Source organism: Pseudomonas sp. B26(2017) (assembly GCF_002113045.1).
In the GTDB taxonomy this organism is placed as follows: Bacteria; Pseudomonadota; Gammaproteobacteria; order Pseudomonadales; family Pseudomonadaceae; genus Aquipseudomonas.
Genome location: NZ_NEJJ01000009.1, coordinates 1 through 115,343 on the forward strand (window position 1 = coordinate 1; position 115,343 = coordinate 115,343).

The 115,343-nt window shown below is 58.5% G+C and carries 97 protein-coding genes, 3 tRNA genes, 1 other RNA gene and 1 pseudogene (1 of these 102 running past the window's edge); 52 read left to right on the forward strand and 50 right to left on the reverse strand.

What is annotated here, in order from left to right; all coding sequences use genetic code 11:
• Window positions 1-119: 119 nt before the first annotated feature.
• Together CAF79_RS29730 and CAF79_RS29735 are read right to left on the reverse strand one after the other, a co-directional pair.
• Entirely contained in the window at window positions 120-983 is an 864-nt protein-coding gene (locus CAF79_RS29730; RefSeq protein ID WP_371321019.1) for a methyl-accepting chemotaxis protein, read from the reverse strand.
• Window positions 984-1,025: 42 nt separating this feature from the next.
• A pseudogene (locus CAF79_RS29735) lies at window positions 1,026-2,039 on the reverse strand (methyl-accepting chemotaxis protein); the annotation flags it as partial.
• Window positions 2,040-2,283: 244 nt separating this feature from the next.
• Here CAF79_RS29735 and CAF79_RS14605 point away from each other — a divergent pair.
• Window positions 2,284-2,955 carry a histidine phosphatase family protein gene (locus tag CAF79_RS14605; RefSeq protein WP_085698356.1) on the forward strand — a complete coding sequence of 224 codons (672 nt, stop codon included), beginning with the start codon at window positions 2,284-2,286 and terminating at the stop codon, window positions 2,953-2,955.
• The gene (locus CAF79_RS14610; RefSeq protein ID WP_085698357.1) at window positions 2,952-3,773 is read left to right on the forward strand and encodes a phosphatase PAP2 family protein; all 822 of its coding nucleotides are present in this window, start codon (window positions 2,952-2,954) and stop codon (window positions 3,771-3,773) included. The genes CAF79_RS14605 and CAF79_RS14610 overlap by 4 nt, the downstream gene beginning before the upstream one ends.
• A gap of 65 nt (window positions 3,774-3,838) precedes the next feature.
• Here CAF79_RS14610 and CAF79_RS14615 read toward each other — a convergent pair whose 3' ends face one another.
• The 5 genes from CAF79_RS14615 to CAF79_RS14635 form a co-directional block, all read right to left on the reverse strand.
• A complete protein-coding gene (locus tag CAF79_RS14615; RefSeq protein ID WP_085698358.1) occupies window positions 3,839-5,272 on the reverse strand; it encodes a glycosyltransferase family 39 protein in 1,434 nt (477 codons plus the stop codon).
• Window positions 5,273-5,340: 68 nt separating this feature from the next.
• A complete protein-coding gene (gene rimJ, locus CAF79_RS14620; RefSeq protein ID WP_085698359.1) occupies window positions 5,341-5,928 on the reverse strand; it encodes a ribosomal protein S5-alanine N-acetyltransferase in 588 nt (195 codons plus the stop codon).
• 216 nt (window positions 5,929-6,144) lie between these two features.
• Window positions 6,145-6,513: a DUF6124 family protein gene (locus CAF79_RS14625; protein WP_085698360.1), complete on the reverse strand. Its 369-nt coding sequence runs from the start codon at window positions 6,511-6,513 to the stop codon at window positions 6,145-6,147.
• Window positions 6,514-6,651: 138 nt separating this feature from the next.
• The gene (locus tag CAF79_RS14630) at window positions 6,652-7,134 is read right to left on the reverse strand and encodes a cysteine hydrolase family protein (protein WP_085698361.1); all 483 of its coding nucleotides are present in this window, start codon (window positions 7,132-7,134) and stop codon (window positions 6,652-6,654) included.
• Between the two features lie 180 nt (window positions 7,135-7,314).
• On the reverse strand, window positions 7,315-8,295 hold the full coding sequence (locus CAF79_RS14635; RefSeq protein ID WP_085698362.1) for a hypothetical protein: 981 nt from the start codon (window positions 8,293-8,295) through the stop codon (window positions 7,315-7,317).
• A 1,128-nt stretch (window positions 8,296-9,423) separates the two neighbouring features.
• On the opposite strand from CAF79_RS14635, the gene CAF79_RS14640 reads away from it, so the two are divergent.
• Window positions 9,424-10,749: a hypothetical protein gene (locus CAF79_RS14640; RefSeq protein WP_139832599.1), complete on the forward strand. Its 1,326-nt coding sequence runs from the start codon at window positions 9,424-9,426 to the stop codon at window positions 10,747-10,749.
• A gap of 241 nt (window positions 10,750-10,990) precedes the next feature.
• Here the strand turns inward: CAF79_RS14640 and CAF79_RS14645 are convergent, their stop codons facing one another.
• The 3 genes from CAF79_RS14645 to CAF79_RS14655 all read right to left on the reverse strand — a co-directional run bounded on the left by CAF79_RS14645 (window position 10,991) and on the right by CAF79_RS14655 (window position 14,686).
• The gene (locus tag CAF79_RS14645) at window positions 10,991-11,920 is read right to left on the reverse strand and encodes an FRG domain-containing protein (RefSeq protein WP_085698364.1); all 930 of its coding nucleotides are present in this window, start codon (window positions 11,918-11,920) and stop codon (window positions 10,991-10,993) included.
• Window positions 11,921-12,168: 248 nt separating this feature from the next.
• Window positions 12,169-12,993, reverse strand: coding sequence for a hypothetical protein (locus CAF79_RS14650; RefSeq protein WP_085698365.1), 825 nt, complete (start codon window positions 12,991-12,993; stop codon window positions 12,169-12,171).
• A 247-nt stretch (window positions 12,994-13,240) separates the two neighbouring features.
• The gene (locus tag CAF79_RS14655; protein WP_085698366.1) at window positions 13,241-14,686 is read right to left on the reverse strand and encodes a toll/interleukin-1 receptor domain-containing protein; all 1,446 of its coding nucleotides are present in this window, start codon (window positions 14,684-14,686) and stop codon (window positions 13,241-13,243) included.
• 436 nt (window positions 14,687-15,122) lie between these two features.
• Between CAF79_RS14655 and CAF79_RS14660 the strand changes: the two genes are divergently transcribed.
• The 3 genes from CAF79_RS14660 to CAF79_RS14670 are packed head-to-tail and all read left to right on the forward strand — an operon-like array spanning window position 15,123 to window position 16,668.
• Window positions 15,123-15,662, forward strand: coding sequence for a PAAR domain-containing protein (locus tag CAF79_RS14660; RefSeq protein ID WP_085698562.1), 540 nt, complete (start codon window positions 15,123-15,125; stop codon window positions 15,660-15,662).
• Window positions 15,662-16,384, forward strand: a complete 723-nt coding sequence (locus CAF79_RS14665; RefSeq protein ID WP_065259942.1) for an N-acetylmuramoyl-L-alanine amidase — start codon at window positions 15,662-15,664, stop codon at window positions 16,382-16,384. Before CAF79_RS14660 ends, CAF79_RS14665 begins: the two co-directional genes overlap by 1 nt.
• A complete protein-coding gene (locus CAF79_RS14670; protein WP_065259943.1) occupies window positions 16,381-16,668 on the forward strand; it encodes a hypothetical protein in 288 nt (95 codons plus the stop codon). Before CAF79_RS14665 ends, CAF79_RS14670 begins: the two co-directional genes overlap by 4 nt.
• Before the next feature lie 47 nt (window positions 16,669-16,715).
• Here the strand turns inward: CAF79_RS14670 and CAF79_RS14675 are convergent, their stop codons facing one another.
• The 17 genes from CAF79_RS14675 to CAF79_RS14755 all read right to left on the reverse strand — a co-directional run bounded on the left by CAF79_RS14675 (window position 16,716) and on the right by CAF79_RS14755 (window position 33,677).
• A complete protein-coding gene (locus CAF79_RS14675; RefSeq protein ID WP_085698367.1) occupies window positions 16,716-17,081 on the reverse strand; it encodes a histone-like nucleoid-structuring protein, MvaT/MvaU family in 366 nt (121 codons plus the stop codon).
• Between the two features lie 62 nt (window positions 17,082-17,143).
• On the reverse strand, window positions 17,144-17,332 hold the full coding sequence (locus CAF79_RS14680) for a hypothetical protein (RefSeq protein ID WP_065259945.1): 189 nt from the start codon (window positions 17,330-17,332) through the stop codon (window positions 17,144-17,146).
• Window positions 17,333-17,386: 54 nt separating this feature from the next.
• The gene (locus CAF79_RS14685; RefSeq protein ID WP_085698563.1) at window positions 17,387-18,244 is read right to left on the reverse strand and encodes a hypothetical protein; all 858 of its coding nucleotides are present in this window, start codon (window positions 18,242-18,244) and stop codon (window positions 17,387-17,389) included.
• Window positions 18,245-18,336: 92 nt separating this feature from the next.
• Window positions 18,337-21,255 carry a DUF927 domain-containing protein gene (locus tag CAF79_RS14690; protein ID WP_085698368.1) on the reverse strand — a complete coding sequence of 973 codons (2,919 nt, stop codon included), beginning with the start codon at window positions 21,253-21,255 and terminating at the stop codon, window positions 18,337-18,339.
• Complete coding sequence (locus CAF79_RS14695; RefSeq protein WP_085655302.1) at window positions 21,252-21,524, reverse strand: DUF3077 domain-containing protein; 273 nt, start codon at window positions 21,522-21,524, stop codon at window positions 21,252-21,254. The genes CAF79_RS14690 and CAF79_RS14695 overlap by 4 nt, the downstream gene beginning before the upstream one ends.
• Window positions 21,521-21,805: a hypothetical protein gene (locus CAF79_RS14700; RefSeq protein WP_085655303.1), complete on the reverse strand. Its 285-nt coding sequence runs from the start codon at window positions 21,803-21,805 to the stop codon at window positions 21,521-21,523. Before CAF79_RS14700 ends, CAF79_RS14695 begins: the two co-directional genes overlap by 4 nt.
• Window positions 21,806-22,333: 528 nt before the next feature.
• Window positions 22,334-22,639 carry a hypothetical protein gene (locus tag CAF79_RS14705; protein ID WP_085698369.1) on the reverse strand — a complete coding sequence of 102 codons (306 nt, stop codon included), beginning with the start codon at window positions 22,637-22,639 and terminating at the stop codon, window positions 22,334-22,336.
• Window positions 22,636-22,875 (reverse strand): AlpA family transcriptional regulator, encoded by a 240-nt coding sequence (locus tag CAF79_RS28860; RefSeq protein WP_225875065.1) that lies wholly within the window; start codon window positions 22,873-22,875, stop codon window positions 22,636-22,638. The genes CAF79_RS14705 and CAF79_RS28860 overlap by 4 nt, the downstream gene beginning before the upstream one ends.
• A 110-nt stretch (window positions 22,876-22,985) precedes the next feature.
• Window positions 22,986-23,237 carry a helix-turn-helix domain-containing protein gene (locus tag CAF79_RS14715; RefSeq protein ID WP_085698370.1) on the reverse strand — a complete coding sequence of 84 codons (252 nt, stop codon included), beginning with the start codon at window positions 23,235-23,237 and terminating at the stop codon, window positions 22,986-22,988.
• Between the two features lie 531 nt (window positions 23,238-23,768).
• Window positions 23,769-25,004: a tyrosine-type recombinase/integrase gene (locus tag CAF79_RS14720; protein ID WP_085698371.1), complete on the reverse strand. Its 1,236-nt coding sequence runs from the start codon at window positions 25,002-25,004 to the stop codon at window positions 23,769-23,771.
• A 167-nt stretch (window positions 25,005-25,171) separates the two neighbouring features.
• Window positions 25,172-25,561: a transfer-messenger RNA gene (gene ssrA, locus CAF79_RS14725) on the reverse strand.
• 96 nt (window positions 25,562-25,657) lie between these two features.
• Window positions 25,658-25,936, reverse strand: a complete 279-nt coding sequence (locus tag CAF79_RS14730; RefSeq protein ID WP_085698372.1) for a hypothetical protein — start codon at window positions 25,934-25,936, stop codon at window positions 25,658-25,660.
• Window positions 25,937-26,066: 130 nt separating this feature from the next.
• Window positions 26,067-28,889: an FAD-binding and (Fe-S)-binding domain-containing protein gene (locus CAF79_RS14735; protein WP_085698373.1), complete on the reverse strand. Its 2,823-nt coding sequence runs from the start codon at window positions 28,887-28,889 to the stop codon at window positions 26,067-26,069.
• Window positions 28,886-29,557 carry a lactate utilization protein C gene (locus CAF79_RS14740; RefSeq protein WP_085698374.1) on the reverse strand — a complete coding sequence of 224 codons (672 nt, stop codon included), beginning with the start codon at window positions 29,555-29,557 and terminating at the stop codon, window positions 28,886-28,888. The genes CAF79_RS14735 and CAF79_RS14740 overlap by 4 nt, the downstream gene beginning before the upstream one ends.
• Window positions 29,557-31,011 (reverse strand): LutB/LldF family L-lactate oxidation iron-sulfur protein, encoded by a 1,455-nt coding sequence (locus CAF79_RS14745; protein ID WP_085698375.1) that lies wholly within the window; start codon window positions 31,009-31,011, stop codon window positions 29,557-29,559. The genes CAF79_RS14740 and CAF79_RS14745 overlap by 1 nt, the downstream gene beginning before the upstream one ends.
• The gene (locus CAF79_RS14750) at window positions 31,008-31,832 is read right to left on the reverse strand and encodes a (Fe-S)-binding protein (protein ID WP_085698376.1); all 825 of its coding nucleotides are present in this window, start codon (window positions 31,830-31,832) and stop codon (window positions 31,008-31,010) included. The genes CAF79_RS14745 and CAF79_RS14750 overlap by 4 nt, the downstream gene beginning before the upstream one ends.
• Window positions 31,833-31,982: 150 nt before the next feature.
• Window positions 31,983-33,677 (reverse strand): lactate permease LctP family transporter, encoded by a 1,695-nt coding sequence (locus CAF79_RS14755; protein WP_085698377.1) that lies wholly within the window; start codon window positions 33,675-33,677, stop codon window positions 31,983-31,985.
• A 262-nt stretch (window positions 33,678-33,939) separates the two neighbouring features.
• Between CAF79_RS14755 and CAF79_RS14760 the strand changes: the two genes are divergently transcribed.
• Window positions 33,940-34,707: an FCD domain-containing protein gene (locus CAF79_RS14760; protein ID WP_085698378.1), complete on the forward strand. Its 768-nt coding sequence runs from the start codon at window positions 33,940-33,942 to the stop codon at window positions 34,705-34,707.
• A 50-nt stretch (window positions 34,708-34,757) separates the two neighbouring features.
• Here CAF79_RS14760 and smpB read toward each other — a convergent pair whose 3' ends face one another.
• Window positions 34,758-35,240, reverse strand: coding sequence for an SsrA-binding protein SmpB (smpB, locus tag CAF79_RS14765; RefSeq protein ID WP_007953781.1), 483 nt, complete (start codon window positions 35,238-35,240; stop codon window positions 34,758-34,760).
• Window positions 35,241-35,359: 119 nt separating this feature from the next.
• On the opposite strand from smpB, the gene CAF79_RS14770 reads away from it, so the two are divergent.
• From CAF79_RS14770 to CAF79_RS14780, 3 genes are read left to right on the forward strand one after another with little or no spacing between them, the layout of a single operon-like run.
• Window positions 35,360-36,763 (forward strand): sodium-dependent transporter, encoded by a 1,404-nt coding sequence (locus CAF79_RS14770; protein WP_085698379.1) that lies wholly within the window; start codon window positions 35,360-35,362, stop codon window positions 36,761-36,763.
• Between the two features lie 7 nt (window positions 36,764-36,770).
• Window positions 36,771-37,205: a type II toxin-antitoxin system RatA family toxin gene (locus CAF79_RS14775; RefSeq protein WP_085698380.1), complete on the forward strand. Its 435-nt coding sequence runs from the start codon at window positions 36,771-36,773 to the stop codon at window positions 37,203-37,205.
• Window positions 37,198-37,512, forward strand: coding sequence for an RnfH family protein (locus CAF79_RS14780; RefSeq protein ID WP_085698381.1), 315 nt, complete (start codon window positions 37,198-37,200; stop codon window positions 37,510-37,512). Before CAF79_RS14775 ends, CAF79_RS14780 begins: the two co-directional genes overlap by 8 nt.
• A 64-nt stretch (window positions 37,513-37,576) precedes the next feature.
• On the opposite strand, the gene CAF79_RS14785 is transcribed toward CAF79_RS14780, so the two are convergent.
• A complete protein-coding gene (locus CAF79_RS14785) occupies window positions 37,577-38,104 on the reverse strand; it encodes an outer membrane protein assembly factor BamE (protein ID WP_085685591.1) in 528 nt (175 codons plus the stop codon).
• A gap of 97 nt (window positions 38,105-38,201) precedes the next feature.
• On the opposite strand from CAF79_RS14785, the gene fur reads away from it, so the two are divergent.
• Window positions 38,202-38,606, forward strand: coding sequence for a ferric iron uptake transcriptional regulator (fur, locus tag CAF79_RS14790; RefSeq protein ID WP_085685593.1), 405 nt, complete (start codon window positions 38,202-38,204; stop codon window positions 38,604-38,606).
• Between the two features lie 75 nt (window positions 38,607-38,681).
• Here the strand turns inward: fur and recN are convergent, their stop codons facing one another.
• Window positions 38,682-40,355: a DNA repair protein RecN gene (gene recN / locus CAF79_RS14795; RefSeq protein ID WP_085698382.1), complete on the reverse strand. Its 1,674-nt coding sequence runs from the start codon at window positions 40,353-40,355 to the stop codon at window positions 38,682-38,684.
• Window positions 40,356-40,595: 240 nt separating this feature from the next.
• Between recN and grpE the strand changes: the two genes are divergently transcribed.
• The 8 genes from grpE to CAF79_RS14835 all read left to right on the forward strand — a co-directional run bounded on the left by grpE (window position 40,596) and on the right by CAF79_RS14835 (window position 51,069).
• Window positions 40,596-41,165, forward strand: a complete 570-nt coding sequence (grpE, locus tag CAF79_RS14800; protein ID WP_085685597.1) for a nucleotide exchange factor GrpE — start codon at window positions 40,596-40,598, stop codon at window positions 41,163-41,165.
• A gap of 102 nt (window positions 41,166-41,267) precedes the next feature.
• Window positions 41,268-43,184: a molecular chaperone DnaK gene (gene dnaK / locus CAF79_RS14805; RefSeq protein ID WP_085698383.1), complete on the forward strand. Its 1,917-nt coding sequence runs from the start codon at window positions 41,268-41,270 to the stop codon at window positions 43,182-43,184.
• Between the two features lie 297 nt (window positions 43,185-43,481).
• Window positions 43,482-44,606 (forward strand): molecular chaperone DnaJ, encoded by a 1,125-nt coding sequence (dnaJ, locus tag CAF79_RS14810; RefSeq protein ID WP_085698384.1) that lies wholly within the window; start codon window positions 43,482-43,484, stop codon window positions 44,604-44,606.
• A gap of 9 nt (window positions 44,607-44,615) precedes the next feature.
• Entirely contained in the window at window positions 44,616-45,422 is an 807-nt protein-coding gene (gene dapB / locus CAF79_RS14815) for a 4-hydroxy-tetrahydrodipicolinate reductase (RefSeq protein ID WP_085698385.1), read from the forward strand.
• Between the two features lie 256 nt (window positions 45,423-45,678).
• Window positions 45,679-46,815: a glutamine-hydrolyzing carbamoyl-phosphate synthase small subunit gene (carA, locus tag CAF79_RS14820; RefSeq protein WP_007953761.1), complete on the forward strand. Its 1,137-nt coding sequence runs from the start codon at window positions 45,679-45,681 to the stop codon at window positions 46,813-46,815.
• 126 nt (window positions 46,816-46,941) lie between these two features.
• Window positions 46,942-50,163, forward strand: a complete 3,222-nt coding sequence (gene carB / locus CAF79_RS14825; protein ID WP_085698386.1) for a carbamoyl-phosphate synthase large subunit — start codon at window positions 46,942-46,944, stop codon at window positions 50,161-50,163.
• Window positions 50,160-50,636 carry a transcription elongation factor GreA gene (greA, locus tag CAF79_RS14830; protein WP_007953757.1) on the forward strand — a complete coding sequence of 159 codons (477 nt, stop codon included), beginning with the start codon at window positions 50,160-50,162 and terminating at the stop codon, window positions 50,634-50,636. Before carB ends, greA begins: the two co-directional genes overlap by 4 nt.
• A gap of 28 nt (window positions 50,637-50,664) precedes the next feature.
• Window positions 50,665-51,069, forward strand: a complete 405-nt coding sequence (locus CAF79_RS14835; protein WP_085698387.1) for an MFS transporter — start codon at window positions 50,665-50,667, stop codon at window positions 51,067-51,069.
• Between the two features lie 9 nt (window positions 51,070-51,078).
• Here the strand turns inward: CAF79_RS14835 and CAF79_RS14840 are convergent, their stop codons facing one another.
• Window positions 51,079-51,387, reverse strand: a complete 309-nt coding sequence (locus tag CAF79_RS14840; RefSeq protein ID WP_085698388.1) for a YhbY family RNA-binding protein — start codon at window positions 51,385-51,387, stop codon at window positions 51,079-51,081.
• Window positions 51,388-51,488: 101 nt separating this feature from the next.
• Between CAF79_RS14840 and rlmE the strand changes: the two genes are divergently transcribed.
• The 17 genes from rlmE to CAF79_RS14925 all read left to right on the forward strand — a co-directional run bounded on the left by rlmE (window position 51,489) and on the right by CAF79_RS14925 (window position 67,535).
• The gene (gene rlmE, locus CAF79_RS14845; RefSeq protein WP_085698389.1) at window positions 51,489-52,118 is read left to right on the forward strand and encodes a 23S rRNA (uridine(2552)-2'-O)-methyltransferase RlmE; all 630 of its coding nucleotides are present in this window, start codon (window positions 51,489-51,491) and stop codon (window positions 52,116-52,118) included.
• Window positions 52,119-52,320: 202 nt separating this feature from the next.
• Window positions 52,321-54,228, forward strand: coding sequence for an ATP-dependent zinc metalloprotease FtsH (gene ftsH / locus CAF79_RS14850; RefSeq protein WP_011332403.1), 1,908 nt, complete (start codon window positions 52,321-52,323; stop codon window positions 54,226-54,228).
• An 8-nt stretch (window positions 54,229-54,236) separates the two neighbouring features.
• Complete coding sequence (gene folP, locus CAF79_RS14855) at window positions 54,237-55,088, forward strand: dihydropteroate synthase (protein WP_085698390.1); 852 nt, start codon at window positions 54,237-54,239, stop codon at window positions 55,086-55,088.
• A gap of 16 nt (window positions 55,089-55,104) precedes the next feature.
• Entirely contained in the window at window positions 55,105-56,442 is a 1,338-nt protein-coding gene (gene glmM / locus CAF79_RS14860) for a phosphoglucosamine mutase (protein ID WP_085698391.1), read from the forward strand.
• A gap of 65 nt (window positions 56,443-56,507) precedes the next feature.
• A complete protein-coding gene (gene tpiA / locus CAF79_RS14865) occupies window positions 56,508-57,263 on the forward strand; it encodes a triose-phosphate isomerase (protein WP_085698392.1) in 756 nt (251 codons plus the stop codon).
• A gap of 4 nt (window positions 57,264-57,267) precedes the next feature.
• Window positions 57,268-57,651 carry a preprotein translocase subunit SecG gene (secG, locus tag CAF79_RS14870; RefSeq protein ID WP_011332406.1) on the forward strand — a complete coding sequence of 128 codons (384 nt, stop codon included), beginning with the start codon at window positions 57,268-57,270 and terminating at the stop codon, window positions 57,649-57,651.
• 22 nt (window positions 57,652-57,673) lie between these two features.
• A tRNA-Leu gene (locus CAF79_RS14875) sits at window positions 57,674-57,759 on the forward strand.
• A 97-nt stretch (window positions 57,760-57,856) separates the two neighbouring features.
• Window positions 57,857-57,933: transfer RNA gene (locus tag CAF79_RS14880), tRNA-Met, on the forward strand.
• A gap of 138 nt (window positions 57,934-58,071) precedes the next feature.
• Window positions 58,072-58,530, forward strand: a complete 459-nt coding sequence (gene rimP, locus CAF79_RS14885; protein WP_039769696.1) for a ribosome maturation factor RimP — start codon at window positions 58,072-58,074, stop codon at window positions 58,528-58,530.
• Between the two features lie 47 nt (window positions 58,531-58,577).
• Complete coding sequence (nusA, locus tag CAF79_RS14890; RefSeq protein WP_085698393.1) at window positions 58,578-60,059, forward strand: transcription termination factor NusA; 1,482 nt, start codon at window positions 58,578-58,580, stop codon at window positions 60,057-60,059.
• Between the two features lie 27 nt (window positions 60,060-60,086).
• Complete coding sequence (gene infB / locus CAF79_RS14895; protein ID WP_085698394.1) at window positions 60,087-62,603, forward strand: translation initiation factor IF-2; 2,517 nt, start codon at window positions 60,087-60,089, stop codon at window positions 62,601-62,603.
• A gap of 161 nt (window positions 62,604-62,764) precedes the next feature.
• On the forward strand, window positions 62,765-63,163 hold the full coding sequence (gene rbfA / locus CAF79_RS14900) for a 30S ribosome-binding factor RbfA (RefSeq protein WP_085698395.1): 399 nt from the start codon (window positions 62,765-62,767) through the stop codon (window positions 63,161-63,163).
• Window positions 63,164-63,167: 4 nt separating this feature from the next.
• On the forward strand, window positions 63,168-64,085 hold the full coding sequence (truB, locus tag CAF79_RS14905; RefSeq protein ID WP_085698396.1) for a tRNA pseudouridine(55) synthase TruB: 918 nt from the start codon (window positions 63,168-63,170) through the stop codon (window positions 64,083-64,085).
• A gap of 141 nt (window positions 64,086-64,226) precedes the next feature.
• On the forward strand, window positions 64,227-64,496 hold the full coding sequence (rpsO, locus tag CAF79_RS14910; protein ID WP_085698397.1) for a 30S ribosomal protein S15: 270 nt from the start codon (window positions 64,227-64,229) through the stop codon (window positions 64,494-64,496).
• A gap of 193 nt (window positions 64,497-64,689) precedes the next feature.
• Window positions 64,690-66,795, forward strand: a complete 2,106-nt coding sequence (gene pnp, locus CAF79_RS14915) for a polyribonucleotide nucleotidyltransferase (protein WP_011332410.1) — start codon at window positions 64,690-64,692, stop codon at window positions 66,793-66,795.
• A gap of 130 nt (window positions 66,796-66,925) precedes the next feature.
• Window positions 66,926-67,001, forward strand: a tRNA-Thr gene (locus tag CAF79_RS14920).
• 234 nt (window positions 67,002-67,235) lie between these two features.
• Window positions 67,236-67,535: a DUF6388 family protein gene (locus tag CAF79_RS14925; protein ID WP_085698564.1), complete on the forward strand. Its 300-nt coding sequence runs from the start codon at window positions 67,236-67,238 to the stop codon at window positions 67,533-67,535.
• A gap of 51 nt (window positions 67,536-67,586) precedes the next feature.
• Here the strand turns inward: CAF79_RS14925 and nadC are convergent, their stop codons facing one another.
• The gene (gene nadC / locus CAF79_RS14930) at window positions 67,587-68,435 is read right to left on the reverse strand and encodes a carboxylating nicotinate-nucleotide diphosphorylase (RefSeq protein ID WP_011332412.1); all 849 of its coding nucleotides are present in this window, start codon (window positions 68,433-68,435) and stop codon (window positions 67,587-67,589) included.
• Between the two features lie 254 nt (window positions 68,436-68,689).
• On the opposite strand from nadC, the gene CAF79_RS14935 reads away from it, so the two are divergent.
• The 5 genes from CAF79_RS14935 (at window position 68,690) to CAF79_RS14955 (ending at window position 75,064) form a co-directional block, all read left to right on the forward strand.
• The gene (locus CAF79_RS14935) at window positions 68,690-70,879 is read left to right on the forward strand and encodes a DUF1631 domain-containing protein (protein WP_085698398.1); all 2,190 of its coding nucleotides are present in this window, start codon (window positions 68,690-68,692) and stop codon (window positions 70,877-70,879) included.
• A gap of 64 nt (window positions 70,880-70,943) precedes the next feature.
• A complete protein-coding gene (gene ampD, locus CAF79_RS14940; RefSeq protein ID WP_085698399.1) occupies window positions 70,944-71,504 on the forward strand; it encodes a 1,6-anhydro-N-acetylmuramyl-L-alanine amidase AmpD in 561 nt (186 codons plus the stop codon).
• Complete coding sequence (ampE, locus tag CAF79_RS14945; protein WP_085698400.1) at window positions 71,501-72,334, forward strand: regulatory signaling modulator protein AmpE; 834 nt, start codon at window positions 71,501-71,503, stop codon at window positions 72,332-72,334. Before ampD ends, ampE begins: the two co-directional genes overlap by 4 nt.
• A 156-nt stretch (window positions 72,335-72,490) precedes the next feature.
• Window positions 72,491-74,521, forward strand: coding sequence for a methyl-accepting chemotaxis protein (locus CAF79_RS14950; protein ID WP_085698401.1), 2,031 nt, complete (start codon window positions 72,491-72,493; stop codon window positions 74,519-74,521).
• 153 nt (window positions 74,522-74,674) lie between these two features.
• Window positions 74,675-75,064 (forward strand): hypothetical protein, encoded by a 390-nt coding sequence (locus CAF79_RS14955; RefSeq protein WP_085698402.1) that lies wholly within the window; start codon window positions 74,675-74,677, stop codon window positions 75,062-75,064.
• On the opposite strand, the gene CAF79_RS14960 is transcribed toward CAF79_RS14955, so the two are convergent.
• Window positions 75,065-75,841, reverse strand: a complete 777-nt coding sequence (locus CAF79_RS14960) for a TatD family hydrolase (RefSeq protein ID WP_085698403.1) — start codon at window positions 75,839-75,841, stop codon at window positions 75,065-75,067.
• Between the two features lie 3 nt (window positions 75,842-75,844).
• Window positions 75,845-76,840: a catabolite repressor/activator gene (gene cra, locus CAF79_RS14965; protein ID WP_085698404.1), complete on the reverse strand. Its 996-nt coding sequence runs from the start codon at window positions 76,838-76,840 to the stop codon at window positions 75,845-75,847.
• Between the two features lie 306 nt (window positions 76,841-77,146).
• On the opposite strand from cra, the gene ptsP reads away from it, so the two are divergent.
• From ptsP to CAF79_RS14985, 4 genes are read left to right on the forward strand one after another with little or no spacing between them, the layout of a single operon-like run.
• Window positions 77,147-80,008, forward strand: coding sequence for a phosphoenolpyruvate--protein phosphotransferase (ptsP, locus tag CAF79_RS14970; protein WP_085698405.1), 2,862 nt, complete (start codon window positions 77,147-77,149; stop codon window positions 80,006-80,008).
• Entirely contained in the window at window positions 80,008-80,949 is a 942-nt protein-coding gene (gene pfkB, locus CAF79_RS14975; RefSeq protein WP_085698406.1) for a 1-phosphofructokinase, read from the forward strand. Before ptsP ends, pfkB begins: the two co-directional genes overlap by 1 nt.
• A gap of 11 nt (window positions 80,950-80,960) precedes the next feature.
• On the forward strand, window positions 80,961-82,694 hold the full coding sequence (locus CAF79_RS14980) for a PTS fructose-like transporter subunit IIB (protein ID WP_085698407.1): 1,734 nt from the start codon (window positions 80,961-80,963) through the stop codon (window positions 82,692-82,694).
• Window positions 82,695-82,753: 59 nt separating this feature from the next.
• A complete protein-coding gene (locus tag CAF79_RS14985; RefSeq protein WP_085698408.1) occupies window positions 82,754-84,295 on the forward strand; it encodes an alkaline phosphatase in 1,542 nt (513 codons plus the stop codon).
• 59 nt (window positions 84,296-84,354) lie between these two features.
• Here the strand turns inward: CAF79_RS14985 and CAF79_RS14990 are convergent, their stop codons facing one another.
• Both CAF79_RS14990 and CAF79_RS14995 read right to left on the reverse strand, forming a co-directional pair.
• On the reverse strand, window positions 84,355-86,883 hold the full coding sequence (locus CAF79_RS14990) for a sulfite reductase flavoprotein subunit alpha (RefSeq protein ID WP_085698409.1): 2,529 nt from the start codon (window positions 86,881-86,883) through the stop codon (window positions 84,355-84,357).
• Between the two features lie 132 nt (window positions 86,884-87,015).
• Window positions 87,016-89,337, reverse strand: coding sequence for a TonB-dependent siderophore receptor (locus tag CAF79_RS14995; protein WP_085698410.1), 2,322 nt, complete (start codon window positions 89,335-89,337; stop codon window positions 87,016-87,018).
• Between the two features lie 207 nt (window positions 89,338-89,544).
• Between CAF79_RS14995 and CAF79_RS15000 the strand changes: the two genes are divergently transcribed.
• The 4 genes from CAF79_RS15000 (at window position 89,545) to CAF79_RS15015 (ending at window position 94,361) form a co-directional block, all read left to right on the forward strand.
• Window positions 89,545-90,225, forward strand: a complete 681-nt coding sequence (locus tag CAF79_RS15000) for a Fe2+-dependent dioxygenase (protein ID WP_085698411.1) — start codon at window positions 89,545-89,547, stop codon at window positions 90,223-90,225.
• A complete protein-coding gene (locus CAF79_RS15005) occupies window positions 90,226-90,984 on the forward strand; it encodes a tetratricopeptide repeat protein (RefSeq protein WP_256579271.1) in 759 nt (252 codons plus the stop codon).
• A gap of 233 nt (window positions 90,985-91,217) precedes the next feature.
• Window positions 91,218-93,437: an alpha-xenorhabdolysin family binary toxin subunit A gene (locus CAF79_RS15010; protein ID WP_085698412.1), complete on the forward strand. Its 2,220-nt coding sequence runs from the start codon at window positions 91,218-91,220 to the stop codon at window positions 93,435-93,437.
• A gap of 21 nt (window positions 93,438-93,458) precedes the next feature.
• Window positions 93,459-94,361: a hypothetical protein gene (locus tag CAF79_RS15015; RefSeq protein ID WP_256574656.1), complete on the forward strand. Its 903-nt coding sequence runs from the start codon at window positions 93,459-93,461 to the stop codon at window positions 94,359-94,361.
• 45 nt (window positions 94,362-94,406) lie between these two features.
• Here CAF79_RS15015 and CAF79_RS15020 read toward each other — a convergent pair whose 3' ends face one another.
• The 5 genes from CAF79_RS15020 to CAF79_RS15040 form a co-directional block, all read right to left on the reverse strand.
• Complete coding sequence (locus CAF79_RS15020; RefSeq protein WP_085698414.1) at window positions 94,407-95,570, reverse strand: type III PLP-dependent enzyme; 1,164 nt, start codon at window positions 95,568-95,570, stop codon at window positions 94,407-94,409.
• 593 nt (window positions 95,571-96,163) lie between these two features.
• Window positions 96,164-97,318 (reverse strand): betaine/proline/choline family ABC transporter ATP-binding protein, encoded by a 1,155-nt coding sequence (locus tag CAF79_RS15025; protein ID WP_085698415.1) that lies wholly within the window; start codon window positions 97,316-97,318, stop codon window positions 96,164-96,166.
• Window positions 97,315-97,968 (reverse strand): ABC transporter permease, encoded by a 654-nt coding sequence (locus CAF79_RS15030; RefSeq protein ID WP_085698416.1) that lies wholly within the window; start codon window positions 97,966-97,968, stop codon window positions 97,315-97,317. The genes CAF79_RS15025 and CAF79_RS15030 overlap by 4 nt, the downstream gene beginning before the upstream one ends.
• A 13-nt stretch (window positions 97,969-97,981) precedes the next feature.
• Window positions 97,982-98,875 carry a glycine betaine ABC transporter substrate-binding protein gene (locus CAF79_RS15035; protein WP_085698417.1) on the reverse strand — a complete coding sequence of 298 codons (894 nt, stop codon included), beginning with the start codon at window positions 98,873-98,875 and terminating at the stop codon, window positions 97,982-97,984.
• 21 nt (window positions 98,876-98,896) lie between these two features.
• Window positions 98,897-99,586 (reverse strand): ABC transporter permease, encoded by a 690-nt coding sequence (locus CAF79_RS15040; RefSeq protein WP_166554532.1) that lies wholly within the window; start codon window positions 99,584-99,586, stop codon window positions 98,897-98,899.
• 355 nt (window positions 99,587-99,941) lie between these two features.
• On the opposite strand from CAF79_RS15040, the gene CAF79_RS15045 reads away from it, so the two are divergent.
• The 3 genes from CAF79_RS15045 to CAF79_RS15055 all read left to right on the forward strand — a co-directional run bounded on the left by CAF79_RS15045 (window position 99,942) and on the right by CAF79_RS15055 (window position 103,283).
• Window positions 99,942-101,525, forward strand: a complete 1,584-nt coding sequence (locus CAF79_RS15045) for a peptide chain release factor 3 (RefSeq protein ID WP_085698418.1) — start codon at window positions 99,942-99,944, stop codon at window positions 101,523-101,525.
• 127 nt (window positions 101,526-101,652) lie between these two features.
• On the forward strand, window positions 101,653-102,861 hold the full coding sequence (locus CAF79_RS15050; RefSeq protein ID WP_085698419.1) for an MFS transporter: 1,209 nt from the start codon (window positions 101,653-101,655) through the stop codon (window positions 102,859-102,861).
• A 161-nt stretch (window positions 102,862-103,022) separates the two neighbouring features.
• Entirely contained in the window at window positions 103,023-103,283 is a 261-nt protein-coding gene (locus CAF79_RS15055; RefSeq protein ID WP_085698420.1) for a hypothetical protein, read from the forward strand.
• Window positions 103,284-103,390: 107 nt separating this feature from the next.
• On the opposite strand, the gene CAF79_RS15060 is transcribed toward CAF79_RS15055, so the two are convergent.
• The 9 genes from CAF79_RS15060 to CAF79_RS15100 all read right to left on the reverse strand — a co-directional run.
• A complete protein-coding gene (locus CAF79_RS15060; RefSeq protein ID WP_085698421.1) occupies window positions 103,391-104,371 on the reverse strand; it encodes a peptide ABC transporter ATP-binding protein in 981 nt (326 codons plus the stop codon).
• Window positions 104,371-105,339 (reverse strand): ABC transporter ATP-binding protein, encoded by a 969-nt coding sequence (locus CAF79_RS15065; protein WP_085698422.1) that lies wholly within the window; start codon window positions 105,337-105,339, stop codon window positions 104,371-104,373. The genes CAF79_RS15060 and CAF79_RS15065 overlap by 1 nt, the downstream gene beginning before the upstream one ends.
• A gap of 10 nt (window positions 105,340-105,349) precedes the next feature.
• Complete coding sequence (locus CAF79_RS15070) at window positions 105,350-106,276, reverse strand: ABC transporter permease subunit (protein WP_085698423.1); 927 nt, start codon at window positions 106,274-106,276, stop codon at window positions 105,350-105,352.
• An 11-nt stretch (window positions 106,277-106,287) separates the two neighbouring features.
• Complete coding sequence (locus tag CAF79_RS15075; RefSeq protein WP_085698424.1) at window positions 106,288-107,298, reverse strand: ABC transporter permease subunit; 1,011 nt, start codon at window positions 107,296-107,298, stop codon at window positions 106,288-106,290.
• Window positions 107,299-107,372: 74 nt separating this feature from the next.
• Window positions 107,373-108,968 (reverse strand): ABC transporter substrate-binding protein, encoded by a 1,596-nt coding sequence (locus CAF79_RS15080; protein ID WP_085698425.1) that lies wholly within the window; start codon window positions 108,966-108,968, stop codon window positions 107,373-107,375.
• Between the two features lie 78 nt (window positions 108,969-109,046).
• The gene (locus CAF79_RS15085; protein ID WP_085698426.1) at window positions 109,047-110,462 is read right to left on the reverse strand and encodes an OprD family porin; all 1,416 of its coding nucleotides are present in this window, start codon (window positions 110,460-110,462) and stop codon (window positions 109,047-109,049) included.
• A 177-nt stretch (window positions 110,463-110,639) separates the two neighbouring features.
• Window positions 110,640-112,238 (reverse strand): ABC transporter substrate-binding protein, encoded by a 1,599-nt coding sequence (locus CAF79_RS15090; protein ID WP_085698427.1) that lies wholly within the window; start codon window positions 112,236-112,238, stop codon window positions 110,640-110,642.
• 300 nt (window positions 112,239-112,538) lie between these two features.
• Window positions 112,539-114,164: an ABC transporter substrate-binding protein gene (locus tag CAF79_RS15095; protein ID WP_085698428.1), complete on the reverse strand. Its 1,626-nt coding sequence runs from the start codon at window positions 114,162-114,164 to the stop codon at window positions 112,539-112,541.
• A gap of 260 nt (window positions 114,165-114,424) precedes the next feature.
• A protein-coding gene (locus tag CAF79_RS15100) for an ABC transporter substrate-binding protein (protein WP_085698429.1) crosses the window boundary here: on the reverse strand, window positions 114,425-115,343 show its 3' portion. 683 nt of this gene lie beyond the right edge of the window; 919 of the gene's 1,602 nt are visible here — the last part of the coding sequence; its start codon lies beyond the right edge, outside the window — the gene reads right to left on this strand; the stop codon is at window positions 114,425-114,427.

Sequence of the window (115,343 nt, forward strand, 5' to 3'; positions counted from 1 at the left end):
ACGAGCGGCCTCATCTGTCGCTGAAATACAAAACACCCGATGCGGTGCATCGGGCGTTTTGAGGCTGAAACAGGTGTAAACCTATTTCAGGACTAGACATCGGCTTTCGTGTGCAGGGTTTACACGCGGAAATGACTCACCATCTGCTGCAATTGCCCACCCAAACGCGCCAGTTCAACGCTGGACTTGGCCGTCTCATCACTCGCCGCTGCGGTCTGTTCCGATACGTCGCGGACGTTGATGATGCTGCGGCTGATTTCTTCGGCCACGGCGCTCTGCTGTTCGGCGGCAGCGGCGATCTGCTGGTTCATCGACTGGATATTCGACACCGTGCGGGTGATGTTTTCCAGCGAGTCGCCGGCCTTGCGGGTCAGGGCGACGCTGCTGTCGGTCAGGGCGCGGCTGTTGTTCATCACGGCGGACACCTGTTGCGTGCCGTTCTGCAGACCGGCCACCAGGCCTTCGATTTCCTCGGTGGATTTCTGGGTACGCTGGGCCAGGCCACGGACTTCGTCGGCGACCACGGCAAAACCGCGACCGGCCTCACCGGCACGGGCGGCTTCGATGGCGGCGTTGAGGGCCAGCAGGTTGGTCTGTTCGGCCACGGCCTTGATCACGTCCATGACGCTGCCGATCTTGTCGCTTTCCTGTTGCAGCACGCTCATGGCTTCGGTGGAACGCACCACTTCGCTGGCCAGACGCTCGATCTGGGCGATGGCTTCGTTCACCACTTTGTCGCCTTCGCGGGCTTCGCCGTCAGCGGCGGCTGCGGCTTGCGAGGCTTCTTCGGCGTTGCGCGCAACTTCCTGCACGGTGGCCGTCATCTCGTGCATGGCGGTGGCCACCTGATCGGTCTCGACCTTCTGGCTGTTCACGCCGGCGCTGGTCTGTTCGGTCACGGCCGACAGTTCTTCGGCGGCGCTGGCGATCTGGGTCACCCCGTCGCGGATGCCGCTGATCAGGTCGCGCAGGGTCACGCCCATGCGCGCGATGCCTTGTTGCAGCACGCCGAGTTCGTCGCGGCGGGTGACGATCACGTTGTGGCTCAGGTCGCCGCTGGCGATGCGGTCAACCACGGCCATGGTTTCCTGCAGCGGACGGGTGATCTGACGGGTGATGATGAACGCGGCGATGATGCCGACCAGCAACGCCAGCAGGGTGCTGATCAATTGCAGGGTGCGAGCCTGGGCGCTTTCGGCGTCACGGCGGTCGAGCTGGATCTGATACAGCTGCTCGCTCAGGGATACGATCAGGTTGCCCTGGTCGGTCATTTCCTTGCGCGCCTGCACCGCATCGCTGTTGGCGTTCTTGAAGGCCTGCAAGGCGCTGCGGTAATTGGTCAGTGCGGTTTCCAGCTGACGCAGGGCGTCCTGTTGGCTGCTGGCGAAATGCATGTTCAGCGGCTTGAGGCTGGCGATGGCTACGTCCAGCTGGCCGACGGCTTTCTGCTCGGTCTCGGCGTTGGCAGTGGCGGTGTAGCCGCGCACTTCGTAGCGCGCCAGGATGAACGCTTCCTTGGCGGCGGTGACGGCCTGGAACTGCTCGAAACGCTCATCGCTCAGCGGCATTTGCTGGACGCGGTTGCTCAGCGCTTCGATCAGGCCGTAAGCCGTCGTGGCACTGGAGGCCATCGAGTCGCGCGCCGTGTTGCCAGTGCGGTAGGCGTTACGCATCTTGTTCAGGGACGTCTGGTACTCGGCGATGGTCGCCGCCTGCTGCTTGAGCAGCTTGAGGTTTTCCGGGCTCTTGAAGCTGCTGATCAGCTTCTGCTGCTGCGCGGCAAAACCGTCGAGGGTGGTCTGCACGTTCTGCGCGGCGGTTTCGTCGCCGTTGGTCAGCATGTATTGCAGGCGCACCACGCGCAGTTTGGTCAGGCCAGCGTTGAGCTGGGTGATGTCGCTCATCCAGTTGCTGCGGTCAATCAGGCCGCCCAGGCTGGTCCAGCCGGTGAGCGCCAGGATGCAGGTCAGGGCCAGGACGAGGCCGAATCCGAGCCCCAGTTTCAGGTTCACGCTGATGTTGCCGAACCAGCTATTCATCACAAATCCTCCAGAAAAACGTTGTGCTACTTGATCGTCGGTCAGGCTGGAAGATTGTTGTTTTTTTGCGCCAGCAAGGGTGTAAGCAGGACTGTATCGGCCGCAAATCCGAGAGCTGAAAGGATTTTGTCCGACGGATTTTGTAACAAGGGATCCCAAGATTTTTTTCACACGGGTTTCACTGGCTGCCCACGCCGTGCTCTTTAACCTCGCCGCATCGAATGACAAGTGATGGCGGCTTTTTGTGGAATTGCGACTGAGTCTGTTCGGCGTCAAGCGCTCGATTGATCTGAGCGGTCTGGCCCGTTTTCGAAACACCTGGGTGGTATTGGCAGCTTCGGTACTGGTGATTCCGCTGACCCTCTGGCTGCTCGCCCCGGCGGCGGTGCCGGACCTTGCCCACGGCAACGTGGCCGGGGCCAAGGCGCTGAAGGAAGGCTGGAGCAAAGGCGAAATCATCGTGCTGGTGCGCCATGTCGAGCGCTGCGATCACTCGAAAGCGGCGTGCCTGAGCGGCCACGATGGCATCACCGACCGTTCGCGCAGTGTCGCGGTGAGCGTCGGCGCGCAGTTCGAACAGTTGGGCCTGGACACGGCCGACGTCTACAACAGCCCGGTGATGCGCACCGTGCAGACAGCCGGCTACATGTTCAACCAGGCGGCGACCGGCGAAGACTGGCTGATCAGTTGCAAGGGCCGGATGCTGCAGGACGCACTGGCGCACAAAGTCCCGGGACGCAACCTGATTCTGGTGACCCACAGCGAATGCATGGCGCAGCTGGAAAAAGACCTCAAGGTGCCGGCCTCGACCCTCGGTTACGGCGCGTCGCTGTTTGTTTCCGCCGCCAGCCCGGCGGCCCCACGGATGCTCGGCTTCATTGAAGCTTCAGACTGGCGCACGGTGACCACCCAATGAAATCCCGCTTTTACGCTTACAACTTCGGCATCCCGCTGCTCTGCGCAGCCGTGGTTTTTCTGATGTTCGACATGACCAATATCGACATCGCCTTCAGCAACCTGCTGTTCGATCCGCTGACCCACACATTCCCGCTCGACAAGATTCATTTCTTCGAAAAGCTGACCCACAAGTGGGCGCGGATCATTCCGAACTGGACCGCCGAAATTGCCTTGATCGGCGCCATGCTGTCGTTTGTCTGGCCACTGGTGAAGCCGCAAAAGCATCCGCGTCTGGGCGGTTTTCTCGAGCGTTGCAAAGTCGCGCCGGTGCTGCGCTTTGCCGCTGATCACCGTAGGGATTTTCTGTTTATCGTGGTGGCTTTCGCGGTCTGCACCGGGGTCATCCATTTCCTCAAGGCGCACACCAGCGTTTACTGCCCGATCGAGACCACGCTGTACGGCGGAAAGATGCCGCATATCGAGTGGTACAACAATTTCCAGCTGTTCCACGAAGCGGGTGAAGGGCGTTGCTGGCCGGGCGGTCATGCTTCCGGTGGCTTCACCATGCTGGCGCTGTATTTCGTTGGGCGTCGTTATCAATGGCGCTTTTCCAGCGCGTTGTTGTGGGGCTCGCTGCTGCTCGGTTTTGTCTACGGCACTACGCGAGTCCTACAGGGCTGGCACTACATGTCCCACACGTTCTGGGCCGGGATCTTCGTGTGGCTGGCGTGTTTGCTGACGGCGCTGGCGTTCTACGGACGGGCTCGTCTGGAGTTGCCGGTGTTGAGCAAACGTGAACGTAAGGTGTTCGCTGCACAGCCTGAGGCTTCGCTCTGAGTCCTCGCCGCTGAAATGAAAAACCCGCCATCACCGGCGGGTTTTTCGTTTGTGCTGTGGTGGCTTCAATAGCCCACGAAGTAATACGCCTGGCGTCCGACCATCATGGTCTTGTGGATTTTCAGCGGGGCGGCGGGTTCGCTGTCTCCCGAGATCACGGCGATGTTCGATGGCGATGCACTGAGAAACTCCCGTAGCTGCGCATCGGTGTCCAGGCCCTTGAGAACACTTCGGGTATAGAACACGCTGGCGCCGCCGAGCCGTTCGTTGGCTTGAAACAGCGCGACCTGACTGCCGCTCGCGTGCAGCGACTGGATGTGTTCGGTCAGCGGCAGGAACGACAGGTGTTTGTCGGCGTTCGGCAGTGCCCATTGCGCGGCGCCGAGATAGCTGGCGATGACCACCGCCAGTATCCCCGCTGCCAGTGGCTGACGATGACGGGCGATTCGTCCGACAAAACCCTTCCTGTGATCCTTCAACTTGTCGAACAGCACGCCCGCATATTCGGCTGCAATCACTGCCGCTGCGGGTGTCATCGACATCAGATAAACCGTGCGTTTGCTCGAGGCCAGGGTCAGCAGGATGAACTGCGCAATGATCCACAGGCTGAAAAACAGCAGGTAACGATTGGCCCTCAGTTCCTTGCGAAAATGCCACAGGCCCAGGTACACCAGAATGTTCCAGGGCAGAAACGCCTGCGGCAGTTTGGCGAGGTAGTAGTAGAACGGCTCGTAGTGGCCGGCTTCGACGAACGATCCGCTGAAACGTCCTACGCTGTTGGTCAGCAACACTTCACTGACCGCCTGGACGCCGCCGCGCTGATAGAGCACGGCGAGCCAGATCATCAGCGGGATCAGACCGACAACGGTCAGCAAACCCGGACGCAGCCAGTCCGTCAGTTTGAAGCGCTTGTCCATCAGGTTGTCGGCCAGCAGAAAAGCGAAAATCACCACGCCCGGCATCGCCAGTCCGAGCACGCCTTTGCTCAACGTGGCGATGGCGATCCCGGCGATAAACAGCAACGAATTGCCTGGGGTCGGTGCTCGCTGCGCCTGGAAGAACGCCAGCAATGCCGCAGTCACACCGAGGGCGAGCAACGCATCCTCGCCGACCCCGCGCACGTTGCTCCAGTAACTGGCCATGGTCGCCAGCAGAATCCCCGCCGTCCAGGCGATGGCCTTCGGGCGGTCGAAACGGCGCAACATGGCGTACAGCAGCATCACGCTGAGCAACCCGGCCACCGCCGACGCCAGTCGCACCGCCCAGGGCGAGACGCCGAAAACGCGCAGGGCGCCGGCGTCCAGCCAGAGGCTCAGGGGCGGTTTTTCCAGGAAGGGTTCACCGAACAGACGCGGTGTCACCCAGTCGTTGTCCAGATGCATTTCCATCGCAATGCCCGCAACCCGGGCCTCGGTGGAGCCTTGCAGTTGATGGTTGCCAAGGGCGAAAAAGAACAGCAGGGCGGCAAGCAGAAGCAGGGAAGAGGCGGCACGCGACATGAATTCAGGCAACCGGAAGTGAACGGAAACCCGAGCTTACGCGGCCAATCCTTAACAATTTGTGAACGTCACGACAGCGGTCGTGACCAGCGCTGATCCGGCGTTTCGAAACGCGGATTGACCCGCGCTGTCAGCACATGATCCTGCCAGCGCCCGGCAATGTTCAGGTACGCCTTGGCGTAACCTTCCCGTTCGAATCCAAGGCGCTCCAGCAACCGTTCGCTGCGCTCATTGCCGGGAATGTAATTGGCCATGATCCGGTGCAGGTTCTGGGTGTCGAACATGTAAGCGATGGCCGCCTCCAGCGCTTCCTGCATCAAACCCTTGCCCTGATGCGCTTCGTCGATGTGATACCCCAGATAACAGGCCTGAAACGCACCGCGGATGATCCCGCTGAAATTGCAGGCGCCGATCATCTGCCCGCCATCCGGAGTCATCAACGCCATATGCACCGCCAGCCCGGCTTCGAAGGCGCTGGCCTGTATTTCCAGACGCCGGCGGATCTGTTCCGTGGAGAAATAATCGGTGGTACGGATCGGTGACCACGGCGCGAGGTGACGTTGATTGCGCTGGTAGAACGCGCTTTCCAGCGGCGCTTGATCCGGGTCGAGTACCGCGAGCGTCAGGCGTTGACAGGGCAGGGTCAGCAGCGGCATCGGGTGCTCCGGGTCTCGGGATTGAACACCAGAATTGCCCGGTGAGCAGGAAAACACAAATCGCCGCCAGATTGCGGGCGAAAAAAAGCCCGCAGGAGCGCGGGCGAACCGTAGTTTCTTGAATGAGCGAGGCCAATGTACACGGCCATCACCGCCGCCGGGGTGAAGAAAAGTTCATGTCGATGAACGACTTGCAGCATCGGCGAACGGTCGCTTTCAGTGCACGACAGGTGCCGTCGTAGTGGGCACCAGGTTCACCGGATCAAGGTTCTCCATGGCGCGATTGACCAGCATTTCGGTCATGATCGACAACTGCCGGATCGCCAGCAACCGGCTGCGTTGAGAGCCCGTGAAATCATCAGCGATATTGGCCGTCATCATGTTCAGCGCCGCCAGGGTTTCGCAGGCATGGGTCAGCAGAGTGGCCGTGTCCACGTCGGTGCGCACGGAGAAAATCTCGTTGAACGGCAGGGTGCGACGCGGCTTTCTCACGTATTCCTGAGGCTGGGCAAGCACAGCCGGTTCTTTCGATTCGGTTTCGTGAGGCGGTGTTTGATCAGGCAGGCTTCGGGTGTCTTTTTTCATGACGAGGCTCCATGGTTTCAGGCTCCCGGCGAATCCCTTTGGTAAACCATCTGCCGGGTTGCAGCGGAGCGCGAAGACTAGCGTCTGGAAGCATCTTGAACCAGTTCATGAAAGTCGACGCGGGTTGCGGGAAATTTCCTAGGACGTCTGCAGACAGGTGCGAAGTTCGTCCGAGGTCAGCGTGTGCTTGAAGTGATGTTCCCACAACCGCATACCCAGACTACTTGAACGATCCAGCGACGAGCCCACTGTCAGTTCCGTGAGCAACGTCGGCTTCAAACCAGCATCGAACAGCGCAAACCCGGCGGCGAGGTAGCAGGTTTCGGTTTGCAGGCCGCAGACCAGCACGCGATCCAGATTCAGGCTTTTCAGGTATTCGATTGTGTCCGGGGAGGGCGCGTCGCCGAATTTGATGAAGATACGGTCTGCGGCGATCAGGCTGTCGTCATCCGCTGTCGGGTGCCAGCCGAGCTGACGCTGGAACGGTGTGCGGCTCTCGTCATGGGGCTCGACCGTGGAGACGCTAGGCAGTTTGCCGATCAGTAATTGAATGCCGTCGATCAGCCATTGCGGCGGGGAGAAACTGGGTTGGACGTCGATGATCAGCAGTGCCTGGCGCATGAGGTCTCCCGGGATGAATCTCCAGATGCGACAAGGCCCGCACTGGGCGGGCCTTGTCGTTGAGAGTTGGTGGGCCGGGGTCATTTGAACCGATCAAGAACCCCCTTGTAAACATTGAGTATTATCAGAGGTGTAATTCTTTCGGATACAAATAGGGATACAAAACCTAAGCGGCTTCGCTCAAGACGTCTCAGTTTTGGTCTTCGGAGGACCGAGAACGAAAGCTATCTGCCTCAGATCCTCCACCTTCAGGTCGATACCTTTGCCCTGAGGGTTTTCCTCAAGATATCCAAGCGTGTAAAGCGTGACATATCTCACTTCCTCAGCCTGGATGATCAGCTCTGTCAGGTACCGGCGGAAGCGATAAGCGTTCATTTGATCTGCCGGTACGTATAGGGAAACGCGCTTTTCCCCAACAGGATCGTAGAAATTGAAGCTAAATCCTGCTCCGTAGCGCTTTACGGTGCCACCACCAAACAAGACACCGCCGTTTTCACCAATGTTTGCGGCTGTAATGTGACGGAAGTATGAGTGAAGCGGGATCACACCATATCCTGAAACCTGTAACGTCAGAAGATCGAACTCTTCCTTAGACAGTTCCGATTTAGCGTTTCTGTAACTCTCCACCAGACGCTCTAGGTCTGTGGTTTTCGTGGGGCCCCGAGGCTTGTCGTTCGATTCACTGCTAGCTCTACGAACCCCTCTCCCCTGACCATCTCCATCTATATCATCACCTCCCTTACCAGGACGGTCGCCCCCGGGTTTCTTTTCCTTCAGGTTTGGATCAAAGATATCGATGTAGTCATCGAGCTTGCGTTTGGCCTTTCGAACTTTTGCTTCTTCTTCTGTTTCCCCTGGTCGGCTTCTGTCCAGATCACCGCTGGAACCGTGTTCAATCCACTCACAGGTTGAACAGTGTTCATCCTTCGGGTTGGCACGAAAATGCGCAGCCTGCAGTATTGGAGTTTCTTGGGGATTCACATCGTAGTTGACGCCGGTGATCTTGGCGTCGAGCTTCCTGCACTCCTCATTAGTGCAGAGGAACGTGAAGCGCGCGCGTGGCGGTGCTAGGGAGAGATACTCGCGCCGGGCAGCGACAATGGACAACTCCTTTTCAAGCTCGACACAGTAAGCACGTGTAATGCGTTTGGTTGTTTTCATCCGACTGACATTCCTTGAACAGCTCTTTGTTGGGTCAACAATCCTTGGCCTGCTAATCGAGGCTAACGTAGGGGGAGCCGGAGTGCTAGAGCGGTCGGAGAGCTGAATCGAGCGGGGGACCCTGAGGAATTACAGAGCATACGGGGTCGGAAACCCGCGGGATCTCGGTAGTGGAAGGCCCGCCAGCTTACTGAAATTTCAGTCATTGAAATCGAAAGGATTTGGTTGAAAAAAGGCCATCGTTACCGCATTCGTAACGATGGCCTTTTGTGTTGTTGATTCCGCACGCGTTGAGCTGTCAACCAAGTCAACCTGTCAACCAATCAAAAAAAATCAGCCACTAACGAGATCACGCGGGTTTTGTGCCCCGTGTCCTTGGGAAATACCCAGGGTCCCCGGCGACCTCCTAACACCTTGTGCACATGCACTGGTGAACTGCGTGTTCACCTAGTTCACCAGTTCACTAACCTGAGCACCTGTCCGCTAACACAGTCCCGCGGGTTTCCGACCCCGTGTCTCGAAGAAAACCTCAGGGGCCCCGGCACATTGCGGGAGAGACTCCTGATGTTCGCTGGTGGGATTGATGCACACGGGGTGCGGGGGTATGTACCCCTCAAAATGCGGTGTAACTCGTGTAACTGGTGTAACGATGGATGCTAAGTAACTGTATTTATTGAATATTTCCAGTGTTACATCGGCTTCGTAAGCCAATCTTTAGCCGTGTAACTCATCCATCTGGTGTAACGCTTCCGGTGCTTGAAAGAGGAACGAGCTAGGTTATGCCTATGATGCAGGAGGGTAGAGTGCTTCCCGGCCGGCAGTCGCAACAGGCCGCTTTCGGCCAGAAGCGGACGTTCACAAGCGACCGCTACCGGCCAAAAGCGGACGTTCGCACGCGACCGCTACCGGCCATAAGCAGACGCTCGAAAGCGCCCGCTGACGGGCTTGCAGACATTCATAACGGCTCCGCATGCGGCCACTTGCAATCATTCGTCGCATGCAGCGTACGTCCCCAGTAGACACTGTCAGTACAAAACGGGAGGCGATTCAGATGCAAACACTAACGAAACCTCAAGCTTGAAAATAGAGCTAAAATGACCCCTGCATCTGACAATCAAGGGACTGATAATGTTTAACCAAAAGAATATTGACTCAATAGCAGAGCGTAACGCTACCATTGAGTGTTTCAACATCACTCTAACGCAAAATACATTAAACTCCCCATTGATTTTCAATGGTCCAGGTTGCTTGTTTTTTGATGAAAAGAAGACTTTAAGAGTAAAAATTTATTCTGGCTCGACAAAGTCGGATTCAATTGAAATGTTGAATTTCTTTTTTAACGACCGTGTAGGTATAGTTTCAGAAGAAAGGTACTTCACGCTCGAGGCTGAGGATACCACTGGAAAAATTTGGAAGAACGCACGCGTCCTTGCTGAGCGAGGGGTTGATACATATCCCTCAGGTGCGGTTTTAGAGCTTGCCCTCAATAACGCCCGATCGTTTTCAAAGCTTAAACATTCAGTCATTGGTGGCAGTGCACTGATAACTGTAAATGGCAACTATCGATTGCCATTCAATGAGTACGTTGACAATGGAAAAGGGTCGATGGAGCTGGCAAAATTATCTCTCTCGCAAGGGACAAAAACTATCGAGATAGTGCAAAAGAACAGCAAGCTAGATATTAACATTGTAGACAGCGAAGACCCCGTAGAGTTAGATTCACTTTTTCATCTACTAGAAGGAATCAGTATCGCCATCGGTCAGCTTTTAGAAGCTTCATTTATAATTGCAAGAAATGGAGTCGCCTACGAAGCTTACATTCAAGGGAGAGCCACCGAAAATATTTACACACTGGCCAAGCCTATAGTTGATATTTTTCCAAGCAGAGAGACCGGGCTGAATAATTTCTTGCAGATGTACATGAAGGCCAGACCTAGAGGTCTTAATCATTTGGCAAATTATTGGAATCGACTTAAAGATATATCTAAGGCAAATACTGAAGCTGCGGCGCTAGTGCTCTGCGTAAATATAGAGGGCATGGTAAAAAACTATTTTTCGACTAGCATAGATCTAGATGAGAAAACCCTGAAGGAGATTTCTGACACTCAAGAGTTCATTAAGAAGTCAGGGGGTAACATTCCAAAAGTTGGAGCAGATGCCATCCTAAATTTTTTAGGAAATCTGAAGACAAAGACAGTATCAGCCATTCTCTCGGACATGAGCGCATCCGGAGAGGTTGATAAAGCACACGTTAAAAGCTGGAAAAGTCTTCGGCATACTCTAGCTCATGCAGATAATGCAGTAATTTCGTCGGATAACTTTGAAAAATTTGTTTTTGACCTCCAGAACTGTCTAGCCCTATTCGGTAAGCTTATTGAGCTATGCGTAACTCATTTCAGTAATGACAGCATTATGACAGCTCTGGCGCTGGAAGGTCACGAAACGCTGGATTAGAGAGGCTAATCCCTGAACGATGTTGTATTCATAAAATACTTATAAGCTTCCACACAGGCTAGCATGAGGTTATGGTCTAACTGAAAGGCAGTTTATGGCCGAATACGGTCTGCCACAAGTAACCGCTACCGGCCAAAAGCGATCAGTCGTGGACATTCTCGTTTGTATTTGCTAAGTCTAGCGACAGCATTAAATTCAACATGTGAGGCATCCTCTCGTGGTGTTGCTCAGTTATCCGTGATCAGTAGTCAGGATCACTGTCATAGCTATCAGCGTTGTATTCGTCTATTGCAGATTGGGAATGCCTTACTCCAATCTCCACATTGCCCCAGTCTTTAACCATTTTTGCCGCGCCGTGAAAGCCGGGGAATAGAGTGGAGCCATCAACGCCCATCTTAGAACACAAATCCAACAATGCCGGCGCCTCGCTAACTGGTAGCGTCAGTTTAAAAAGCGGTGTGTAGCCACCTCTCGTATCGTAAATTTCTTGAACGTCCTCAAGCGCGTCAGGTGTGTATACGTCGTCTATACTGTAATCCTTCGCATGGTGAGCAGTGAACAAACCAGACTGTGCCGCTTGATTTTGACTTGTGCCTCCCGGTGGTCTAATGATCTTCAAGGTTTTCCAAAAAGGTGCATAGGTGGTTTCCAGAGCCCATACAGCAATTTTAGGCATCCCCATAAAATCAATCTCAAAGCTAGCTGAGGATGCAGCAAAGTAACATGCAACGAAGCTTCTATCAGTCCAGTCTAGGAGACGCGTTGGCACTTCGTAGTGTTGAGCTATCGCCATGATTTGGTGCATTTCTTGCTGAGGCCATGGTAAAAGCCCACTAATGAATGTGTGTTGAGCAGATAGCAGTCTATCTCTGATCTGCTCTGTATATCCGGGTACAATCAATCCCGACCTATCACAGCCGTCTAAGAATTTCTTCAGGATGTCCAACTCAAAGCGAATCTGTCCTGAGCTTGATTTATCGAGCATTCTTCGAGGAGAGTCGTACCCAAATGAACCTTTGCCATTACGGCACACAGAAGGAGTTAGCTTATATTCGTCGCTTGGTTGGCCCCTGAAGACGTATTTCCCGTTTTTCCAAACTTCATTAAGAGGTGAAACGTAATCAAGCAGCTGACGCGCAGTCTCAAAGTGCTTTTCGATTGGGCTTCCCATCGTTCCTTGCTCCTTATTCCATTGATTGTATCCCATTGTACTGACCGCTAATCAGCAGCAACGGCTTAGAAGGCGTTCTGAGGCATTTTGAAAGAAAGGGCTAGACAAACGTTTGGGGGGCGCCCGCTACCGACCAGAAGCAGACGTTCGCAAAACAGATGCTTGTAATCCATATCAGTTCCCCTGGATGCAAAAATTGGAAATCAAGCCAAGGCTAATGGGGGTGAATCGAACGGCATTAACGAATTTTAGCCTTTGCTCCCATGTCGCAATAAAGATTCTATAATGGCGCCACTTTTCAATGATTTACTGAACAACTCATCCGACAACATATCTATATATTTTTTGTGATCAATAGCTTTTTCATGCTCTTCAATTAGATTGGCCATGAACTCGCTCTCAGTGCCTTCGCACTCTTCGGGAATTACAATGTACTGCGTAAAATTCATCGCCCGGTTAAAGTTCATTGAAGTATCTGACAATAAGGATTTGCACCGATCTATAATTAGGATCTCTGCCTCCACAAGCTCTTTTGGAAGAATTGGCATATTCAAAGCCAAGCACTCGGCATACTCATCGAAGGCTGATTTAGCAGAGTTATGATAAAGAGGCCACCGATCTTGATGCAGACTTCGATATACTGAATAATCCGACAACTCTTCTTGTTTGTCGTCTTCAATTTGAAACTTGAAGTAGTTGGTAGCTTCCTCCACCCACATATTGGTTATATCTGTCAGTTCTTTTATTTTTTTTATAGCCAAATAGTGCTTTTGATTAAGATTAAGGATGCTGTTGATTTTGACTTCTAGAAATTTAGACTGCTGACCTCCAAGTACCTCTAGCTGCGATTTAAAATTTGCGACTTCTATTTGGAGCTCTTTGTTTAAGTCGTTTTTTTTGTATTCAAGCTGACTCATTAATTGATTGTTTTTTTCTGCTAACGCAACTGCATGTTTAGCATCTACTTTCTTGAAAAACCAAGATTGCCCAAATTTTCCGACAACTGCGAGTGTCAGGCCGGACCCAACGAAGGCAGAGATTATCGGCTTTAGTATCTCCCAGGTTTCGGACACTATTGGATTTCCTCAAGGTGGATTGTACAAAATTATTAATCGTAACTTGTTGCTTGACCAAAAAAATAAGCAGTATGCCTTTTGAACTTTTATGTTGAAGTGGTGAATGGCTACTGGGAATTCTTTGAGGTTCCTTATGATATACCCTCGGACAAGAGGTCTTCTTCATTCGTGCAGCTAATCGAAAGTAGCTACAGCGTTAATTCACACAAGTAGCTACAGGTGCTTCATTGATTCTTTAACATAATTATGGGCGAATGCACAGCTTTTCGTAATTCATTAACTCTAATGGGTTAATGTTGTCAAAGCCCCATTTTGGCACATAGACTGCCTGGCTTTTTAAGCCTTCAACAAAATCGGCAAAATCCGATTTCGATTTTACACCAAGTAGTTTTGATATCCGATCAAAATAACTCTTGGATTCCGCACGAAGGAAAATTTCAAAAGCGCCCCCATGAAAAGATTTGTAAACTAATGATTCTGGCCACCATTCTTGTCGACGATTTTCTGAGAGGCCTTGTAGAGACTCTTTAAGGTATAGTAAAAAATCCGCTTGCATCAAACTGTTGAATGACAATCCTGAATCCGCGCATCGCTCTTTTAGTAAGTCAGCATGTACGGACAAACGTCGCAGATTTAGTCTATTATTTCGATGGCTCAATGACTCTAAATAGTTTCTGAAGATGCCAAAAGAGTGCATTTTGCTTTGCCCATGGTTTTCACCGTCAGAAAAATATCGCTGACTTGTTAGGTTGTCCACCAAGTCATATCGCTCATGCTTTAGCAGAACTCCGATACATACAATGAATGCTTCTTGAATAATAAATTTAAAATTATCCCAATCCCACTTGTGATAGCTTGTTATATTCTCAGGTCTATCTAGGTATGGGATCAGTGACTCGAAAAATTTATGTATGATTGGCCCGGCGCCGTTAGAATGATCATATTGGGCAATGGTTGCAAAGACTTCTACAAGTTCATTCCTTGCTGGAAAGAACTGCTCGATGCTGTCGACGACCTTTTGGTCAAAATCAGTTGCCCCTTGACTTGGAGACAATCTAAATCTGATAAGGTTTTTCGAAAATAAGTTAAAATACTCAACTAGCGCTCCACCGGCATGAGGTCTTGAGTTTTTCAGGGCATCAATTAAGCGTCTGTGAGTCACAGAAGTCCCTAATGAGATGGAGGCTTCTTCATCTAGAAAGGCAGGCTTCTTTCCAATCTCCGGCTTTATATTTAGTGGTTTGTCATAGATCCAACGTAGCAGTTGCTCGAAATTGCTACCGTAGAGATCTTCGTCGGAAAGATCTATGTAGATTCGTGACTTATAGAAAATCGGTAGCTTTGCTTTTCCTTCTTGATCTCTACTTGCGATAACTGCAACGAACTTATTCTGATCTACACTTTCATATACCTCTGAGGATATTATTTGTGTTTCTGTTCCGACGCCACCAGATCTTTTATTGGCTTTTTCGCCATACTGCTCATCCAGTACCATGATCACTTTTTTTATGCTTTCATCCGAAACCATTTTTTCCATGAAGGCATTAGCGTCGTGCCCTTCTTTCAGATCCCATTTGTCTAGTATTACGTCCACACCGTTTTCGCGTAGCTCCGTTCCTAAGCGAAGGACCCAGTTTTGGTGCTCTGGAGTAGACCAACTGTAAGAAATAAACAGTCTTGGTTCTGACATGAAAAAATCCTTTTAGATGCTAGGGTATCTGTTGGCCAATAGGTAATCGCGACAAGTAGCATTGGTTTGTCTTCGAGACAGAACCGACGCTACTCATTTGCCATCAATATGTCTACTGTCAACCCCTCTGACGTTCTCTGTGGAAAAGCTGCAACGGCCTGACACTAGACTTTGCAGACAGGCTCGACCGGACCTGATCCGAGGGATCTTTTTTTGTCAGGATCGGCCCGTGATTGAAGGGCCGCCGATAGCGGTAGCGTACGAGCGTCCGCTTTTGGCCGTATGCAGTCGCATGGGAATGTCCGTTTCTGGCCGTAAGCGGAGATTCCGGGGCCCAGAAATCCATGCTACTGGCTATTGCGCAAGCCCAGGCGGACCGGGTCTATTGATTTCTGATAAGGTCGCGTTCATAGACGATCATGACAAGGAGTCAATTGTGGCGAAGCCCGCAGCACGTTTAACCGATCCGACAAGTTGCCCAATGCCAGGGCACGGTGCCCAATCCATTGCGTCCGGCTCTCCCGATGTTTTCTTCGATGGTCTTGCCGCCGCTCGAAAGGGCGATACCTGCACGTGCGGTAGCGCGTTGGTTTCCGGCGTCTCAGCGACCGTTTTTATCAACGGGAAAAACGCAGCTTTGGTTGATACTGTCGGAACGCATGGTGACGTCGTAGTCGGCGGCTCCGGCACCGTAATCATCGGTGATTCGCATACGCCTGCTCCGTTCGTCCCTCCCATGCCTCTTGCGATCAAGAAGACCTACGGTCAAGCGTTCAGCGTTACCGACAGCGAAACGGGTACTCCGTTGGCTTTCCGTGACTTCTTGGCGACGGTCAACGGTGTAGAAACCACAGGCATTACCGACGCTAACGGTATTGCTCACGTTAAGACGCCGTCCCCCGATGCGAAAATTTCGCTGCACGTCATGTTCAGCGCTCCGGCACGTACACTCCATGAGCTGGCGGAGGGCGTGTGATGACAAACCTATTCGCAACTCAAGCGACCGCCCAGGAAATCAAGCCAGGCGAGCTCATGTGTCCGATACCGATTACCGTAAATGACCGGGCTGCAACGCGCGAAGCGATCATCAAAAAGGTCCGTTCATTGAACACGACGTTCGTAGAGCGTTCTTCGTGGGGAGCCGTGAAGGGCAAGCCAGATATGGTGATGGACTGGGACTACACCATGATCGCCCTCCACCACGCCGGCCGCAGCCATAGCTGCACACCTGGTGCCGAGCAGATGCAGGAAATCCAGAAGGGGCACCTAAGCCAGAAATACGACGATATCGGGTATCACTTCGGCATCGATTGCACGGGGCAAGTCTACGAGGGGCGCGACATTCGGCTTCAAGGTTCGAGTGTCTTGAAATTCAATACAGGCTTGATCGGCATTGTGTTGCTGGAGAACCTAACGACACCAGAAGAGGGCGGGGATTGGGTCGCCAAGGGCCGGGTTGCGCTCGACACCCTCGGATACAGCACGACCAATGTGATACCTGCTGCTCAGATCACCGCGTTGATGCATCTGATCGACGCGCTTAAAAGTGTATTTGTGATCAAGCATTTTGGCGGTCACCGGGAATACCCAGGTCAAGCATCTGAAGGCAAGATCTGTCCCGGAAATATCGGCATGGAGTTGGTCAGGAATCTCAGAGCAAAAACTCAACTACTCCCACCTCCGGCGCCGCAACAATGAAGAAACTGATAGCCCTGATAGTTCTGGTTCTGGTGACAGTGCTTTACGTTGGGTATTACGAAGCGCTTGAGGATGGGGATATCGAAACGATCCTGTTCATCAAGAAGCATCCGACGTTTCAGATGAAGTTTTACAATATCCACGCCAATGACGGGGAGATTCGTCAAGTCGAACGACTCACGGAGCAGGAGCGTAAGTGGATCGTTGATTACTGCAGGTATCGGCTCGGCATCGACACCGATCTGAAAACGCAAGATGACGTTGAAATTTGCAGGAAGAAATAGCTCAGCAGATAAAAAAGGCCTCTTAGAGGCCTTTTACTCAAGCTGCGTTATTTGCGAACCCAGCTTTCCACTTCGTCGGAACCGTGCTTGGTTTTCCACTCTTTGAGCGTCTTGTGGTTACCGCCTTTGGTTTCAACCACTTCACCGGTATGCGGATTCTTGTAGGCCTTCAGCTCGCGAGGCTTGCGTTTGCCAGGTGGCGCCGCTGGTGTTGAAGCGCGTTTCGTGCTCTGCGGATCCAGCAGGTTGATGATGTGCCTGAGGCTGAAACCGTACTGATCGAGCAGTTCGCGCAGCTTGGTTTCGAACTCGATCTCTTTTTTCAACGCGCCATCGCTCTTCAGTGCTTCCAAAGCTTGAAGCTGTTCGGCGAGGTGTTTCTCAAGCTGGCGGTATTCGGCGAGTTTGGACATGTGAATTCCTTGTTGTGTTTTAGCGATATCTATCTGAAGTGTATTACAGCACGGAGTTCAGCTCACTTGCGCCCCTTCAACTGCTCTTCGATGTAGCTCATTTCGTTCTTGATCAAGTTGACCGTCAGTGTCTGAACATTCGAGACCTTGCCGGTTTTGATGTCCACGATTTTCATCAGCGCATTCAGGTGGTTTTTTCGCGCCTTCAAAGTGTCGGTCCAGTTCGCGCTGCTCAGTATTGGAGTGATCATGATCTTTGTCCTGATGGGGTTCTAAACAGCCCGCGTGAGCGGGCTGCTTCGGGTTCAAGCGGCCAGCAGATCCTCTGCGCTGATGGAGCGGGCTGCGGTGACTAGGTCTGAGTGACGAAGATCCAAATGGAAAGGACCGAATTGAGGTATATCGAGCTTGGAGAAACCATATCCCGAGTACCCTCGGGCGTAGTCCGCCGCGAGTATCCGTGCGCCCAGGGCTACCAAGTGTTCCGCAGCGGCGTTCCACTGTTCTTCCAGAGTCAGCTTTACAGCGCTCAGGGCCGATTCTTTTGCATCGTTCTCCCGCTGCTGTGCAGTGGCGATTTGCGCTTCAAGGGAGTCGAGCTCAGCCTGCAAGGCCTCCATGATGAGTTCCTGTCTTCTGACATGCTCATCGGTGGCGGCGAGTTGTTTGGCTGCCTTCTGCATTTCGCTGTTAGCGGATTTCTCTCCGTCGCTATCACCACTCGCAAGGCTACGTGCATACAGGCTTGCAGCATCTCGCTCTGCCTGCTGTGCCTTCTCCAGCGATTGCTGCGCATCCGACTGAATGGTCTGAAGGCGTTGGCTCAGATGCGATTGTGTCTGCTTCAGCGCTTCGACTTCGGCAGCCGCTTCGGACATGGTCTGGATCGACTGTGCTTTGATGTCTTCGACTTGTTCAATGCGCTCCAAGTAAGCCATCTTCTCTTCGATACGACTGATCGCGGATGGAATTGCTCGCAAGCGGCATTCGGCACTGGAGTATCGGTCCATGGCGGCACTCCTTTCAGGGCTTCCTATCATGTTGCCGATTGGACTGTAGTTGTTAGGCGCATTGCTCCATTCGGCGTGCAAGATGGGAAGACTGTTTTGAATGGTTTCTCGCTCTGCAATCAAAGCGGCGAGTTGATGTTTCAGTTCATTCATTGTCATGTTCGTTGTCCTTGATGAGTGTGATTGAGTGATTCGGCTGGCGAGGCCGGGAATGGCCGGCGCTACCTCGATCAGCTGAGATGCCCTCAGGCAGCCCGAGCCTCGGCGTCATCCGTTCCCGGAATCGCCTTCACGATGTAGCAGCGTTGTTGGCCGAGGCCGGGCAAACGAACCAGACTCGATGCTTTGCCGTCGCTGCTCGGTTCCAGCACACCGCGCTGCAGGAGCTCCTTGTTCACTGCCGTTAAGTTCATGCCGCGGAAGATCTCCGAACGCCACGCCTCGGTCAGCACGTAATAGGTGTTGGTGGTGTGCATGGTGTCGCCCATGCCGTGTTCCAGCGTCTTGCGAAAGCCGAGGCGGTCGATGGTGCGCGGGCCGTGTTCATCGATTTTGGCCGCTGCCGATTCCCAGCGAGTGAAGCGACTTTCGCCGAAGCGCTCGATGACCTGGCGCAGCCGCGCCAAAATCGCATCGCCTTCGAAGTTTCCGGCGCCGCCACGCTCGTTCAGCCATGCGTTCAAGCACACCCGAGCGGCCGTGGTGGCCGTGCCGTCCGGCCAACCGGTGATGCCCATCGCGGTGGCCAGCTCGCCAGCGGCCGCCGCGAGACCGAAGCGCGCCGCAGCACGGTGTGCCTGTCCACTGGCAGAGGCGGGGAGCGCTTTGGCTATAAAGCCTTCCAGCGTGCGGCGCAGGATTGCCGCCCAGCCGTGGCGTTTGCCGGGTTCGCACAGCGCGGTCAAGAGCGCGGTCAGCGGCGTGCCGTAGTAGTTCGCCACACGGGCCTTGAGTGCGTCGGATAGGGCGGCGGCATCCTCGAAACCGTTGAGCGTGTCGAACATACCAAGGCCTTTGCTGGCATCGGCCGGGACGGCGAGCATTCGCACCTCCATACCGGCTTTCAGTTCCTTGTTTGCTTCGGCCATGTGCTGGGCCAAGGTCTTCTCGCCGGTTGAGAGAAACAGCAGACGCCATTCCTGCACCTGCCGGCCCGCTTGACCTCGATCATTGGCGCGGGCCTTGCCGGTGCCGTTGCCGAGCATGTACACCGTCTCGCCGATGATGCGGGCATCACACATGCCGATTTCATCGAGCACCAGAAGCCCGTCCGAGTGCGCGGCAGCGATCGATTCCAACGCGTTGTCGGTCGAGCGCCACGAGCGCACCAGACGCGGCCCGCCGTAGATTGAGGCGGCAACTTGCAGGTGCGTGGTCTTGCCGCCGGAGCTATCGCCGTACAGGTGAAAGCCGCCCGATTCGTGGCCCAGCATGTGCAACAGGGGACCGGCGAAGGCGACGCCGACGACAAACGCCAAGCGATGGTTGCCGATACACAGCGCGCCGATCTGCTGTTGCCATTGCTCCAACGTGCCCGCTTCGCTGATCGGCGGAAGCTGCGCGCCGGCCTCGTAGAAGTGCAGGTGTTCCGCGTGCATGCCGACCTGCTGCTCGGGCAACAGAAAGGCGTTGTCATGCCAACCCAAACGGGTGACCAGTCGCGCTCGTTGCGCGCTGTCGAAGCCGCCCAGGTAGCTCTGCAAATCGTTGCGAGCGTTGCGCCCCGAGCGGCTGCCGGCCAGACGCAACCCCATGTCTACCAACGGGCCGAGCACGTCCTTGCCGAAGTCGCCGGTCATGGTGCGTGCCGGGATGTTCCAGCGTTTCTTGGTGCCGTCGGGATCGTCGAACTCGACCAGCAAACCCCAGTTGTGGCCCTTCTCGTCACGGGTACGCGCAAGGATTGCCAGTGGCGAACACACCGGGCGTGCTTCACCGTCGTCGCCTGCGTAGAACACTCCCTCGGGCGTCAGGCGAAAGCCTCCCGGCATCAGGTCGTTTTTCGATTTTGCCGGGCGCTTGGCTGCTGCTTTGGGTTTCGCTTCCGGCTCTGGTTCCGGCGTGGGTTCTACCGGGGCAACTACCGGTTTTTCTTCGATCACGCCGAACAGCTCGCCGCCGCTTTCCAGCTCGGTAAAATGCGCAGCGGTCCAGCCTTTGCCGAGCGCATCGGCGGCATCCTCGCCGTCATCCCATTGACCACCTTTGGCGAACGCGGCGCGGTCGTTCTTCAGCGTCGGCTTTCGTTTGAACACCTCCAGCGCAATGACCCGGACCGAGGCCGCGCCGATTTCGCGCAGCTTTTCGGCAACGGTGGCCATGCAGGCTTTACCGCTGTCGTCGTTGTCCGGCCACAACACCACGTCGCGTCCCTTGAGCGGCGTCAGGTCGGCTTTGTGCCAGGAGTTGGAGCCGTTCGGCCAGCAGGTGGCCACGTAGGTCGGCAACAGCTCGGCGGCGGCATCGGCCGCTTTCTCGCCTTCGCACAGAACCACTGGTGCGTCAGCACTCTGGGCCAGTTCATCAAGGCGTAGGAGCGGACGCGGATCCGGCAGACCCTGCCAGCGCCATTGTGTGGTTTGACCATCGGAGCGCTGACACCACGTCAGGGGCGCAAAGACCTTCTTCGGCTTGCCGTCCTCATCCGGGCCGAGGTCGAAGCGATACAGCGCCATGAGTGGCTGACCCTGTGCATCGCGATAGATCCACACCTTCGACGGTACGCCCTGATCACGGTGCTTGGCCGGGCACTTGTTCATGGCCTCGGTCGGGATCGGCTGGATGGCGTTCCATGTCGGCGCCTTGGGCTTAGTCGAGGCGACCGTGATCTTAGCGGCGCCGGGCGCAACGTTTAGCCAATCTGCCAACTTGTTGCACGCTTCGACGTCGGTGCCGCCGTCCAGATAGCGCACCAGATCAATCAGGTCGCCGCCTTTGTCGCCGGTGGCGAAGTCGGCCCAGGTGCCCTTGCTCAAATTGACCTTGAGCGAACCGGCGCGCTTGTCGCTGCGGGTAGGATTCGGGGCTGTGTATTCCTTGCCGCCGTCCACACGCTTGCCGTTGGACAGCCAATGCGACAGGACACGATCAATGTCTTTCAGTGCGGCGGCTTTCACGTCGGCAAAGCTTGGACGTTTCGCGGTGCTATTCGGGCGTTGGCTCATGTGTCAGCCCTCGGCAGAAACAGCGCGTCGTTGATGTCGTCGATCAGCGCTTTCGCCATCTCGCCCAGGTACAGGGCGGGCCAACTGAAACGCTCGCCGTGGTCACTCATGGCCGCGTCGAAGTTGAGCTGGTTCGCGTGATGTTGCAGCAACGACACCATCTCCAGCGCGTCTTCGACGGGTACACCGGCATTCACTCGAAACAGCTTCAGGTCGGTGGCATTAACGCGAGAAAAGGTAGCGTGGCCCGGTGTGGTGGAAATGCTCATAGCGCACCGCCTTTTTGCACCGCAGGGGCCGAAGTGTTGTCACCGTGCATAGCCAGTGTTTTGATCAGGCCGAGGGTGCCGCGCACGTCCCAGAGGACGGCGGCAATGACGTGATTGGCAAGGCGTGAGGATTCGTTTTCGAAGTGATCCTCCAGCAGCGTCAGCACCGAGTCAGCACGGTCAATGGCGCAGGTGATGGCATCGATAGGTACGCCGGCTTCGGCGGTTGGATTCACGCAGAGCAGATCTTCGGGCAGGGCAAAACTCAGGGCGTTGTTCATTGGGCACCGCCTGCGGTTTCGAGTGCGCGGGCTTTGGCCATGTGAGCGTTGTAGCGGGAGAGGCGTGTAGCGAGGCTGGAGTTGGCGTGTAAAGCGGCGAGAGCCATTGCACGGTGTGCAGCGGCGCGAATTTTGGACGGATTGAGGGCGTGCATCTGGCGAAGCTCCTATTGTTGAGGAGCTGCCACGTTCGTTACCAAGCGAATGGGTGGCAGCTGTGCGCAGGTTGGTAAACCGGGACAATAGGAACCCGGCAGACCCGAAGGTCTCCCACGCACAGCCGCCATAAAACGGATTCGCGGGCGCAAAAAAAGCGCCTGCAAAAGAGATATGGGCGCTGTTGCGCCTATTGTTCAACGGGTTACCAAGCCCGGTCGCTGAGTTTGCAGCGACGGCCAGAGAGTAACGTCCGTTTTTGGAAAGTGCAACTGCGCTGATGTCTTGCGGATTTTTCAGGTGCGGCATAAATTGTTCGGGCATGTAGATTGACCTCAACGCCTCCGGATCGCCCCCGGAGGCGTTTTCGTTTCAGGCGTGAGCTTCCCAGCGCAGGGAGATAGTGGGCAGATATCCAGCCTCAATCAGGGCATGGGCATCTTCGTAAGCGTCAATCTGCTGGCCTTCATCCACGACCACTACGCCGAACTTTTCGCAGTGAAGTGCGAGGAGGCACCAGGTGCCGTCTGCCCATTTGAGTACGCTAACCACGCGCCCTTTTTTTTCTTCACTACTGCGAAAGCGTTCGAAGCGCTGCATGGTTTGGGAGGTGAAACCAACGCCACGAAGAATCGAAAACGGATGCATCAGTGCTCTGCTGGCGATCTTGATATTCATGCGGCCACCTTGTTTCGAGCCGCGATGCGTGCACGATTCCAATTCAAAACTTCAGCCAATACCCAAGCCACAGGCGCGCCTCGGGCGTTGCTATCGGTGAGCTTCACTGCCTGCGGAAACCCGCTCTCTGGCTGGTTCATGAGCTTGTAAACGGTTGCGCGTCCCACGCCTGTCAAAGCCATGACCTGATTAATGCGAATCAACGTTGCGGAGGGATCGTAGCGACCAATATCCAAGCCGCTCGCATTGGCCGGCCGGGGTGCAGAATTGGCTGTGCTGATTTGATCGATGATGGTGGTGGGGGTCGCCGGGATTTCGAGGATCTTCGTGTTGGGTTTGCAGTCATTCACTCCGCTCGCCCTCCCGCTATTGCGGCAGACGAGCGAACGCAGCTTTCAAGCCAAGCGGTGACGTCTTGGAGCCGATACCGTACGCGTGATCCTGTTTTCACGTAAGGCAGTGAATTGGCACGTGAGCTGAGCCATGCGGCAAGCGTTCGGCTGGACAAACCCAATGCATCCGCAACCTGTTCGGTAGTGAGCAGTTCGGTAGCTGGGTGAGTAGAGGAGGATGGGGTTAAAGCGTTGTGGATCGTCATAGGGAGTTACCTGTCGTAGTTCGTACAGGTACTAGCTATGTAAACCAATAGTGGATTTTTAAAAACAGTATTTTCGATCAGTTCTGAGCCTGATTCTGTTCAGAGGTAGAGTAGTTTTTCATGATCGCTGCAAAGTTTTAGTTTTTTGCCGGGCCGTCCCACCATGTCCCACTGGTTTTCTATACAGTGAAATTTTGTAGAACCAAAATTTTACCGGGACGGGTTTCCCGACGAACGGTATGGCTTCATGGGAGGAGTGGATTCAACAGCTTCTCCTCTGCTCGTCTCGCATTCCCCCTCCGCCCCACGTTTGAAGTGACCTCGCGACCCTTTTAAGGCTTGGAAATGTATGCCATCAGGCAACTGGGAGTTGAAGTCGGCGTTACACCAGTTGCCTTCGTTACACAGGGTGTACGCGTCGTCACTAAAACGTGTAGCGGCCGTGAGGGCCAATGATTCCGGGGCGTCCATGAGAGTCGTTACACCTGTGACACGCGTTACACCGATTTTCGGAGGGGTATGGGTGGCGTTTCAATGAACCCCTTCAAAACTCTCTTTGACGACATTCCCAATCGCCAGTTGATCGAGATAATCGGCATACCACTGCATCATGCTTGTACGCTGCTTAAGATAAACAGCTTTGTTGTAGACACCCGCGACCCCGTCTTTCATATGTGAGAGCTGGGCCTCGATGTGATTCTCGTCGAAGCCATGCTCATTGAGGATCGTGCTGGCAATGTGTCTAAATCCATGCCCAGTTTGTCGGCCCTCATACCCTAGGCGACGTAACGCCATCAGGAAAACAGTGTTGGAGCGAGCTTTGGTTGTATCACTACGACCGGGAAAAAGTAGCTGGTAGTTGCCTGTCAAAACATACAAATCTTTCAGCAGCGTCACGGCCTGGTGTGGAAGAGGTACCAAGTGTTCACGGCGACGTTTCATTCGTTCTGCGGGGATCGTCCAAATCGCTTTCTTCAGATCGAACTCCGTCCACCTTGCCTCACGAATTTCGGAAGGGCGGCAAGCCAGCATCGAGAGCAGGTGAAGACCGATGCGGATATCAATAGCGCTTGGATAAGAGCGGATCGCTCGGAGCAGAGGAGGTAGTTCCTCAGGCGACACATGAGCGTAGTTTTCCGCTGGTTTTGTCTGCAGAAATTTGTGCAATCCCTCCAGGGGGTTGTGTGTTGCTCGCCCGGTCACCCTAGCTAGGTCGTAAATTTCACGACACATCCCTCTTACACGACTGGTCTGCTCGATGATTCCTTTCCGTTCCATTGAGCGAAGAAAGTCCATCCACTCCATTGGAAGAATCTCGCGGTAGGAGCGCGTTCCGAAAACAGGGAAAACATGAAGCTCGAGAGCGCCGATAGTTCGGACTGCTGTTCCTGCGGTCCACCCTTTGCGTTTGGACGCATACCATTCCCGTGCAAGCTTCTCGAAGGTATTACTGGCGCTCTCCAATTCGGCGGCTTTTTTCGCCCGCATTGTTGCCAGTGGGTTACTTCCGTCAGCAGTGCTTGCCCTCAGGTCTGATGCTTTCTGACGAGCTGCCGAACCGGACACCGCCGGGTAACTACCCAACCCGATCCATGACCATTTTCCGTCGGCCTTCTTGTATCGAAGCTGCCACGACTTCTTCCCATCCGGCCGCACCCGGAGATAGACGTTGTTGCCGTCGTGCTCTCGGTACTCCTTGGAGTCGGCTTCTAGGCTCGCTATGACTGTGTCTGCGAGAGGACGCCGCTTGATTTCAGTCCGTTTCATTTCCTTGTACCCATCAGTTTCAATCTGTATCCGTGGTACATGAAAGGATACAGGGCACATTGGGATAGGGGTAGACAAGGACGGATAGCCAGAAACAAGGAAGCCCGCACAGGGCGGGCTTCTTGGGGTGTTTCGTAGACTGTCTGAGACAGGTCTAGATTGCTATTTGGTGGAGCCGGGGGGATTTGAACCCCCGTCCGCCAGTACTCCGCTGTCGGTACTACATGCGTAGCCGTGTCTATTAAGTTAACCCTCAGCGACCCGACGGGCAGGGTGCTTTGGGCGAGTTGTGTAAGTTTTAGCCGCTTCGTCCACAACGTACTGCACGGCGATTCTGTTCTATATGACAATCATTTTGGGTTTACAGACATCCCCTGATGATTGCTGGACCCGAAGGTACCAGGAGTGCATGTCAGCTGCAATTAAGCAGCGAGAGCAGCACCGTATTGGTCGTCATTGGCAACTATAAGTAGTTGCAACAGTGGATTTACGACTTCTGTTACCAAGTCGGCATGCACCTAGAGTTTCGCAACCGGCGTCGAATCCTGAACGGCCCCGAACTCATTGCCCGGTACATCTGTTCGAGCAACAAGCACGCGCAGTGTACGCCAAACGGCCCGCAAGGCCAACCCGAAGGTTGGCCTCAGCTTCGATCAGTTGTTGGTTCCGCTGGTTTTGCGGATTTCCAGAATGGTTTGCTGGGTTTCAGCCACGCATTCGTCGATCTTGCCCTGGGCTTTGAGTGCCTGGGCCTTCTGCACACTGGCCTCTACCCGTTGACTCAGGTCAGGCGACGACATGGCTTGGGCCTTGGCGTTGTTGATGGTTTGCAGATTGGCATCGCACAAGTCAGCAGGCTTGTCAGCAGCAAAGGACGTGGAAGCCATCATCGAGGCAGTAACGAACAGACCTAACAGTACAGAACGTTTCATGTGTATCTCCTTGAACTGAGGGATCCAGACTTCGCTGGCCGTCAGGACGGGCGACCGAATGGAGGAAAAGCCCCGATTGTTCGGGGCCTGTTCTGTGGACTGCGCTCAATCGCAAGGGTTCTATTTTTCTTCACACGGCGGTTGCGGGGGCTTTGGCCCTGGTCACCCGATCCACCAGGTACACCAGGCCGTGGTAGTCGATTCCGCCGTGTTGCGTCAGGCCGATCTCACAGGTGCGGCTGGTGGAAATCCCTTCGCTGCACTGTTGCACCGCATCCTTGAGCGTTCGCAGCGAATGGCTGTTGAGTTCCGGCGTGGTGAAACCCTTGTCGCCGGCGAAACCACAGCAGTGAATGCCTTCCGGGATCACCACGTTCTTACTGCATTTGCGCGCCAGTTCGATCAGCGCCTGGCTTTCCCCAAGGTGCTGAGTGCTGCAGGTCACGTGAACGGCAATCGGTGCTTCCTGCGGCGTGAAGTCGAGCCGGTCCATCAGATGCGTACGGATGAATCGCACGGGGTCGTACAGATCCAGGCGAACATTTCCCACATCCTGCACCAGCCGCAACGTGCAGGGGCTGGTGTCGCAGTAGATCGGATCAAGCCCGCCGCGACTGGCCTGAAGCAATGCACCGATCAGTTCCTGACGCTTGTGTTCGGCCTGCTCGGCATAGCCCTTGGACGCGAAAGGCTGACCGCAGCAGAGGTTGTCCAGATTGTCCGGGAACACCACCTGATAACCGGCCTTCTCCAGCAGACCACGGGTTTTGTCGTACAGCGACATCTGCTCTTTGTCGCCCGCCGCCGGCCCCATTACCCGCGAGACGCAGGCTGCCAGATACACGACGCGCGGACGCTCGTCCGACACGGCCGGGCTGAAGCGGATGGCTTTTTCCGGCTGTGGCATCGCGTTGGTCCACAGCGGCACCTGACCTTTGGACAGCCGCGTCAGGGTCGCTGAAAGCTTCGCCAGGCGTGGTGCACCCAACAACATTCGCGCACCGTTGGCCACATGCAGGGTGAAGCGCGCACCTTGCAGGGTGGTGGCGAAATTTCCTTCGATCAGGTTGGCGGTTTTCGTATGGGTTGCGTGATGGCCGCGAAGCTTTTTCACCAGCTCACCGGTATTGATGCCTACAGGACAGCGTTGCGCACACAAACCGGTCGCGGCGCAGGTATCGATGCCTTGGTACTCGTAGGCTTTTTCCAGTTCGGTGGTGTCGATCCCGGCGCGCTTTCGCGCTTGAATATCGCGCCAGATCACGATGCGCTGGCGCGGGCTCAGGGTCAGGCCTTTCGAGGGGCAGACCGGCTCGCAGAAACCGCACTCGATGCATTTATCCACAATCTCGTCGGCCGCCGGCAGCGGTTTCAGGTGCTTGAGGTGGATCTGCGGGTCTTCGCTGAGCACCACGTCCGGATTGAGAATGCCGTTGGGGTCGAGCAGGCGTTTGAGCTGCCACATCAACTGATAGGCGTCGCTGCCCCATTCCAGTTCAACGAAGGGCGCCATGTTGCGTCCGGTGCCGTGTTCCGCTTTCAGCGAGCCGCCGAACTCCACGGCCACCAATTGCGCCACGTCGTCCATGAACGCCTGATAGCGTGCGACTTCTTCCGCGCTGTTGAAGCCTTGGGTGAAGACGAAGTGCAGATTGCCTTCCAGCGCGTGTCCGAAAAGGATCGCTTCGTCGTAGTGATGTTTGTCGAACAGCTCGATCAGACGGTTCACGCCGATCGCCAGTTGTTCCACCGGGAAGGTCACGTCTTCGATGATCACCGTGGTGCCGGTCTTGCGCACGGCGCCGACGGCGGGGAAGGTGTCCTTGCGGATTGCCCAGAGTCGGGCGTTTTCGACCGGGTCTTCGGTGAAGTCGACCTGCTTTTCCACCGGGAAATCGCCGAGCGACGCCATGATTTGCGCCAGTTGTTCCTGTAGCAAAGTGGAAGAGGCGGCGCGGGATTCGATCAGCAGTGCGCAGGCATTGTTCGACAGCTGCTGTACGAAATCCGGCATCCCGGGTTTGTCCTGCACCGAGCGCAGGCTGCGGCGGTCGAGCAATTCCACGGCGGACACCGGTTGGCTTTTCAGCACGGTGACCGCGTTGCAGCAGGTTTCCACGTCCGGGAAAACGATCAGTGCCGAGGCCTTGTTCGGGTGGTCGATCACGGTGTCGTAAGTCACCGCGCTGATGAAACCGAGGGTGCCTTCGGAGCCGACCAGCAAGTGGCTCAAGATATCCACAGGCTCATCGAAATCCACCAGGGCGTTGAGCGACAGGCCGGTGGTATTTTTCAGACGGTATTTGTGGCGGATTCGCGCGGCCAGTTCGGCATTGGCGCGGGTCTCGCGGCCCAAGGTCGCCAGACGTTCCAGCAATTCACTGTGGCTGACTCGAAACGCCTCGACGCTGGCGGCATCTTCGGTGTCGAGTCGGGTGCCGTCGGCCAGCACCAGACGAATCCCGGCCAGCGTGTGGTAGGTATTTTGCGCAGTGCCGCAGCACATGCCGCTGGCGTTGTTGGCGACGATGCCGCCAATCTTGCAGGCGTTGATCGACGCCGGATCCGGACCGATCTTGCGCCCGAATGGCGCGAGCCATGCGTTGGCCTGGGCACCGATGACGCCCGGTTGCAGGCGGATTTGCGTGCCTTGTCCTCGGATTTCCCGGGCGTTCCAGTTATCCCCAAGCACGATCAACACCGAATCACTGATCGCCTGGCCGGACAGGCTGGTGCCGGCGGCGCGGAAGGTCACCGGGACCTGATCGCGCTGGGCCAGTTTCAGCAGCGCTACCACTTCATCTTCGGATTCGACGCGGATCACCAGTTGTGGAATCAACCGGTAGAAGCTGGCGTCGGTGCCGAAGGCCAGGGTCGACAGCGGATCGTCGAAACGCCGTTCGGCTGGAATCAGTTGCTGCGCATCGCGCAGGAAAGTCGCCGGTAAGGTCATTGGTCCTCCAGGATCAACACCACCAGGTCTTTCGGGCCGTGGGCGCCGTAAGCCAGGACTTGTTCGATGTCGGCGGTTTTTGACGGGCCGGACACCAGCAGCGCATTGGTCGGCATGCCTTGGGCCCACTCGAATTCCTGCTGCACCTGATAGAAGTTGTCGCGGATCTGGCTGGCCTTGAGCAGGGCGTAATGCACCGGCGGCACCAGGCTCATCAGCCGTGGTTCTTCGCGGGTTGGCCAGAGAATCAGGCTGCCGGTGGCGGCAATGGCGCCGAGGGTGCCGGTCAGGCTGGCCGGGGTGTCGTTGAACAACTCGGCTTTCCACTCTTCCATCGGCCGGTCGTAGGACTTCAGCGTCGGCAGATCAGGATTGTTCGCCCAGTGCTGTGAGATGCGCTGCCCATGAGGCGTAGTCGGTGCAATCAGCAGACTCGGCAACTGGCGGTCGCGCAGTAATTGCGCCAGCAGCGCCGGCCACGCTTCAGCAGAAGTCAGGTGGATTTCGGTGTGCACCGCTTCCATCAGTTTGCGCAGTTGCGGGATCCGTTGTTCGGCGCTGTAGGTGTAAGGCTGGGTTACCAGATCGACGTCGAAGTTGTCGGCAATCGGTGTGGTGCCGGTCAGACTGTTCCTTAACTTGCCGAGGATGTTTTGCTTGGCGCTCATCAACGGTCTCCTTGTTTGGCCAGGTGTTCGCGAGCCATGTCATGCAATGAGCGGGGGGCAGGTTTCGGAGCGCTGTGATTCTGCGTCCACGGCCCGACGTTGTTCGGCGCCAGTGCGCGCAGGCGCGTGGCGAAAAACGCAAACAGTCGATACAAAGTCGGCGAGCTATTGAGCTTCGCCCAGGCGTTCCAGATGAAGCGTTCCTTGCGCGAATACTTGCTGCCCTGGCCGCGCATCACTTGATGAGGACTGTCGGGGGCTTTGACGTTCTCTTCGCGCAGGCGGCGCAGCAGTGCGGGGATAGGAATTTTTACCGGACACACTTCACCGCAGGCGCCGCACAGCGAAGACGCGCTCGGGTGATCCGGGACTTTCGCCAGACCGACCATGTGCGGGGTGATGATTTTGCCGATCGGGCCGGGGTAGACCTCGCCGTAGGTGTGGCCGCCAACGCGGGTGTAGACCGGGCAATGATTCATGCAGGCGCCGCAGCGGATGCAGTTCAACGTCTGGCGCAGTTCGCTGTCGGCGAAGGCCTGGCTGCGACCGTTGTCGAGCAGTACCAGATGCACTTCCTGCGGGCCGTCGAGTTCATGTTCCTTGCGCGGGCCGGAGATCATGTTGACGTAGGTGGTGATCGGAATGCCCAGCGCCGAGCGGGTCAGCAATGACAGCAGCGGCACCACGTCGCGCAGGTTTTCCACGACTTTTTCGATGCCGGTGACGGCGATGTGCACCGGCGGCACGGTGGTGGTCATGCGGCCATTGCCTTCGTTTTCCACCAGCAGCAGAGTGCCGGTTTCGGCCACGGCGAAGTTGACGCCGGAGACGCCGATGTCCGCTTCGAAGAATTTCTGCCGCAGAACCCTGCGACCGATCTGTATGAGTTGGTCAACGTCCTTGGTGTATTCCACGCCAAGTTTGTCGTGGAACAAGGACGCGACCTGACCGGCATTCTTGTGGATTGCCGGCATGATTATGTGTGAAGGCTTCTCGTGGTCGAGCTGGACGATGTACTCCCCCATGTCGGACTCCAGACATTCAATGTCCCGAGCCTCGAGGAAATGGTTCATCTCCATCTCTTCGCTGACCATCGATTTGCCCTTGATCACTTGCCGCGCCTCGTGAGCGCGGATGATCGAAAGGACGATGCCATTGGCCTCGTCCACCGTTTCCGCCCAGTGCACTGTCACACCGTTGCGGGTCAGGTTCTGTTCCAGTTGCTCGAGCAGGTCGGGCAACTTGGAGAGCGCGCGGGCACGGATTGCATTGCCCAGTTCACGCAGGTGTTCTCTTTCGTGGGCATCGCTGAAAGCCGCTGCCCGCTTGGTCATCAGTGAATCCATCGCAGTGCGGAAGTTGTTCCGTAACTGCGAATCACCCAGTGCGTTGTGCGCCCGGGTGCGGAAATCTTCTTCTACGGCAACCGTAGGAATAATCGTGGAAGTGCTCATCGCGCACCTCCGGTTCGTTGCCAGAGGAAGCTCGCCAGGTGTTGCCCGCGCAGCGCTTCCTTCTGTTTTTCCAGCGAGCCGTTGATGTTCATCAGACAGCCGCAGTCGGCACTGAGTACCTGATGTGCGCCGGATTCCTTCAACGCCCGGGTCTTGTCAGCCACCATCGCGCCGGAAATATCTGGCATACGGACGCTGAATGTCCCACCGAAGCCACAGCATTCGCTTTCATGGTCGTGGTTGACCCGTTCCACGTTGCTCAACTGCGCCAACAACTCGCGGCCGTGCAGGTGGGTGTTCATTTCCCGCCGCGCCGAACACGAGGTGTGCAGCGCCACTTTGACCGGCTCGCCGCTGTCCTTGAGCTGCACCTTGCAGACGAACAGCAGGAACTCGGCCAATTCATAGGTGCGGGCCGCGAGGGCCTGAACCTGTTTCAGGGTTTGCGGCTCGTCCTTGAACAAGTCGGCGTAATGCTCGCGGATCATCCCGGCGCACGAACCCGACGGCACCACCACCGGAAAATCACCGTCAAACAGCGCCAGTTGCGAGCGCGCCACCGTACGTGCCTGCTCGGTGTAACCCGAGGTGTAGGCCGGTTGTCCGCAGCAGCTCTGCCCTTGCGGATAGTCGACCCGGATGCCTTCGCGTTCCAGCAAGTGGATCGCGTCCATCCCGGCTTCCGGGTAGAACAGGTCGACCACGCAGGTGCCGAACAGGTAGACCCGCGACGGTTTCTCGCTGGGGTATTGCCGGGGTTCAGGCAGTGGCGGTGCGACGCGAGTGGCGTTGGGCACAGCGTTGTAAAAAAGCTCGCTCATCAGGCGTGTCTCCGGGTGGGCCCGGTTATCCGTCTGTTGAGGCTGCCGAATATAGAGCGCGTTGCTTTCAGCAGCCTTACAGACCGGGTTGTGAATTGCTGACGCCGGAATCAAGAACCGGCGTCGGTTATTTCCATGTCGCTTGTAGTCTTAATGCACCAGCATGCCGGTGAACCAGTAGGCCTGGGCCAGGGTGATCAAGCCGACGATCGTGGCAAAGAATAGGCTGTGCTTGAGGGTGAAGCGGAACAGATCGGATTCCTTGCCCACCAGACCGGTCGCTGCGCAAGCCACGGCGATCGATTGTGGCGAAATCATCTTGCCGGTCACGCCGCCGCTGGTATTGGCCGCCACCAGCAAGGTGTCATTGACGCCGATCTGGTGTGCGGTGGTCGCTTGCAGCGAACTGAACAGGGCGTTGGACGAAGTATCGGAACCAGTCAGGAACACGCCCAGCCAGCCGAGGAACGGCGAGAAGAACGGGAATGCCGCGCCGGTTGCCGCCAGCACCAGAGCCATGGTCGAAGACATGCCGGAATAGTTGGTAACGAAGGCAAACGCCAGCACCATGCCGATGGACAGGATCGGCCAGCGAAGTTCGTAGAAGGTCTCTTTCAAAGTGGTCATACCAGTTTTGATGTTGATCTTCAGCACCAGCATCGAGATCAGTGCGGAGAAGAAAATCGCTGTTCCGGTCGCGGAAATCGGGTCGAGTTTGAACACGGCCGGAATCGCGGTCGGGGCGGCAACGATCGGTGCGGTTTTGATCACCAGTTGATCAAGGTGCGGGATCGCGAAGTTGAACACCCAGGCGTACATCGAACCGCCGGCGGCGAACATGGCCTTGAAAGGCTTGAGGGTCCAGATGGTCACCAGCACGGTGAGGATCAGGAACGGCGACCACGCCTTGAAAATTTCCCCGAGGCTGTAAGGCGAAGCGACGGTGGTGCGCTTCTGGCCGAAACCGCCGGCGCTGGCGATTACCACCGAAGCAGAAACGGCACCGGCAATGTGCTGGCCGGCGGCACGTTTTGGCTGCCAGACCTTGAGGAACAGGGTCAGCGAAATCAGGCTGGCCAGGGCTGACGTGATGTCCGGCAGTTCCGGGCCGATGAAGTTCGAAGTGAAGTACTGGGTGACGGCAAAGCTCAAGCCTGCAACCAGCGCCGCCGGCCAGGTTTCACGCACACCGCGCAGGCCATCCATCATGAACACCAGCCAGAACGGCACGAACAACGACAGCAGTGGCAACTGGCGGCCGGTCATTGCGCCGATCTTGAACGCGTCGATACCGGTGACTTGCCCGGCCACGATGATCGGAATCCCCAATGCGCCGAACGCCACCGGTGCGGTGTTGGCAATCAGGCACAGGCCGGCGGCGTACAGCGGATTGAAGCCGAGTCCCACCAGCAGCGCAGCGGTAATCGCCACTGGCGCACCGAAACCGGCGGCACCTTCCAGGAATGCTCCGAAGCAGAAACCGATCAGCAGCACCTGCAGACGCTGGTCGTCAGTGATCGACAGTACCGAGCTGCGGATGACCTCGAACTGACCGCTCTTGACCGTGAGTTTGTACAGAAACACCGCCGCCACAATGATCCAGGCAATCGGCCACAGACCATAAGCGAAGCCGTAACCGGCGGCGGCGAACGCCATGTCGACCGGCATCTGGAACGCGAAGATCGCCACGGCGATGGCCAGGGCGAGCGTGATGCTGCCGGCCACATGACCTTTGAGGCGGAACACCGCCAGGGCGAGGAAGAAGAAAACGATGGGGATGACGGCCGCGAGTGCGGACACGCCGAGACTGCCGAGCGGGCTGTAGAGCTGTTGCCAGGTTTGCATATGGGGTGGCCCCTAATTGTTGTTGGTCAGGCACTGTCAGCGTACTTGGGTAATTGGTAAGACCAATTTACAAGTGCTGTCGGCTAGGGTAAAAGCCTTGATATCGGTGTGTCAATTTGCCGCCCTAAAACTTTTGTCGAACAACCGGACGGCAAGTCGGAGTGCACCGGTTGAATTGGCGTCATCTGGCAGGTGTCGGCGCAGCGTCGATAGGCCAGAATAGAGAGCCCGGCGAGCGGTCGGGATGGTGGAGAGTTGAGTGATGGGGTTTGATCAGATACGTCAGCGCCGTTTGTCTGACGACATTGTCGAGCGACTGGAAGGGATGATTCTCGAGGGCACGCTGAAGTCCGGCGAACGTCTGCCGGCCGAGCGGACTTTGGCGGAACAGTTCGGCGTTTCCCGGCCCTCGTTGCGCGAGGCGATTCAGAAACTGGCGGCCAAGGGTTTGCTGGTGAGCAAGCAGGGCGGCGGCAACTATGTCGTGGAAAGTCTCGGTTCAACCTTCAGCGATCCGCTGCTGCAATTGCTGGAAAGCAATCCCGAGGCGCAGCGCGATCTGCTGGAATTTCGCCACACGCTGGAGGCATCGTGCGCCTATTACGCGGCATTGCGCGCCACGGATGTGGATCGTGAGCGGTTGACGACTGCGTTCGAAGAATTACAGGACTGCTATTCGCGGCACGACGAAGTGAGCCGGGCGGAAGAGGGCGCGGCGGATGCGAAATTCCATCTTGCGATTGCCGAGGCCAGTCACAACGCGGTGTTGCTGCACACCATTCGCGGGCTGTTCGACCTGCTCAAGCGCAACGTGGTGACCAACATCGGTGGCATGTACAAACAGCGTGCGGAAACCCGCGACATGCTGATCACACAGCATCGGGAATTGTATCTGGCGATTATCGAGGGGCGCGCGGAACAGGCGCGTGAGGTATCCAGCCGACACATTCTTTATGTACAGGAAGTGCTGGAAGAGGTGCGACAGGAAGTACAGCGCATGGCTCGCGCCGAACGACGCAAGGGAATGTAGGCATGACCGTTCCCGCGGCGGGCGCGGGAACGGTCATTCAGGCAGAGGAATCAGTCTTCCTTGCCCTTGTTGCGCACCGCACGCTGCAACTCGCGACCAGCATCGCGTTCGCGTTCGGTATCACGCTTGTCGTATTCCTTCTTGCCCTTGCCCAGTGCGATCTCGCACTTGACCATGTGCTTGCTCCAGTACCAGGACAGGCACACGCAGGCGTAACCCTTCTGCTGCACGGCGGCGGCGAGCTTGTCCAGCTCACGACGGTTGAGCAGCAACTTGCGGGTACGCACCGGGTCGGCAATGACGTGGGTGCTGGCGGTCATCAGAGGCGTGATGTGGCTGCCGAGCAACCAGGCTTCGCCATCCTTGAGCAACACGTAACTGTCGACCAGTTGCAGTTTGCTTGCCCGCAGACTTTTTACTTCCCAGCCGGCCAGGACCAGACCAGCCTCGAACTTGTGCTCGATGAAGTAATCGTGTCGCGCCTTTTTGTTTTGCGCGATGGTCCCTGTTGGGTGTTTCTTCTGTTTAGCCATAGGGGCGGCATTATATGGAGATAAACGGCTGTCGGCTACGGTGATGCTGCGTGCTTGAGCAGGTTGTGTGAATCCCGGACAATGCGGCCTCTTTTTCTAACGCTTGGGCGTGATAAACGATGTCGACAGACAAGGTTTCTGTCCACGGCAGTTGGGCTAGCCGCTGGGTTTTCATTTTCGCCGCGACCGGCTCGGCCGTGGGACTGGGCAGCATCTGGAAGTTCCCCTACATGGTCGGGGTCTACGGTGGCGGCGCCTTCGTGCTGATGTTTCTGGCGTGTATCGCGCTGATCGGCATCCCGGTCATGCTCGCCGAGACCCTGATCGGCCGACGTGCCCGGCAGAGTCCGGCGAATGCCCTGAAGGCGCTGGCGCTGGAAGCCGGTCACTCGGGCAAATGGTCGTGGGGCGCATTCGCCGGGATGATCACGGCGTTGCTGATCCTGTCTTTCTACAGTGTGGTCGGCGGCTGGTCGCTGGATTACATCATTGATATGGGACGCGGCGACTTTCAGGGCGCGACGGCCGATCAAGTCGGGGCGTACTTCGGTAATGTCATCGCCGATCCGTGGCGCCTGACTCTCTGGCACACGGCTTTCATGCTGCTTTCGGCCGTGGTCATCGCCAAGGGCGTGGTCGCAGGGCTTGAGCGCAGCCTGCGGATCATGATGCCGCTGCTGTTCGTGATGGTGCTGGTGCTGCTGGGTTACAGCATGACCACCGGGCATTTCATGGAGGGCGTGCATTTCATGTTCGACTTCCATCCGGAGAAAGTCCTCGACGGCTTGCTGCCGGCCATGGGGCACGCGTTTTTCTCGCTGAGCGTGGGCGTGGGCTCGATCATGATCTACGGCGCCTACATGACCAAGGAAGCCTCGCTGTCCGGCACGGTCGTGGGTGTGGCGCTGCTCGATACTTTTGTTTCGCTGGTGGCCGGGCTGGCCTTGTTTCCGATTGTGTTCGCCGGTGGTTTGAACCCGAGCGAAGGCCCGGGGCTGATGTTCGTCAGCCTGCCATTTGCTTTCGGTAACGTGCTTTTCGGCCAGTTGATGGGCGTGGTGTTCTTCGTTCTGGTGGCCATTGCGGCCTGGAGCTCGGCGATTTCCCTGCTTGAGCCGATGGTCGCCTATCTGGTCGAGCGGACTAAAATCAGTCGTGCCTGGGTGACGTTCTGGTTGGCATTTACTTGCTGGTTCGTCGGCCTGGGTACGGTGTTTTCCTTCAATATCTGGAAGGAAGCCAAATTTTTCGTGAACGATGGCGGGGTGTTCCATCTCTACCAATGGGGTGCGGCCGGTGGTCTGGACTTCTTTGGGGTGATCGACTTCTTCACCTCGCGGATCATGTTGCCGCTCGGCGGGCTGTGCTTCGTGCTGTTTGCCGGTTGGGTGATGGGGCGTGAAGCGGTGCGTGACGAGTTGTCGATTCGCAGCCCGGTGCTGTTCGCCCTGTCTCTGTTCTTGATGCGCTATGTGGCGCCCATCGGCATTCTTGTAGTGTTTGCCACCCAGCTCTGGAAGTGACGCTTACATGACGACACATATTCAACGATCGGCACTGCTGCCTTACCCGGCGCAATTTCTCTACGACCTGGTCAATGACGTGGCGCGTTACCCCGAGTTTTTACCGTGGTGCTCGTCTGCTGAGGTTCTGGAAAGCTCGCCTGAGCATATGCGCGCCAGTGTCGGCGTGGCCAAGGGTGGTCTCAGTCAGCATTTCGTGACGCGCAATACGCTGGTGCCGGGACAGTCGATTGAGATGAACCTGGAGGAGGGGCCGTTCAATCAGCTGCATGGCGTCTGGGTGTTCAAGGCGCTGAACGAGAAGGCCTGCAAGATCAGTCTGGATCTTTCTTTCGACTATGCCGGCCCGTTGGTCCGGGCGACGCTCGGTCCGTTGTTCAATCAGGCGGCCAATACATTGGTGGATGCGTTCTGCCAGCGCGCCAAGCGGATGCATGGTTGAGCCGGTGATCGAAATCGAAGTGGTGTATGCCGCCGTTGATCGTCAGGTTTTGCGGGTGGTCAGCGTCGTCGAAGGTGCGACGGTGCGGGCGGCCCTGATGGCGTCCGGTATTGATGCTGAATTTCCGGAGCTGGATCTGCAGAGCTGCCCCTTGGGGATCTTCGGCAAAGTGATCGCTGATCCGGATACTCGACAGGTTCAGGAGGGCGATCGCATCGAGATCTATCGACCGCTGTTGGCTGATCCGAAAGAAGTGCGCCGTCTGCGTGCCGCGAAAGCCGCCGAGGCCAAGGCGCGAAATCAGTAGGCTGGCCAAGCGACAGGCAATAAAAAAAACCCGGAATTTCCGGGTTTTTTTATTGCGTCGCAAATTATTGCGGCGAGGTATCCAGCGGTTCTGGCGTTGGAACCGGAACGGTTTCCACACCATCGACGTCCTTCTGGATCTGATCCAGCAGGGAGCCTGGCTTGGCTGGTTTTTCCGGTTTTGGCTGCTCGACGTTCTCGGCAGGAGCGGTCACGCTGGTTCCACTGTCCTTACCGAGAATGGCTTCGTCACGGCTGACGCCTGGCATGAAGTCACCGGACAGGGCGGCAAGGCGGTCATTCGAGTCGAAAATGACACTCACGCGTTCCTGCTGGCGTTCACCGCCACCCGGTTGCAGGCTGTACAGATAATCCCAGCGATTGGCATGGAACGTGTCGGCAAGCAGAGGGTTGCCCATGATAAACCGTACTTGCGGCCGGGTCATTCCCGGGCGTAACTGGTCTATCATGTCCTGCGTGACGACATTGCCCTGCTGGATGTCGATTTTGTAAACCCCGGGGAATGAACAACCGGCGAGTGCGAGCAGTCCCACAAAGGTGAAACTGGTTAGCAAGAGCTTGGTGTTTTGCATCGGTGGGCGACTTCCACTATCTTGGCTGGGACAACGTAAACGCCGATCATACCCGCATTAAGAGAAGCTGCGAAGCAGCATCGCGAGAAAGCTGACCATGGTTGAAAATAGCGAACTACGCAAAGCCGGCCTCAAAGTGACCCTGCCACGGGTCAAGATCCTGCAAATGCTCGACTCTACCGAGCAGCGTCACATGAGTGCCGAGGACGTCTACAAGGCGTTGATGGAAGCTGGCGAGGACGTCGGTCTGGCCACGGTTTACCGTGTACTGACCCAGTTCGAAGCGGCTGGCCTCGTGGTCCGTCACAACTTCGACGGCGGTCACGCGGTATTCGAATTGGCCGACAGTGGCCACCACGACCATATGGTCAACGTGGACTCCGGCGAGGTTGTCGAATTCGTCAGCCCGGAAATCGAGAAGCTTCAGAAGGCAATCGCCGAGGAGCATGGTTTTGATCTGGTGGATCACAACCTGGTGCTGTACGTACGCAAGAAAAAGTAAGCATGTCGCGCGAATTTCATGTTCGCGAAACGAACGAAGGCGACCCGAGGGTCGCCTTCGTGCTTTCTGTGGTGCTTAAACCTTTGCGGTAACGACCATCTTTTTCGCGTGCGCCAAGGACTCTTTGGTTAGATCGATGCCGCCAAGCATTCGCGCGACTTCTTCTATACGGTCATTCTTGCTCAGCTTCGAAACGGCCGTGTGAGTGGCCTGTTCACCACGCACCTTGTGGACGAACAAATGCTGATGCCCCTGAGCCGCGACCTGCGGCAAGTGCGTGACCGTCAATACCTGCCCGCGATCACCGAGGCGGCGCAACAACTGGCCGACGATTTCGGCCGTCGGACCGCCAATGCCCACGTCCACTTCGTCGAACACCAGCGTCGGTACGCGAGAGGTCTGGGCGGTAATCACCTGGATGGCCAGGCTGATCCGTGACAGCTCACCGCCAGACGCCACTTTGGCCAGGGCCTTCAAAGGCTGGCCCGGGTTGGCGCTGACCAGCAGCTCGACTTGCTCCAGACCATTGGGTTGCAGTTCGCTGCTGTTGTTGGCGCGCAACTCTATAGTGAAGCGACCTCCGGGCATGCCCAAGCGCTGAATCTCCTGCTCCACAGCGCTGGCCAGGCTGCCGGCCGCCTGATGGCGCAGCTTGCTCAGTTCCCGAGCCTTTTCCTGATAGTGGCGGGCATAGGATGCGAGTTCTTCGGAGAGGCGCTCGATGGATTCATCGTTGGCGTCCAGGGCTTCAATTTCATCGAGCAGCTTCTGCTGCATCTCCGCCACTTCCGTCGGCTGTATGCGGTGTTTGCGTGCCAGCGTGTAGATGGAATCCAGACGTTCTTCCAGATATTGCAGGCGCGCCGGATCGGCATCGAAATTGTCGAGAAAGCGATTGAGTTCGCCGACGGCTTCTTCGACCTGGATCTGTGCACTGGTCAGCAGGCTGCTCGCCTCACCCAGTGCGCCGACCGAGTTGTTCACGCTCGACAGGCGATTGAGACTGGCCGTCAGGGCATTCAGCACATTGCCAGAATCGCTTTCACTGCATTGCTCGACCACTTGTCGGCAAATACCGAGCAGGGTTTCGGCGTTGGTCAGGTTCTTGTGTTCCTGCTCCAGTTCTTCCAGCTCATTTTCACCGAGGCCGAGGTTTTCCAGTTCTTCGAGCTGGTAGCTGAGCAACTGATGGCGTGCGCGCTGTTCGTCGCCGGAGTTGGAAAGTCGTTCCAGCTCCTGGCGAGTCTGGCGCCAGCGCTGGGCGGCCAGATGCACCTGGCGCGCCAGATCGGTGGCCCCGGCGTACTCGTCGAGCAGGCGTCGGTGGGTGTCGGTCTTGAGCAGGGATTGGTGTTCGTGCTGGCTGTGGATATCGATCAGCAACTCGCCGAGCGCCTTGAGATCGCCGAGCGGGCAGGGTGTGCCATTTATATAGCCGCGTGAGCGACCTTCGCAGGTGATGACCCGGCGCAGGATGCACGGGCCGTCGATTTCCAGGTCGCGCTCCGCCAGCCAGGCGCTGGCCTCGGGGATGTCGGCCAGATCGAAGGTCGCCAGAATATCGGCCTTGTCGGCGCCCGGTCGAACCACGCCGCTGTCGGCGCGATCGCCGAGCGTCAGGCCCAGGGCATCGAGCATGATCGACTTGCCGGCGCCGGTTTCCCCGGTAATCACGCTCATGCCGCGATCGAGTTCGAGATCGAGATGTTCAACGATGGCGTAGTTGTGTACGGACAGGTGCACCAGCATAAAGGCCGCTCCCAGGCTTCAGGTCTGGTTATTTATACAGTGTTTTGTTTCGGGCTGACAATGCCCTCACTCGGTTCGATGGGAATGATCCGATCAAATGCCTGTCGCGCCCTGGAATGACAATGCAGCACTTTTTTGTAGGGTTAATCGTTGTCAGCCCTTGAAGCCTGATTTTGCGGCCCCATATACCGGGGCAGAAGCGCGAATCGAACTCGCGGACGATATTGAAAGGAGAATTCTATGGCTGACGAACAGACAGTAGATACGCAAAATCCAGAAGCCAATCAGGCGCCCGAGGCTTCGGGTGATGACCTGGCGACCCGTGTACAAGTGCTCGAAGAGCAATTGGCCGCCGCGCAGGATCAATCGCTGCGCGTAGCTGCCGATCTGCAGAACGTCCGCCGCCGTGCCGAGCAGGATGTAGAAAAGGCGCACAAGTTTGCGCTGGAAAAATTCGCCGGCGACCTGCTGCCGATCGTCGACAGCCTGGAGCGCGGCCTCGAGCTGTCGAGCCCGGACGACGAAAGCATCCGTCCGATGCGCGAAGGCATCGAGCTGACCCTGAAAATGTTTCAGGACACCCTCAAGCGCTATCAGCTTGTAGCCGTCAGCCCGCAGGAAGGCGAGCCGTTCAACGCCGTGGAACATCAGGCAATGGCCATGCAGGAAAGTGCTGACCTGGAACCGAACAGCGTTCTGAAAGTGTTCCAGAAGGGCTACCAGCTCAATGGCCGCCTGCTGCGTCCGGCGATGGTTGTGGTCAGCAAGGCGCCGGCGCCAGTTTCGCCTTCGATTGACGAGAAGGCTTGAAATTAGCCGCAAGGCCCCCATTTAGAAGTCAAGCGTTTAAGTATTACCGCAGTTAGCCACCACTGCTGCGGCAACCAAATCCAAAGTTTCGGGAGAGTGAACATGGGCAAAATTATCGGTATCGACCTGGGGACTACCAACTCCTGCGTCTCCGTGCTGGAAAACGGCGTAGCCAAAGTTATTGAAAACGCCGAAGGCGCGCGTACCACGCCGTCGATCATCGCTTACGCCAACGACGGTGAAATCCTGGTGGGTCAGTCCGCCAAGCGTCAGGCTGTGACCAACCCGCACAACACACTGTTCGCGGTGAAGCGCCTGATCGGCCGCCGCTTCGACGAAGAAGTCGTGCAGAAAGACATCAAGCTGGTGCCTTACAAGATCGTCAAGGCCAACAATGGTGACGCTTGGGTTGAGGCCTCCGGCAAGCAGATGGCTCCGCCGCAAATCAGCGCCGAAGTCCTGAAGAAGATGAAGAAGACCGCCGAAGACTACCTCGGCGAAGCTGTGACCGAGGCGGTGATTACCGTTCCGGCCTACTTCAACGACAGCCAGCGTCAGGCGACCAAAGATGCTGGTCGCATCGCCGGTCTGGACGTAAAACGTATCATCAACGAACCAACCGCAGCTGCTCTGGCTTACGGCATGGACAAGGCCAAGGGCGATCACACCGTGATCGTTTATGACCTGGGTGGTGGTACCTTCGACGTTTCCGTGATCGAAATCGCTGAAGTTGACGGCGAGCACCAGTTCGAAGTACTGGCCACCAACGGTGATACCTTCCTGGGTGGTGAAGACTTCGACATGCGTCTGATCGACTACCTCGTCGACGAGTTCAAGAAAGAGTCCGGCATGGATCTGAAGAACGATCCTCTGGCGCTGCAGCGTCTGAAAGAAGCCGCTGAGAAAGCCAAGATCGAGCTGTCTTCTTCTCAGTCGACCGACGTCAACCTGCCGTACATCACAGCAGATGCGACTGGTCCTAAGCACCTGAACGTGAAGATCTCTCGTGCCAAGCTCGAGTCGCTGGTCGAAGATCTGGTGAACCGTACCATCGAGCCATGCCGCATCGCTCTGAAGGATGCCGGTATCGACGCCAGCAAAATTGACGACGTGATTCTGGTCGGTGGTCAGACTCGTATGCCACTGGTGCAGAAGGCAGTTACCGATTTCTTCGGTAAGGAAGCACGTAAAGACGTGAACCCGGACGAAGCCGTTGCCATGGGTGCAGCCATCCAGGGCGCCGTTCTGGCCGGTGACGTGAAAGACGTTCTGCTGCTCGACGTCAGCCCGCTGACCCTGGGTATCGAAACCATGGGTGGCGTGATGACCGCGCTGATCGAGAAAAACACCACGATTCCTACCAAGAAATCGCAAGTGTTCTCGACTGCCGACGACAACCAGGGCGCTGTGACCATTCACGTCCTGCAGGGCGAGCGCAAGCAAGCCGCACAGAACAAGTCTCTGGGCAAGTTCGACCTGGCCGACATTCCACCAGCTCCACGTGGCGTGCCGCAGATCGAAGTGACCTTCGACATTGACGCCAACGGCATCCTGCACGTAGGTGCGAAGGACAAGGCTACCGGCAAGACCCAGTCGATCGTGATCAAGGCCAACTCCGGTCTGTCCGACGAAGAAATCGAGCGCATGGTGCGTGATGCCGAGGCCAACGCCGAGGAAGACCGCAAGTTCGAAGAGCTGGCCGCTGCCCGCAACCAGGGTGATGCACTGGTTCACTCGACTCGCAAGATGATCGCTGATGCTGGCGACAAAGTGACTGCAGAAGAGAAGACTGCAATCGAAGCAGCCGTGGTTGCCCTGGAAGCTGCCGTAAAAGGCGACGACAAGGCTGCCATCGACGCCAAGGTTGAAGAGCTGTCGAAAGTCTCCGCACCGGTTGCCCAGAAGATGTACGCCGAACAGGCTCAGCCTGCCGAAGGCGCGGCGCAGCACGACGAGAAAGCTGAAAAGGCTGACGATGTCGTCGATGCCGAGTTCGAAGAAGTAAAAGACCACAAGTAAGTTGTTGGTCGCCCGGTTGACTGCCTTGCGGCGGTGACTGGTAGGATGTCGCCGCGCGGGAGCTTGCTCCCGCGTTGGCGTATCTGGAATACGCGAATTTTTACAGCATGCGACAAGCTTCGTGTGTTGGCGGTATGGCCGGGAATGCTCCTGCTTTTCGCGCTGCAAATACCGCATGAACCAAAGACCAGGATCGTTGAATTGACGTGAGTTGGGTCCGGGCCTGTATTGGGGCTCAACGAGTTTGGCGAAGCTCAGGAGGGGTTTGCCGAACGTCCTCAAGAGTATGAAGAACTTATGGCAAAGCGTGACTATTACGAAGTGTTGGGTGTTGAGCGCAGCTCAAGCGAAGCAGACCTGAAAAAGGCCTATCGCCGTTTGGCAATGAAGCACCACCCGGACCGTAATCCCGGTGACAAAGCGTCGGAAGATCTGTTCAAAGAGGCCAACGAAGCCTACGAAGTGCTCTCCGATTCAAGCAAGCGTGCAGCGTACGACCAGTACGGTCATGCCGGCGTCGACTCAAGCATGGGCGGCGGTGGTGCAGGCTTCGGCGGTCAGAACTTCTCCGACATCTTCGGTGATGTCTTCAGTGATTTCTTCGGTGGCGGTCGCGGCGGTTCCCGCGGTGGCGCACAGCGTGGCAGCGATTTGCGCTACACCCTGGAGCTGAACCTGGAAGAAGCGGTGCGCGGCACGACCGTGAATATCCGCGTTCCGACATTGGTCAACTGCAAGCCATGCGATGGTTCGGGCGCCAAGAAAGGCTCGTCGCCGTCGACTTGTCCGACTTGCGGCGGCATCGGCCAGGTGCGCATGCAGCAAGGCTTCTTCTCGGTGCAGCAGACCTGCCCGCGCTGCCATGGCCAGGGCAAGATCATTTCCGACCCGTGCGATTCCTGCCACGGCGACGGTCGCGTCGAAGAATACAAAACCCTCTCCGTCAAAGTGCCGGCCGGTGTCGACACGGGTGACCGCATCCGTCTGTCCGGCGAAGGCGAGGCGGGTACTCAGGGTGGTCCGACCGGCGACCTGTACGTTGTGATCAACGTCCGCGAACACGACATCTTCCAGCGTGACGGCAAGCACCTGTTCTGCGAAGTGCCGATCAGCTTCGTCGATGCAGCCCTGGGCGGCGAGCTGGAAATTCCGACCCTCGACGGTCGCGTCAAACTGAAGATTCCGGAAGGGACTCAGACCGGCAAGCAGTTCCGTGTACGCGGCAAGGGTGTTGCGCCGGTACGTGGCGGTGGTGCGGGCGATCTGATGTGCCGTGTGGCAGTCGAAACGCCGGTCAATCTGAATCGTCGTCAGCGTGAACTGCTGGAAGAGTTCCGCAGTTCCCTGGCGGACGACAACAGCCACTCCCCGAAAACCACTGGTTGGTTCGACGGTGTGAAGCGCTTCTTCGGCGATCTGTAAGGAGTCGGCATGCGACGTATAGCTGTGATGGGCGCTGCCGGGCGCATGGGCAAGATTCTGGTCGAGGCGGTGCAGCAGCGCGCGCCGCTGACCGGTCTGACGGCTGCGATTGTCCGCCCTGGCAGTACGCTGATCGGTGTGGATGCCGGTGAGCTGGCTTCGCTCGGTCGAATCGGCGTGCCGCTGTCCGGGAATCTGGAGTCGGTGGCGGAAGAGTTCGATGTGTTGATCGACTTCACCCTGCCGGAAGTCATGCTGAAAAACCTGGCCTTCTGCCGCAAGGCCGGCAAGGCGATGGTGATCGGCACGACCGGGCTGGACGCTGCGCAGAAGCAGTTGCTGGCCGAGGCGGGCAAGGATATTCCGATTGTCTTCGCTGCCAATTTCAGTGTTGGCGTCAACCTGTCGTTGAAGCTGCTCGACATGGCAGCGCGGGTATTGGCGGAAGATGCGGACATCGAAATCATCGAAGCCCATCACCGCCACAAGATCGATGCGCCGTCGGGTACGGCCCTGCGCATGGGTGAGGTGATTGCCAATGCGCTGGACCGTGATCTGCAGAAGGTCGCGGTCTATGGTCGTGAAGGTCACACCGGTGCCCGTGCGCGTGAAACCATCGGTTTCGCCACTGTTCGAGGTGGTGATGTGGTGGGTGATCACACGGTGCTGTTTGCCTGTGAGGGCGAGCGCCTGGAAATCACGCACAAGGCTTCGAGTCGCATGACCTTCGCCAAAGGCGCGGTGCGTGCAGCGTTGTGGCTGGATGCTCGCGAGCCTGGTTTGTACGACATGCAGGACGTGCTTGACCTGCATTGAGATGTTCTGAAGCCGGCGCAAACGCCCTGTTTGTGCCGGTTTTGCTCCACCCGGCGACGCCCTGTCGCATTCTCCGGCCTTTCGGGCTCATTGGCGGTAGACCAAAAATCCCTTTTTCTGTAAGCTACAGCTTTAGTGTGTCCACTAAAAGCGCGCAGAATAATTCAGTGAAGAAGCGGGGTGACGTGTCCATACGTCACTCCGCTTTTTTACAACCTGCGATTGCCCTTTCATGCGTTATTTACGGGAGGTCTTCTTGACTAAGCCAGCCATACTCGCCCTTGCTGATGGCAGCATTTTTCGCGGCGAAGCCATTGGAGCCGACGGTCAGACCGTTGGTGAGGTGGTGTTCAACACCGCAATGACCGGCTATCAGGAAATCCTTACCGATCCTTCCTACGCCCAACAGATCGTTACCCTGACTTACCCGCACATCGGCAACACCGGTACCACGCCGGAAGACGCCGAGTCCGACCGCGTCTGGTCCGCTGGCCTGGTCATCCGTGACCTGCCTCTGGTAGCGAGCAACTGGCGTAACACGATGTCCCTGTCCGATTACCTGAAAGCCAACAATGTTGTGGCAATCGCTGGTATCGACACCCGCCGCCTGACCCGCATTCTGCGTGAAAAAGGCGCACAGAACGGCTGCATCATGGCCGGCGACAACATTTCCGAAGAAGCGGCCATCGCCGCGGCGCAAGGCTTCCCGGGCCTGAAGGGCATGGACCTGGCGAAAGTCGTCAGCACCAAGACCCAATACGAATGGCGCTCCACTGTCTGGGATCTGAAAACCGACAGCCACGCGACCATCGAAGCCTCCGAACTCCCTTATCACGTGGTTGCCTACGACTACGGCGTCAAGGTCAACATCCTGCGCATGCTGGTCGAGCGCGGCTGCCGCGTGACCGTTGTGCCGGCGCAAACCCCGGCTGCCGACGTACTCGCCCTGAAACCGGACGGCGTGTTCCTGTCCAACGGCCCTGGCGATCCGGAGCCTTGCGACTACGCGATCAAGGCAATCAAGGAAGTGCTGGAAACCGAAATTCCGGTCTTCGGCATCTGCCTCGGTCACCAACTCCTGGCCCTGGCCTCTGGCGCCAAGACCCTGAAAATGGGTCACGGCCACCACGGTGCCAACCACCCGGTTCAGGATCTGGACACGGGCGTCGTGATGATCACCAGCCAGAACCACGGTTTCGCGGTTGACGAAGAAACCCTGCCAGCCAACGTCCGCGCGATCCACAAATCGCTGTTCGACGGCACCTTGCAAGGTATCGAGCGCACCGACAAGAGCGCGTTCAGCTTCCAGGGTCACCCTGAGGCGAGCCCGGGCCCGAACGATGTGGCCCCTCTGTTTGACCGCTTCATCAACGAGATGGCCAAGCGACGCTAAGCGCTCGCCTTGAGACTGTAGCGAGAAGCCTCTTGAGGGCGGCCCCGGAACCGGCGGCCCCCTCGGGACTTCAGAAATCGATCAAGACGGCTTGCCGACTGACCTGCGGATTTGAGTGACAAACCCATGCCAAAACGTACAGACATTAAAAGCATCCTGATTCTCGGCGCTGGCCCGATCGTTATCGGCCAGGCTTGCGAATTCGACTACTCCGGCGCCCAGGCTTGCAAAGCCCTGCGCGAAGAGGGTTACCGCGTCATCCTGGTGAACTCCAACCCGGCCACCATCATGACCGATCCGGACATGGCCGACGCCACCTACATCGAGCCGATCAAATGGCAGACCGTTGCCAAGATCATCGAAAAAGAGCGTCCGGATGCCGTGTTGCCAACCATGGGCGGCCAGACTGCTCTGAACTGCGCCCTGGATCTGGAGCGCGAAGGCGTTCTGGAGAAGTTCGGCGTAGAGATGATCGGGGCCAACGCCGACACCATCGACAAGGCTGAAGACCGTTCGCGTTTCGATAAGGCGATGAAAGCCATCGGCCTGGAATGCCCGCGTTCCGGTATCGCCCACAGCATGGAAGAAGCCAACGCAGTGCTTGAGCGCCTGGGCTTCCCGTGCATCATCCGTCCGTCCTTCACCATGGGCGGCACCGGTGGCGGTATCGCTTACAACCGTGAAGAGTTCGAAGAAATCTGCGCCCGCGGTCTGGACCTGTCGCCGACCAAGGAGCTGCTGATCGACGAATCGCTGATCGGCTGGAAAGAGTATGAAATGGAAGTTGTCCGCGACAAGAAGGACAACTGCATCATCGTCTGCTCGATCGAAAACTTCGACCCGATGGGCGTGCACACTGGTGACTCGATCACTGTTGCCCCGGCCCAGACCCTGACCGACAAGGAATATCAGATCCTGCGTAACGCCTCGCTGGCGGTACTGCGCGAGATCGGCGTCGAGACCGGCGGTTCCAACGTTCAGTTCGGTATCTGCCCGGACACCGGCCGCATGGTCGTGATCGAAATGAACCCGCGTGTATCGCGCTCTTCGGCCCTGGCTTCGAAAGCCACCGGTTTCCCGATCGCCAAGGTTGCGGCCAAACTGGCAGTCGGCTACACCCTCGACGAGCTGTCGAACGACATCACCGGCGGCAAGACCCCGGCGTCGTTCGAACCGTCCATCGACTACGTCGTCACCAAGATGCCGCGCTTCGCTTTCGAGAAGTTCTCCAACGCTGACGCGCGTCTGACCACTCAAATGAAGTCCGTAGGCGAAGTCATGGCCATCGGCCGTACCTTCCAGGAATCCCTGCAGAAAGCCCTGCGCGGTCTGGAAGTGGGTGTTTGCGGTCTGGACGAGAAAGTCGACCTGAGCAACCCGGAAAGCATGAGCGTGCTCAAGCGCGAACTGACCGTGCCTGGCGCCGAGCGTATCTGGTACGTGGCGGACGCCTTCCGCGCCGGCATGACCGTCGAAGAAATCTTCGGCATGAACATGATCGATCCGTGGTTCCTGGTACAGATCGAAGATCTGATCAAGGACGAAGAGAAGGTCAAGACCCTTGGTCTGTCCGCTATCGACCGCGACCTGATGTTCAAGCTCAAGCGCAAAGGTTTCTCCGACCAGCGTCTGGCCAAGCTGTTGGGCGTCACCGAGAAGAACCTGCGTACTCACCGCCACAAGCTGGAAGTGTTCCCGGTCTACAAGCGCGTCGACACCTGCGCGGCCGAGTTCGCCACCGACACCGCCTACCTGTACTCGACTTACGAGGAAGAGTGCGAAGCCGCGCCGTCCGGTCGCGACAAGATCATCATCCTTGGCGGTGGCCCGAACCGTATCGGTCAGGGCATCGAGTTCGACTACTGCTGCGTACACGCGGCACTGGCGCTGCGCGATGACGGTTACGAGACCATCATGGTCAACTGCAACCCGGAAACCGTTTCCACTGACTACGACACTTCCGATCGTCTGTACTTCGAACCGGTCACTCTGGAAGACGTGCTGGAAATCTGCCGCGTCGAGAAGCCGAAAGGCGTGATCGTCCAGTACGGCGGCCAGACGCCTCTGAAACTGGCTCGCGCCCTGGAAGCGGCCGGCGTGCCGATCATCGGCACCAGCCCTGACGCCATCGACCGTGCCGAAGACCGTGAGCGCTTCCAGCAAATGGTCGAGCGTCTGAACCTGCGTCAGCCGCCAAACGCCACCGTGCGCAGCGAAGACGAAGCTGTTCGTGCTGCTGCGAAAATCGGTTACCCGCTGGTGGTGCGTCCGTCCTATGTGCTGGGCGGCCGGGCGATGGAAATCGTCTACAAGGAAGAAGAGCTCAAGCGTTACCTGCGTGACGCGGTGCAAGTGTCGAACGACAGCCCGGTGCTGCTCGACCACTTCCTCAACTGCGCCATCGAGATGGACGTGGATGCGGTCTGCGACGGCAAGGACGTAGTGATCGGCGCGATCATGCAGCACATCGAACAGGCCGGCGTTCACTCCGGTGACTCGGCGTGCTCGCTGCCGCCGTACTCGCTGCCGGCGCACATCCAGGACGAGATGCGCGAACAGGTCAAGAAAATGGCCCTGGAACTGGGCGTGGTCGGCCTGATGAACGTTCAGTTGGCGCTGCAGGGCGAAGATATTTACGTCATCGAAGTCAACCCGCGGGCTTCCCGTACCGTACCGTTCGTTTCGAAGTGCATCGGTGTTTCCCTGGCGATGATCGCGGCTCGCGTGATGGCTGGTAAAACCCTGAAGGAAATCGGTTTCACCAAGGAAATCATTCCGAACTTCTACAGTGTGAAAGAGGCGGTGTTCCCGTTCGCCAAGTTCCCTGGCGTTGACCCGATCCTCGGCCCTGAGATGAAATCCACCGGTGAAGTGATGGGTGTCGGTGACACCTTCGGCGAAGCCTTTGCCAAAGCCCAGATGGGTGCCAGCGAAGTGCTGCCGACCGGCGGTACCGCATTCATCAGCGTGCGCGACGATGACAAGCCACTGGTTGCAGGCGTGGCCCGTGATCTGATCAACTTGGGCTTCGAAGTCGTAGCCACTGCCGGCACTGCCAAGCTGATCGAAGCCGCAGGTCTGAAAGTGCGTCGCGTGAACAAGGTGACCGAGGGTCGTCCACACGTGGTCGACATGATCAAGAATGACGAAGTCACCCTGATCATCAACACCACCGAAGGGCGTCAGTCGATCGCCGATTCCTATTCCATTCGTCGTAACGCCTTGCAGCACAAAATCTACTGCACCACCACCATTGCTGCTGGCGAAGCTATCTGTGAAGCGCTGAAGTTCGGTCCTGAGAAGACCGTACGCCGCTTGCAGGATCTACACGCAGGATTGAAGGCATGAATAAATACCCAATGACCGTCCAGGGCTCCAAAGCCCTGGAAGAAGAGCATGCTCACCTGACCAAGGTCGTTCGTCCGAAGCTCAGCCAGGACATCGGTACGGCCCGCGAGTTGGGTGACTTGAAAGAAAACGCTGAATACCATGCCGCGCGCGAACAGCAAGGCATGGTCGAGGCGCGGATCCGTGACATCGAAGGTCGCCTGCAGAACGCGGTGATCATCGACGTGACGACCATTCCGCACACCGGCAAAGTGATTTTCGGCACCACCGTCGAAATCGCCAACGTCGAAACTGATGAAAGCGTCACTTACCAGATCGTGGGTGAGGATGAAGCGGACATCAAACTCGGCAAGATTTCCGTCGGCTCTCCGATCGCTCGCGCCTTGATTGCCAAGGAAGAGGGCGACACGGTCGTCGTGAAAACGCCGGGCGGCGATATCGAGTACGAGATTGTCGAAGTCCGTCACATCTGAGAGTGGGCGCCCGCTGCATGCGGGCGCGATGCTCTGGCAACTGGCCCAGATGTTGTGGGTTGGTGGCTTGTGGCTGGTTCATCTCGGTCTGCGACCGGTGCTGGGTCAAATCGGCCTGGCACCGCTGTTGATCGATGAAGTTGCAAGTACGTTTGAAGTGGCGGTGGTGGGTTTCGCCGTTGCGTGCTTGATATTTCAGGCTTTGGTGCTGGTACAGGCCGAAGGCCTTGCCAGTCTATGGCGGGATTTTCGCGGACAGGTGTTGCTGATGGCGTTGTATGCGTGTGCGATGTTTGTCGCAGTGCGTGTCGGCTGGCCGGATGCGCAGCGCTGGCAGGTGTTCAGCTTTCTTGTACTGGGTTTCTCCGGGTTGGTGCTGGTTTTGCAGCCGGTGCCGGGATGGAGTGGCAGGGTGCGCGAAGCACACCCTTGACCCTGGTCATCACTTGAAGCGATGGACGTTCGACAGCTGCTTGTTGACGCTGAAGTTCTTGCGGTAAATCAGTGCCATTTTGCCGATGACTTGAACCAGATCGGCCTTGCCGACCTTGCACAGCTCTGCAATGGACGCCAGGCGCGCCTCGCGATCGAGGATGTTGAGCTTGATCTTGATCAGCTCGTGATCCGCCAATGCGCGTTCGAGTTCGGCTAAAACACCCTCAGTCAAACCGTTGTCAGCCACAGTCAGAACTGGTTTCAGGTGGTGGCCAATGGATTTGTACTGTTTCTTCTGCTCGGGAGTGAGCGGCATAATCTGACCCTTTCGTCTGGATTCTGTAAAATGGCGGCCATTTTACCCGAGGGCTCGTGGATCCGCCCAATTAATCACGACCCTAATCAACGAGGTGCCCAATGGCGCGTTCCAAGACAAGCCTTGGTTGGCTGAAAAGACATGTCAATGACCCCTATGTGAAGCAGGCGCAGAAGGACGGTTACCGTTCGCGTGCGAGTTACAAGCTTCTGGAGGTCCAGGAAAAATACAAACTGATCCGGCCCGGCATGAGCGTTGTCGACCTGGGCGCCGCGCCCGGCGGCTGGTCGCAGGTCACCAGTCGGTTGATCGGTGGTCAGGGGCGTCTGATCGCTTCGGATATCCTGGAAATGGACAGCATTCCGGATGTGACCTTCATTCAGGGGGATTTCACTCAGGATGAAGTCCTTGCTCAAATCCTTGAGGCGGTGGGTAATTCACAGGTGGACCTTGTGATTTCCGATATGGCCCCCAATATGAGTGGTACGCCCGCCGTAGATATGCCGAAAGCCATGTTTCTTTGCGAACTGGCGCTTGACCTGGCGGAGCGGATTCTCAAGCCGGGCGGTAATTTCCTGATCAAGATTTTTCAGGGCGAAGGGTTCGATACTTATCTGAAGGACGCTCGTCGGAAATTCGACAAGGTCCAGATGATTAAACCGGACTCTTCCCGCGACAGTTCCCGCGAGCAATATATGCTGGCTTGGGGCTATCGCGGTCACAGTGAGTAAAACGAGGTTTTTTGCCGGGGTGATAGGTTTTTCGTATTTCGCCCCGCGTGCATAAGCGAATATTGTGTAGAAAGTGTTTCACAAAGGGTTACAGACGGCGCCTGCCAGAGCTGTAGGTAATGTAGTAAGTTAGGCCGGTGAATATCATGCGAAGCGCGCGCCAGTAGCGGAGCTTGCTTCAGAGGGTAGTTAATTGAACGATATGGCAAAGAATCTGATCCTGTGGTTGATCATCGCGGCTGTCCTGGTGACGGTGATGAACAACTTCTCCAGCCCTAACGAGCCGCAGACCCTCAACTATTCCGACTTCATCCAGCAGGTCAAGGATGGCAAGGTCGAGCGCGTGGCCGTCGACGGCTACGTGATTACCGGCAAACGCAACGATGGCGATAGCTTCAAGACCATTCGTCCGGCAATCCAGGACAATGGCCTGATCGGCGATCTCGTCGACAACCACGTTGTGGTCGAAGGCAAGCAGCCTGAGCAGCAAAGTATCTGGACCCAACTCCTGGTAGCCAGCTTCCCGATCCTGGTGATCATCGCGGTGTTCATGTTCTTCATGCGCCAGATGCAGGGTGGTGCGGGCGGCAAGGGCGGGCCGATGAGCTTTGGCAAGAGCAAGGCGCGTCTACTGTCCGAAGATCAGGTGAAAACCACTCTTGCTGACGTTGCCGGTTGCGACGAAGCGAAGGAAGAAGTTGGTGAGCTGGTTGAATTTCTTCGTGATCCGGGCAAGTTCCAGCGCCTGGGCGGCCGCATTCCTCGTGGCGTGCTGATGGTCGGTCCTCCGGGTACCGGTAAAACCTTGCTGGCCAAGGCGATTGCCGGCGAAGCCAAAGTGCCGTTCTTTACCATTTCCGGTTCCGACTTCGTCGAAATGTTCGTCGGTGTTGGTGCCAGCCGTGTTCGTGACATGTTCGAACAGGCCAAGAAACACGCTCCGTGCATTATCTTCATCGACGAGATCGACGCCGTTGGTCGCCATCGTGGCGCCGGCATGGGCGGCGGTCACGATGAGCGCGAGCAGACTCTCAACCAGTTGCTGGTGGAGATGGATGGCTTCGAAATGAATGACGGCATTATCGTCATCGCTGCGACCAACCGTCCTGACGTGCTCGACCCTGCATTGCTGCGTCCTGGTCGTTTCGACCGTCAAGTTGTGGTCGGTCTGCCGGACATACGTGGTCGTGAGCAGATCCTCAAGGTTCACATGCGTAAAGTGCCAATGGGTGACGATGTCGCTCCGGCCGTTATTGCGCGTGGTACTCCGGGCTTCTCCGGTGCCGATCTGGCGAATCTGGTCAACGAGGCTTCGCTGTTTGCTGCTCGTGCCGGCAAGCGCATCGTCGAGATGAAAGAGTTCGAACTGGCCAAAGACAAAATCATGATGGGCGCCGAGCGCAAATCCATGGTCATGTCCGAGAAGGAAAAGCAGAACACTGCTTATCACGAGGCAGGCCATGCCATTGTTGGTCGTGTCGTGCCCGAGCATGATCCGGTCTACAAGGTATCGATCATCCCGCGCGGTCGTGCGCTGGGTGTGACCATGTTCCTGCCGGAAGAAGATCGTTACAGCCTGTCCAAGCGTGCGCTGATCAGTCAGATCTGCTCGTTGTACGGCGGCCGAATTGCCGAAGAAATGACTTTGGGCTTCGATGGTGTGACCACGGGTGCTTCCAACGACATCATGCGCGCGAGTCAGATTGCGCGGAACATGGTGACCAAATGGGGGCTGTCGGAAAAGCTCGGTCCGTTGATGTATGCCGAAGAAGAGGGTGAAGTATTCCTCGGTCGCGGTGGTGGCGGTCAGAATGCCAGCTTCTCCGGTGAGACAGCCAAGCTGATCGACTCCGAAGTGCGCAGCATCATCGACCAGTGCTACGGCACGGCCAAGCAAATTCTCACGGACAACCGCGACAAGCTCGATGCCATGGCGGATGCCCTGATGAAGTACGAAACGATCGATGCCGAACAGATCGACGACATCATGGCCGGACGTACACCTCGCGAGCCTCGCGACTGGTCGGGCGGCACCGGTACTGGCACGCCTCCTGTCATTCAGGGTGAACGTCCGGAAACACCGATTGGCGGTCCTGCTGCCGACGTTTAAGGTTTGAAATGACTTCTGTACAGTCCCTGACCCGGTTGCCTTGCGGCAATCGGGTTCTTGATTTGGCCCGGACTCATGTCATGGGCATTCTCAATGTCACTCCCGATTCCTTTTCCGACGGTGGCCGATACAGCCAGCTCGACGCGGCCTTGCGTCATGCCGAAGCCATGGTTGCGGCGGGTGCGACGCTGATCGATGTGGGCGGCGAGTCGACCCGGCCAGGCGCGCGGGCGGTTTCTCCCTTGGAGGAGCTGGAGCGTGTCGCTCCCGTTGTCGAGCTGATCAATCGCGAACTGGATGTGGTCATATCCGTCGATACATCTACCCCGGCGGTCATGCGCGAAACGGCTCGCTTGGGTGCCGGCTTGATCAACGACGTTCGTTCGCTACGGCGCGATGGCGCACTTGATGCGGCGGCCGCCACGGGATTGCCCGTGTGCCTGATGCATATGCTCGGCGAGCCTGGTGATATGCAGGACGATCCGCGTTATCAGGATGTCACCCGTGAGGTAGGTGAGTTTCTTGCTGAGCGCATGGTTCAGTGTGAGAGGGCAGGAATTCCCGCCGAGCGGATCATTCTCGATCCGGGCTTCGGCTTCGCCAAAACCCTGCAGCACAATCTAAGCTTGTTCAGGCATATGGAGGCCCTGCATGCGCTGAGGCGGCCTCTGTTGGTGGGTGTTTCACGCAAAAGCATGATCGGTCATGCATTGAATCGCCCTGTGGGTGAGCGTCTTTACGGTGGTCTGGCTTTGGCCGCACTGGCATCAGTGAAAGGTGCGCGTATATTGCGCGTCCATGATGTGGCGGAAACGGTGGACGTGGTGCGAATGCTCGCGGCCGTGGAATCAGCCGAATAAGAATGATGGAGCACTTATGAGCAAGAAATACTTTGGTACTGACGGTATTCGTGGTCGTGTCGGGGAATACCCGATCACTCCTGACTTCATGCTCAAGCTCGGCTGGGCTGCCGGTATGGCATTTCGCAAGATGGGTGCCTGCAAGGTGCTGGTCGGCAAGGACACGCGGATTTCCGGCTACATGTTTGAATCGGCCCTTGAGGCTGGCCTGACATCTGCGGGCGCCGATGTCATGCTCCTCGGCCCGATGCCGACTCCGGCCATCGCCTATTTGTCGCGTACATTCCAGGCTGAGGCCGGGATCGTGATCAGTGCATCGCACAATCCGCATGACGATAACGGCATCAAGTTCTTCTCCGGCAAGGGCACCAAGCTGCCCGATGAGCTGGAGTTGATGATTGAAGAGTTGCTCGATACACCAATGACCGTTGTCGAGTCGAGCAAGATCGGCAAGGTGTCGCGAATCAATGATGCGTCCGGCCGCTATATCGAATTCTGCAAGAGCTCCGTGCCGACTGGTACCAGTTTTTCCGGGCTGAAGATCGTCATCGACTGCGCACACGGTGCTACCTATAAAGTGGCGCCGAGTGTTTTTCGTGAGCTGGGCGCCGAGGTCGTCGTTTTGTCGGCGCAGCCTAACGGCCTGAACATCAATGACAACTGCGGCTCCACGCATATGGGGCAATTGCAGGCGGCGGTGTTGTCCGAACATGCGGATCTGGGTATCGCCTTCGATGGCGATGGTGACCGGGTGCTGATGGTCGACCACACGGGTGCGATTGTTGATGGTGACGAACTGTTGTACATCATTGCGCGCGATCTTCATGAGCGCGACAAGTTGCAAGGCGGTGTAGTCGGTACCTTGATGAGTAACCTTGGACTTGAGCTCGCGCTCGCGGATTTGGGTATTCCTTTTGTGCGCGCCAATGTCGGTGACCGCTATGTGATCGCCGAACTGCTGGAGCGTAACTGGCTGGTCGGTGGAGAAAACTCGGGGCATGTCGTGTGCTTCAACCACACCACCACGGGTGATGCGATCATCGCGGCCTTGCAAGTGCTGATGGCGCTGAAGACGCGTAACGAGGGGCTTGCTCAAACTCGTCAGGCATTGCGCAAATGTCCGCAGGTGCTGATCAACGTGCGTTTCGGTGGGGGCGAAAGCCCGTTGGAGCACCCGGCTGTCAAGGAAGCGAGTGCGCGCGTGACCCAGGCGATGGCGGGTCGTGGTCGCGTGCTTTTGCGCAAGTCCGGAACAGAGCCTCTGGTGCGGGTGATGGTCGAAGGCGAGGACGAAACTCAGGTTCGTGGCTATGCCGAAGAGCTGGCAAAACTGGTAACTGAAGTTTCTGCCTGATTCGGCTTGCCAGCCATGATTGTGTTGGGTAACATCTGCGCCCACTTTGACCGACGAGGTACAGCATGCGTCGCCCTATGGTAGCTGGTAACTGGAAGATGCACGGTACCCGCGCCAGCGTCGCTGAGCTGATCAACGGCCTTCGTCATCTGGCCTTGCCAAGCGGTGTTGATGTCGCGGTGTTCCCGCCTTGCTTGCATATCAATCAGGTGATTGATGGCTTGAAAGGCAAATCGATTTCGGTCGGTGCGCAGAACTCTGCGGTGGAATCCATGCAAGGTGCGTTGACAGGCGAGATTGCGCCGAGTCAGTTGGTGGATGCAGGTTGTTCCCTGGTGCTTGTCGGGCACTCCGAACGCCGCCAGATAATGGGCGAGCGAGACGGAATGCTGAATCGCAAGTTCGCAGCGGCACAGGCATGTGGCTTGATTCCGGTATTGTGTGTGGGGGAGACCCTGGAGCAGCGTGAGGCCGGAAAAACTCTTGAGATTGTCGGGCGTCAGCTGGGCAGTATCATAGAAGAGCTGGGTGTCGGTGCTTTTGCCAACGCAGTGATCGCTTACGAGCCGGTCTGGGCGATTGGTACCGGGCTGACTGCAACGCCGCAGCAGGCTCAGGATGTGCATAAAGCCATTCGCGAGCAGTTGGCGGCAGAGAATTCTGAAGTGGCACGAGGTGTGCGGCTTCTATACGGCGGCAGCGTGAAGGCGGCCAATGCGGTCGAACTGTTCGGCATGCCGGATATCGATGGGGGGCTCATTGGTGGAGCTTCCCTGAATGCAGATGAGTTCGGTGCGATCTGTCGCGCCGCGGGAAACTGAAAAAATGCTGGAAACAGTCGTAGTCGTTTTTCATCTGCTGGGTGCGTTGGGCGTAGTTGCTCTGGTTTTGCTGCAGCAGGGTAAAGGTGCGGATGCTGGCGCGTCTTTCGGAGCAGGTGCTTCAAATACTGTGTTCGGAAGCCAAGGTTCCTCTACCTTTCTTAGTAAGTTTACTGCTATACTTGCCGCCGGTTTCTTCATAACCAGCTTGGGGTTAGGTTACTTTGCTAAAGAGAAGGCTCATCAGCTGACTCAAGCAGGTTTGCCAAACCCGGCAGTGTTGGAAGTTCCAAAGCAGCAACCGGCTTCTGATGATGTCCCGGTGCTTCAAGAGCAAAAGTCGGCTACTCCAGCGACTGACGTACCTCCAGCTCAAGAGCAGAAGTAAGAAGGGTTTCAAACGTAGTATTGCCGAGGTGGTGGAATTGGTAGACACGCAACCTTGAGGTGGTTGTGCCCATAGGGTGTAGGGGTTCGAGTCCCCTTCTCGGTACCAATTAGTCAGGAGAGCCCGCTGTTGCGGGCTTTCTTGCAGGTGGAAGGTTACATTGACCCTAAAGGGGATCGGTCGTATACTTCCGCCCCAGCTTTGTCGCGGGGTGGAGCAGTCTGGTAGCTCGTCGGGCTCATAACCCGAAGGTCGTCGGTTCAAATCCGGCCCCCGCAACCAGTTTAAGGAGCCCCTTTTAAGGGGCTTTTTGTTAGCTGGACACTTTCAACGCCGCTGTTCGACGGCGTTTCAAGGATGGGCGTTTCGCCCATTTTTTTATTTTGCATAGCATGCACATACATGCACGAGGGGGTTCAGGTGTCGAGCAAGCTAGAAGAGTTGCAGGCCTTGCTGGCCCCGGTGGTCGTGGCCCTAGGCTATGAATGCTGGGGTATTGAGTTTTCGGCTCAAGGTCGCCACTCAATGTTGCGCGTTTATATCGATAAGGAAGGCGGCGTACTGGTGGACGATTGCGCCATCGTCAGCCGTCAGATCAGCGGTGTGCTGGATGTTGAAGATCCGATCTCCGTTGAATACACCCTTGAAGTTTCCTCGCCAGGCATGGAACGCCCACTGTTCACTCTTGAGCAGTTTGCCAAATATGTCGGTGAACAAGTGAAGATCAAGCTGCGCTCGCCTTTTGAAGGTCGACGCAACTTTCAGGGCCTTCTGCGCGGTGTAGAAGAACAGGACGTCGTGGTGCAGGTAGATGACCATGAATTCCTGTTGCCGATCGATATGATCGACAAGGCCAACATTATTCCCAGTTTTGACTGAGACGCGGATCCCGCGGATCCAATGGCTTGCGAAAGGCGAGGCGTACGATGAGCAAAGAAGTACTGCTGGTTGTTGAGTCGGTATCCAATGAAAAGGGTGTACCGGCAAGCGTAATTTTTGAAGCGCTGGAGCTGGCTCTGGCCACTGCTACCAAAAAGCGTTTTGAAGACGAAGTTGATCTGCGTGTGGAAATCAACCGCCACACCGGTTCTTACGAAACTTTCCGTCGCTGGACGGTCGTCGAAGAGGATGATCTCGATGATCCGGCCATCGAAACCTGGCCGAGCAAGGTTGCTGAAACGCACCCTGGCGCCAAGGTTGGCGACGTCGTTGAAGAAAAGATCGAGTCCATCGAGTTCGGCCGCATCGCTGCACAGACCGCCAAGCAGGTCATCGTGCAGAAAGTTCGTGAAGCCGAGCGCGCTCAAGTGGTTGACGCTTATCGCGAGCGCCTGGGAGAAATCATCTCCGGCACCGTGAAAAAAGTGACCCGCGACAACGTGATCGTCGACCTAGGTAATAACGCTGAAGCGTTGCTGGCCCGTGAAGACATCATTTCTCGCGAAACCTTCCGGGTCGGCGTGCGTCTGCGTGCGCTGCTCAAGGAAATCCGCACCGAGAACCGCGGCCCTCAGCTGATCCTGTCGCGTACCGCGCCGGAAATGCTGATCGAACTGTTCCGCATCGAAGTGCCGGAAATCGCTGAAGGCCTGATCGAAGTCATGGCCGCATCCCGTGATCCGGGTTCGCGTGCCAAGATCGCTGTCCGCTCCAAGGACAAACGCATCGATCCGCAAGGCGCGTGCATCGGTATGCGCGGTTCGCGCGTCCAGGCCGTGTCGGGCGAGTTGGGTGGCGAGCGTGTCGACATCGTCCTGTGGGACGACAACCCGGCCCAGTTCGTGATCAATGCCATGTCGCCGGCAGAAGTGGCGGCCATCATCGTTGACGAAGATGCCCATGCCATGGACATCGCTGTTGGCGCAGACAATCTGGCTCAGGCCATCGGTCGTGGTGGTCAGAACGTGCGTCTGGCGAGCCAGCTGACTGGCTGGACCCTGAACGTGATGACCGAATCGGACATCCAGGCTAAGCAACAAGCAGAAACCGGCGACATCCTGCGCAACTTCATCGACGAGCTGGAAGTCGACGAAGAGCTGGCTCAGGTGCTGGTAGACGAAGGCTTCACCAGCCTGGAAGAGATTGCCTACGTACCGTTGGAAGAAATGCTCAACATCGACGGCTTTGACGAAGACATCGTCAACGAGCTTCGCGCTCGTGCCAAGGATCGCTTGTTGACCAAAGCCATCGCTACTGAGGAAAAGCTGGCAGACGCCCATCCGGCCGAAGACCTGCTCTCGCTTGAGGGTATGGACAAGGATTTGGCGATGGAACTGGCGGTGCGCGGCGTAATTACCCGCGAAGACCTGGCCGAGCAGTCTATTGACGATCTGCTCGACATCGACGGCATTGACGATGATCGTGCCGGCAAGTTGATCATGGCCGCCCGAGCCCACTGGTTCGAGTAATTAGGCGCGGCCTGAGGAGAGAAGTGCATGACGCAAGTCACGGTGAAACAACTGGCCGATGAGGTCAAAACACCGGTAGAGCGCCTGTTGCAGCAGATGCGTGAGGCAGGTCTGCCGCACACCGCCGCCGAAGAAAATGTGACTGACAGTGAGAAGCAATCCCTGCTGACCCACTTGAAGAGCAGCCACAAGGCGAAAGTGGAAGAACCACGCAAGATCACGCTGCAGCGTAAAACCACCAGCACCCTGCGTGTGGCTGGCAGCAAAAGCATCAGCGTTGAAGTCCGCAAGAAGAAAGTTTTCGTACAGCGTAGCGCGGAAGAAATCGAAGCCGAGCGCAAGCGTGAACTGGATGAACGTCGCGCGGTAGAGAATGCTGCCCGTCAGAAGGCTGAAGAAGAAGCCCGTGTGCGCGCCGAAGAAGAAGCGCGTCGCCAGCCTGCTGCGCCGTCCGCTCCTGCTGAAGCCGTCGCTGCACCTGCGCCAGTGGCCGAACCAGTGCGCGAAGCTGCGCCGGTTGTGGCTGCTGCGCCAGCTGCCGACACTCGCAAGCGTGACGAACAACGCCGTCCGGACAAACCACGCGCCGACGACAACAATCGTCGTGGCGGTGGTGATGGCGAGCGCAAGAACGCTCCGCATCGCGCATCGGTCAAGGAAAAGGCGCCGGCTCCACGCGTGGCGCCACGTACTACCGACGAAGAAAGCGATGGCTTCCGTCGCGGCGGTCGCGGCAAGTCCAAGCTGAAAAAACGCAACGCTCACGGTTTCCAGAGCCCTACCGGCCCTGTCGTGCGTGAGGTGAAGATCGGCGAAACCATCACTGTTGGCGATCTCGCTCAGCAGATGTCGGTCAAGGCTGCCGAAATCATCAAGTTCATGTTCAAACTGGGTACTCCAGCGACCATCAACCAGGTGCTTGATCAGGAAACTGCTCAGCTGGTAGCCGAAGAACTGGGCCACAAAGTGACCCTGGTCAGCGACACCGCCCTGGAAGATTCCCTGGCCGAGTCCCTGAAGTTCGAAGGTGAAGCGGTTCCGCGTGCGCCGGTCGTAACCGTAATGGGTCACGTTGACCACGGTAAGACCTCGCTGCTCGACTACATCCGTCGTGCCAAGGTAGCTGCTGGCGAAGCCGGCGGTATCACCCAGCACATCGGTGCATACCACGTTGAAACCGAACGCGGCATGGTCACCTTCCTCGACACCCCGGGTCACGCCGCGTTTACCGCAATGCGTGCTCGTGGTGCGAAGGCGACCGACATCGTGATCCTGGTGGTTGCGGCGGACGACGGCGTGATGCCACAAACCATCGAAGCTGTTCAGCATGCTCAGGCGGCTGGCGTTCCGCTGGTAGTCGCAGTGAACAAGATCGACAAGCCGGGCGCTGATCTCGATCGCATCCGCAGCGAGCTGTCGGTCCACGGTGTGACCTCCGAAGACTGGGGTGGCGACACTCCATTCGTTCCGGTCTCGGCGAAAATGGGTACCGGCGTCGACGAACTGCTTGAAGCGGTATTGCTGCAAGCCGAAGTTCTCGAGCTGACCGCCACTCCATCGGCTCCTGGCCGTGGTGTCGTGGTTGAATCGCGTCTGGACAAGGGCCGTGGCCCGGTAGCGACTGTTCTGGTTCAGGACGGTACGCTGCGTCAAGGCGACATGGTGCTGGTTGGCTCGAACTATGGTCGCGTGCGCGCCATGCTCGACGAGAACGGCAAGCCGATCAAGGAAGCGGGCCCGGCCATTCCGGTTGAGATCCTCGGCCTGGACGGTACGCCTGATGCGGGCGACGAGATGAGCGTGGTTGCCGACGAGAAGAAAGCCCGTGAAGTGGCTCTGTTCCGTCAAGGCAAGTTCCGCGAAGTCAAACTGGCTCGCGCTCACGCCGGCAAGCTGGAAAACATCTTCGAAAGCATGGGTCAGGAAGAGAAGAAGACGCTCAACATCGTCCTCAAATCCGACGTCCGTGGTTCGCTGGAAGCCTTGCAGGGCGCTCTGAACGGCCTGGGCAACGACGAAGTGCAAGTGCGCGTGGTCGGTGGCGGCGTCGGTGGTATCACCGAATCCGATGCCAACCTGGCACTGGCTTCCAACGCTGTACTGTTCGGCTTCAACGTGCGTGCCGATGCCGGTGCACGGAAGATCGTCGAGCAGGAAGGTCTGGACATGCGTTACTACAACGTGATCTACGACATCATCGAAGACGTCAAGAAAGCCCTGACCGGTATGCTTGGCAGCGATGTTCGCGAGAACATCCTCGGTGTGGCCGAAGTCCGTGACGTGTTCCGTTCGCCGAAGTTTGGCGCGATCGCTGGTTGCATGGTGATCGAAGGTGTTGTGCACCGTAACCGTCCGATCCGTGTACTGCGTGAAGACATCGTGATCTTCGAAGGCGAGCTGGAATCCCTGCGCCGCTTCAAGGATGACGCTTCCGAAGTACGTGCCGGCATGGAATGCGGTATCGGCGTGAAGAGCTACAACGACGTCAAGGTCGGCGACAAGATCGAAGTCTTCGAGAAGGTTCAGGTTGCTCGCAGCCTCTGACTCGCGCACTTCAAGGGCCACGTCGGGCCGTCGCATGAAAATGCGCGGCACGGCGTCAGGACTCTAAACGCAACGCCCGGTCTGGCTTTTAGTCAGGCCGGGCGTTTGCCGCTTTCAGACCTTGCGGGTTTCACCGCGGGGCAGTAACAGGTAACAAAATCATGGCAAAAGAATACAGCCGTACCCAACGTATCGGCGATCAGATGCAGCGTGAGCTGGCCCAACTGATCCGTCGTGAAGTCAAAGATCCGCGTGTCGGCCTGGTCACCATTACCGCTGTAGATGTCAGCCGTGATGTTGGTCACGCGAAGATCTTCATCACCGTGATGGGGCAAGACAACGCCGAAGACATCGCGCAAAGCATCAAGGTGCTCAATGCTGCCGCCGGTTTCCTGCGCATGCAGCTGGCCCGTGAAATGAAGCTGCGCAGCGTGCCTCAATTGCATTTCCACTACGACGAAAGTGTGGCCCGTGGTGCGCACCTGTCGGCTCTGATCGAGCGCGCGGTGGCCGAAGACAGTCAGCACGAAACTGCTGCACCCGAAGACACCAAGGAGTAACTCGGTGGCTCAGGTCAAACGTATCCGTCGTAACGTCAGCGGCATCATCCTGCTCGACAAGCCGTTGGGGTTCACCTCCAACGCCGCGTTGCAGAAGGTTCGCTGGTTGCTCAACGCCGAGAAGGCCGGTCACACCGGCAGTCTCGATCCCCTGGCCACCGGCGTTCTGCCACTGTGCTTTGGCGAGGCGACCAAGTTCTCGCAATACCTGCTCGATTCCGACAAGGGTTACGAAACCCTGGCGCAACTGGGCAAGACCACCACCACGGCAGACGCCGAAGGCGAGATTTTGCAGGAGCGTGCGGTGACCGTTGGTCAGGCCGACATTGAAGCGGTCCTGCCGAAATTTCGCGGTCAAATCAGTCAGATACCGCCGATGTACTCGGCTCTCAAGCGTGATGGCCAGCCGCTGTACAAGCTGGCCCGTGCAGGCGAAGTAGTGGAGCGCGAACCGCGTTCTGTTACTATTGCGCGCTTGGAATTGCTGGCCTTCGAAGGCGATACTGCGCGACTCGCGGTGGATTGCAGCAAGGGCACCTATATTCGCACTCTGGTGGAGGATATCGGTGAGCAACTCGGTTGTGGTGCGTACGTCGCTGAACTGCGTCGTACCCAGGCCGGGCCTTTCACCCTGGCGCAGACCGTGACCCTCGAAGAGCTGGAAGCGGTACATGCCGAAGGCGGCAACGAAGCGGTCGACCGCTTCCTGATGCCATCGGACAGCGGCCTGCAGGATTGGCCGTTGCTGCAGTTCTCGGAAGCGAGCGCGTTCTACTGGCTCAACGGCCAGCCGGTACGTGCCCCGGATGCTCCGAAGTTCGGCATGGTGCGGGTACAGGATCACAACGGTCGCTTCATCGGTATCGGTGAAGTGAGCGAAGACGGGCGTATCGCGCCGCGTCGACTGATTCGGTCAGAATGACCGGAAACCGGTCTGTGTAACAGCAGGCCGGCGAGTGTGGCTGTCAACAGGCACGGTCACTACTCATTTATAGATACAGGGATTTGTCCCTGGCCTGTTGAAACTGTTTTTTAAACAGTTTCCTGATAAAAGGATTGCCTCATGGCTCTCGACGTTCAAGAAAAAGCTCAAATCGTTGCCGACTACCAGCAAGCTGTTGGTGATACTGGTTCGCCAGAAGTGCAAGTTGCACTGCTGACCGCCAACATCAACAAACTGCAAGGTCACTTCAAGGCCAACGGTAAAGACCACCACTCCCGTCGTGGTCTGATCCGCATGGTTAACCAGCGTCGCAAGCTGCTGGACTACCTGAAAGGCAAGGACCTGAGCCGTTACAGCGCTCTGATCGCTCGCCTGGGTCTGCGTCGCTAATCAGCGATTGCGCTATGAGGTTGGTTGTCTGTCAGACGTCAGCGGGTTTCCGCCGGCGTCCGGCAGGCTCCCAGCCTCAAGTTTTATCTGAACTACCGTTTTACCCGGACAATCCGCGGGCCGATTCCCGACGTTGCCCAAGAATTTCGCAAGAAACCAGTTCCCCCAAGAGCCACAAAGAAGGTAGGACACCGTGAACCCGGTAATCAAAAAATTCCAGTTCGGTCAGTCGACCGTTACCCTCGAGACTGGCCGTATCGCCCGTCAGGCCTCCGGCGCAGTATTGGTCACCGTTGACGACGACGTCAGCGTATTGGTGACCGTAGTCGGTGCCAAGCAAGCTGATCCGGGCAAGGGCTTCTTCCCCCTGTCCGTTCACTACCAGGAAAAGACTTACGCTGCCGGTAAGATCCCTGGCGGTTTCTTCAAGCGTGAAGGCCGTCCTTCCGAGAAAGAAACCCTGACTTCCCGACTGATCGACCGTCCGATCCGTCCGCTGTTCCCGGAAGGTTTCATGAACGAAGTGCAGGTTGTCTGCACCGTCGTTTCCACCAGCAAAAAGACCGATCCGGACATCGCTGCGATGATCGGTACCTCGGCTGCCCTGGCGATCTCCGGCATTCCGTTCGATGGCCCGATCGGCGCCGCTCGCGTGGCTTTCCACGAAAGCACCGGCTACCTGCTGAACCCGACTTACGAGCAGCAAGCTGCTTCGAGCCTGGACATGGTCGTTGCCGGTACTTCGGACGCCGTGCTGATGGTTGAATCGGAAGCCAAAGAGCTGACCGAAGACCAGATGCTGGGCGCAGTACTGTTTGCTCACGACGAGTTCCAGGTCGTCATCAACGCCGTTAAAGAACTGGCTGCCGAAGCGGCCAAGCCAACCTGGACATGGGCACCTGCCCCAGAAGCCACCGAGCTGCTGGCCGCTATCCGTTCCGAGTTCGGCGAAGCGATCTCCCAGGCTTACACCATCACCATCAAGGCCGACCGTTACGCGCGTCTGGGCGAGCTGCGTGACCAGGTCGTCGCCAAGCTGTCCGGCGAAGAAGGCCAGCCTTCGGCTGCCGACGTCAAAGCTGCTTTCGGCGAAATCGAATACCGCACCGTTCGCGAAAACATCGTAAACGGCAAGCCACGTATCGACGGTCGCGACACCCGCACCGTACGCCCGCTGAACATCGAAGTCGGCGTTCTGCCGAAGACTCACGGTTCGGCACTGTTCACCCGTGGCGAAACCCAGGCTCTGGTCGTCGCGACGCTGGGCACCGCCCGTGACGCGCAACTGCTGGACACTCTGGAAGGCGAGAAAAAAGACCCGTTCATGCTGCACTACAACTTCCCTCCGTTCTCGGTGGGCGAGTGTGGTCGCATGGGTGGCGCCGGTCGTCGTGAAATCGGTCACGGCCGTCTGGCCCGTCGCTCGGTTTCGGCCATGCTGCCAGCCGCTGACGTGTTCCCGTACACCATCCGTGTGGTTTCGGAAATCACCGAATCCAACGGTTCGAGCTCGATGGCTTCCGTTTGCGGCGCTTCCCTGGCCCTGATGGATGCTGGTGTTCCGATGAAGGCACCGGTTGCCGGTATCGCCATGGGTCTGGTTAAAGAAGGCGAGAAGTTCGCCGTCCTGACCGACATCCTGGGTGACGAAGACCACCTGGGCGACATGGACTTCAAAGTAGCCGGTACCGCCAAAGGTGTGACCGCGCTGCAGATGGACATCAAGATCAAGGGCATCACCGAAGAGATCATGGAAATCGCTCTGGGCCAAGCCCTGGAAGCGCGCCTGAACATCCTCGGCCAGATGAACCAGATCATCGGCCAGTCGCGTACCGAACTGTCGGCCAACGCTCCGACCATGATCGCGATGAAGATCGACACCGACAAGATCCGTGACGTTATCGGTAAAGGCGGAGCGACCATCCGTGCGATCTGTGAAGAGACCAAGGCTTCGATCGACATCGAAGACGACGGCTCGATCAAGATCTTCGGCGAAACCAAGGAAGCGGCTGAAGCAGCACGTCAGCGCGTTCTGGGTATCACCGCTGAGGCCGAGATCGGCAAGATCTACGTCGGCAAGGTTGAGCGCATCGTCGACTTCGGCGCATTCGTCAACATCCTGCCAGGCAAGGACGGTCTGGTTCACATCTCGATGCTGAGCGACGCTCGCGTAGAGAAAGTGACCGACATCCTGAAAGAAGGCCAGGAAGTGGAAGTGCTGGTACTGGACGTGGACAACCGCGGCCGTATCAAGCTGTCCATCAAAGACGTGGCAGCTGCCAAGGCTTCGGGCGTTTAATCACCCCGCAGCCCTAGCGCAATGAAAATGCCCCGCCGTGAAAACGGCCGGGCATTTTTTTTGTCCGTGAAATATCGAGTCATTCGGCAAAGTTGCCGACCTGCAAGACCAGTGCTAGGTTTAGCCCACCGCCCGTGTAGCTCAGCCGGTAGAGCAGCGCACTCGTAACGCGAAGGTCGCAGGTTCGATTCCTGTCTCGGGCACCACCTCTCCGTTATCCTTTTAAACCGGCATTTATGTTCCACAGGTCAACTTTTTGTGGGAGAGATGTAAAGAGCCGTGTAATTCGTCATGCAAACGTCCTATATTCGGTGCCTGCATGAGCATCGCCCAGCAGTTTTCAGATGATCCCGAATGGTTCCGAAGGCCGGACAGTCCGCGTCAGAGAGATCCTTGATGATCCAGATCCATCCTCCATTCCCATGATCAGCGAGAACGCCATGACCGAATTAACTCAAGAGCAACGTCACGAAGAAGCGCTTAGAAAATACATCCTGGATGTTCCGGATCTGAAGGAAGAGATCAAGGACCTGAGTCCCGATGAACAGAAGGACCAGATCCAGTGGGCGTTCGAAGACGAAGCCGAAGCCCAGGGGCTGCAGCCTTGGGAGTTGACCCTCAAGTACACCAGCACGCCTGAGGAGTTCGAGGCCAAGCGCCTGGAACTGCACAAGGAGGCGGCCGAAGTATTGGGTGTCGATTGGGAAGAGTACTGCGAGATGAACAATCTGGTGGTCTGAAACAAGAACGCCAGCCTCGAAACGGCTGGCGTTTTTTATTGCCCGACTGCCTCAGATGCTCAGGCGCATCGACAGGTCCACGGCCTTCACATCCTTGGTCATCGCGCCGATCGAGATGTAATCCACCCCGGTCTGTGCGATCGGCAGCAACGTGCTTTCGTTGATGCCGCCACTGGCTTCCAGTTTTGCCTTGCCAGCGTTCAGGCGCACGGCTTCGCGCATGTCATCGAGGCTCAATTCGTCGAGCATGATGATGTCGGCACCGGCGGCCAGCGCTTCTTTCAGTTCCTCCAGACTTTCCACTTCGATTTCCACCGGTTTGCCCGGCGCAATCTTGTGCGCGGCGGCAATGGCCTGCGGGATGCCACCGCTGGCGGCGATGTGGTTTTCCTTGATCAGGAACGCATCGTAGAGGCCGATGCGGTGGTTGTGGCAGCCACCGCAGGTGACCGCGTATTTCTGCGCCAGGCGCAGGCCCGGCAGGGTCTTGCGGGTGTCGAGCAGTTTCACTGACGTCTCGGCGACGAAGTCCGCCAGGTACTGCGCGCGGGTCGCCACGCCCGACAGCAATTGCAGGAAGTTCAGCGCGCTGCGCTCACCGGTCAGCAGCGAGCGTGCAGGGCCTTCCAGATGAAACAGCGGCTGATTCGGCGAAACCCGTTCCCCATCGCGCACCTGCCAATGCACCGCCACCCGGGGATCGAGCTGGCGGAACACTGCATCGACCCAGGCCGTGCCACTGATGACGGCGGCGTCGCGGGTGATGATAGTGGCTTTGGCCAGGCGTTCGGCCGGGATCAGTTGCGCGGTGATGTCGCCGCTGCCGATGTCTTCGAGCAACGCACGGCGCACGTTGGCTTCGATTTCGGCGGTCAAATCGGCGAGACGTAGATTCGGCATAACGGGCTCCACAAACTAAGTGGCCCGATTATAGGGGCATCGCGTCGGCCAACCCAAGGCGAGAACGGCGACGCAGCGCTGCATCCGGTCGATTTTGTTGAGCAAACCGGATTTCGGCGTGGTCACTGCAAGGTGTCGGCGTATAGGGGAAACCCTGACGGCTCTGGCGCCGGGGACATCTTTTGCAAGATAATCCGCCTTGCATTTGACGCCATGACTTTGACGTCGGCGAATCACCGTTTCAGGAGGCTTGGATGCACAACGACGGGAATGTAGTGCCTCTGCACAAGGCCACTACCGATCAGGCGACTCACTCGCCGCTCGCCCGCCTGCCTGTGATTCTGCTTCAGGTTCGTGACAAGGCTGCCCAGCGCCTGCGCAACGGTTTGCAGGACTTGTTCGATAACGCCGACGACACCCTGTTCGAAATGGCCGACCGGGCACGTAATGACGTCGAACAGAACATCTTTTTCGAGGCCATGCGTGACCTGCGCCTCAAGCGCAAGCACATCGAGCGCGGTTTTCTCGAGCAGTTCTTCGAAGCCTTTATCGGCCTCACTCAATTCGATCCCGCGCCTACCGTCCTTTCTCACGCCTTGCAGCATGAGGAAACCACCCTGCGCACCGATGACATGGAGCGCAAGGTCGCGGTGGAGACCATGGTCGGCCGCGTACTGAATCGCGACGGTTTCGCCCTCGACCAACTGACTGCGCGATTCAATGCGCTGTTGGGCAAGACTCTGGACGATCAATACAACCCTCTGGGTCCGGCGATGCTTTGCGAATACTTCCTGCAAGCCGGGCGCAATCTGGGGGTGGAGATCAAGGTCAAACTGATCCTGCTCAAACTGTTCGAGCGCTATGTGCTGGCCGACACAGATCAACTTTACGCCGAAGCCAACCAACTGCTGAGCGCCACGGGCGTGTTGCCCGAGCTCAAACCGGCACCGGCCCGTCGCGCCATCGATCAGGCTGTGGCCAGCGTGCGGAGCGAATTCGAAGGCATCGACAAAACCCAGGCCGATGCGGGCGTGCAGGAGGTCTTCACCGCGTTGCAGGAGTTGCTGCTGCACGTGCGCGGCACGGTTGCGCCGACCCTGGAACCCAGCGCTCCCGCCCAGCCGATTTCCACTCGGGACCTGCTGCGCCTGCTCTCGCACTTGCAGCAATACGTGCCGGCGCTGGCGGTGCAGGACGATTTCGATCTGCGCCATCAGCTCGAACAGTTGCTGACCCGGGTTAGCGTGCGCAGCGGCAAATCACGAATTGTCGGCGGGGCTGACGAAGACGTGATCAATCTGGTGGCCATGGTCTTCGACTGCATCCTCGATGATCGCAATCTGCCGGATTCGCTCAAGGCGTTGATCGCGCGGTTGCAGATCCCGATGTTGAAGGTCGCGGTGATCGACAAAAGCTTCTTCAGCCGCAGCAGCCACCCGGCCCGCCGCTTGCTCAATGAAATCGCCGAAGCGGCGATGGGCTGGGGGGAGTGCGACGGTAATGCGCGCGACAGCCTGTACCTGCGCATCGAACAAGTGGTGCAGCGCCTGCTGACGGATTTTGTCGATGACCCGGCGATTTTTTCCGAGTTGCTGGCAGACTTCCTCGCGTTCACCAGTGACGAACGCCGTCGCAGCGAACTGCTTGAACAGCGTTTGCGCGATGCCGAAGAGGGCCGGGCGAAAACCGAACTGGCCCGCCAGCGGGTCGAGCAGGCGCTGAATCAGGCGTTGCTGGGCAAAGTCTTGCCACCGTCGGTGGTGACATTCGTGCAGGACGCCTGGAGCAAAGTGTTGCTGCTGACCTGCCTCAAGCACGGCGATCAGTCCGCTGAATGGCACGCCGACGTGCAGACCATGGAGCAATTGATCTGGAGCGTGCAGCGCCACGACGACGCCAAAGCGGGTCTGCGCCTGCTGGCGCTGGTGCCGGGGTTGCTCAAGTCATTGCGCGACGGCCTGAGCACTTCGGCCTTCGATCCGTTTGCCACCAGCGGCTTTTTCAGCGAACTGGAAGCGCTGCATGTACGCCTGCTCGATCCGTCCAGCGAACCGGATCAGACCACACTGCCGGAAATGATCGAAGTATCGCAGACGATTGTCTTGCAGATTGCCGATGACGGCCTGCAGCCACGCACGCCGGCGCGTTTGCCGGCAGACGATGCAGGTTTGCGCCAGGTCGATCAGCTGCGCCTGGGCAGTTGGGTGGCGTTCGAGGAAGATGAAGAACACACCCTGCGCTGCAAACTGGCGGCGATCATCGAAGCCACCGGCAAATACGTGTTTGTCGACCGTACCGGGATGAAAGTGCTGGAGCGCGATCGCACGGAACTGGCCCTGGCGTTTCGTCGCGGCGCGGTGCGGGCGCTGGATGACACCTTGCTGTTCGACCGGGCGCTGGAATCGGTGCTCGGCAATCTGCGGCGGCTCAATCGCGGCAAGTGATCGCGCGCCGGGGGCCGATCACGGCATACTGGTCGCCAACACAGTCGGCGTTGAAGGAATCGGTATGCAGTTGGATCCCGCAAGCGGGTGGTGTCACGGGGTGCAGGTCTGCCCTTCGCCCAACTTCAATGAACGCCCGGCGGGCGAAGTCTCCCTGTTGGTCATCCACAACATCAGCCTGCCACCGGCGCAGTTCGCCACCGGCAAGGTGCAGGAATTTTTCCAGAATCGTCTGGATGTCACGGAACATCCCTACTTTGCCGGGATCGCCGACCTGCGTGTATCTGCGCATTTTCTGATCGAACGTGACGGCAAGGTCACCCAGTTTGTCTCCTGTCTTGAGCGTGCCTGGCATGCCGGTGTTTCGGTGTTCGAAGGACGCGAAACCTGTAACGATTTTTCACTGGGCATCGAGCTGGAAGGTACCGATGATCTGCCGTTCACCGATGCGCAGTACCAGGCGTTGACCGTGCTGACCCGGCAGATACAGGCGGCGTTCCCGGCGATTACTGTCGAGCGCATCTGCGGGCACAGCGACATCGCCCCCGGACGCAAGACCGACCCCGGACCCGCATTCGACTGGGCACGCTACCGCGCCGCCCTGGCACAAGAGGAAGGACAATGAGTTTTCTGGTGTTACTGCTGGCGGTCTGGATCGAGAAGTTCTCGGCCCTGCGCCAACGGGTTCAACGCGATGGCGGATGGATCCGCGAACTGCACAAGCTTGAAAGCGGCGGGCTGGCCAGACAGCCGTGGCTGGTGCTGACCGTCCTGGTGCTGTTGCCGGTGGCGTTGCTGGGGTTGCTGCTGGTGGTGCTGGACCCGGTGGCCTACGGTCTGCTGGCCTTGCCGGTGCATTTGCTGGTGGTGATTTACAGCCTGGGGCGCGGAGATCTGCTCGGCGAACTGGGGCCGTTTCGCGACGCCTGGCGTCGTGAGGATCTGCAGGCCGCCGCCCATGTGGCCAAGCGTGATCTGAACATCTGCGCCGAAAGCGGCGAACAATTGCTGGAGCAAGTACAACAGCATCTGTTGTGGCAGGCCTATCAGAGTTTCTTCGCGGTGATTTTCTGGTACTTCCTGCTCGGTCCGGTCGCGGCACTGAGCTATCGCTTGCTGGCGCTGGCGGAAGAAAACGCCCTAAACCCGGCGGTAGCCGAACGGGCCGGGCAACTGCGTCACGCCTTCGACTGGGTGCCGGTGCGCCTGTTGGCGGCGAGTCTTGCCCTGGTCGGCAATTTCGTCGCGGTCAGCCGGGTGATGCTGCACGAACTGCTGAACTGGAACATCAGCGCCGCCCAGCTCATCAACAAGGTCGGGCTGGTTGCCGGGGAGATTCCGCCGGCCGCCGTCGGCCCCGAAGGCATCAACACCCTCGACTGTCTGTGGGAACTGCTGCTGCGGGCCGCGGTGCTGTGGTATGCCTGCTTTGCTCTGTGGACGGTACTCGCGTAAGCCGTTACTGCGACGAGGGGGGCAATCCCCCTCGTTAACCTTAAGTTACAAAACCTCCCTTCGATTTGAGCTATACAGAGATAGCGCCCGATAGTGGCTATCTGCTGTCGCCCCGCGCCTGCCAATAAAAACAAGAAAAACCAAGGGAGACTTCCAGTGAAGAGCTTGCTCTATCCCGCCGTCTCGCTGATGAACCGCTTGAGCTTCGGCATGAAGTTCAGCCTGATCAGCGTGCTGTTCCTGGTGCCAATGCTGGTGACCAACTTCTATCTGGTGCGCGATTCCTATCGCGAATTCCAGGGCACCCGGGTTGAGCTGCAGAGCCTCGACCTGCTGGGCAGCAGCCTGACCCTGCGTCGGGATCTGGAAACCCTCAACAATCTGGTGCAGATCAACGTTACCCTCGGCCAGTCCGGCAAGGCCGGTAATGTCGAGGCGCAGATCACCAGTCTTGAGCAAAACGTCCTGGCACGCCTGCAAGGGTTGACGCCCATGACCGAGGATCCGGAGCAGATCAAGTTCTTCGAGACCAAGCGCGATGAAATGATCGCTGCGTTCAAGAACCAGCAAGCGGAAAACTCCCTGCAAAGCAAAAGTGCGCTGATCGGCAAATTGCTGGGCAATGCGCAGATCTTCAGCCAGATCGTGGCCAGTCAGGCCGGTTTGAGCCGTGACAACCAGGGCGACATTCGCCAGCTCAGCGAGTTGATTACCGCGATCACGCCGGCCGTCACCCAGGCCTTGGGTGAAGGTCGGGCGATGGGCTCGTATTCCTTGGGCCAGGGCTTTCTCAACAGCTCGTCGAGCACCCGCTTCGACGAGCTGCTGGTGCAGATCGAAAAACTGCAGGCCGAGTACGGTCTGAAATTGCAGGACGCACTGGGTTCGAGCAAAGCCGCCCGAGATTCTCTGAGCGCGCCGGCCGATGCCAGCAAGGCGTCGCTGAAACAGGCCGGCACACTGATCGAAGAGCAAGTGGTGATGGCCGAAACGCTCGACGCCCCGTGGCAGGGGTTTTATGACCAGGTCACCGGGCTGATGGACCAGACCTATCAGCTAAACGACGCCACCCTGAAACTCCTCGACACCCAATTGCAGCAGCGCCTGGGGCAAAACCGCACGCACATGGTGCTGCAAGCCGTGGCGTTGTCGGTGGTGTTCGTGCTGATTTTCTATCTCTACGGCGGCTTCTACGCCTCCACCCGCGCCACCCTGAAAAACCTCGGCGCCATGATGGACAAAGTGGCGGCGGGCGACATGACGGTGAATTTCCACGCCAACAGCCGCGATGAGCTCGGCGAGTTGGGCGAGGTGTTCAACGGTACGGTGCGCAAAATCCATGACCTGATCGAACGGGTCGGCCACACCGTTGGCGAGGTCGAGCGACAGGCGGGGCAAGTGGAAAATGTTTCGGCGCAAAGCAATCAGGCGGTCGCCGGGCAACGTACGCAAATCGAGCAAGTGGCTACCGCAATGAACCAGATGTCGGCGACATCGCTGGAGGTGGCACGCAGTGCCGCGGCAGCGGTCAGCAGCGCCCACAGCGTAAACGACGAAACCATCAGTGGTCGCGGTCTGGTGGAATCGCAGCAGGGCAGCATCGCGGCACTGGCGAGCGAAATCGATCAATCGGTGCTGGTGATCAACCAGTTGGCCAGCGACAGCCAGTCGATCAGCCGCGTTCTGGAAGTGATCAAGAGCATCGCCGAACAGACCAACCTGCTGGCGCTCAACGCCGCGATCGAGGCTGCGCGGGCCGGTGAGCAGGGGCGCGGTTTTGCCGTGGTCGCTGACGAAGTCCGCACGCTGGCCAAACGCACTCAGCAATCGACCGAAGAAATCGAGCAGATGATCGCCAAACTCCATGGCGGCGTCGGCGCGGCGGTGAAGGCCATGGGCGTCAGCCATCAGATGGCCAACGGCACGGTGGGGCAGTCGGAAAAAGTCCAGCAGGCGCTGGAAAACATCCTCGGCGCTGTTGGCATGATCGTCGACCAGAACCAGCAGATCGCCGCCGCCGTCGAGCAGCAGACCGCCGTGGCCCATGACATTGACCAGAACATCGTCGAGATCAACCGTGCCGGCGAGCGCACCGCAGAAGGAGCGCATCAGACTGAAGATGCCAGCCGTGCGTTGTCGGCGCAGGTGGTCGAGTTGAAGCAATTGATCAGCGCGTTCCGGGTTTGAATCGACCTGCCTCCTCTGAGGCAGGTTTTTTCGGAATGGCTTGTAGTACTTGTTTGCTTACATCGGTAAGACAAATCCTGTTTTCCTCCGGGCGCTGGTTTTTCGTCTTCAATGAACCAAGCTCTGTTCTTTGACCACTTGGAGGAGATGCACATGTCTGTCGCAACCCTGGGCGTCCAGGGCCGCTGCGCCCACTGCCAGACAACGCTGGTGCTCAAACCCTGGCAACTGAATGCCATATCCATCCACGAACCATTCACCTGTGCGCATTGCCAGAAAAACCTGGAGCTGCGCTGCCCGAAGCAGATCAAACGCTTGCGTTCGCTCGATTCACTTGGCCTGCTGCGCGCCAGTGCGCTCGTGACCGTGTGCACCGCGCTGCTGGTGGCCTTGGTGATGGAATGGGTAGGGCTGCTCAGCGTCACCGAGCAGTTGAACGCGTCGCTGATCACGATTTTCGTGTACTTCGCGGTGATTCGTTACGCCCGGCGGCGTCAGCACCTGACCCTGATTCTCGACGCGGCCAAGGCCCACGCCGACTGACTACCAGCCGAACACGTCGCAGCTGTTGGCGGTACTGGCGGCGGCGAGTTGTGGCGCACTGGTGTTCATCAATGCGGCCAATGAGTCGCAGATTGCCGGCAGGTGCGCCGGCGTATTGCGAATGCCGGGGTACATGGCTGGCGCCATGTCCGGGGAGTCGGTTTCCAGCACCACCGAGTCCAGCGGCAAGTCGGCCAGCACCCGGTGCATGCGCAATGCCTGCGGCCAGGTCGGTGCACCGCCGAGGCCGAGTTTGAAACCGAGCTTGATGTATTCCCGCGCTTCTTCACGACTGCCGGCGAAGGCGTGGATGATCCCGGCGCGCTTGAGCTTGAAGCGCTTGAGCGTGGCAATCACTGCCGCATGGCTGCGCCGTACGTGGATCAATGCCGGCAGTTCGAAATCCGCCGCCAGTTGCAACTGTGCCTCGAACAACGCCTGCTGGCGTTCGCGGTCGAGGCTTTCGATGAAATAATCCAGGCCGATTTCGCCGACTGCGCACAGCTGCCGATGACCTTTTAGCCGAGTCAGCCAGTCGCCCAGTGCCAGCAAATCTTCAGGCCGGTGCTGATCGAGATAGACCGGGTGCAATCCGAACGCCGCGTACAGATCGGCATCGCTTTGCACCAGATCCCACACCCGCTGCCAATTCCCCTCGTAAACCCCGAGCACCACCATTCGCCGCACCCCGAGGGCGCGGCTTTCGTTCAGCAGCGCCGCGCGGTCGGCGTCGAAGTCGGGGAAGTCCAGATGGGTGTGGCTGTCGATCAGCTCCACGGCTCAGTCCCGGTGAATACGCTGCTTGAAGGTACGGGCGATGGCCTGCACGCCGGGCTGGTAATCCGATTGCTCGACCGCCGCCAGTGCCAGTTCCAGTGCCTTGTCGGCGATCAACTGGTGCTGCTGGGCCATGGCGTTGACCGGCAGCGGCAGGAAGTCCAGCAACTGGGTGTCGCCAAACGTGCCGAGGCGCAGCGGGCGGGATTTGAGCGGGAAGTCGTGCAGCGCGTCGAACACGCCTTGCAGCAGAACGTAGGAGGTGGTCACCAGCGCATCCGGCAAATGCCCGAGGCGTTGCAGGAGTTCTTCCATCAACTGCTTGCCGCACTCGCGGCTGAAAGACTCGGCGTGCTCGACCAGCACTTCGCCCTTGAACCCGGCCAAGGCTTGCTTGAACCCGGCCGCACGCTCCTGGCTGATGCTCAGTTCCGGACGGGCACCCAGCAGCACGATCTGTTTCGGCTGCGGGTCGAGCAGGCTTTCGGTCAGGTGCAGGCTGGCTTCGCGGTCATCGCTGACCACCGAGCAGAAGTGTTCGGCATCCATCACCCGGTCAATGGCAATGATCGGCAAACCCTTGGCCTGCAACTGGCGATAGCTGTCGTCACCGGCCGGCAGGCAACTGGCGACGATCAACGCATCGCAGCGCCGGGCGCGGAACAGTTGCAGCAGTTGCCGCTCGCTGTCCGGCGCATCGTCGGAGCTGGCGATCAGCAATTGATAGCCGCGTGCCCGGGCGCCTTGCTCCAGCAGTTTGGCGATCCGCGCGTAACTGGGGTTTTCCAGATCCGGCAGGATAAAACCCAGGGTCCGGGTGTGCCGACTGCGCAGCCCGGCCGCCTGTGGATTGGGGGTAAAGCCGTGCAGATCGACCACCGCCCGCACCCGCTCGACGGTGGCGTTGCTGATGCGTTGCTGTTCGGCCTTGCCGTTGATGACGTAGCTGGCGGTGGTCACGGACACTCCGGCCAACCGCGCGATATCACTGAGTTTCAACCCGGGATTTCCTTGTTTTTTCGAGCTTGCCGCGACATTTTCGCCAATCCTACCCGATTCAGGCAGGCGACTATTGTCGCAGCGCATCCGACAAGTTGGACTTCAAGGATGGGACATTATCGAGTAACGTGCCGATCAATCTAGATTAAACGTTTCAGCAGGCGTATTTTCTACGTTTTAGACGCCTTTGGCCGGTTCTGCCGTGAAACCGCCAAAACTGCCTCCTGAAAAGGATGGCCTACAGCGCCTAAGCTGCAACCATTCAAAACAATACCTGGCATTGAACAGTGCCAAAAAGGAGATCGCATGCTCGAGCTCACTGTAGAGCAGATATCCATGGGCCAGTCGGCTGTGGATAAACCCGCCGCTTTGCAATTGCTGGCCAGTCATCTGGTCGCCGATGGACTTGTTGCCGACGGATACCTGGCCGGGCTGCAGGCCCGGGAGGCTCAGGGCTCGACCTTCCTCGGCCAAGGCATTGCGATCCCCCACGGCACGCCCGAAACCCGCGATCAGGTGTTCGCCACCGGCGTACGCCTGATGCAGTTTCCCGACGGCGTGGATTGGGGCGACGGCCAGATCGTTTATCTGGCCATCGGCATCGCCGCCAAATCCGACGAACACCTGCGCCTGCTGCAATTGCTGACCCGCGCTCTCGGCGAGACCGATCTTGGTCAGGCCCTGCGTCGTGCGAGTTCGCCGGAAGCACTGCTGAAACTGCTGCAAGGTGCGCCGCAAGAGCTGGCGCTGGATGCGCAGATGATCGGCCTCGGGGTCTCCGCCGACGATTTCGAAGAACTGGTCTGGCGCGGGGCGCGTCTGCTGCGCCAGGCCGATTGCGTGAGCAACGGTTTCGCCGGTGTGTTGCAGCAAGTTGAAGCGCTGCCGCTGGGCGATGGCCTGTGGTGGCTACACAGCGAGCAGACCGTGAAGCGTCCGGGTCTGGCCTTCGTCACGCCGGACAAACCGATGCGCTACCTCGGCCAGCCCCTCAGCGGTCTGTTCTGTCTGGCCAGTCTGGGTGAAGCGCATCAGGCGTTGCTTGAGCGTTTGTGCGCGTTGCTGATCGAAGGTCGCGGCCATGAACTGGGCCGCGCCACCAGCAGCCGCAAAGTACTCGAAGTGCTTGGCGGTGAGTTGCCAGCCGACTGGCCGAGCGCGCGAATTGCGCTGGCCAACGCCCATGGCCTGCACGCGCGGCCGGCGAAAATCCTCGCGCAACTGGCGAAAAGTTTTGACGGTGAAATCCGTGTGCGCATTGTCGACGGTCAGGACAGCGCCGTGTCGGTGAAGAGCCTGAGCAAACTGCTGAGCCTCGGCGCCCGTCGCGGTCAGGTACTGGAAATCATTGCCGAACCGAACATCGCTGCCGATGCGCTGCCGGCCTTGCTGACCGCTATTGAAGAAGGCCTCGGCGAAGAAGTCGAACCGTTGCCTGCAGTCAGTCAACAGCGCGAAGTGATTACGGACATTGCAGAAGTCCTGAGCGCCCCGGCCTCCGGCAGTCTGCTGCAAGCGATCCCCGCGGCCCCCGGCATCGCCATCGGCCCGGCGCACATTCAGGTCCAGCAAACCATCGATTACCCGTTGCGCGGCGAGTCCGCCGCTATCGAACGCGAGCGTCTAAAGCATGCGCTGGTCGACGTGCGCCAGGACATTCAGGGCCTGATCGAACGCAGCAAGGCCAAGGCGATCCGCGAGATTTTCATCACCCACCAGGAAATGCTCGACGACCCGGAACTCACCGACGAAGTCGACACCCGCCTCAAGCAGGGCGAAAGCGCCGAAGCAGCCTGGATGGCTGTGATCGAAGCTGCCGCTAAACAACAGGAAGCGTTGCAGGACGCGTTGCTCGCCGAACGTGCTGCCGACCTGCGCGACATCGGTCGTCGGGTGCTGGCGCAACTGTGTGGCGTGCAGACGCCCGCCGAGCCGGAGCAACCGTACATTCTGGTGATGGATGAGGTCGGCCCGTCCGACGTGGCGCGTCTGGATCCGGCGCGGGTCGCGGGGATTCTCACCGCCCGTGGCGGCGCCACCGCTCACAGCGCCATCGTGGCTCGCGCGCTGGGCATTCCGGCGCTGGTCGGCGCGGGTGCTGCGGTGTTGCTGCTGAAGCCGGGCACGCCGTTGCTGCTCGACGGCCAGCGCGGTCGCCTGCACGTCGATGCGGATGCCGCGACCCTGCAACGCGCCAGCGAAGAACGCGACACCCGCGAACAACGCCTGAAAGCCGCCGCCGAACAACGCCACCAACCGGCGCACACCAGCGACGGTCACGCCGTTGAAGTGTTCGCCAACATCGGCGAAAGCGCCGGTGTGATCAGCGCGGTGGAGCAAGGCGCCGAAGGCATCGGCCTGCTGCGCACCGAGCTGATTTTCATGGCTCATCCACAGGCGCCGGACGAGGCGACTCAGGAAGCCGAATACCGCCGCGTCCTCGATGGCCTTGCCGGTCGGCCGCTGGTGGTGCGCACCCTCGATGTCGGCGGCGACAAACCGCTGCCGTACTGGCCGATCGCCAAGGAAGAAAACCCGTTCCTCGGCGTGCGCGGGATTCGCCTGACCTTGCAGCGTCCGCAGATCATGGAAGCGCAGTTGCGCGCCTTGCTGCGTTCGGCAGACAACCGTCCGTTGCGGATCATGTTCCCGATGGTCGGCAGCGTCGAAGAGTGGCGCCAGGCCCGCGACATGACCGAACGCCTGCGTCTGGAAATTCCGGTTGCCGACCTGCAACTCGGAATCATGATCGAAGTGCCGTCCGCCGCGTTGCTGGCGCCGGTGCTGGCCAAAGAAGTCGACTTCTTCAGCGTCGGCACCAACGACCTGACCCAGTACACGCTGGCGATCGACCGTGGTCATCCGACCCTGTCCGCCCAGGCTGACGGTCTGCATCCGGCGGTACTGCAACTGATCGACATCACCGTGCGCGCGGCCCATGCCCATGGCAAATGGGTCGGTGTGTGCGGCGAGCTGGCGGCGGATCCGCTGGCGGTACCGGTGCTGGTCGGCCTCGGTGTGGATGAACTGAGCGTCTCCGGGCGCAGCATCGCCGAGGTCAAGGCACGCATCCGCGAACTCAGCCTGACCCAGGCACAAACTCTTGCTCAACAAGCCCTGGCCGTGGGCAGCGCCAACGAAGTGCGCGCATTAGTGGAGGCCCTGTAATGGCTAAGATTCTTACCCTGACCCTCAACCCGGCGCTGGACCTCACGGTGCAGTTGCCACGCCTTGAGGCCGGTCAGGTCAACCGCAGCGACGCGATGCACACCCACGCCGCCGGCAAGGGCGTCAACGTCGCGCAAGTGCTGGCCGACCTCGGTCATCAACTGACGGTCAGCGGCTTTCTCGGCGAGGACAATCTGCAAGCATTCGAAAACCTGTTCGCCAGGCGCGGTTTCACCGATGCGTTTATCCGGGTGCCCGGCGAGACCCGCAGCAACATCAAGGTCGCGGAACAGGACGGCCGCATCACTGACATCAACGGCCCGGGCCCGGTGGTCGGCGTGGTGGCGCAACAGGCATTGCTGGATCGTCTGGTGCAGATCGCGCCGGGGCATGACGCGGTGGTGGTGGCCGGTAGTCTGCCGCGCGGCGTCAGTGCGCAGTGGTTGCGCGAACTGGTGGAGCGCTTGAAGGCGTTGGGCCTGAAAGTCGCCCTGGACACCAGCGGCGAAGCTTTGCGCGAGGCGCTCAAGGCCGGTCCGTGGCTGATCAAACCGAATACCGAAGAGCTGGCCGATGCGCTGGGCTGTGAGGTGGTGTCCCGCGCGTCTCAGGCCGAGGCAGCCAATCGGCTGCATGCTCAGGGTATCGAGCATGTGGTGATTTCCCACGGCGCCGAAGGTGTGAACTGGTTCAGTGTCGGCTCGGCGCTGTATGCGACACCGCCGAAGGTCAGCGTCGCCAGCACGGTCGGTGCCGGTGATTCGTTGCTGGCGGGCATGCTTCACGGTCTGCTCAGCGCCGACACGCCGGAACAAACCCTGCGCACGGCCACCGCCATTGCGGCGCAGGCGGTGACCCAGATCGGTTTCGGTATTCACGATGCTGCGCAACTGACGCAGCTCGAACAGGGCGTGCGCGTGCGCCCCCTGACAGAACAATAAGAGGGTTTGTCATGAAATTAGCCATTGTCACGGCCTGCCCGAACGGCATGGTCACCAGTGTGCTGTGCGCCCGGTTGCTGGATGCCGCGGCCCAGCGTCAGGGCTGGAGCACCAGCGTCGAAGTGGTGGATGCGGCGCACCCGGAACGTGAGTTGTCGGCGGCCACCATCGAGGCCGCCGAGTGGGTGTTGCTGGTGGCCACCGGACCTGTGGACATGACCCGGTTCATCGGCAAGAAAGTCTTTCGGATCGCGCCGGCGCAAGCCCTGCAGGATGTCGAAGGCGTGCTGCGGCGCGGCGCCGTCGAGGCCGAGGTTTACGTCGCTGCCGAAACGCCGCCCGTGGTTGCCAGCGCCCAAGCGCCGCGCCTGGTCGCTGTCACTGCATGCCCGACCGGCGTCGCCCACACCTTCATGGCCGCCGAAGCCTTGCAGCAAGCCGCCAAGCGTCTGGGCTACGACCTGCAAGTCGAAACCCAGGGCTCGGTCGGCGCGCGAAACCCGCTGAGCGCAGCGGCGATTGCCGAGGCTGACGTGGTGCTGCTGGCGGCGGACATTGAGGTCGCCACCGAGCGTTTCGCCGGCAAGAAAATCTACCGCTGCGGCACCGGGATAGCGTTGAAGCAGTCCGAAGCCACGCTGAAAAAAGCGTTGGCCGAAGGCAAGCAGGAAAGTGCTGCGAGCGACGGCAAAGCCCCGGCCAAACAGGAGAAAAGCGGCGTCTACAAACACCTGCTGACCGGTGTGTCGTTCATGCTGCCGATGGTGGTGGCAGGCGGTCTGATGATCGCTTTGTCGTTCGTGTTCGGCATCACCGCCTTCAAGGAAGAAGGCACGCTGGCGGCGGCGCTGATGCAGATCGGTGGCGAGACCGCGTTCAAATTGATGGTGCCGCTGCTGGCCGGTTACATCGCCTGGTCGATTGCCGACCGTCCCGGACTCGCGCCGGGGATGATCGGCGGTTTGCTGGCGAGCACCCTGGGCGCCGGTTTCATCGGCGGGATCGCTGCCGGGTTTATCGCGGGCTACGCGGCCAAGGCGATCAGTCGCTATGTGGCGTTGCCGCAAAGTCTGGAAGCGCTGAAACCGATTCTGATCATCCCGTTGTTCGCCAGCCTGTTCACCGGGCTGGTGATGATTTACGTGGTTGGCAAACCGGTGGCCGGGATGCTCGCGGCGCTGACGCATTTCCTCGACAGCATGGGCACCACCAACGCGATCCTGCTCGGTGTGTTGCTGGGCGGCATGATGTGCGTCGACCTCGGCGGGCCGATCAACAAGGCTGCCTACGCGTTCTCGGTGGGGCTGCTGGCCTCGCAGAGTTATGCACCGATGGCCGCGACCATGGCCGCCGGCATGGTGCCGCCGATCGGTCTGGGCATCGCCACGTTCATCGCCCGACGCAAGTTCGCCCAGACTGAACGCGAGGCCGGTAAAGCGGCGCTGGTGCTCGGGTTGTGCTTCATTTCCGAAGGGGCGATTCCGTTTGCCGCGAAAGACCCGTTGCGGGTGATTCCGGCAAGCATTGCCGGCGGTGCGCTGACCGGTGCTCTGTCGATGTACTTCGGCTGCAAGCTGATGGCGCCCCACGGTGGACTGTTCGTGCTGGCGATTCCGAATGCGATCAACCATGCGCTGCTGTACCTGCTGGCGATTGTCGCGGGCAGTCTGCTGACGGCGGTGGTGTATGCGCTGGTCAAGCGGCCGGAGGCTGTGGAACTGGCGCTGGAGCCCGCGAAGGCCTGAGGTGTCACACCCCTTTCATCTAGCGGTGCTTAAGTTTTCCTTTTTTCAGGGAGAACACCATGAGCGATTTCAATCCCGGTCGCCGGCGCGTGATGCAAGCCGTCGGCGCCGGACTGCTGATGCCGGGGCTGGCGCCGGCAGTCATCGCGTCGGTCAAGGATCGACCGCAACTCACTGATGGCGTGCAATCCGGTGACTTGCAGGGCGACCGCGCGATGATCTGGAGCCGTGCCGACCGCCCGGCGCAGATGGTGGTTGAGTGGGACACCCGTAGCCAGTTCCGCCACCCGCGCCGTGTCGTCTCGGCGCTGGCTGATGCCCGCAGCGATTTCACCGCCCGCGTCGAACTCACGGGCTTGCCCGCCGATCAGGCGATTTTCTACCGCGTGTATTTCAAGGATGCCCGCACCGGCGTCGCCAGCGAACCGTGGCTTGGCCATTTGCGCAGTGCGCCGACAGCGCGGCGCAATCTCCGTTTCGTCTGGAGCGGTGACACCGTCGGCCAGGGGTTCGGCATCAACCCCGATATCGGCGGCATGCGCATTTATGAAGCGATGCGCCTGCGCCTGCCGGACTTCTTTATCCACAGCGGCGACACCATCTACGCCGACGGCCCGGTGCCGGCGCAGCTGACCACCGAGGGTGGCCGGATCTGGCGCAACCTCACCACCGAAGCCAAGAGCAAAGTCGCCCAGACCCTCGACGACTATCGCGGCAATTACCGCTACAACCTGATGGATGAAAACGTCCGTCGCTTCAACGCCGAAGTGCCGCAGATCTGGCAGTGGGACGACCATGAAGTGGTCAACAACTGGTCGCCGGGCAAGCAGCTCGACGAGCGTTATCAGGAAAAAAATATCCACACCCTGGTCGGCCGTGCGCGTCAGGCCTGGCTCGAATATTCGCCGATGCGTTTGCAGGCGGCCGATGGCGGCGGGCGGATCTATCGCAAGCTGAGTTACGGGCCGATGCTCGATGTCTTCGTGCTCGACATGCGCAGTTATCGCGGCGCCAACGACGACAATCTCGGGGCGGAAAAACCGTTCTTGGGGCGCGAGCAGCTGAATTGGCTCAAGCGCGGATTGAAAGCCTCGAAGGCTCAGTGGAAAGTCATCGCCGCTGACATGCCGATCGGTCTTGGCGTGCCGGATGGCGAGGTCAGCCCCGGTGTTGCGCGCTGGGAAGCGGTGGCCAACGGCGACCCCGGCCCGGCGCAGGGGCGTGAGCTGGAAATCGCCGAGCTGCTGGGCTTTTTGCGCGCGCAACAAGTACGCAATTTCGTGTTCCTGACAGCGGACGTGCATTACTGCGCGGCGCATCACTACCATCCGGATCGCGCGGCGTTCCAGGATTTTGAACCGTTCTGGGAGTTTGTCGCGGGGCCCTTGAACGCCGGCAGTTTCGGGCCCAATCCGCTGGACAAGACCTTTGGCCCGCAAGTGGTGTTCGAGAAGGCGCCGGCGGTACAGAACGCCTCGCCGTTTGCCGGATTTCAGTTTTTCGGTGAGGTGAACATCGAGGGGCAGAGCGGGGAGATGAGCGTGGTGTTGCGGGATCTGGAGGGGGTTGCGGTGTTTGAGCAAAAACTGCAACCGACTTGAGTTCACCGCAAACAATTTGTGGGAGCGAGCAAGCTCGCTCCCACAGTGGTTATGTGTGGTCAGTAAACGTCGCGGCGATAGCGACCCTGTTCGATCAGGTGTTCGACCTCTTCGGCGCCCAGCACTTCATTGAGCACCTGATCCACGCCTGACGCCATGCCTTGCAGGCTGCCGCAGATGTAGATCACTGCACCGTCCGCCAGCCATTTCTTCAACTCGTCGGCCGATTCGCGCAGGCGATCCTGCACGTAAATCTTCTCGGCCTGATCCCGCGAGAACGCCAGATCGAGACGTTCCAGATCGCCGTTGATCAACCACTCTTCCAGCTCCGCACGGCAGAGGAAATCGTGCTCGCGATTGCGCTCGCCAAACAGCAGCCAGTGACGCTGTTGGTTGTCGGCAATCCGCGCCTTGAGCAAGCTGCGAAGCCCGGCGAGGCCGGTGCCGTTGCCCAGCAGAATCATCGGCACCGCAGCGTTCGGCAGATGGAAACCGCTGTTGCGGCGCACGCGCAGGCTGATGCTGCCGCCGACCGGAGCATGCTCGGTCAGCCAGCCGGAACCGATGCCGAGACGACCGTCGGCATGCTGTTCCTGACGCACGATCAGCTCCAGCACGCCGTCGGCGGCAATCGAGGCGATCGAGTATTCGCGCATGGCCAGCGGCACCATTGCATCGACCAGTGCCTGAGCATGCAGGCCCACCAGATGGGCGCGGTGCTCGGGCAGTTGGCGGGTGGCGAGGGCGACCTCCAGCGACTCTTCCAGGCCGTTGACTTTGACGCTGGTTTCACCACGGATGCCGAGACCGTCGAGAAAGTGCTCGATGGCCCACGGGCAGTTGCGCGGCAGCACTTCCACCAGATCGCCGGCCAGCCAGCTGCGGGAGGTCGGTGCGGTCAAGCCGAGCAGGAAGGCGGGGGCGCCGCTGCTGTCCGGGTTCATCAGTTCTCGACGTACCAGCGTCCAGTTTTCGTAGCTCGGCGCCTGCCAGGTGTCGACCGGCGCTTGTCCGGTGATTTGGCCCAGCTGTGTCTGCCAGTGACGCAGCGCGTAAGGATCACCGCTGTCGACTTCCACCGGGGCGAACAAGGTCTTGCCGCCGTGCTCGCCCAGCCATTGATGCAGGCGCCGGGCGAAACCGCAGAAGTGCTGATACTGACGGTCGCCGAGGCCGAGTACGGCGTAGTTGAGGCTGTCGAGGGTCGAGGCGTTCTTCAACACCTTGCGCTCGAAACCGCGAGCGCTGTCCGGCGCTTCGCCGTCGCCGAAGGTGCTGACCACAAACAGCGCGTTGTTCGAGTCCCGCAGATCCTGCTCGCTGACATTGGCCAGCGGCTGCACCTTCACCGGCAATCCGGCCGCCTGCAACTGGCCGGCGGTCTGCCAGGCGAGTTGCTCGGCAAAACCGCTCTGGCTGGCAAAGCCGATCAGCCACGCCGGCGTGTCGCCGGCCGGTTGGTCGAGGCCTTTGCGGGCATCCTTGATCTGCTTTTTCTTGCGTCGGCGATCCAGGTACAGCAGCCAGCCGGTGATGAAGAACAGCGGCATCAACACCGCTGCGACGGTGACGATGATTCGCCCGGCCAGGCCGAAATAGCTGCCGACATGCAGCGCGTAAATGCTGGTCAGCAATTGCGCCTTGAAGCTCTTGTCGGCGTAGCGATCCACACGTTTGACGACGCCGGTGGCCGGGTCGAGGGTGATCTGGTTCAGCGCGCGGTCATGGGGCGAGCTGTCGAGCAGATAGAACACGGTCGCCGGTTGGCCGGCCACGGGCGGCATACGGATGTTGTAGGAGGCGAGGCCTGGACCTGCGGCGCTGTAGATGCTGATCCACATGGCGGCGTAATCGGCAGTCGGCGCCGGCCCTTCGGGGGCCGGGCCGCGACCGCCGCGCACGCGCTCGTTTTGCGGCGCGTCGGAAAGCAACCTGGTCAGGCCTTTGTTGTACCACTCGTAGGACCAGGACAGTCCGGTCAGTGCCAGCAGCAGGTAAACCAGCATGCACCAGGTGCCGAACACCGAATGCAGATCCCAGTTGAAGCTGCGGCCCTTTTTCTTCCAGTCGAGGGTCAGCCAGACGCGCCAGCTGTTCCACTGGCGCGGCCAGCGCAGGTACAGGCCGGACAGGCAGAAAAACAGCAGCATCAGGGTGCAGGCGCCGGTGATGTTGCGGCCCGTATCGCCCATGGCGAGGAACCGGTGCAGTTGCAGCATCAGGCCGAAGAAATCCTGACCGGTGGCGTTGCCCTTGAACTCGGCGGTGTAGGGATCGAAGTAACGCATCTCGCCACGGCGCTCACCTTTGGGCGGGGTGAACCAGACGCGGCCGGCGCTGCCGCTTTCGGTCTCGACGGAGAGCATCGAGACTTTCTTGCCCGAGGCCGCTTCGATCTGCGCCACCAGCTCGGCGGGCGGCAGGACGCCGGCGACCTGTTTCTCCACCTGCAACACGGAGGGGTTGAGGGCTTTGAGTATTTCGTCCTGAAACGAATAGGCAGCGCCGGTGATGCCCATCAGGGCCAGCACCAGCCCGGCAGTGATGCCAAAAAACCAGTGCAACTGGAACAGGGTTTTCTTCAACACGTCGCTTGCCTTGTCCGTTCGGAAATGGTGTTCACGGCGTGCATTATGCCGTGGCTTATCGAGAAACGTTCTTTATTACGCACAAAAGCCCCGCTCAAATGAATGAACGGGGCTCGATACTTCCCACTTCGATCAGAAGTGGAAGTTGGTACTCAGCAATGCCGTACGGCCCGCCGCCTGGTTGGCGAAGTGAGTCGAGAAGGCCTTGTCGTAGTAGGTCTCGTTGGTCAAGTTCTGCACGTTCAGTTGCAGGTCGACATTCTTGCTCAGCTTGTACGCAGCCATCGCGTCGTAGCGAACGTAGGAGTCGACCATGGTGGTGTTGGCCACGTTGCCGAACACATCATCCACATAAAACGCACCGCCACCGATGGTCAGCTTCGGCGTGACCTGGTAAGTGGTCCACAGGCTGGCGCTGTTTTTCGGCGTGTTAGGCAGCTCGTTACCATTGTTGGCCTTGTTGGCCGGCAGGTCACCACCGTCAACCTGTTCGCTGTCCATGTAGGCGTAACCGGCGAACACTTGCCACTTGTCGGTGATCTTGCCGCTGGCGGACAACTCGATACCTTGTACACGCGTCTTGCCGGCGTTTTCGTACGAGGTGGTATCCACCTGGACACGCGCGTTTTCTTTCTCGGTGCGGAAGATGTCGGCGGTCAGCGACAGGCGATCGTTCAGCAAATCCCACTTGGTACCGATTTCGTAGTTTTTGGTGGTTTCCGGCTCCATGTCGCTCTTGAGCAGGTTGCCGTTACGATCCGGCGTGCCGCCCAGCGGGTTGCCTTCCTGACCTTCACCCAGGGTGTTGCCCGGCGGTGTGGCGGAGGTGGCGTAGGACGCATAGATGCTGCCGTTCTCGGCCGGTTTGTAGACGATGCCGAACTGACCGGTGACGAACTCGCTGGTGTCCGAACCCTTGGAGGTGGTGCGGCCAGCATTGTTGTAGGTGTTGTAGCCCGTTTCGAAGTGGTCGTAACGCAGGCCCATGTTCACCAGCCATTGCCGGGACAGTTCCAGAGTGTCGAATACGTACAGCGCGTAGGTATCGGACTGGGTGTCGGTGCCGGCGTAGTTGCGCGAGATCGCGCCGTTCCACGGATCGTTCGGGTTCGGGTTCGACAGCGAGGTGCAGTTGTAGCCGCTGGCAGCGCCGATCAGGCCCGGATTGCAGTTGGTGGTCACGGTCGAAGTGCGCGGCGTGGTGTCGGTGTTGACGTTGTACGAGGATTTGCTGCTTTCCTCACGGGTGTATTCGACACCGGTGGAGAAGCTGTTCTTGAAGCCGGCGAGGTAGAAGTCGCCGAACAGATCGGTCTGGTTGGTGGTGGTCTCGGTGTTGCTCACGCGAGTGTTCGCACGACGCCAGACGCTGCCGTTGTTGACGTTGCCCTTGCTGTCGTCCGGCTGGGTCAGGATGTAATCCTGCATGCTGGTGCCGTGACGCAGGGTGTTCTTGATCGTCAGCGAGTCGCTCAGGTCATGCTCGATGGCGAAGGTCGCGGTATCGGTGCGGCCTTTGCGGAAGTCGCGGTCCAGACCGTAGAAGTTGCTGTGATCGCCACCGGCGTACGGCTTGTCCGGATTGGACTTGGTACGCGCCGCCGAGCCGCCGGCAGGAATCGTGTAAGGGATGCCCGAGTCCGGCGTGTCATTGCTTTCGAGATGGTAGTAGTCGAGGTTGACGCGGGTGTCGGTGCCCAGGCCGAAGGCCAGGGACGGCGCGATGCCCCAGCGGTCGTAGTCGACCTTGTCGCGACCGGCGACGTTGCTCTCGTGGCTCATCAGGTTCAGACGGCCGGCAGCGGTGTCGCTGAACTGGTAGTTGCCATCCAGGGTGTAACGCTGGGTCTGGTCGGAGCCCCAGGTGAAACCACCGTCGAACGAGTTGCCCAGGTGCGCTTTCTTGCTCACCAGGTTGATGCTGCCGCCAGCTGCGCCACGACCGCCGATGGCGGAGTTCGGGCCCTTGCTGACCTCGATGTTTTCCACGGCGAAGATCTCGCGGCTCTGGGAACCGGTGTCGCGCACGCCGTCGAGGTAGGTGTCGCCCTGGGCGTCGAAACCACGGATGAACGGACGGTCGCCCTGCGGGTTGCCACCTTCACCGGCACCGAAGGTAATGCCCGGTACGGTGCGCAGCGCATCCTGCATGTTCAGGGCGCCGGTGTCTTTGAGGACTTGTTGCGGGATAACGGTGACCGAGCGCGGTGTATCAACCAGCGGTGCGGTGTACTTGGGCGAGGAGGCTTTCTCGACCTGGTAGGAAGTCGAGTCCTGGGCTTCACCGGTGATGGCGGTGGCGTCCAGGGCGATGGCATTGCCGGTGGCTTTGCTGTCGGTTTTTTCGGCGGCAAACACCATGTGGCCTGCGGAGCCGGCGGTGATTGCCACGCCGATGGCGGAAGCGAGCAGACGTGGTGAACCGACCGGTAATTGTGCTTGTTGACGTGCCATTTTTATTCCCCTCCCCAAGGATTTGAGGCGGCGGAATATAGGGTAAACAGGTATTCGTATCAATTGCGAAACATTGTTATTCGCACTGAATTTACATTCTTTACAATTTAACCTTACGGTTTTTACCAGTTCATTCGTCTAGCGGGTTTTACACAGCCAATAAGAATCAATACCATTGCCGCCTCTTTGCCATCAGGTGACATTGCCATGCTGCTGCACATCCCCGCTCTGTTCGAAAAAGACGAAGTGCGGCGCATCCGCGAGGCTCTGGAACAGGCCGACTGGGCCGATGGCAAGATCACCGCCGGCTATCAATCGGCCAAGGCCAAGCACAATCTGCAACTGCCGGAAGGTCATCCTCTGGCCAAGGAAATCGGCGCCGCGATGCTTGAACGCCTGTGGAAAAATCCGCTGTTCATGTCCGCCGCGCTGCCGCACAAAGTGTTCCCGCCGTTACTCAACTGCTACACGGCGGGCGGCAGCTTCGATTTCCACATCGACAACGCAGTGCGCCAGCCCAAGGGCAGCATTGAGCGGGTGCGCACTGATCTGTCCGCCACGCTGTTCTTCAGCGAACCCGAGGACTACGACGGCGGCGAGCTGGAAATCCAGGACACCTTCGGCACCCAACGGGTGAAACTGCCCGCCGGCGATATGGTGCTGTACCCCGGCACCAGTCTGCACAAGGTCAATGCGGTCACTCGCGGCGCGCGTTATGCCTCGTTCTTCTGGACCCAAAGCCTGGTGCGCGAAGACAGCCAGCGCGCGTTGCTGTTCGAGATGGACGGTGCGATCCAGCAACTCACCCAGGACATGCCCGATCATCCTTCGTTGATCCGCCTCACTGGCACCTATCACAACCTGTTGCGTCGCTGGGTCGAGGTGTAAGTGGCGGACTTTCGGTTACGTCGCGAAGAAGTCCTCGACGGCGAACGCCTCACCGCCATGCTCGAAGAAAGCCCGGCCCGTGCGGCTCAGGCGATTCTGATCGCAGCGGGTGAGGGCGTGCTCGAAGCGCAGGCGCTGCTTGGGCAGATTTTGCTCGATGGCCACGGGATTGCGCAGGATCAGCCGCTGGCAGTGCGCTGGTTTGAAATCGCCGCAGGGCAAGGTCATCTGATGGCGCGCAACATGCTCGGTCGTTGTCATGAACACGGATGGGGTTGTGTGGCCAGCGCCGAACTCGCCGCGCGCCATTACCAGGCGGCCGCCGACGCGGGGCTGGATTGGGCGATGTACAACCTGGCAAATCTGCACGCCACCGGACGTGGAATACCCGAAGACCAGGCGCAGGCCCTCGCCCTGTACCGCAGCGCTGCCGAGTCGGGACATGCCAAGTCGATGAACCTGTTGGGTCGGTATCTGGAAGAAGGACGTCACTGTCCGCAAGATCTGCCAACGGCGCGTGACTGGTATCGTCGAGCGGCTGAGGGCGGCGATTTTCGAGGACAGTTCAGTCACGCCGCGATACTTGCCGATGAGGGACGCATTGATGACGCTCTTGGCTGGCTGCGCAAGGCGCTGGACGCGGGCAATGTGAATTTCCTGCGAGTCGCCAGCGTGTCTTTGTTGAATGCACAACATCCTCGAATCCGTGCAATGGCAGACGCTTATAAGTTGCGGCTGGCAGAGTTAGTTGCTTTGTAAGTATTTACTTCGCGGTTATTTGTTTTCATCAAGTTGATGTGGCTGTTCTCGGGTAAGTATTCGGGTGAATGGCTTGTTTGTCGTGATTGCTAATATTTGAATGCTTGTTGATTGGTGTTTTGCTGTCCTAAGGTTGTTTTGCGATGTCGGCGCTCAAGTTGAAGTGAGTTGAGTGACGATGTCGTTTCTAAAATAACTTTTATTAAATATCCGAAGAAGACAAGGAGTCTCTTATGGAATTCAAGATGGACAGCAAAATTGTCGAGATCGCCGCAAAAGCGCCTCTGATGTTTGTAAATGCTTCGCTTGGTGAAGATGAAGAATACAATCGGGACCCCGGTATTCAATTAACCAAGGAACAAATTATCGGCCTGCGTAAGTATGAAGTTTTGGGGCTGTCACTTCCTGTTCGGCTGGAAGATGTCGTTGCCTATCTGAACTATGGTGCCGGGGATGCGGGGGGCGTTGGTCTCAAGGCAGCAGACTTTCAGAGGACCTTCGTCTGCACCTACGACCATGCGAAACGCTGGTCGCCGTTGCGTGAAAAAATCATGCTTACCGGGACTGACCTGAAGGTATTTGCCGGTAGCATTCTTGGCGCAGGTGCAGCAATTCAAGAGATCTACAATGACCAGCCTTCATCCTCTTACCTGGAAAACTACGATATCTACACGCCGGAGGAGTATCAGGAACTGGAGCGCAGGTTCCCGAACCTTCCAAGCCTGAACTTCCCTGCCGATGACGCCCTTGAGGTCAAGTCTCACCTCAAAACCATTCTGGACAAGGTGACAGCGGCCCACAGTAAGGCCGAACGAGTCCGAGAGGAGCTCGACAGTTTCGGCACCGATATGCGCGAGACGGTCTTGCCGGCGATCAGGTTGCGACTGGAGTTTGTGTCCCGTAATACCTACCAGGCCGACATCCAGATTCTGCAAGGCGAAATTGACCAGCGCTCCAAAGCTATTGATGAACTCAACAAGCAATATGATCAGCTGGTTCAGGAAGCAATCAGATCTGCGGCGACGTTTAACATTGGTGGTTTGATACTCGGTATCTATCAGGGCGTCAAAGCCGAAAAGATCCGCAAGGAGCGAAACCAGCTAAAAACAGAACAACAGTCTGCCAATCAGAAGATGGCCAGCAAGAGTCAGACACTGAGTTCCTTGAACAAGGTGCGTGATGACCTGCAGAACCTCAGCTACGTTGCGATTGAAGCAGAAGTTGCAACTCAAAATCTGATGCTGGTCTGGAACGCTCTGAGTACTTACCTCAAAGGTTCTTTTGAAGATATTGATGGTATTGTGACGGCAACTAATTTCAGGATGTTCAAAAATCAGATTCTCTCCATCATTGACCCGTGGCGAAAAATAAGAACAGCTTCTGATCAACTGCTGGGTGTGTTCGCAGCGGCAGAAAAAGAGTATGGAAACGGCTTTGCAGTATTCAGGAGCAACACAATGATGTTATCGCTACAGGATGATTTGACTTCTTCTGATTTTGACGTCGCGGCACTGCGTGTACACGGTGCTTCGGTTCAGGCAAGTAATGTCACTGCGCAAATGCTGGGTGAGCAATTCAATTATTTGCCAGGTACCGTCCGCACCATGAATGGGCTGACGGTGGCTATCCAGAAGGCCACATTCGAACTTCGTAATCAGGCCCAGACGACAGGGATCAATCTGGAGCGTGCGCAGAACAGGCTGAAAATGTCTCAGAGCGATCTCCTCAAATATCCTGAAGAAGGGGATGAAATCCGCGAAGAAATGGAAACCGAGCTCAAGAATGTATCGATGAAAGTCTCCGAGCACGCGAACGATTTGAAGATGACGCACAACGGCTTGAGTACGGCTTATGACCGATCGGCTTCGGCGCAATGGATTGTGACGCTGCAGCAGGACCGGGCGTTCACGGAGGCATTGAAGGTCAAGTCGGAAGAAAAAATCGCCGATTTCGAAAAGCAGATGGAATCGGTGTCTGAAGCGCTCGAACTGATCGCGAAAGCCGGGGTGGAGAAAATCGGTCAGGAAGCCCGATTGACGCTGGATAACCTGAAAGCACTGGGGCTGGCGCCACCGCAGGTTCAGATTGCACTGTTTGCCATTGATACCTTGAAAAAAATGATCGCGGGTATCGGCGAGGCCATTTCCTATCTGAACATGCTGGCGGGTTACAACCAGCTCAAGGATAAGGCAGCTGATCTGAGGGCGCAGTTGAAGAAGCACGTCAACGATATCTACCAGATCGATGGAAAGATTCAGCTGGTGCAAGTGCTCGACCAGTTGGACGAAGAGCGCTGGAGTTACGTGAATGAGTATTCGAATCTGGTGGCTGTATTCGAGTCCTTCGCCCGAGACTTCCAACAGGACAAGTCGCAGCCTGCCGAGGAGCGGACGGCTGCCGCACTCACCCGGATTGCCGATGTCAGGCAGTACCTGAAAACTGTTCAGCAGTAAGGAGTCGAGGCGGTGGGCGACATGCTCACCGCTTCCCTGTCACTCATGAAAACACTTGCCTATGAATTCTCCACAACGCAACGACGCGTGCTGGATCGATACACAATTTTTCTCGGTTCTCTTCACCCAACCTTCAACAACATTCCTTTGGTGTTTGAGCGCCGCAGAGCCAGCGGTCATCAACTGGCGGTACGGGCCAGCGATTCGCGTTTGAACAACGCCAGCTTCAATGCACGCTACTTGCAGGAGTTCTGGCAGCGCACCGAAGAGGTTCGGCGCCTGTGCAGTACTTACGTCGCGGATCTGGCTGCGTTCACTGCCGAATCGCTGGAAATTAGCCGCAATACTTCAAGGAACGAGCCCCTCAGTCAGGTGGATTTCAAGTTGTACAGCTTATCCAGGTCGCCGACCTGGAGGTTGTTTCCCCCTACCAATGTCCCGGAGCTCGTTCACGAACTCGCGCTTCGTTTTTACTCGTTGAGGGCAGCGATAGGCCAACTGAAATACACAATCGTCGAGGTGCATGACGAGTCGTTCGGGCTCAAGTCGGTGTTTGGCAGGGCGATGGATCATCGCTCGTGCCAGTGCCATAACCAACCCGCAGTGGTTGAGGAGTTGTTTCGTGAAGCGCGCACGTCGCCGGTTTGGGACGTAGCTTATTCGTCAGCGGATCCGGTAGTCAGGGCCGCTGAATACAAAGCTGATGTAGCAGTGTTGTTTAACGGATTGGCTTCCGTGAGTTCGCACATCAGCGTGTTTCTCGAAGAAACCGGCTTGCGCATCGAAATGTTGTACTACGACTTGTTGAGGGCAGAGCGCGCATCGAAACTCGGCGAGTTGAATTTCCAGCTGGCCGCCATGCAAGAGGGCGCCGATGAGTTCATGACCATGCTCAATCATCTTGAGAGCTGGCTGCGCAAATAAAAAAGGCCCATACACATGCATGGGCCTTTTCATTTACAGCTTCGCTTACACGTAGAACGACTTCAGCGGCGGGAAGCCATTGAACTCTACCGCGCTGTAGCTGGTGGTGTACGCACCGGTCGACAGCCAGTAGAGGCGATCACCAATCGCCAGATTCAGCGGCAGGCCGTACTTGTAGTTTTCGTACATGATGTCGGCGCTGTCGCAGGTCGGGCCGGCGATCACGACTTCTTCCATCTCGCCTTTCTTCTCGGTCCAGATCGGGAACTTGATCGCTTCGTCCATGGTTTCGATCAGACCGGAGAACTTGCCCACATCGGTATAAACCCAACGCTCGACGGCGGTACGGGATTTACGCGCGACCAGTACCACTTCGCTGACCAGGATGCCGGCGTTGGCAATCAGTGAACGGCCCGGCTCCAGAATGATTTCCGGCAGATCATCACCGAAGTCTTCCTTGAGGAAGCGGATGATTTCTTCGGCGTAGGTTTCCAGGCTGTTGGTGCGGGTGATGTAGTTGGCCGGGAAGCCACCGCCCATGTTGATCAGCTTCAGGTGGATACCGTCTTCTTCTTTCAGGCGCTCGAAAATCACTTTGACCTTGGCGATCGCGGCGTCCCAGACGCTGATGTCACGCTGTTGCGAACCGACGTGGAACGAGATGCCGTAAGGCACCAGACCCAGATCGCGGGCGAGGATCAGCAGGTCCATGGCCATGTCGGTCTGGCAGCCGAATTTGCGCGACAGTGGCCAATCGGCTGTGGTCGAGCCTTCGGTCAGGATGCGCACATAAACTTTGGCGCCCGGTGCGGCCTTGGCGATGTTGCGCAGGTCGGCTTCCGAGTCGGTGGCGAACAGACGCACGCCCTTCTCAAAGAAGTAGCGAATGTCCTTGGACTTTTTGATGGTGTTGCCGTAGCTGATCTGGTCCGGGCTGACGCCCCGGCTCAACACTTTGTCCAGCTCATAGATCGAGGCGATGTCGAAGCTCGAACCTTTCTCTTTGAGCAGGTCGATGATCTCGCCGGCCGGGTTGGCCTTGACCGCGTAGTAGACCTTGGCGAATTCGAAACCGGCGCGCAGGTCATCGTAGGCCTGGGCGATCATCGCGGTGTCGATCACCACGAACGGGGTTTCCTGTTTGTCGGCGAATGCCTTCATTTTCTGAAAGGTTTCGCGCGCGAAATAGTCTTCGACCTGGATCGACATACCTGGGAGCTCCTATGGGCAAACGGGTAAAAACAATGGGTGCATATGAACGTCCTCCGTATCCCCACTTTGGTTCGCCTACTTCCCAAGGCATGTCGCCGAAAGCAAAAAGGCCATGGGAAATGTAGTCTTTCTTTCCCTTGGCCTTGCTGTCTCGTCGTCAGTACTTGAGCCGGATGGATCGTTTCCAGCATGGACGTTCGGCGCGAACTTTAGGGCGTGAGGGGCCTGAGATCAACTAAAAATGTCGCGTTTTTGCACGCTTCTGACGTGCGTCGCGGATATCACTCTTTGTAGCCGACCGAGATGACGGTCAGATGTTCCGCAATAATTTTAAGGTGTTAAAAATACCTGCACGTTCGAAGCTGATGTGCGCCAACTCTCAGATAACTACGATCACTTCAACATCGGCGACGTTGGCCGCGAGAAGGGCAGGTGAGGGGGGATTTGCTGGTTGAAGCTGACAAGAACGGCCGGGTCCGGCGCTCTGGTGTGTTGATATTTCTTGCCGGCTCATCGTCGGCGAAAAAATCCCGGCCTTGAGGATCCGGTGGTCGAAAAAAAGGGCTGTCGAACAGCCCTTTTGCTTTTGATCAGGACACCGCCTCGGCTGGCGACACGATATTGGTCTTCATTCCGCGCGATCGACCCGAACTCAGGTACGCCGCAATCGACTCCTGGGTGACCTCGCCGAGGAATACCCGCTCGGCATCCATCACCGGCAACCAGGCACGATTGAACTCGTACATCCGCGACAAGAGGATGCGCAAATGCTCGTCGTACGCCGCCGTGGCGTTGAACTCGCGCAGGAACTGGGCACAGGTGCCGGTCTGGCGATGCAGGTCGCGACGGCGCACATAACCCAGTGCCTTGTTCTCGGCGTCGGTGACGACGACATAGCGGCGGTCATGCTCGTCCATCAACTCCAGCGCATCGGCCACCGGGGTTTCCGGGCTCACCGATGGCGCGTTGTCTGCCGCGTCTTCGGCTTTCACCAGTAGCAGGCGTTTGAGGGTGCTGTCCTGGCCGACGAAGTTGCTGACAAAGTCGTCTGCCGGATGCGCCAGCAGCGTGTCCGGATGATCGATCTGCAACAGCTTGCCGGCGCGGAAGATCGCGATCTTGTCGCCCAGCTTGATCGCTTCGTCGATGTCGTGGCTGACCATGATCACGGTCTTGTTCAACGCGCGCTGCATCTCGAAGAACTCGTTCTGGATCATTTCGCGGTTGATCGGGTCCACCGCACCGAACGGTTCGTCCATCAGCAACAGCGGTGCATCCGCGGCCAGCGCGCGGATCACGCCGATCCGTTGCTGCTGGCCGCCGGACAGTTCGCGCGGGTAACGATGCAGATACTGCTTGGGCTCAAGCTTGATCATGCTCATCAGTTCGCGGGCGCGGTCGTGGCATTTCTGTTTATCCCAACCGAGCAGTTTCGGCACGACGACGATGTTCTCTTCGATGGTCATGTTCGGGAACAGACCGATCTGCTGGATCACGTAGCCGATGTTGCGGCGCAGGGTCACTTCGTCGAGGTCGGTGGTGTCTTCGCCGTTGATCAGGATCTTGCCGGAGGTCGGCTTGATCAGGCGGTTGATCATTTTCAGCGTGGTGCTTTTGCCGCAACCCGATGGCCCGAGGAACACACAGATTTCGCCTTCATTGACGGTCAGGCTTACCGAGTCCACGGCTTTCACATCTTTGCCGTTGCTTTGGAAGGTCTTGCTGAGGTTTTGAAGTTCGATCATTTGAGGAGTCCTTTTGGAGTCAGCGAACGTTGCAGCCACTGCAAAATGAGGTCGGCGAAGATCGCCAGAAGACTGACCAGCAGCGCGCCGACGATGAGCATCGACATGTCGCTGCGGCTGATGGAGGCGAGGATCAGCACGCCAAGGCCGCCGGCGCCGATGGTCGCGGCGATGGTCATCACGCCGATGTTCATCACCACGGCGGTGCGTACGCCCGCGAGGATCACCGGTACCGCAATCGGCAACTCGACCATGCGCAGGCGCTGGCCAAAGGTCATGCCGATGCCGCGAGCAGCTTCGCGGATGCCCGGCTCGACGCCGGTCAGGGCGAGGTAGGTGTTGCGCATGATCGGCAGCAGTGAATAAAGGAACACCGCCGTGATTGCCGGCATCGGGCCGAGGCCCTGGCCGAATTTCGAATAGAACGGCAGCAGCAGACCGAACAGGGCAATCGACGGCACGGTGAGCAATACCGTGGCGCTGGCCTGCAAGGGACCTGCGAGCGTCGGAAATCGAGTCATCAAAATCCCCAGCGGCACGCCGATGAGGATTGCCAGACTGACGGCGATGCCGACCAGGGTGATGTGCTGCCAGGTCAGGTGCATCACCTGCTGCCAGTCGAGGTGGGAAAAGGCGTTCAAAAATTCCATGACTTTTCCTCCTTTAATTCAGTGGATGCTGGCGCAGGAAATCGGCAGCGACTTTCGACGGGCTTTCGTGATCGACATCGACCCGCGCGTTGAGCTGGCGCATGGTTTCGTCGTCGAACAGTTCAGCCAGCGGCTTGAGTTGCTCCGCCAGTTGCGGATGGGCGTCGAGGTAGGCCTGACGCACCACAGGAGCGGCGGTGTAGTCCGGGAAGTAATGCTTGTCGTCCTCCAGCAGCTTCAGGCCGAAAGCATTGAGGCGACCGTCGGTGGTGTAGACCAGACCGGCAAACACCTGCCCGTTGCGCAGCGCGGTGTAGACCAGGCCTGCGTCCATCTGGCGGATGTTCTTGCGGGTCAGGTTCATGTCGTAAAGCTTGACCATGCCGTCCAGACCGTCGGAGCGGTTGGCGAACTCGGTGTCCAGCGCGACCAGGTGGTTGGTCTTGGCTTCAGCCTTCAGCACGTCGTTCAACTGGCTGATATTGCTGATCTGCGGATATTCCTCGGCCACCTTTTTCGGCAGGGCGAGGGCGTAGGTGTTACTGAATTTCGACGGCGTGAGCCAGACCAGGCCTTTTTTCGCGTCGAGTTCTTTTACCCGGGCGTAGGACTGTTCGCTGTCGAGTTTCTCGGTGACATGGTTGTAGGCCACCAGCGACACACCGGTGTATTCCCAGAGCATGTCCAGCTGTCCGCTTTCGTGGGCGCTGCGGGCCAGGTTGCTGCCCAGGCCGCCGGTGATCCGCGCGTCGTAACCTTTGCTGCGCAAGTATTGCGCGGTGATTTCCGCGAGCAGCGTCTGCTCGGTGAATACCCGGGCGCCAAGACGGATAACGGGCTTTTCAGCGGCTTGCGCCAATCCCGCGAACAGCAGGGCGCAGCCTAAGATCAAGCTAAGTCGTTTCATGTTCATTCCTTCGCAAGAGCCTTAAGACGGGCGCAAACCGCGTTCCAGCCAGAGACGGCTGGCGAGGGTGACCACGCCATCGAGCAGCAGGGCCAGCAGCGCGGTGCACGCGGCGCCGAGCAGCAGTTGCGGCTGATTGTTCAGGGCGATGCCGGGGAAGATCAGGCTGCCAAGGCTGTTGGCGCCGATCAGGAAGGCCAGCGGTGCGGTACCGACGTTGATCGCCAGCGCGACCCGCACACCGCCGACGATGATCGGCACGGCGTTGGGCAATTCGACTTTCCACAACACCTGACGCGGCGTCATGCCGATGCCGACGGCGGCTTCTTTCAGCGAACCCTGAACGTTTTTCAGGCCTTCATAGGTGTTGCGCACAATCGGCAACAGCGAGGCGAGGAACAGAGCGAAGATCGCCGGACCGCTGCCGATGCCGAGAATCCCCAGGGCAATCGCCAGCACGGCCAGCGGAGGCACGGTATTGCCGATATTGAAGATCTGCATGAAGCGTTCAGCGCGGCCGACCATGCTCGGGCGGCTCAGGAAGATACCGGCGGGGATGCCCACGACCAGGGCGGCCAGCATTGAAGCGAGGACGAGAATCAGATGAGCTTGCAGGTAAAACAACAAATCGTCGCGGTAGTGTTCGATCGTGTTGATGCCGATCCAGTGGACCAGCAGGGCCAGGAGCGCGATCACCACCGCACCTCCCATCAGCCCTTTGCCATAGCGGATAGCCACAGGCGGACTCCTTTTTTTAGTCGGCGAACGCAGCTCCGCGTGGCATGCCATTCCTGGCTGCCGGAGTCAGCGTTCGCGAGAAGCGGCTTTTTTTCAGCCCGGCAAAAACGGTCTGAAAGCGAGCCATGAGCGCAGCCTCGTCAGGCTAACTTGCTGATTTTTCAGCCCCTGACGAATTGTCGTAACAGGGGATGGACGTCTCCGTGCTTTAAAAGGTTCCCATCCGAGGCAGCATTTGGCCACCCTTAATGTGCTCAACGGTTCGGTTATTGAATCGAGTTGGGCTATAATCGCCGCCCTTTTTTGAATCACCGCCAGGCGATTTCCCATGACCAACCAGGCCGCCGAAGTCGCGAAACGCCGCACTTTCGCCATTATTTCCCACCCCGATGCCGGTAAAACCACCATCACCGAAAAGCTCCTGTTGATGGGCAAGGCGATTGCCGTGGCCGGTACGGTGAAATCCCGTAAATCCGATCGCCATGCGACATCCGACTGGATGGAGATGGAGAAGCAGCGGGGTATTTCCATTACCACCTCGGTCATGCAGTTCCCGTATCGCGAACACATGATCAACCTGCTCGACACCCCGGGCCACGAAGACTTCTCCGAAGACACCTACCGCACCCTGACCGCGGTGGACTCGGCCCTGATGGTCCTCGACGGCGGTAAAGGTGTAGAGCCGCGGACCATCGCGCTGATGGATGTCTGCCGTCTGCGTGACACGCCGATCGTCAGCTTCATCAACAAACTCGACCGTGACATCCGCGACCCGATCGAACTGCTCGACGAGATCGAGGCCGTCCTGAAGATCAAGGCGGCGCCGATCACTTGGCCGATCGGTTGCTACCGCGATTTCAAGGGTGTGTACCACCTGGCGGGCGATTACATCATTGTCTACACCCCTGGCCACGGCCACGAACGCACCGAAACCCGGATTATCGAGAAGCTCGACTCCGACGAAGCCCGCGCTCACCTGGGCGACGAGTACGACCGCTTCCTCGAGCAGTTGGAACTGGTGCAGGGCGCCTGCCATGAGTTCAACCAGCAGGAGTTCATCGACGGTCAACTGACCCCGGTGTTCTTCGGTACCGCACTGGGCAACTTCGGGGTCGACCACGTACTCGACGCCGTGGTCGACTGGGCCCCGCGCCCGCTGCCGCGTGTGGCCAACGAGCGCACCGTGGAGCCGGTGGAAGAGAAGTTCTCGGGCTTCATCTTCAAGATCCAGGCGAACATGGACCCGAAACACCGCGACCGCATCGCCTTCATGCGTATCTGCTCCGGCAAGTACGAGAAAGGCATGAAGATGCGCCATGTGCGTACCGGCAAGGACGTGCGCATCGGCGACGCCCTGACGTTCTTCTCCTCCGAGCGTGAGCAGCTGGAAGAAGCGTACGCCGGCGACATCATCGGCCTGCACAACCACGGCACGATCCAGATCGGCGACACCTTCACCGAAGGCGAAACCCTGGGCTTTACCGGTATCCCGCACTTCGCCCCGGAACTGTTCCGTCGCGTACGTCTGCGCGACCCGCTGAAATCCAAGCAATTGCGCCAGGGCCTGCAACAGCTGGCCGAAGAAGGCGCGACCCAGGTGTTCTTCCCGGAGCGCACCAACGACATCATCCTCGGCGCCGTCGGTGTGCTGCAGTTCGATGTGGTCGCCAGCCGCCTGAAAGAGGAATACAAGGTCGAGTGCTCCTACGAGCCGATCACCGTGTACTCCGCGCGCTGGATCGAATGCAGCGACAAGAAGAAGCTTGAGGAATTCTCCAACAAGGCGGTGGAAAACCTGGCACTGGACGGCGGCGGTCACCTGACCTACCTCGCCCCGACCCGGGTCAACCTGGCCCTGATGGAAGAGCGCTGGCCGGACGTGAAATTCCGTGCAACCCGTGAGCACCACTAAGCGCTGACTGGTGAGACCCGAAAGCCCACTGATAAAACAGGGGGCTTTTTTTTGCGTGCTGATTAAGTATGCGAACTCATTCAATTCGGGCGCCGAGCGTCCGGTCGATCAACAAGGGAGCAATCGAATGACAGGGAGGCTCGCTCATCTGCTTCGGCCCAACGGTTATTTCAGCCTGATGGCCTGGGTGCTGGCGGCGCTGCTGTTCATCAATCGCCTGAGCAGCATGGTCAAGCTGTTCATGGCGTTGTACTTGCGCCAGGAACTGGGGCTGGCGATCGAAACCGTTGGCTGGCTGCTGTCGGCGTATGGCGGTGGCTTGCTGATCGGCTCGATGCTCGGCGGGTGGCTCAGTGACCACGTGCGCACGGCGCGACTGACGGCGGCGCTGTTTTTCATCTCTGCGTGGGTTCTGGTGTTGCTGGGGCTGGTCACGCAAGTGCCGTTGCTGGCCGGGTTGCTGTTGCTCAGCGGCACGCTCGACGGGGCGATCCGTACGCTGCATCAACGCTTGATCATGGAGTATTGCGAGGTTGGGCAGCGTCCACGGGCGCAGGCGTTGAGTCGCATCGCCAGGAACCTCGGGATGGCCGCTGCCGGTGTGGCGGGCGGTGTTCTGGCGCAAGTGGATTTTCGTTGGGTGTTTTTCATCAGCGCCGGGCTCACGCTGCTGGCGCTGCTCTGGTTTGTTCGCACGACCTGGCACCGGCCGGTGCTGGATGCTGAGGAGGCGCCGCAGGCGCAATCGGGTGCGGGCCTGCCGTATCGCGACAAGCCATTCCTCTGGCTGCTGGCAGCGACCCTCCTTCTGGGTATGGCGTTCGACACGGTCTACAGCACCTTGGGCAACTACCTTCGCGACTATTACCGCTTGAGTACCGAGGCCATCGGCTGGCAGTTCGCGATCAATGCGATTCTGGTCGTGACTTTGCAGATTCCCATGTCGCACTGGGGCGAATGCTGGGGCGCGCGCCGACCTTTGATCGCCGGTTGTGTGCTGCTGGCGGTCGGGCTCGGCATGTTGCCGCTGGGTTCCGGATTGCTTTATGCCTGCCTCTCGACCGTGATCTGGACGCTGGGGGAGGCGTTGTTCATGCCACCGTTGAACGTGCTGGTGATGCAACATGCGCAAACCGGAAAAAGCGGTCGCTATTTCGGTCTGTTCTTCATGGCCTGGAGTGCGAGTTCGCTGCTGTCGCCCGTGCTCGGCGGGCAGCTTTATGGCCAGTTCGGGGGCCACAGTGTCTGGCTGGCGAGTGCCGTGCTGGCCTTGCTGTCCGTGCCGCTGATTTATCAGGCGACCCGAGTTCGTCCCACACAAGGCGCAGGCGCTTAGCTGATCCGGTTATGGACGTTATTCGAAAGCGGTCTGTCCAGGCACGGCATTTCCGGGCGTTGGTTAGCGTCCCATCTGGTGAACCCGGCTGATTGGAACTAGATTTCAATCAGCGTCAGGTCAGGCATGAATTTCTCACCTGGAACAGGATGGAATCGGCTATGAAAAACAGGTTGCTACGCGTTTTGTTGCTGTTGAAAGTGATGGTGATGCTGTCCCTCGGCACCGCGACGGCCTGGGCCGAGTGCGAGGATCACGATACTCAGGCCTTTAGCGAGCAGGTCGGGCACAGCGCGCTGATGCTGGCCAAGTCCGAGTCCGAGCCGGGCGATCAGGGCCAGGGCGGCAGTGCCGACGATGACGACGACACCACCGATGAGCCGGACACCGACGATGCGGACGAAGGTGACAGCCAGACGTAGATTCCGGGCAAAAGAAAACCCCTTCTTTCCCGATCGATGCGCAATCGAGGCAGAAGGGGTTTGGGCAACTCATCAACAACCCGCCCCGGAAAACGGGGCGGGTTTTTTCATGCCGCGCCGTCGAGGAACTGCTCGGCGTAGTGGCACGCTACCTGACGGGTGTCGAGCTGGCGCAGGGCCGGCTCTTCGCTGCTGCAACGCGCGGTGGCGTACGGGCAGCGCTTGTGGAACGCGCAGCCAGGCGGCGGGTTTAGCGGGTTGGGCAGCTCGCCGACGATCTTGATTTTCGGCTTGTCCGGATCCGGATGGATAGTCGGCGTCGCCGACAGCAGCGCCTGGGTGTACGGGTGCAGAGGACGGGCATAGATGTCCTCTTTCGGACCGATTTCCACCGGACGACCGAGGTACATCACCATCACGTCATCGGCCACGTGCTGCACCACCGCCAGGTTGTGCGAGATGAACACGTAACCGGTGTTGAACTCCTGCTGCATGTCCATGAACAGGTTCAGCACCTGCGCCTGGATCGACACGTCCAGCGCCGAGGTCGGTTCGTCCGCCACCAGCACTTTCGGTTGCAGCATCATGGCGCGGGCCAGCGCGATACGCTGACGCTGACCGCCGGAGAACATGTGCGGATAACGCTGGTAGTGCTCGGGACGCAAGCCGACCTGCTTCATCATCGCCTGGACTTTCTCGCGACGCTCGGAAGCACTCAGGTTGGTGTTGATCAACAGCGGCTCGGCCAGTTGATCACCGATTTTCTGCCGTGGGTTCAACGAGGCGTACGGGCTCTGGAACACCATCTGCACGTCTTTGCGCAGTTGTTTGCGCTGGGCCTTGTCGGCGCCTGCCACTTCTTGCCCGGCGATTTTCAGGGAACCGGACGACGGCTCCTCGATCAGGGTCAGGGCGCGGGCGAGGGTGGATTTGCCGCAGCCCGATTCACCAACGACGGCGAGGGTCTTGCCGGCTTCCAGCTCGAACGACACGCCGTTGAGGGCGCGCACGGTGGCGTGGCCCTTGAACAGGCCGCGGGAGACTTCGTAGTGACGGGTCAGGTCGCGGGCGGTAAGTACGACGGCCATTACGCCACCTCCTGGTTCAGCGGATAGAAGCAGCGGGCGAGGCTGTGGCTTTTCGGGTCAAGGGTCGGACGCTGCGCGCGGCAGCTGTCCTGCACGTACGGGCAGCGCGGCGACAGCAGGCAGCCCTGCGGGCGGTCGTAACGGCCGGGAACGATGCCTGGCAGTGTGGCCAGACGCGCGGCACCCTGGCTGTGTTCCGGAATCGCCTTGAGCAGCGCTTCGCTGTACGGGTGGGCCGGGATGTCGAACAGTTGCGGCACCTGACCGACTTCAACGGCTTGACCGGCGTACATCACGCACACGCGCTGGGCGGTTTCAGCCACGACGGCGAGGTCGTGGGTGATCAGCACCAGGCCCATGTTCTGCTCTTTCTGCAGCGCCAGCAGCAGGTCCATGATCTGGGCCTGGATGGTTACGTCGAGTGCAGTGGTCGGCTCGTCTGCGATCAGCAGTTTCGGCTCGCCGGCAATTGCCATGGCGATTGCCACGCGCTGGCTCATGCCGCCGGACAATTGGTGCGGATAGGCATCCATACGGCTGGCGGCGCCGGGGATCTCAACTTTTTCCAGCAGCTCGATGGCGCGCTTGCGGGCGGCCTTGCCGGACATTTTCAGGTGCAGGCGCAGCACTTCTTCGATCTGGAAACCGACGGTGTAGCTCGGGTTGAGCGCGGTCATCGGGTCCTGGAACACCATCGCCAGGTCTTTGCCGACGATCTGCCGACGCTGGCGGTTGTTCAGCTTGAGCATGTTCTTGCCGTCGAAGCTCAGCGAGTCGGCAGTCACGATGCCCGGGTGCTCGATCAGTCCCATCAGCGCCATCATGGTCACCGACTTGCCGGAGCCCGACTCGCCCACGATCGCCAGGACTTCGCCCTTGTCGACTTTCAGGTCGAGGCCGTCGACCACCGGTGTGGCGTTCTTGTCGCCGAAGCGAACGTTGAGATTCTTGATTTCTAACAGTGACATGGGAATCTCCTCAGGCGGCGTTCTTGAGTTTCGGGTCCAGCGCATCGCGCAGGCCGTCGCCCATCAGGTTGATTGCCAGCACGCTGAGCAAAATGGTCAAACCAGGCAGACTCACCACCCACCAGGCGCGTTCGATGTAGTCGCGGGCCGAAGCCAGCATGGTGCCCCACTCAGGGGTTGGCGGCTGGACGCCGAGGCCGAGGAAGCCCAGGGCGGCGGCATCGAGTATCGCCGAGGAGAAGCTCAGGGTCGCCTGTACGATCAGCGGTGCCATGCAGTTCGGCAGCACGGTGATGAACATCAGGCGTGGCAGGCCGGCACCGGACAGGCGCGCGGCGGTCACGTAGTCGCGGTTCAGCTCACCCATCACGGCAGCACGGGTCAGACGCACATAGGAAGGCAGCGACACCACGGCAATCGCGATCACGGTGTTGATCAGGCCTGGGCCGAGGATGGCGACGATCGCCACGGCCAGCAGCAGCGATGGCAGAGCCAGCATGATGTCCATCAGACGCATGATGGTCGGGCCGACCACTTTCGGGAAGAAACCGGCGAACAGACCCAGCAGGATCCCGGGAATCAGCGACATCACCACCGACGACAGACCGATCAGCAGCGACAGGCGCGAGCCCTGGATCAGACGCGACAGCAAGTCGCGACCCAGTTCATCGGTGCCGAGCAGGAACTGCATCTGCCCGCCTTCGAGCCACGCCGGCGGCGTCAGCAGGAAGTCGCGGTATTGCTCGCTCGGGTTATGCGGGGCGACCCACGGCGCGAAAATCGCGCAGAAAATCACCAGCAGCATGAACAGCAGGCCGGCGACGGCGCCCTTGTTTCTGGCGAATGCCTGCCAGAACTCTTTGTACGGTGACGGGTACAGCAGACTTTGATCCACGGCGGTGGCGGCGGTGACTACTGAGGAAGTTGGAGTGCTCATGGGTATTGACCTCAGCGCTGATGACGGATGCGTGGGTTGGCAAAGCCGTAGAGGATGTCCACCACGAAGTTGACCAGAATCACCAGGCAGGCGATTAACAGGATGCCGTTTTGCACAACCGGGTAGTCCCGGGCGCCGATGGCTTCGATCAGCCATTTACCGATGCCGGGCCAGGAGAAGATGGTTTCGGTCAGGACCGCGCCAGCGAGCAGGGTACCGACTTGCAGGCCGACCACGGTCAGTACCGGAATCAGCGCGTTGCGCAGGCCGTGCACGAACACCACGCGCGACGGCGACAGGCCTTTGGCCTTGGCGGTGCGGATGTAGTCTTCACGCAGGACTTCGAGCATCGACGAACGGGTCATCCGCGCGATCACCGCCAGCGGAATGGTGCCCAGCACGATGGCCGGCAGGATCAGGTGGTGCAGGGCATCGACGAACGCGCCCATGTCATCGGCCAGCAGAGTGTCGATCAGCATGAAGCCGGTGCGCGGCTCGATGTCGTAAAGCAGGTCGATCCGCCCGGACACCGGGGTCCAGCCCAGGCTCACCGAGAAGAACATGATGAGGATCAGGCCCCACCAGAAGATCGGCATCGAATACCCCGCCAGGGAGATGCCCATTACCCCGTGGTCGAACAGGGATCCTCGCTTGAGGGCCGCGATCACCCCGGCCAGCAGGCCCAGGATACCGGCGAACAGCAGGGCGGCCATGGACAGTTCCAGGGTCGCCGGGAAGAGGGAGGTGAACTCGGTCCATACGCTCTCACGGGTGCGCAGGGATTCGCCGAGGTCGCCGTGAGCCAACTTGCCGATGTAGTCCAGGTACTGGGCGTACAACGGTTTGTTAAGACCGAGGCGTTCCATTGCCTGAGCGTGCATTTCGGGGTCGACCCGACGTTCGCCCATCATCACTTCCACGGGGTCGCCGGGAATCATGCGAATCAACGCGAAAGTCAGCAAGGTGATGCCGAAAAACGTGGGGATCAATAACCCCAGTCGGCGGGCAATAAAACTAAACATCGTGTGTGGTACCTCATCAGCCGGTTAGGCGTGCCCGGCGACCCTGGGGTCAGGGAGGCCGGGAGTTTTCTTATCTACTTCACCTGGGTGGTGGCGAAGTTATTGGTTGTCAGAGGGCTGATGTGATAACCCTCTACGTTGTTGCGCATTGCGGTGAACATGCGGGTATGGGCCATGCTGATCCATGGCTGATCCTGATTGAACAGCACTTGAGCCTGTTCATACAGCTTGGCGCGTTCGGCCGGATCTACTTTAGCCCGTGCTTCGTCGAGCAGGGCCTGGAATTTCTCGTTGCACCAGCGAGCGTAGTTTTCGCCGTTCTTGGCGGCTTCGCAACTGAGCATAGGCGTCAGGAAGTTATCCGGGTCGCCGTTGTCGCCCGCCCATCCGGCCGAAACCATGTCGTGCTCGCCGGCCTTGGCGCGCTTGAGCATCTCGCCCCATTCCATCACCCGGATGTCGATCTTGATTCCGACTTTCGCCAGGTCAGCCTGCATCATCTGCGCGCCGAGCATCGGGTTCGGGTTGGTCGGGCCGCCGCCGTTGCGGGTGAACAGGGTGAAGGTGGTGCCTTCCGGTACGCCGGCTTCCTTGAGCAGGGCGCGGGCCTTGTCCAGGTCACGTGGCGGGTTTTTCAGCTCGTGGTTGTAGCCCAGCAGGGTCGGCGGGTACGGGTTGACCGCAACGGTCGCGTTGCCTTTGCCGAACAGGGCGTTGACGTAGGCTTCCTTGTCGAAGGCGATGTCGATCGCTTTGCGCACCCGCACGTCGCTGATGTATTTGTGCTGGGTGTTCATGGCGACGTAGGAGACAGTCATCGCATCCAGTTCATCGACTTTCAGGTTGCTGTCTTTCTTGATGCTCGGAATGTCATCCGGTTTCGGGTACAGCGCGATCTGGCACTCGTTGGCCTTGAGTTTCTGCAAGCGCACGTTGTTGTCGGTGGCGATCGCCAGGATCAGTGCGTCAGCCGGGGCCTTGCCACGGAAGTAATCCGGGTTGGCCTTGAAGCGTACCTGGGCGTCCTTGTTGTAGCGCTGGAAGATGAACGGCCCGGTGCCGACCGGTTTGCTGTTCAGGTCGCCGGTCTTGTTGGCCTTGAGCAACTGGTCGGCGTATTCGGCCGAATAGATCGAGGAAAACGCCATGGCGATGTCGGCCAGGAACGGCGCTTCACGACGGGTCAGGGTGAACTTGACGGTGTTGTCGTCGACTTTCTCGACGCTTTTGAGCAGTTCCTTGAAACCCATGCTTTCAAAGTACGGGAAGCCCACGCTCGACAGCTTGTGCCACGGGTGATTCGGGTCCAGCTGACGCTGGAAACTCCAGACCACGTCGTCGGCGTTCATGTCGCGGGTCGGCTTGAAATATTCGGTGGTGTGAAACTTGACGCCTTTGCGCAGGTGGAACGTGTAGGTCAGGCCGTCTTCGCTGATGTCCCAGGATTCGGCCAGCGCCGGAATCACTTCGGTGGTGCCCGGCTTGAAGTCCGCCAGACGGTTGAACACCGTTTCAGCTGCCGCATCGGCTGTGACTGCAGTCGTGTATTGGACTATATCGAAGCCTTCCGGACTGGCTTCGGTGCAGACCACCAAGGGTTTGGCCGAGACGCCGACAGCGACACTCAGCAACGCAGCCGCGATGGCCGCACGTAGGGGAAGCATTTTCATCAAGAACCCTCTGCAATCGGTTGAAGACAAAAAGCCGAACGGCCGACTCGTCACTGAGTCAGCCGTCGGCTGGCGTTTTTACAGGATGTTGAATGGAACGGTGGTCACCAGACGGAACTCGTTGATGCTGCCGTCAGCCTGGTTTTCGCTTGCACGGTGCGCGGTGTAGGTCGCGCGAACGGTGGTGGCTTTCAGCGGACCGCTCTGTACGGCATAAGTGGCACCGATGCCGTATTCATAGTGGTGTTCGCCGTCCATCGACTGCACGCCATCGTAGCCGCCACCCTTGTAGTGAGTGCCGTCGATGCCCCAGCCGCGGGCCTGGTAGATGTTGAACTTCAGGCCTGGCACACCGTATTCGGCCATGTTCAGACCGTAGGCCACCTGGAAGGATTTCTCGTTCGGGCCGTTGAAGTCCGACAGCAGGGAGTTGGCCAGGTAGATGCCGTTGGTTTCGTGCAGGTAGTCGAAGTACTCGTTACCGTTCACTTCCTGGTAGGAGAAGGTCAGGGTATGCGCCTGGTGAGTCAGGCCGAACGACAGGGAGTACGTGTCGTTGTCGATTTCACCCAGTTTCTTCTTACCTTCATCCACGGTCTTGTAGTAGTTCAGACCGGTGGTCAGAGCCAGTACCGAGCTGTCACCCAGCACGTGGGTGGCGCCGAAGTAGTACTGGTTCCACAGGTCTTCGGCCTGGGTGCCCCACAGGCTGGTGGTCAGGCTGGCGAACGGCTGGTACGAGATGCCGCCGGTGTGAACGTGGTCGGCTTCGGCATCGATCGCGCCGTATTCGGAGCGGAACTTGCTCAGGCTTTCTTCGGTACGCGGCGAAACGCGGTCGAACGAGGCCAGGTCGAAGGACAGATTGTTCAGCTCTTCGCTGTGGATCGCGATACCTTCGAAGCTCGATGGCAGCGGACGGTTGCCGATCACATCAACCTGCGGGCTGCTGAAGTTCATGCGGCCGGCGGTCAGGGTGGTGTTGGAGATGCGTGCCTTGACGTTGGCCAGGCCGACTTTGCTCCACTGGCCCTGGGCTTCGCCGCCTTCACGGGTCAGGGTACGGTTGTTGCCCGCGCCCGGACGGGTGCCTGGTGCGCCGCCATTGTTGGCCGCCAGGTTCTCGCGGTCACGTTCCAGCGCGATGGCGTTGTACGCTGCCACTTCGGTGCTGAAACCGACGGTGCCTTCGGTGAAGCCCGAGTTGTACTTGACGATGGTGCCTTGCACCCAGTTGATACGGCGGTCGGTCGGGGTGGCTACGCCATCCTTGCGATAGGTGAACTTGCCGCCGCGCTTGAGTTGTTCGTTGGCGTACCAGTTACGGGTCGTGCCGCTGATTGTGGAGCCTTCGAGGAAGCCGGTGGCTTCGGCCTGGGCGCTCTTTTCATTGACGGTCACCGGGGTGAACGCCTGGCTTTGGGTTTCCGCGTAAGCCGTGGCGGTGATGCTGCTGATGGCCAAGGCCAGTATCGCGGTATTGCTCAGTTTCATGGGTGAAGCTCCTTTACTTTCTTTTTATGCCGGCTTTTTTGGGTTGGCCGGTTATTGGTTTAGAACTCATTCACACATCGCAAACGTTTGCAAAAGGCCTGAATGGCGAATTTCGGCAAAGCGCTTGCGTGAGGGGGTAGACGGCCCCCTCAGCGTTGCGGCTAATCGGTTGTTTGTTTAATCGATGCTGACACCCGAAAACACGTTGCGACCGAACGGGCTCACCTTGAACCCTTCGACTTTGGCGCTCAGCGGCTGGTTGACCGTCGAGTGGGCGACAGGCGTGATCGGCACTTGCTGCTTGAGCAGTTGTTGGGCCTGTTTGTAGAGCACGGTGCGCTGGTCGCGGTCGGTGACGACCTTGGCCTGCTTGATCAGCTTGTCGTAAGCCGGATCGCACCACATGGAGTAGTTGTTGCCGCCGATGGCATCGCAGCTGTACAGCGTGCCGAGCCAGTTGTCCGGATCCCCGTTGTCACCGGTCCAGCCGATCAGGCTGATGTCGTGCTCGCCATTCTTGGTGCGCTTGATGTACTCGCCCCATTCGTAGCTGACGATCTTCACTTTCAGACCGATTTTGGCCCAGTCAGCCTGGAGCATTTCGGCCATCAGTTTGGCGTTCGGGTTGTACGGACGTTGTACCGGCATCGCCCACAGGGTGATCTCGGTGCCTTCCTTGACGCCGGCAGCCTTGAGCAGCTCTTTGGCTTTTTCCGGGTTGTAGGCGGCGTCCTTGATGGTGTCGTCGTAGGACCATTGGGTCGGCGGCATGGCGTTGACGGCCAGTTGGCCGGCGCCTTGATAAACCGCGTTGAGAATCCCCTGTTTATTCACCGCCATGTCCAGTGCCTGACGCACTTCGAGCTGGTCGAACGGCTTGTGGCGCACGTTGTAGGCGATGTAGCCGAGGTTGAAGCCCGGCTTCTCGATCAATTGCAGTTTCGGATCGTTCTTCAGTGCCGGTACATCGGCCGGACGCGGGTGCAGCGTGATCTGGCATTCGCCGGCCTTGAGCTTTTGCACGCGTACCGAAGCATCGGTATTGATCGCGAAAATCAGGTTTTTCAGCTTCACCCGGCTCTGATCCCAGTAATGCGGGTTGCCGGTGTAGCGGATGTTCGAGTCTTTCTGATAGCTCTTGAACACGAACGGGCCAGTGCCGATCGGCTTCTGGTTGATGTCGCTCGGTTTGCCTTCGGCCAGCAGCTTGTCGGCGTACTCGGCGGACAGGATGGCGGCGAAGCTCATGGCGATGTTCTGGATGAACGCGGCGTCGACGCTGTTGAGCGTCATGACCACGGTCAGCGGCCCGGTCTTCTCGACCTTGGCGATGTTCTTGTTGAGGCTCATCCCGTTGAAATACGGGAACTCGGTCGGATAAGCCTTACGGAATGGCTGTTGCGGATCGAGCATGCGGTTAAACGTGAACAGCACGTCATCGGCATTGAAGTCGCGCGTGGGTTTGAAGTACGGCGTTGTATGAAACTTCACACCTTCGCGCAGGTGAAAGGTGTACTTGAGACCATCCTCGGAAATATCCCAGCTGGTTGCCAGGCCCGGTACGACATTGGTCGCGCCTTTTTCGAACTCGGCCAGCCGGTTGTACAGCGGCTCGGCGGCGTCGTTATCGGTCGCCGTTGTGTACTGCGCGGTATCGAAACCGGCCGGGCTGCCTTCGGAGCAGAACACCAGACTGTTGCTGGCGGCGAAACTGGCGGACGCGGCGGTCAACAGACCGGCGCCCAGCAATGCGGAAAAAACCAAGGTATGGCGCATGACGCTCCCTCTTTTTTTAGTGTTGTTCAATGCGCCGCGATCCCGTCCAGGGAAGTTGTGGCGGCATCGAGTTCAAACCAATACGGCAGCAAAACCGATGGTCCACGCAGTCACTGGTCAGAACCCGACGGTAGGGGCCGTGGGTCTGGCAGTAAATGCGCTGAGTCCTAAAGACTCGTAGGAAAAGGCAACACGTCCTGAACCAACCCGGTAAGACCGGTTGGAAAAGTTTGTAGGCAGATTCCTAACTTCTCGGCAAAAAAAACAGCGGCGACGCTGAAAACGTCGCCGCTGCTTCTTTTATTTGCTGACGCTGACGCCGTAGAAGGAGTTCAAGCCGAATGGGCTGATCTTGAAGTCCTGCACGTTGGCGCGCATGGGTTGATACACCGTCGAGTGAGCGATAGGTGTCATAGGGACTGCATCTTTGAGGACGTGCTGCGCCTCTTTGTAGAGTTCGGTGCGCTTGGCCTGGTCAGTGGTGCGCTTGGCTTCTTTCACGAGGCCGTCGAATTTCTTGTCGCACCATTTGGAGAAGTTGTTGCCGCTCAGGGAGTCGCAACCAAACAGCACGTTGAGCCAGTTGTCCGGATCACCATTGTCACCGCTCCAGCCAATGATCATCGCCTGGTTCTCGCCACCCTTGGAGCGCTTGATGTACTCGCCCCATTCGTAGCTCTGGATCTTCACTTTCAGGCCGATCTTGGACCAGTCGGACTGCAGCATTTCAGCCATCAGCTTGGCGTTCGGGTTGTACGGACGCTGCACCGGCATCGCCCACAGGACGATCTCGGTACCTTCCTTGACGCCGGCTTCCTTGAGCAGCTGCTTGGCTTTCTCGGGGTCGTACTTGGCGTCCTTGATGGTGGTGTCGTAGGACCACTGGGTCGGCGGCATGGCGTTGACGGCCAGTTGGCCGGCGCCCTGGTAAACCGAGTCGATGATCTGAGGCTTGTTGACCGACATGTCCAGTGCCTGGCGAACGCGCAGGTCGGCCAGCGGGTTAGGCTCGTTGCTGCCCTTGACCTTGTCCATCACGTTGTAGGCGATGTAGCCCAGGTTGAAACCGGCCTGGTCCGGCATTTTCAGCGCAGGGTCGGCTTTCAGTGCGGCGAGGTCGGCCGGACGCGGGAACAGGGTGACCTGGCACTCGTTCTTTTTCAGCTTCTGGATACGTACCGACGGGTCGGTGGTGATGGCGAAGATCAGGTTGTCGATCTTCACGTCTTCAGGCTTCCAGTAGTCCTTGTTGCCGGTGTAACGGATGTTGGAGTCTTTCTGGTAGCTCTTGAACACGAACGGACCAGTGCCGATCGGCTTCTGGTTGATGTCGGCAGCCTTGCCTTCCTTCAGCAGCTGGGCTGCGTACTCGGCGGACTGAACAGACGCGAAGCTCATGGCCATGTTCTGGATGAACGCGGCGTCGACTTCTTTCAGGGTGAACTTGACGGTGTGGTCGTCGACTTTATCGATCTTGGTGATGTTGGTGTCCATCCCCATGTCGGTGAAGTACGGGAATTCGGTCGGGTACGCCTTACGGAACGGGTCATCCTTGTTAATCATGCGATTGAAGGTGAACAGCACGTCGTCGGCGTTGAAGTCACGAGTCGGCTTGAAATACGGGGTGGTGTGGAACTTGACGCCTTCACGCAGGTGGAAGGTGTAAGTCAGGCCGTCATCAGAAATGTCCCACTTGGTCGCCAGACCAGGAACAACGGCGGTGCCGCCGCGCTCGAACTGGGTCAGACGGTTGAACATGGTTTCGGCTGAGGCGTCGAAGTCGGTTCCGGTGGTGTATTGGCCTGGGTCGAAACCGGCCGGGCTGCCTTCGGAGCAGAACACCAGGTTAGTCGCAGCGGAAGCGAAAGGTGCGGAGGCTAACAAGCCTGCGCCGACTAAAAACGGAATGACCGCGTGTTTAAGCATGTTGGCCTCATGATTTGTTGTCATTTTTTAGTAGTGAGGTACGACCTCGTGAGTCGTGCCTGCGGATACTTATGCAGGGCCCATACCCAATGCAAGATCCAGAGCGCTCGGCGGCGTCAAAGCGTGGCACGAACGTACCTTAATGTCGCATCCGTATAACTTCTGACGCATTTGACCGTTTGCGGCCGGTTTTTACGGTGCAAACGAAGCCCCAAAACGGTGCGCCGGTCACGTTGTGCGCGCCGGATTGGGGCCGGGTGTTACTTATTTATACCCACCCCGTAAAAGGGGGTTAGACCGAACGGGCTGATCTTGAAGTCGGTGACTTCCTTGCGCAGTGGCTGGAACACCGTGGAATTGGCGATCGGCGTGATCGGCACCTGCTGTTTGAGGATCAGTTGCGCCTGTTGATACAGTTTTACCCGTTGCGATTTATCGGTGGACACCTTGGCCTGCTGCACCAGCTTGTCGTAGGCCGGATCGCACCACTTGGCGTAGTTGCTGCCTTTTACCGCGGCGCAGCTGTAAAGCACGCCCAGCCAGTTGTCCGGGTCGCCGTTGTCACCGGTCCAGCCGTAGATCATCGCGTCGTGTTCGCCATTCTTGGCGCGCTTGATGTACTCGCCCCATTCATAGCTGACGATGTTGGCCTTGATCCCGATCTTCTCCCAGTCCTGCTGGATCATCTGCGCCGACATCCGCGCATTCGGATTGGAGGCGCGCTGCACGGTCATGGCCCAGAGGTTGATGGTTGTACCCGGTGCAACCCCGGCTTCCTTGAGTAGCGCCCTGGCTTTTACCGGGTCGTGCGGCGTGTCTTTTATGTTCGGATCGAACGACCATTGCGCTGGCGGCAAGGCGTTTTGCGCGAGCTGCCCGGCACTCTGATAAACCGCTTTGATGATCGCCGGTTTGTCGATGGCCATGTCCAGCGCCTGGCGCACTTTGAGCTGATCCAGCGGTGGATGAGTGGTGTTGTAGGCGAGAAAGCCGAGGTTGAATCCGGCCTGCTTCAATACGCGCAAGTTCGGGTCTTTTTCCATCACTTCAATGTCGGCCGGGCGCGGGTAGCCGCTGACCTGGCATTCGCCGGTCTTGAGCTTTTGCAGGCGTACGGCGGCGTCCGGGGTGATCGAGAACACCAGGTTATCGAGCTTCACGTCCTCGGGTTTCCAGTAG

What these genes read in the sequence shown, in the direction of transcription:
- CAF79_RS14610 (WP_085698357.1), top strand. Translation starts at nt 2,952, where the DNA reads ATGAAATCCCGCTTTTACGCTTACAACTTCGGCATCCCGCTGCTCTGC.
- CAF79_RS14840 (WP_085698388.1), bottom strand. Translation starts at nt 51,387, where the DNA reads ATGCCGCTCACTCCCGAGCAGAAGAAACAGTACAAATCCATTGGCCAC.
- CAF79_RS14740 (WP_085698374.1), bottom strand. Translation starts at nt 29,557, where the DNA reads ATGAGCGCCAAGCAAAACATCCTCGGCAAGTTAAGGAACAGTCTGACC.
- CAF79_RS14985 (WP_085698408.1), top strand. Translation starts at nt 82,754, where the DNA reads ATGAGCGATTTCAATCCCGGTCGCCGGCGCGTGATGCAAGCCGTCGGC.
- rbfA (WP_085698395.1), top strand. Translation starts at nt 62,765, where the DNA reads ATGGCAAAAGAATACAGCCGTACCCAACGTATCGGCGATCAGATGCAG.
- CAF79_RS15085 (WP_085698426.1), bottom strand. Translation starts at nt 110,462, where the DNA reads ATGAAACTGAGCAATACCGCGATACTGGCCTTGGCCATCAGCAGCATC.
- CAF79_RS14770 (WP_085698379.1), top strand. Translation starts at nt 35,360, where the DNA reads ATGTCGACAGACAAGGTTTCTGTCCACGGCAGTTGGGCTAGCCGCTGG.
- CAF79_RS14925 (WP_085698564.1), top strand. Translation starts at nt 67,236, where the DNA reads ATGACCGAATTAACTCAAGAGCAACGTCACGAAGAAGCGCTTAGAAAA.
- secG (WP_011332406.1), top strand. Translation starts at nt 57,268, where the DNA reads ATGCTGGAAACAGTCGTAGTCGTTTTTCATCTGCTGGGTGCGTTGGGC.
- CAF79_RS15075 (WP_085698424.1), bottom strand. Translation starts at nt 107,298, where the DNA reads ATGTTTAGTTTTATTGCCCGCCGACTGGGGTTATTGATCCCCACGTTT.
- CAF79_RS15050 (WP_085698419.1), top strand. Translation starts at nt 101,653, where the DNA reads ATGACAGGGAGGCTCGCTCATCTGCTTCGGCCCAACGGTTATTTCAGC.
- CAF79_RS15055 (WP_085698420.1), top strand. Translation starts at nt 103,023, where the DNA reads ATGAAAAACAGGTTGCTACGCGTTTTGTTGCTGTTGAAAGTGATGGTG.
- CAF79_RS14935 (WP_085698398.1), top strand. Translation starts at nt 68,690, where the DNA reads ATGCACAACGACGGGAATGTAGTGCCTCTGCACAAGGCCACTACCGAT.
- CAF79_RS14615 (WP_085698358.1), bottom strand. Translation starts at nt 5,272, where the DNA reads ATGTCGCGTGCCGCCTCTTCCCTGCTTCTGCTTGCCGCCCTGCTGTTC.
- CAF79_RS14700 (WP_085655303.1), bottom strand. Translation starts at nt 21,805, where the DNA reads ATGAACAACGCCCTGAGTTTTGCCCTGCCCGAAGATCTGCTCTGCGTG.
- CAF79_RS14655 (WP_085698366.1), bottom strand. Translation starts at nt 14,686, where the DNA reads ATGTCAGAACCAAGACTGTTTATTTCTTACAGTTGGTCTACTCCAGAG.
- carB (WP_085698386.1), top strand. Translation starts at nt 46,942, where the DNA reads ATGCCAAAACGTACAGACATTAAAAGCATCCTGATTCTCGGCGCTGGC.
- CAF79_RS15000 (WP_085698411.1), top strand. Translation starts at nt 89,545, where the DNA reads ATGCTGCTGCACATCCCCGCTCTGTTCGAAAAAGACGAAGTGCGGCGC.
- CAF79_RS14955 (WP_085698402.1), top strand. Translation starts at nt 74,675, where the DNA reads ATGTCTGTCGCAACCCTGGGCGTCCAGGGCCGCTGCGCCCACTGCCAG.
- tpiA (WP_085698392.1), top strand. Translation starts at nt 56,508, where the DNA reads ATGCGTCGCCCTATGGTAGCTGGTAACTGGAAGATGCACGGTACCCGC.
- CAF79_RS15095 (WP_085698428.1), bottom strand. Translation starts at nt 114,164, where the DNA reads ATGCTTAAACACGCGGTCATTCCGTTTTTAGTCGGCGCAGGCTTGTTA.
- CAF79_RS14785 (WP_085685591.1), bottom strand. Translation starts at nt 38,104, where the DNA reads ATGCAAAACACCAAGCTCTTGCTAACCAGTTTCACCTTTGTGGGACTG.
- CAF79_RS14755 (WP_085698377.1), bottom strand. Translation starts at nt 33,677, where the DNA reads ATGCAAACCTGGCAACAGCTCTACAGCCCGCTCGGCAGTCTCGGCGTG.
- grpE (WP_085685597.1), top strand. Translation starts at nt 40,596, where the DNA reads ATGGCTGACGAACAGACAGTAGATACGCAAAATCCAGAAGCCAATCAG.
- CAF79_RS14670 (WP_065259943.1), top strand. Translation starts at nt 16,381, where the DNA reads ATGAAGAAACTGATAGCCCTGATAGTTCTGGTTCTGGTGACAGTGCTT.
- ftsH (WP_011332403.1), top strand. Translation starts at nt 52,321, where the DNA reads ATGGCAAAGAATCTGATCCTGTGGTTGATCATCGCGGCTGTCCTGGTG.
- CAF79_RS15015 (WP_256574656.1), top strand. Translation starts at nt 93,459, where the DNA reads ATGCTCACCGCTTCCCTGTCACTCATGAAAACACTTGCCTATGAATTC.
- CAF79_RS14630 (WP_085698361.1), bottom strand. Translation starts at nt 7,134, where the DNA reads ATGCGCCAGGCACTGCTGATCATCGACGTCCAACCCAGTTTCTCCCCG.
- nusA (WP_085698393.1), top strand. Translation starts at nt 58,578, where the DNA reads ATGAGCAAAGAAGTACTGCTGGTTGTTGAGTCGGTATCCAATGAAAAG.
- dnaK (WP_085698383.1), top strand. Translation starts at nt 41,268, where the DNA reads ATGGGCAAAATTATCGGTATCGACCTGGGGACTACCAACTCCTGCGTC.
- ptsP (WP_085698405.1), top strand. Translation starts at nt 77,147, where the DNA reads ATGCTCGAGCTCACTGTAGAGCAGATATCCATGGGCCAGTCGGCTGTG.
- CAF79_RS14730 (WP_085698372.1), bottom strand. Translation starts at nt 25,936, where the DNA reads ATGAAACGTTCTGTACTGTTAGGTCTGTTCGTTACTGCCTCGATGATG.
- CAF79_RS15060 (WP_085698421.1), bottom strand. Translation starts at nt 104,371, where the DNA reads ATGGCCGTCGTACTTACCGCCCGCGACCTGACCCGTCACTACGAAGTC.
- rlmE (WP_085698389.1), top strand. Translation starts at nt 51,489, where the DNA reads ATGGCGCGTTCCAAGACAAGCCTTGGTTGGCTGAAAAGACATGTCAAT.
- rimJ (WP_085698359.1), bottom strand. Translation starts at nt 5,928, where the DNA reads ATGCCGCTGCTGACCCTGCCCTGTCAACGCCTGACGCTCGCGGTACTC.
- CAF79_RS15010 (WP_085698412.1), top strand. Translation starts at nt 91,218, where the DNA reads ATGGAATTCAAGATGGACAGCAAAATTGTCGAGATCGCCGCAAAAGCG.
- dnaJ (WP_085698384.1), top strand. Translation starts at nt 43,482, where the DNA reads ATGGCAAAGCGTGACTATTACGAAGTGTTGGGTGTTGAGCGCAGCTCA.
- CAF79_RS14645 (WP_085698364.1), bottom strand. Translation starts at nt 11,920, where the DNA reads ATGGGAAGCCCAATCGAAAAGCACTTTGAGACTGCGCGTCAGCTGCTT.
- CAF79_RS15040 (WP_166554532.1), bottom strand. Translation starts at nt 99,586, where the DNA reads ATGGGAGGTGCGGTGGTGATCGCGCTCCTGGCCCTGCTGGTCCACTGG.
- CAF79_RS14635 (WP_085698362.1), bottom strand. Translation starts at nt 8,295, where the DNA reads ATGAAAACAACCAAACGCATTACACGTGCTTACTGTGTCGAGCTTGAA.
- CAF79_RS14640 (WP_139832599.1), top strand. Translation starts at nt 9,424, where the DNA reads ATGTTTAACCAAAAGAATATTGACTCAATAGCAGAGCGTAACGCTACC.
- fur (WP_085685593.1), top strand. Translation starts at nt 38,202, where the DNA reads ATGGTTGAAAATAGCGAACTACGCAAAGCCGGCCTCAAAGTGACCCTG.
- CAF79_RS14980 (WP_085698407.1), top strand. Translation starts at nt 80,961, where the DNA reads ATGAAATTAGCCATTGTCACGGCCTGCCCGAACGGCATGGTCACCAGT.
- CAF79_RS14775 (WP_085698380.1), top strand. Translation starts at nt 36,771, where the DNA reads ATGACGACACATATTCAACGATCGGCACTGCTGCCTTACCCGGCGCAA.
- folP (WP_085698390.1), top strand. Translation starts at nt 54,237, where the DNA reads ATGACTTCTGTACAGTCCCTGACCCGGTTGCCTTGCGGCAATCGGGTT.
- CAF79_RS14680 (WP_065259945.1), bottom strand. Translation starts at nt 17,332, where the DNA reads ATGATCACTCCAATACTGAGCAGCGCGAACTGGACCGACACTTTGAAG.
- CAF79_RS15025 (WP_085698415.1), bottom strand. Translation starts at nt 97,318, where the DNA reads ATGATCGAACTTCAAAACCTCAGCAAGACCTTCCAAAGCAACGGCAAA.
- dapB (WP_085698385.1), top strand. Translation starts at nt 44,616, where the DNA reads ATGCGACGTATAGCTGTGATGGGCGCTGCCGGGCGCATGGGCAAGATT.
- CAF79_RS14685 (WP_085698563.1), bottom strand. Translation starts at nt 18,244, where the DNA reads ATGAATGAACTGAAACATCAACTCGCCGCTTTGATTGCAGAGCGAGAA.
- CAF79_RS15070 (WP_085698423.1), bottom strand. Translation starts at nt 106,276, where the DNA reads ATGAGCACTCCAACTTCCTCAGTAGTCACCGCCGCCACCGCCGTGGAT.
- CAF79_RS15090 (WP_085698427.1), bottom strand. Translation starts at nt 112,238, where the DNA reads ATGCGCCATACCTTGGTTTTTTCCGCATTGCTGGGCGCCGGTCTGTTG.
- CAF79_RS14735 (WP_085698373.1), bottom strand. Translation starts at nt 28,889, where the DNA reads ATGACCTTACCGGCGACTTTCCTGCGCGATGCGCAGCAACTGATTCCA.
- CAF79_RS14745 (WP_085698375.1), bottom strand. Translation starts at nt 31,011, where the DNA reads ATGAGCACTTCCACGATTATTCCTACGGTTGCCGTAGAAGAAGATTTC.
- CAF79_RS14715 (WP_085698370.1), bottom strand. Translation starts at nt 23,237, where the DNA reads ATGACGATCCACAACGCTTTAACCCCATCCTCCTCTACTCACCCAGCT.
- CAF79_RS14835 (WP_085698387.1), top strand. Translation starts at nt 50,665, where the DNA reads ATGCTCTGGCAACTGGCCCAGATGTTGTGGGTTGGTGGCTTGTGGCTG.
- CAF79_RS14995 (WP_085698410.1), bottom strand. Translation starts at nt 89,337, where the DNA reads ATGGCACGTCAACAAGCACAATTACCGGTCGGTTCACCACGTCTGCTC.
- CAF79_RS15080 (WP_085698425.1), bottom strand. Translation starts at nt 108,968, where the DNA reads ATGAAAATGCTTCCCCTACGTGCGGCCATCGCGGCTGCGTTGCTGAGT.
- CAF79_RS14695 (WP_085655302.1), bottom strand. Translation starts at nt 21,524, where the DNA reads ATGAGCATTTCCACCACACCGGGCCACGCTACCTTTTCTCGCGTTAAT.
- rpsO (WP_085698397.1), top strand. Translation starts at nt 64,227, where the DNA reads ATGGCTCTCGACGTTCAAGAAAAAGCTCAAATCGTTGCCGACTACCAG.
- CAF79_RS14760 (WP_085698378.1), top strand. Translation starts at nt 33,940, where the DNA reads ATGGGGTTTGATCAGATACGTCAGCGCCGTTTGTCTGACGACATTGTC.
- CAF79_RS14665 (WP_065259942.1), top strand. Translation starts at nt 15,662, where the DNA reads ATGACAAACCTATTCGCAACTCAAGCGACCGCCCAGGAAATCAAGCCA.
- CAF79_RS15035 (WP_085698417.1), bottom strand. Translation starts at nt 98,875, where the DNA reads ATGAAACGACTTAGCTTGATCTTAGGCTGCGCCCTGCTGTTCGCGGGA.
- nadC (WP_011332412.1), bottom strand. Translation starts at nt 68,435, where the DNA reads ATGCCGAATCTACGTCTCGCCGATTTGACCGCCGAAATCGAAGCCAAC.
- CAF79_RS15045 (WP_085698418.1), top strand. Translation starts at nt 99,942, where the DNA reads ATGACCAACCAGGCCGCCGAAGTCGCGAAACGCCGCACTTTCGCCATT.
- glmM (WP_085698391.1), top strand. Translation starts at nt 55,105, where the DNA reads ATGAGCAAGAAATACTTTGGTACTGACGGTATTCGTGGTCGTGTCGGG.
- CAF79_RS14750 (WP_085698376.1), bottom strand. Translation starts at nt 31,832, where the DNA reads ATGAGCGAGCTTTTTTACAACGCTGTGCCCAACGCCACTCGCGTCGCA.
- ampD (WP_085698399.1), top strand. Translation starts at nt 70,944, where the DNA reads ATGCAGTTGGATCCCGCAAGCGGGTGGTGTCACGGGGTGCAGGTCTGC.
- CAF79_RS14780 (WP_085698381.1), top strand. Translation starts at nt 37,198, where the DNA reads ATGGTTGAGCCGGTGATCGAAATCGAAGTGGTGTATGCCGCCGTTGAT.
- smpB (WP_007953781.1), bottom strand. Translation starts at nt 35,240, where the DNA reads ATGGCTAAACAGAAGAAACACCCAACAGGGACCATCGCGCAAAACAAA.
- CAF79_RS14705 (WP_085698369.1), bottom strand. Translation starts at nt 22,639, where the DNA reads ATGAATATCAAGATCGCCAGCAGAGCACTGATGCATCCGTTTTCGATT.
- pfkB (WP_085698406.1), top strand. Translation starts at nt 80,008, where the DNA reads ATGGCTAAGATTCTTACCCTGACCCTCAACCCGGCGCTGGACCTCACG.
- CAF79_RS14690 (WP_085698368.1), bottom strand. Translation starts at nt 21,255, where the DNA reads ATGAGCCAACGCCCGAATAGCACCGCGAAACGTCCAAGCTTTGCCGAC.
- CAF79_RS15020 (WP_085698414.1), bottom strand. Translation starts at nt 95,570, where the DNA reads ATGTCGATCCAGGTCGAAGACTATTTCGCGCGCGAAACCTTTCAGAAA.
- CAF79_RS14720 (WP_085698371.1), bottom strand. Translation starts at nt 25,004, where the DNA reads ATGAAACGGACTGAAATCAAGCGGCGTCCTCTCGCAGACACAGTCATA.
- CAF79_RS14675 (WP_085698367.1), bottom strand. Translation starts at nt 17,081, where the DNA reads ATGTCCAAACTCGCCGAATACCGCCAGCTTGAGAAACACCTCGCCGAA.
- CAF79_RS15030 (WP_085698416.1), bottom strand. Translation starts at nt 97,968, where the DNA reads ATGGAATTTTTGAACGCCTTTTCCCACCTCGACTGGCAGCAGGTGATG.
- infB (WP_085698394.1), top strand. Translation starts at nt 60,087, where the DNA reads ATGACGCAAGTCACGGTGAAACAACTGGCCGATGAGGTCAAAACACCG.
- ampE (WP_085698400.1), top strand. Translation starts at nt 71,501, where the DNA reads ATGAGTTTTCTGGTGTTACTGCTGGCGGTCTGGATCGAGAAGTTCTCG.
- greA (WP_007953757.1), top strand. Translation starts at nt 50,160, where the DNA reads ATGAATAAATACCCAATGACCGTCCAGGGCTCCAAAGCCCTGGAAGAA.
- recN (WP_085698382.1), bottom strand. Translation starts at nt 40,355, where the DNA reads ATGCTGGTGCACCTGTCCGTACACAACTACGCCATCGTTGAACATCTC.
- CAF79_RS29730 (WP_371321019.1), bottom strand. Translation starts at nt 983, where the DNA reads ATGGGCGTGACCCTGCGCGACCTGATCAGCGGCATCCGCGACGGGGTG.
- CAF79_RS15065 (WP_085698422.1), bottom strand. Translation starts at nt 105,339, where the DNA reads ATGTCACTGTTAGAAATCAAGAATCTCAACGTTCGCTTCGGCGACAAG.
- CAF79_RS14625 (WP_085698360.1), bottom strand. Translation starts at nt 6,513, where the DNA reads ATGAAAAAAGACACCCGAAGCCTGCCTGATCAAACACCGCCTCACGAA.